The 84,074-nt window shown below is 70.3% G+C and carries 76 protein-coding genes, 1 tRNA gene and 1 pseudogene; 47 read left to right on the forward strand and 31 right to left on the reverse strand.

The window, feature by feature from the left end; all coding sequences use genetic code 11:
• The first annotated feature begins 844 nt into the window (after positions 1-844).
• The 3 genes from ACFY1H_RS05255 to ACFY1H_RS05265 all read left to right on the forward strand — a co-directional run bounded on the left by ACFY1H_RS05255 (position 845) and on the right by ACFY1H_RS05265 (position 4,988).
• Complete coding sequence (locus ACFY1H_RS05255) at positions 845-1,486, forward strand: hypothetical protein (protein ID WP_386944732.1); 642 nt, start codon at positions 845-847, stop codon at positions 1,484-1,486.
• A 140-nt stretch (positions 1,487-1,626) separates the two neighbouring features.
• Positions 1,627-3,792, forward strand: a complete 2,166-nt coding sequence (locus tag ACFY1H_RS05260) for a dTMP kinase (protein WP_366588789.1) — start codon at positions 1,627-1,629, stop codon at positions 3,790-3,792.
• Positions 3,789-4,988: a DNA polymerase III subunit delta' gene (locus tag ACFY1H_RS05265; RefSeq protein WP_386944734.1), complete on the forward strand. Its 1,200-nt coding sequence runs from the start codon at positions 3,789-3,791 to the stop codon at positions 4,986-4,988. The genes ACFY1H_RS05260 and ACFY1H_RS05265 overlap by 4 nt, the downstream gene beginning before the upstream one ends.
• A gap of 60 nt (positions 4,989-5,048) precedes the next feature.
• On the opposite strand, the gene ACFY1H_RS05270 is transcribed toward ACFY1H_RS05265, so the two are convergent.
• Positions 5,049-6,728, reverse strand: a complete 1,680-nt coding sequence (locus tag ACFY1H_RS05270; protein ID WP_366588785.1) for a hypothetical protein — start codon at positions 6,726-6,728, stop codon at positions 5,049-5,051.
• 135 nt (positions 6,729-6,863) lie between these two features.
• Between ACFY1H_RS05270 and ACFY1H_RS05275 the strand changes: the two genes are divergently transcribed.
• Positions 6,864-6,937 (forward strand) — tRNA-Thr (locus ACFY1H_RS05275).
• A gap of 123 nt (positions 6,938-7,060) precedes the next feature.
• Here ACFY1H_RS05275 and ACFY1H_RS05280 read toward each other — a convergent pair.
• Positions 7,061-7,777 carry a hypothetical protein gene (locus ACFY1H_RS05280; protein ID WP_386944737.1) on the reverse strand — a complete coding sequence of 239 codons (717 nt, stop codon included), beginning with the start codon at positions 7,775-7,777 and terminating at the stop codon, positions 7,061-7,063.
• 235 nt (positions 7,778-8,012) lie between these two features.
• Between ACFY1H_RS05280 and ACFY1H_RS05285 the strand changes: the two genes are divergently transcribed.
• Complete coding sequence (locus tag ACFY1H_RS05285; protein ID WP_386944739.1) at positions 8,013-8,441, forward strand: hypothetical protein; 429 nt, start codon at positions 8,013-8,015, stop codon at positions 8,439-8,441.
• Positions 8,442-8,502: 61 nt separating this feature from the next.
• Here ACFY1H_RS05285 and ACFY1H_RS05290 read toward each other — a convergent pair whose 3' ends face one another.
• On the reverse strand, positions 8,503-8,961 hold the full coding sequence (locus ACFY1H_RS05290) for a GreA/GreB family elongation factor (RefSeq protein WP_366588776.1): 459 nt from the start codon (positions 8,959-8,961) through the stop codon (positions 8,503-8,505).
• A 122-nt stretch (positions 8,962-9,083) separates the two neighbouring features.
• Here ACFY1H_RS05290 and ACFY1H_RS05295 point away from each other — a divergent pair, with 122 nt between their 5' ends.
• From ACFY1H_RS05295 to ACFY1H_RS05315, 5 genes are all read left to right on the forward strand, one after another.
• Positions 9,084-9,671 (forward strand): TetR/AcrR family transcriptional regulator, encoded by a 588-nt coding sequence (locus ACFY1H_RS05295; RefSeq protein ID WP_285971906.1) that lies wholly within the window; start codon positions 9,084-9,086, stop codon positions 9,669-9,671.
• A 19-nt stretch (positions 9,672-9,690) separates the two neighbouring features.
• A complete protein-coding gene (locus ACFY1H_RS05300; RefSeq protein ID WP_366588773.1) occupies positions 9,691-10,209 on the forward strand; it encodes a gamma carbonic anhydrase family protein in 519 nt (172 codons plus the stop codon).
• A 124-nt stretch (positions 10,210-10,333) separates the two neighbouring features.
• Positions 10,334-11,605 (forward strand): serine hydroxymethyltransferase, encoded by a 1,272-nt coding sequence (gene glyA / locus ACFY1H_RS05305; protein WP_366588771.1) that lies wholly within the window; start codon positions 10,334-10,336, stop codon positions 11,603-11,605.
• A gap of 764 nt (positions 11,606-12,369) precedes the next feature.
• Positions 12,370-12,687: a ParB N-terminal domain-containing protein gene (locus ACFY1H_RS05310; RefSeq protein WP_386944742.1), complete on the forward strand. Its 318-nt coding sequence runs from the start codon at positions 12,370-12,372 to the stop codon at positions 12,685-12,687.
• A 123-nt stretch (positions 12,688-12,810) separates the two neighbouring features.
• Positions 12,811-14,445: an MDR family MFS transporter gene (locus tag ACFY1H_RS05315; RefSeq protein ID WP_386944744.1), complete on the forward strand. Its 1,635-nt coding sequence runs from the start codon at positions 12,811-12,813 to the stop codon at positions 14,443-14,445.
• A 70-nt stretch (positions 14,446-14,515) separates the two neighbouring features.
• Here ACFY1H_RS05315 and ACFY1H_RS05320 read toward each other — a convergent pair whose 3' ends face one another.
• Both ACFY1H_RS05320 and ACFY1H_RS05325 read right to left on the reverse strand, forming a co-directional pair.
• Complete coding sequence (locus ACFY1H_RS05320) at positions 14,516-15,031, reverse strand: inorganic diphosphatase (RefSeq protein ID WP_326566764.1); 516 nt, start codon at positions 15,029-15,031, stop codon at positions 14,516-14,518.
• Positions 15,032-15,355: 324 nt separating this feature from the next.
• Entirely contained in the window at positions 15,356-16,030 is a 675-nt protein-coding gene (locus tag ACFY1H_RS05325) for a hypothetical protein (protein WP_386944747.1), read from the reverse strand.
• Positions 16,031-16,387: 357 nt separating this feature from the next.
• On the opposite strand from ACFY1H_RS05325, the gene dacB reads away from it, so the two are divergent.
• From dacB to folK, 13 genes are all read left to right on the forward strand, one after another.
• A complete protein-coding gene (dacB, locus tag ACFY1H_RS05330; RefSeq protein WP_386944748.1) occupies positions 16,388-18,427 on the forward strand; it encodes a D-alanyl-D-alanine carboxypeptidase/D-alanyl-D-alanine-endopeptidase in 2,040 nt (679 codons plus the stop codon).
• A gap of 91 nt (positions 18,428-18,518) precedes the next feature.
• Positions 18,519-19,535: a zinc-dependent metalloprotease gene (locus tag ACFY1H_RS05335; RefSeq protein WP_366588839.1), complete on the forward strand. Its 1,017-nt coding sequence runs from the start codon at positions 18,519-18,521 to the stop codon at positions 19,533-19,535.
• Positions 19,532-20,506, forward strand: a complete 975-nt coding sequence (gene tilS / locus ACFY1H_RS05340; RefSeq protein ID WP_366588761.1) for a tRNA lysidine(34) synthetase TilS — start codon at positions 19,532-19,534, stop codon at positions 20,504-20,506. The genes ACFY1H_RS05335 and tilS overlap by 4 nt, the downstream gene beginning before the upstream one ends.
• A 2-nt stretch (positions 20,507-20,508) precedes the next feature.
• Positions 20,509-21,060: a hypoxanthine phosphoribosyltransferase gene (gene hpt, locus ACFY1H_RS05345; RefSeq protein ID WP_220247209.1), complete on the forward strand. Its 552-nt coding sequence runs from the start codon at positions 20,509-20,511 to the stop codon at positions 21,058-21,060.
• A 195-nt stretch (positions 21,061-21,255) separates the two neighbouring features.
• Positions 21,256-21,621, forward strand: a complete 366-nt coding sequence (locus ACFY1H_RS05350; protein WP_285971916.1) for a hypothetical protein — start codon at positions 21,256-21,258, stop codon at positions 21,619-21,621.
• A gap of 19 nt (positions 21,622-21,640) precedes the next feature.
• Positions 21,641-23,041, forward strand: a complete 1,401-nt coding sequence (locus tag ACFY1H_RS05355; RefSeq protein WP_386944750.1) for a hypothetical protein — start codon at positions 21,641-21,643, stop codon at positions 23,039-23,041.
• Between the two features lie 163 nt (positions 23,042-23,204).
• Complete coding sequence (locus ACFY1H_RS05360; RefSeq protein ID WP_366588757.1) at positions 23,205-24,008, forward strand: ESX secretion-associated protein EspG; 804 nt, start codon at positions 23,205-23,207, stop codon at positions 24,006-24,008.
• 98 nt (positions 24,009-24,106) lie between these two features.
• Positions 24,107-24,931 carry an ESX secretion-associated protein EspG gene (locus tag ACFY1H_RS05365; RefSeq protein ID WP_366588755.1) on the forward strand — a complete coding sequence of 275 codons (825 nt, stop codon included), beginning with the start codon at positions 24,107-24,109 and terminating at the stop codon, positions 24,929-24,931.
• A gap of 200 nt (positions 24,932-25,131) precedes the next feature.
• On the forward strand, positions 25,132-27,531 hold the full coding sequence (gene ftsH / locus ACFY1H_RS05370; RefSeq protein WP_386944753.1) for an ATP-dependent zinc metalloprotease FtsH: 2,400 nt from the start codon (positions 25,132-25,134) through the stop codon (positions 27,529-27,531).
• The gene (gene folE / locus ACFY1H_RS05375) at positions 27,503-28,129 is read left to right on the forward strand and encodes a GTP cyclohydrolase I FolE (protein ID WP_366588751.1); all 627 of its coding nucleotides are present in this window, start codon (positions 27,503-27,505) and stop codon (positions 28,127-28,129) included. Before ftsH ends, folE begins: the two co-directional genes overlap by 29 nt.
• Before the next feature lie 35 nt (positions 28,130-28,164).
• Positions 28,165-28,971 (forward strand): dihydropteroate synthase, encoded by an 807-nt coding sequence (folP, locus tag ACFY1H_RS05380; RefSeq protein WP_366588749.1) that lies wholly within the window; start codon positions 28,165-28,167, stop codon positions 28,969-28,971.
• Positions 28,964-29,323, forward strand: coding sequence for a dihydroneopterin aldolase (folB, locus tag ACFY1H_RS05385; protein ID WP_366588747.1), 360 nt, complete (start codon positions 28,964-28,966; stop codon positions 29,321-29,323). Before folP ends, folB begins: the two co-directional genes overlap by 8 nt.
• Positions 29,320-29,814: a 2-amino-4-hydroxy-6-hydroxymethyldihydropteridine diphosphokinase gene (gene folK / locus ACFY1H_RS05390; protein WP_386944756.1), complete on the forward strand. Its 495-nt coding sequence runs from the start codon at positions 29,320-29,322 to the stop codon at positions 29,812-29,814. The genes folB and folK overlap by 4 nt, the downstream gene beginning before the upstream one ends.
• 358 nt (positions 29,815-30,172) lie before the next feature.
• Here folK and ACFY1H_RS05395 read toward each other — a convergent pair whose 3' ends face one another.
• Positions 30,173-31,111: a MerR family transcriptional regulator gene (locus ACFY1H_RS05395; protein WP_386944758.1), complete on the reverse strand. Its 939-nt coding sequence runs from the start codon at positions 31,109-31,111 to the stop codon at positions 30,173-30,175.
• A 61-nt stretch (positions 31,112-31,172) separates the two neighbouring features.
• Between ACFY1H_RS05395 and ACFY1H_RS05400 the strand changes: the two genes are divergently transcribed.
• The 7 genes and pseudogenes from ACFY1H_RS05400 (at position 31,173) to ACFY1H_RS05430 (ending at position 38,898) form a co-directional block, all read left to right on the forward strand.
• Complete coding sequence (locus ACFY1H_RS05400) at positions 31,173-31,634, forward strand: DUF3180 domain-containing protein (protein WP_366588741.1); 462 nt, start codon at positions 31,173-31,175, stop codon at positions 31,632-31,634.
• 69 nt (positions 31,635-31,703) lie between these two features.
• On the forward strand, positions 31,704-33,539 hold the full coding sequence (locus ACFY1H_RS05405; RefSeq protein WP_386944760.1) for a DUF6779 domain-containing protein: 1,836 nt from the start codon (positions 31,704-31,706) through the stop codon (positions 33,537-33,539).
• An 846-nt stretch (positions 33,540-34,385) separates the two neighbouring features.
• On the forward strand, positions 34,386-35,492 hold the full coding sequence (locus tag ACFY1H_RS05410) for a PrsW family intramembrane metalloprotease (RefSeq protein WP_386944867.1): 1,107 nt from the start codon (positions 34,386-34,388) through the stop codon (positions 35,490-35,492).
• Between the two features lie 250 nt (positions 35,493-35,742).
• Positions 35,743-36,657 (forward strand): annotated as a pseudogene (locus tag ACFY1H_RS05415) (Rossmann-like and DUF2520 domain-containing protein); the annotation flags it as partial.
• Positions 36,654-37,562, forward strand: coding sequence for a pantoate--beta-alanine ligase (gene panC, locus ACFY1H_RS05420; RefSeq protein WP_366588734.1), 909 nt, complete (start codon positions 36,654-36,656; stop codon positions 37,560-37,562). The pseudogene ACFY1H_RS05415 and the gene panC, both read left to right, overlap by 4 nt.
• Positions 37,563-37,574: 12 nt before the next feature.
• Positions 37,575-38,069 carry an aspartate 1-decarboxylase gene (panD, locus tag ACFY1H_RS05425; protein ID WP_220244802.1) on the forward strand — a complete coding sequence of 165 codons (495 nt, stop codon included), beginning with the start codon at positions 37,575-37,577 and terminating at the stop codon, positions 38,067-38,069.
• Positions 38,070-38,124: 55 nt separating this feature from the next.
• Positions 38,125-38,898, forward strand: a complete 774-nt coding sequence (locus ACFY1H_RS05430; RefSeq protein WP_366588731.1) for a type III pantothenate kinase — start codon at positions 38,125-38,127, stop codon at positions 38,896-38,898.
• Here ACFY1H_RS05430 and ACFY1H_RS05435 read toward each other — a convergent pair.
• Positions 38,895-39,632 carry an SDR family oxidoreductase gene (locus ACFY1H_RS05435; RefSeq protein WP_386944763.1) on the reverse strand — a complete coding sequence of 246 codons (738 nt, stop codon included), beginning with the start codon at positions 39,630-39,632 and terminating at the stop codon, positions 38,895-38,897. The genes ACFY1H_RS05430 and ACFY1H_RS05435 overlap by 4 nt on opposite strands.
• 79 nt (positions 39,633-39,711) lie before the next feature.
• Between ACFY1H_RS05435 and ACFY1H_RS05440 the strand changes: the two genes are divergently transcribed.
• The gene (locus ACFY1H_RS05440; RefSeq protein WP_366588726.1) at positions 39,712-40,572 is read left to right on the forward strand and encodes a sigma-70 family RNA polymerase sigma factor; all 861 of its coding nucleotides are present in this window, start codon (positions 39,712-39,714) and stop codon (positions 40,570-40,572) included.
• Between the two features lie 403 nt (positions 40,573-40,975).
• Here the strand turns inward: ACFY1H_RS05440 and ACFY1H_RS05445 are convergent, their stop codons facing one another.
• Positions 40,976-41,740, reverse strand: a complete 765-nt coding sequence (locus ACFY1H_RS05445; protein ID WP_366582337.1) for a class I SAM-dependent methyltransferase — start codon at positions 41,738-41,740, stop codon at positions 40,976-40,978.
• A 94-nt stretch (positions 41,741-41,834) separates the two neighbouring features.
• Here ACFY1H_RS05445 and lysS point away from each other — a divergent pair, with 94 nt between their 5' ends.
• Together lysS and ACFY1H_RS05455 are read left to right on the forward strand one after the other, a co-directional pair.
• Positions 41,835-43,343, forward strand: a complete 1,509-nt coding sequence (gene lysS, locus ACFY1H_RS05450) for a lysine--tRNA ligase (protein WP_366582536.1) — start codon at positions 41,835-41,837, stop codon at positions 43,341-43,343.
• 150 nt (positions 43,344-43,493) lie between these two features.
• On the forward strand, positions 43,494-43,847 hold the full coding sequence (locus tag ACFY1H_RS05455) for an Lsr2 family protein (protein WP_285971935.1): 354 nt from the start codon (positions 43,494-43,496) through the stop codon (positions 43,845-43,847).
• A 96-nt stretch (positions 43,848-43,943) separates the two neighbouring features.
• Here ACFY1H_RS05455 and ACFY1H_RS05460 read toward each other — a convergent pair whose 3' ends face one another.
• Both ACFY1H_RS05460 and ACFY1H_RS05465 read right to left on the reverse strand, forming a co-directional pair.
• Positions 43,944-44,372 (reverse strand): helix-turn-helix domain-containing protein, encoded by a 429-nt coding sequence (locus ACFY1H_RS05460; RefSeq protein ID WP_386944766.1) that lies wholly within the window; start codon positions 44,370-44,372, stop codon positions 43,944-43,946.
• Positions 44,369-44,779 (reverse strand): DUF6597 domain-containing transcriptional factor, encoded by a 411-nt coding sequence (locus tag ACFY1H_RS05465; RefSeq protein ID WP_386944768.1) that lies wholly within the window; start codon positions 44,777-44,779, stop codon positions 44,369-44,371. Before ACFY1H_RS05465 ends, ACFY1H_RS05460 begins: the two co-directional genes overlap by 4 nt.
• Positions 44,780-44,845: 66 nt before the next feature.
• On the opposite strand from ACFY1H_RS05465, the gene ACFY1H_RS05470 reads away from it, so the two are divergent.
• The gene (locus ACFY1H_RS05470; RefSeq protein WP_386944770.1) at positions 44,846-45,397 is read left to right on the forward strand and encodes a TIGR03086 family metal-binding protein; all 552 of its coding nucleotides are present in this window, start codon (positions 44,846-44,848) and stop codon (positions 45,395-45,397) included.
• 26 nt (positions 45,398-45,423) lie between these two features.
• Here the strand turns inward: ACFY1H_RS05470 and ACFY1H_RS05475 are convergent, their stop codons facing one another.
• Complete coding sequence (locus ACFY1H_RS05475) at positions 45,424-46,239, reverse strand: (2Fe-2S)-binding protein (RefSeq protein WP_366582340.1); 816 nt, start codon at positions 46,237-46,239, stop codon at positions 45,424-45,426.
• A gap of 368 nt (positions 46,240-46,607) precedes the next feature.
• On the opposite strand from ACFY1H_RS05475, the gene ACFY1H_RS05480 reads away from it, so the two are divergent.
• Positions 46,608-49,154, forward strand: coding sequence for an ATP-dependent Clp protease ATP-binding subunit (locus ACFY1H_RS05480; RefSeq protein ID WP_366582341.1), 2,547 nt, complete (start codon positions 46,608-46,610; stop codon positions 49,152-49,154).
• 65 nt (positions 49,155-49,219) lie between these two features.
• A complete protein-coding gene (locus ACFY1H_RS05485) occupies positions 49,220-50,203 on the forward strand; it encodes a hypothetical protein (protein WP_386944772.1) in 984 nt (327 codons plus the stop codon).
• Here the strand turns inward: ACFY1H_RS05485 and pcp are convergent.
• Together pcp and ACFY1H_RS05495 are read right to left on the reverse strand one after the other, a co-directional pair.
• A complete protein-coding gene (gene pcp, locus ACFY1H_RS05490) occupies positions 50,196-50,825 on the reverse strand; it encodes a pyroglutamyl-peptidase I (protein WP_386944774.1) in 630 nt (209 codons plus the stop codon). The genes ACFY1H_RS05485 and pcp overlap by 8 nt on opposite strands.
• 149 nt (positions 50,826-50,974) lie before the next feature.
• Positions 50,975-52,417, reverse strand: a complete 1,443-nt coding sequence (locus ACFY1H_RS05495) for a M1 family metallopeptidase (protein ID WP_386944776.1) — start codon at positions 52,415-52,417, stop codon at positions 50,975-50,977.
• A gap of 160 nt (positions 52,418-52,577) precedes the next feature.
• On the opposite strand from ACFY1H_RS05495, the gene ACFY1H_RS05500 reads away from it, so the two are divergent.
• Positions 52,578-55,745, forward strand: coding sequence for a BTAD domain-containing putative transcriptional regulator (locus ACFY1H_RS05500; RefSeq protein WP_386944778.1), 3,168 nt, complete (start codon positions 52,578-52,580; stop codon positions 55,743-55,745).
• A gap of 121 nt (positions 55,746-55,866) precedes the next feature.
• Here ACFY1H_RS05500 and ACFY1H_RS05505 read toward each other — a convergent pair whose 3' ends face one another.
• A complete protein-coding gene (locus ACFY1H_RS05505) occupies positions 55,867-56,664 on the reverse strand; it encodes an ABC transporter permease (RefSeq protein WP_366582346.1) in 798 nt (265 codons plus the stop codon).
• Positions 56,661-57,638 (reverse strand): ATP-binding cassette domain-containing protein, encoded by a 978-nt coding sequence (locus ACFY1H_RS05510; RefSeq protein ID WP_386944780.1) that lies wholly within the window; start codon positions 57,636-57,638, stop codon positions 56,661-56,663. Before ACFY1H_RS05510 ends, ACFY1H_RS05505 begins: the two co-directional genes overlap by 4 nt.
• A 182-nt stretch (positions 57,639-57,820) precedes the next feature.
• On the opposite strand from ACFY1H_RS05510, the gene ACFY1H_RS05515 reads away from it, so the two are divergent.
• Both ACFY1H_RS05515 and ACFY1H_RS05520 read left to right on the forward strand, forming a co-directional pair.
• The gene (locus tag ACFY1H_RS05515; protein ID WP_386944782.1) at positions 57,821-58,783 is read left to right on the forward strand and encodes an endonuclease/exonuclease/phosphatase family protein; all 963 of its coding nucleotides are present in this window, start codon (positions 57,821-57,823) and stop codon (positions 58,781-58,783) included.
• On the forward strand, positions 58,780-59,217 hold the full coding sequence (locus tag ACFY1H_RS05520) for an acetyltransferase (RefSeq protein ID WP_366582349.1): 438 nt from the start codon (positions 58,780-58,782) through the stop codon (positions 59,215-59,217). The genes ACFY1H_RS05515 and ACFY1H_RS05520 overlap by 4 nt, the downstream gene beginning before the upstream one ends.
• On the opposite strand, the gene ACFY1H_RS05525 is transcribed toward ACFY1H_RS05520, so the two are convergent.
• Together ACFY1H_RS05525 and ACFY1H_RS05530 are read right to left on the reverse strand one after the other, a co-directional pair.
• Complete coding sequence (locus ACFY1H_RS05525; protein ID WP_386944784.1) at positions 59,204-60,007, reverse strand: NAD-dependent deacetylase; 804 nt, start codon at positions 60,005-60,007, stop codon at positions 59,204-59,206. The two genes, ACFY1H_RS05520 and ACFY1H_RS05525, sit on opposite strands and share 14 nt — an antisense overlap.
• A complete protein-coding gene (locus tag ACFY1H_RS05530) occupies positions 60,000-60,308 on the reverse strand; it encodes an antibiotic biosynthesis monooxygenase family protein (RefSeq protein ID WP_386944786.1) in 309 nt (102 codons plus the stop codon). The genes ACFY1H_RS05525 and ACFY1H_RS05530 overlap by 8 nt, the downstream gene beginning before the upstream one ends.
• A gap of 100 nt (positions 60,309-60,408) precedes the next feature.
• On the opposite strand from ACFY1H_RS05530, the gene ACFY1H_RS05535 reads away from it, so the two are divergent.
• Complete coding sequence (locus ACFY1H_RS05535) at positions 60,409-61,596, forward strand: FAD-dependent monooxygenase (protein WP_386944788.1); 1,188 nt, start codon at positions 60,409-60,411, stop codon at positions 61,594-61,596.
• 28 nt (positions 61,597-61,624) lie between these two features.
• Entirely contained in the window at positions 61,625-63,028 is a 1,404-nt protein-coding gene (locus ACFY1H_RS05540; protein WP_386944790.1) for an AAA family ATPase, read from the forward strand.
• On the opposite strand, the gene ACFY1H_RS05545 is transcribed toward ACFY1H_RS05540, so the two are convergent.
• Complete coding sequence (locus tag ACFY1H_RS05545) at positions 63,004-64,422, reverse strand: M1 family metallopeptidase (RefSeq protein WP_386944791.1); 1,419 nt, start codon at positions 64,420-64,422, stop codon at positions 63,004-63,006. The two genes, ACFY1H_RS05540 and ACFY1H_RS05545, sit on opposite strands and share 25 nt — an antisense overlap.
• Positions 64,423-64,492: 70 nt before the next feature.
• Here ACFY1H_RS05545 and ACFY1H_RS05550 point away from each other — a divergent pair, with 70 nt between their 5' ends.
• The gene (locus ACFY1H_RS05550) at positions 64,493-65,233 is read left to right on the forward strand and encodes an alpha/beta hydrolase (RefSeq protein WP_366582537.1); all 741 of its coding nucleotides are present in this window, start codon (positions 64,493-64,495) and stop codon (positions 65,231-65,233) included.
• Positions 65,234-65,286: 53 nt separating this feature from the next.
• Here ACFY1H_RS05550 and ACFY1H_RS05555 read toward each other — a convergent pair whose 3' ends face one another.
• The 4 genes from ACFY1H_RS05555 to ACFY1H_RS05570 form a co-directional block, all read right to left on the reverse strand.
• On the reverse strand, positions 65,287-66,240 hold the full coding sequence (locus tag ACFY1H_RS05555; protein ID WP_366582356.1) for an N-acetylmuramoyl-L-alanine amidase: 954 nt from the start codon (positions 66,238-66,240) through the stop codon (positions 65,287-65,289).
• A gap of 115 nt (positions 66,241-66,355) precedes the next feature.
• A complete protein-coding gene (locus ACFY1H_RS05560; RefSeq protein ID WP_386944792.1) occupies positions 66,356-67,231 on the reverse strand; it encodes an A/G-specific adenine glycosylase in 876 nt (291 codons plus the stop codon).
• Between the two features lie 24 nt (positions 67,232-67,255).
• Positions 67,256-67,747 carry a carbonic anhydrase gene (locus ACFY1H_RS05565; protein ID WP_364049902.1) on the reverse strand — a complete coding sequence of 164 codons (492 nt, stop codon included), beginning with the start codon at positions 67,745-67,747 and terminating at the stop codon, positions 67,256-67,258.
• 132 nt (positions 67,748-67,879) lie between these two features.
• Positions 67,880-68,980 (reverse strand): LacI family DNA-binding transcriptional regulator, encoded by a 1,101-nt coding sequence (locus tag ACFY1H_RS05570; RefSeq protein WP_364049900.1) that lies wholly within the window; start codon positions 68,978-68,980, stop codon positions 67,880-67,882.
• A gap of 196 nt (positions 68,981-69,176) precedes the next feature.
• Between ACFY1H_RS05570 and ACFY1H_RS05575 the strand changes: the two genes are divergently transcribed.
• Genes ACFY1H_RS05575 through ACFY1H_RS05585 form a run of 3 tightly spaced genes read left to right on the forward strand, consistent with a single transcriptional unit; the run spans position 69,177 to position 71,827 of the window.
• Positions 69,177-70,094, forward strand: coding sequence for a metal ABC transporter solute-binding protein, Zn/Mn family (locus tag ACFY1H_RS05575; RefSeq protein ID WP_386944870.1), 918 nt, complete (start codon positions 69,177-69,179; stop codon positions 70,092-70,094).
• On the forward strand, positions 70,094-70,930 hold the full coding sequence (locus ACFY1H_RS05580; protein WP_220244774.1) for a metal ABC transporter ATP-binding protein: 837 nt from the start codon (positions 70,094-70,096) through the stop codon (positions 70,928-70,930). The genes ACFY1H_RS05575 and ACFY1H_RS05580 overlap by 1 nt, the downstream gene beginning before the upstream one ends.
• 3 nt (positions 70,931-70,933) lie before the next feature.
• Complete coding sequence (locus ACFY1H_RS05585) at positions 70,934-71,827, forward strand: metal ABC transporter permease (protein ID WP_366582358.1); 894 nt, start codon at positions 70,934-70,936, stop codon at positions 71,825-71,827.
• 1 nt (position 71,828) lies between these two features.
• Here ACFY1H_RS05585 and ACFY1H_RS05590 read toward each other — a convergent pair whose 3' ends face one another.
• The 4 genes from ACFY1H_RS05590 to ACFY1H_RS05605 are packed head-to-tail and all read right to left on the reverse strand — an operon-like array spanning position 71,829 to position 76,075.
• Positions 71,829-72,203, reverse strand: coding sequence for a hypothetical protein (locus ACFY1H_RS05590; protein WP_366582359.1), 375 nt, complete (start codon positions 72,201-72,203; stop codon positions 71,829-71,831).
• Between the two features lie 58 nt (positions 72,204-72,261).
• Positions 72,262-73,581 carry a hypothetical protein gene (locus ACFY1H_RS05595; RefSeq protein ID WP_366582360.1) on the reverse strand — a complete coding sequence of 440 codons (1,320 nt, stop codon included), beginning with the start codon at positions 73,579-73,581 and terminating at the stop codon, positions 72,262-72,264.
• A 52-nt stretch (positions 73,582-73,633) separates the two neighbouring features.
• Positions 73,634-74,857: a DUF445 domain-containing protein gene (locus tag ACFY1H_RS05600; protein ID WP_386944795.1), complete on the reverse strand. Its 1,224-nt coding sequence runs from the start codon at positions 74,855-74,857 to the stop codon at positions 73,634-73,636.
• A 42-nt stretch (positions 74,858-74,899) separates the two neighbouring features.
• A complete protein-coding gene (locus tag ACFY1H_RS05605; RefSeq protein WP_386944872.1) occupies positions 74,900-76,075 on the reverse strand; it encodes a DUF445 domain-containing protein in 1,176 nt (391 codons plus the stop codon).
• A gap of 384 nt (positions 76,076-76,459) precedes the next feature.
• Here ACFY1H_RS05605 and ACFY1H_RS05610 point away from each other — a divergent pair, with 384 nt between their 5' ends.
• Positions 76,460-77,605 carry a hypothetical protein gene (locus ACFY1H_RS05610; RefSeq protein WP_366582362.1) on the forward strand — a complete coding sequence of 382 codons (1,146 nt, stop codon included), beginning with the start codon at positions 76,460-76,462 and terminating at the stop codon, positions 77,603-77,605.
• 121 nt (positions 77,606-77,726) lie between these two features.
• Positions 77,727-78,377, forward strand: a complete 651-nt coding sequence (locus ACFY1H_RS05615; RefSeq protein ID WP_386944797.1) for a class II aldolase/adducin family protein — start codon at positions 77,727-77,729, stop codon at positions 78,375-78,377.
• Here ACFY1H_RS05615 and ACFY1H_RS05620 read toward each other — a convergent pair.
• The 5 genes from ACFY1H_RS05620 to ACFY1H_RS05640 form a co-directional block, all read right to left on the reverse strand.
• Positions 78,374-78,859 (reverse strand): TFIIB-type zinc ribbon-containing protein, encoded by a 486-nt coding sequence (locus tag ACFY1H_RS05620; protein ID WP_386944799.1) that lies wholly within the window; start codon positions 78,857-78,859, stop codon positions 78,374-78,376. The two genes, ACFY1H_RS05615 and ACFY1H_RS05620, sit on opposite strands and share 4 nt — an antisense overlap.
• Before the next feature lie 235 nt (positions 78,860-79,094).
• A complete protein-coding gene (locus tag ACFY1H_RS05625; RefSeq protein WP_386944801.1) occupies positions 79,095-80,528 on the reverse strand; it encodes an MBOAT family O-acyltransferase in 1,434 nt (477 codons plus the stop codon).
• Positions 80,529-80,710: 182 nt separating this feature from the next.
• The gene (gene rlmB, locus ACFY1H_RS05630; protein ID WP_366582365.1) at positions 80,711-81,670 is read right to left on the reverse strand and encodes a 23S rRNA (guanosine(2251)-2'-O)-methyltransferase RlmB; all 960 of its coding nucleotides are present in this window, start codon (positions 81,668-81,670) and stop codon (positions 80,711-80,713) included.
• A 37-nt stretch (positions 81,671-81,707) separates the two neighbouring features.
• Complete coding sequence (cysS, locus tag ACFY1H_RS05635) at positions 81,708-83,096, reverse strand: cysteine--tRNA ligase (protein WP_366582366.1); 1,389 nt, start codon at positions 83,094-83,096, stop codon at positions 81,708-81,710.
• Positions 83,097-83,138: 42 nt separating this feature from the next.
• Entirely contained in the window at positions 83,139-83,825 is a 687-nt protein-coding gene (locus ACFY1H_RS05640; protein ID WP_386944803.1) for an HAD family hydrolase, read from the reverse strand.
• Positions 83,826-84,074 lie beyond the last annotated feature (249 nt).

The raw sequence follows: 84,074 nt of genomic DNA on the forward strand, positions 1-84,074 counted from the left end.
CGGTCGATTCAGGCCTGGTCGCCGGCCGAGCAGGAGGTGTCGACTGTCGTCGCGTTTGACGTGGTTCGACGGGGCTGAGTTCGACCCGTCGCAGATCTGGGATCGCGGACGGTGGCGAGGCAGGTGCTCTCCGGGCGGTCGATTCAGGCCTGGTCGCCGGCCGAGCAGGAGGTGTCGACTGTCGTCGCGTTTGACGTGGTTCGACGGGGCTGAGTTCGACCCGTCGCAGATCTGGGATCGCGGACGGTGGCGAGGCAGGTGCTCTCCGGGCGGTCGATTCAGGCCTGGTCGCCGGTCGGGTGGGAGGTGTCGACTGTCGTCACGGTTGAAGTGGTTCGGCGGCGGCTGAGTTCGACCCGTCGCAGACCCGGGATCGCGGATTGTGGAGAGCCAGGTGCTCTCCGGGCGGTTGACACGCCTGATCGCCGGTCGGATGGGAGGTGTCGACTGTGGTCGCGGCTGAGGTGGTTCGGCGGCGGCGAAGCTCGGCCCGTCGCCGAGCCGGGACTGCGGACTGTGGCGAGGCAGATGTTCGCCATGCGGTCGAGCCGGGCCTGATCGCCGGCCGGGTGGGGGGCCGACTGGCGACCCGCCCGGAATGGGCCGTCCACGCCCCAGCGCGCCGGCCACGATCGATTACGAAGAGTGCCCGATCTCGTGACCGGTATCACCCCTGCACGTCGCTTTCGGCGGTCGACCGGGGTGGCCGTGGCCTGCAAACTGCTGCGGGACCGTCCGGTCGGCGGCGTGGCCGCGAGCGTTTCTGCGGCCATTGGGCGGATGCGGGAGCCGGTAGTGTCGCCGACACTGGAAGGCGAGGACATTCCGTAGTGAGGTGGTCACCATGAGCACGAGCGGTGGGGCTCCCTTCTTCAATGCCCCCCAAGGCACGCAAAGCGCCCCCAACACCAACGCCCGCACCGCCCCGCAGCCGGAGCGCGACGGGACGCTGGACGGCAGCGTCGGCGGGGAGCGGTTCGCCGATCCGCTCGCCGGGCTGGTCACGGCGGCCGAGGCGGCGCCTGCGGCGTCGGCGGACGAGTCGCGGCCGTTGCCGACCGCGCGGCCCGTGCAGCACGACCCCGAGGCCGTGAAGCGGATGGTGGAAGCCGCGCTGCGGGAAGAGGCCGCGCGCACGCCGCAGCCGAGCCAGTCGTCGGCCGAGGAGAAGCCCGACGGCGTGCCGCTCGGGTTGCTGCCGCGGCAGCGGACGTGGCCCACGCGCGCCCCGCAGCTGCTCAAGCGGGTGCCGCGGCCCCGGCCGAAGGCGAAAGCCGAGGTCGCCGACGACGACATCGAGGCCGAACTAGCCGAACGGCAGGCCAAAAAGCGCGGTCTGCCGAACATCGGGATGCCGAACCTGGGCCGTCCGTCGACGAGCGCGGCGGGCGTGATCCTCGCGGTCGTGCTGCTCATCGTGTTCGTCGTGATCGCGCTGTACATGGTGTCGAGCCTGGTCAGCAGTGTGACGGGCCTGTTCAGCTGACGTCACTCCACCACCGCCACACCCGGGCCGGTGCCGTGTCCGGATCGGCGATCGGGCTACCCTGACGACACGGTCGGGGGATCCGAAACGGGGTTTCCCGACGCCGCCGTGACGAGTGGGGTGGGCGTATCAGCGAAGGCGTGCGGTCGGTACCCGGCGCCGGATCGGGTGCCTCGGCGAGTGCCGAGGCATCCACGATCCACCGCGTCCGTCGGGTGCTGGCGATCAGACCATTCCGTCGGCTGTGGGGCGTCACGTACCTGTGCAGTGTCGCCGACTGGCTGAACCTGCTGGCACTGACGGCGTTGAGCACGAAGCTGCTCAACAACTACACCGCGCAGAACTTCGCGTTCGTCGGCGTGGTGCTCACGAACCTGCTGCCCGGCCTGCTGTTCGCGCCGATCGGCGGCATCCTCGCCGACCGCTTCGACCGCCGCAAGGTGATGGTCGTCTGCGACTTCCTGCGCTGCGGTTTCCTGCTGTCGATCGCGATCGTCGGCGCGCCCTGGTGGCTGTTCGTCGCGAACTTCCTGGTCGGCTGCTGCTCGATCATGTGGATCCCGTCGAAGGACGCGGCGGTGCCCAACCTGCTGCGCCGCCCGGACCAGGTCGAGACGGCCAACCAGCTCGGCATGGTGATGACCTACGGCCTCGCCGTGATCACCGCCGCCGGCGCCAACGCGCTCATCCTCGGCGCCAACACCACGTTCCACCTGTTCCAAGGCGCGACGGCCGATCTCTACATCGCGAAGATCGTCGTCGTCATCAACGGTCTGCTCTACCTGACCAGCGGCATCCTCATCGCGACGCGCATCCCCGAGCTTTCGCTGCGCGACGTCCACAAGCTGCCCGACCAGAAGGTCAAGAAGGCCGACGAAGAGAAGTTCGGCTTCGGCGACATGGTGCGCGACGGCCTGCGCTTCGTGAAGAGCACGCCTTTGGTGCGCGGCCTGCTGATCGGCGCGTTCGGCGCGTTCGCCGCGGGCGGGGCGGTGGTGGCCTCGGCCAAGCCGTACTCGTCGTCGCTGCTCGCGGGTGACGCGGCGTTCAACCTGCTGGTGCTCGCCGTGTTCCTCGGCCTCGCCTCCGGGATGGCCCTCGCGCCCAAACTCGCGCGGCGGCTGCCGCACGACCGGCTGTTCGGCATCTCGATCGTCGTGGCCGGGCTGTCGCTGGTGATCATCGCGCTGTCGCCGCACCTGGCGATCTCGGTGATCGCCGTGGCGCTCACCGGCTTCTGCGCCGGCATCGCGTTCCTCACCGGCGTCACGATCATCGGTTCGCGCGTGGAAGACGCGATCCGCGGCCGGGTCAACGCGATCTACCAGTCGATGCTGAAGATCGTGCTGTTCGGCTCGACGATCGTCACGCCGGCGTTGATCGGCCTGGTCCGCCCGCACCAGATCAACGTGTGGGGCAGCCCCGTCACCATCGACGGCACGCGCCCGGTGATGATCGGCGGCGGCGTGCTCGCGATGCTGCTCGGTGTGATCGCCTACCGGCAGATGGACGACCGCCGCAGCGAGAAAATCCTCACCGACCTGCGCAACGCCTTGCGCCGCGCACCCCGGCGCGTCAACGGTTTCCTCATCGCGCTCGAAGGCACCACGGCCATCAACACGGCCAGCCAGGCCGCGCGCCTCTCGCGCTGGCTCGGCACCGGCACCCGGCCCGTGGTGCTGGCCGCCGATCCCGCGCTCGACGAGCGGCGGTTCCGTTCGCTGATCTCCGACGCGTCGCTCACCGGGGCGCGGGCCCAGGCCCTCGTCGCCGCGGCGGTGCGCGCGGAGCTGGTCGAACGCGAGATCCAGCCGGCGCTCGACGCCGGGTCCGTGGTGGTGATGGAGCGCTTTGTCGACTCGCCGCTCGCGCACCTGTGCACGGTCGCCGGCCTCGACGCGGGTGAGCTCGAGGGCCTGGCCGACTGGGCGACGGGCAAGCTGCGCCCCGACCTGACGGTGCTGCTCGACGCCGATCCGGGCCAGCGCGACCACAACTCGTCGGTGTCGGTGAACGACCAGTGGCGGGTCCAGACCCTGCTCGCGGAGATGGCCGCGGCCGACCCCGACCGGTACGTGGTCGTCGACGCCGACGGCACCGACGACGAGGTCGCCGCACGCGTTCGCACGGCCGTGCTGGCGGTGTTCGTCGGCCGCCTGTCCGGGCTCGCGCCTTCGGAGCCGGCCGAGCGTCCGGAGCTGGACCACAGCACCCACGCGGTGGCGACGGCCGACGTCGTCGAAGGCGCCGTCGCGGAGGCCGAGCTCGCGCCCGCGCAGGAAGTGTCCGAAGTGGACGCGAAGTGACCGGGCCGATCGGCGTCTGGGCCGAGCTCGTGGGTCAGGAGCCGGCGGTCGAAACGCTGTCGACGGCATCGTCGGCGGCCGCGAAGATCGTGGCGGGCGAGCCGGTTCCGCCGGGCGCGATGACGCACGCGTGGCTGATCACGGGCCCGCCGGGGTCCGGCCGTTCGGTCGCGGCGCGCACGTTCGCGGCCGCGTTGCAGTGCAGCACCGGCACGGGCTGCGGTGCGTGCCCCGGCTGCCGCACGACGATGGCCGGCACCCACGCCGACGTCCGGCTCGTGGTGCCCGAAGGCCTGTCGATCTCGGTCGCGGAGATGCGCGCGCTGGTGCAGGCGGCCGCGCGGCGCCCGACCACGGGCGAGTGGCAGGTCGTGATCATCGAGGACGCCGACCGGCTCACGGAAGGCGCGTCGAACGCGCTGCTCAAGGCCGTCGAGGAGCCGCCGGAACGCACGGTGTTCCTGCTGTGCGCGCCGTCGGACCACCCGGACGACGTGTCGGTGACCATTCGCTCGCGGTGCCGTCTGGTGACGCTGCGGACGCCGCCGCCCGAGGCCATCGCGCAGGTGCTGGTGGCGCGCGACGGCGTCGATCCTTCACTCGCGCAGTGGGCCGCGTCGGTCTGCGGCGGCCACGTCGGCCGCGCGCGCCGGCTCGCCACGGACGACTCCGCGCGCCAGCGCCGCGCCACCGTGCTGCGGATCCCGACGGGCCTGCGCCGCCCCGCCGACGTCTTCACCAGCGCCGACCAGCTGATCAGCGCCGCGGAGGCCGACGCCGGCGAGGAAAGCAAGGCCCGCGACGAGAACGAACGCTCCGAACTCCGCACCGCCATGGGCGGCGACGGCATCGGCAAGGGCGTCGCCGGCGCCAAGCGCGCGGCCGAGGCCGCCGTGAAGCAGCTCGAAAAACGCCAGAAGTCCCGCGCGACCCGCACCCAGCGCGACACGCTCGACCTCGCGCTCGTCGACCTCGCCGGCTTCTACCGCGACGTCCTCGTCACCACCACCCACTCCGGCGCCACGCTCAACCACCCGGACCACGCCGACGTCATCCGCGCCGCCGCCGCGGCCTGGACGCCGGAATCCACGCTGCGCCGCCTGGAAGCCGTCCTGGAGTGCCGCGAGGCGATCGAGCTGAACGTCAAGCCGCGCATCGCCGTGGAGGCCATGGTGACGACGCTTCGCCAGGGCTGACCGCACCGACGACAACGGCCCGGCCACCGAGAAGGTGACCGGGCCGTTTCGCGTGGCAATTCAGTCGCGCGGATGCGGGGAAGGTTTGCGCGGTGCGTCGTCGGAGTGGAGTTTCACCGGCGTGGCAACGCGGCGGCGGTTCGGGAACGCCGCGACCATCACGACGCCCATCAGCAGCATCGCCGTGCCCGCCCAGAAGAGCGGCACGGTGTCGTACGCGGTGCCCGTGTAGGCGAGGTTCTTCACCGGCCCCTTGGGCGCCGGGCCGCCGGCGGCGGGGGGAGTCACGCCGGTCGTGCCGCAGACGACGCCGCCGGTGGGGGCGTAGGCGCGGGCGACCTGTTCGCCCAGGGACAGCTGTGCGAGGGACGACGGGAGGTTGTCGCCGGCGCCGGCGGGGAGCAGGGTCTTCAGGTTCTTCGTCGGGAGCACCTGGAGGTCGAACAGCCGTGCCGACGCGCCGAGCTGGTAGCCCTTGTACGGCGTGGTCGCGGCGGAGCCCTTCTGGTCCAGACCGGCGATGGACAGGCGCAGGACGCCGAGGTCGAGGACGGTGCCCGCGGTGTCGCCGACCTGCTGGATGCCCTTCGTCAGCGTGGACACGAGGCCGCCGACCACCGGGATCGAGTTGAGCTGCCCGAACTTGTCGCTCAGCCCCGCGAGCGGCAGGCCGATCGGGATGTCCTCGGTCGGGTGCGCCGCGTCGAGCGTGTACAGCGTCTTGCCGCCGGCCTGGATGGTCAGCACGGGCGCGGTGTAGTCGACCTTCGAGGTCTTCTCGTCGCCCGTCGAGGTGACGGTGAGCGTCGGCTGGCTGGCGACCTTGATCGACAGCTCCAGCGGCGTGCCCTTGAGGATGTCGATGTCGGCGGCCTGCAGCGTCGACGACGACTGCACCGCCTTGTTCTTCGACCCCGGGATGTCCACGAGCTTCACCTGCGAACGCGACGACAGCGTGTTCGGCAGGCTCAGCAGCGAACCGGTGCCGTCGGCCGCGGTCTGGCCGCCGCCGGACAGCAGGCCGCCGAGGCTCTGCAGGCCCTTGGCCGGGTCGAAGCCCTGGGCGAGCTGCGTGCCCTGCGGCAGGTTCAGTCCACCGTTGCCCAGCAACGGGATCTGCGGCAGCGACGGGATCACGTTCAGCAGCGAAAGGCTCGCCACCGACGTGCTCGCGTCGGCGATCGTGTCCACGCACGGGCCCAGCGAGTCGCTCCAGCGGGCGTGCGCGGTGCCGTTCAGCACGCCGATGTTGAGCAGCGGGTTCGACGGTGCGTTGAGCCCGCCGGACAGCGGCTTGGGGTTGTCCGGCAGCGCGGTCTGCACCACGCTGCCCGGCGTCTGCGGCGCCTGGCCGCCCACGGCCACCCCGAACGGCGACGCCTGCGCGATCGACTTCTCGTACGCCAGGTACGCCTCGGAGTTCGCCGATGCGCTCGACAGGCCCATCCCGGCCTCCAGCGCCGACTGCTTCGGCAACGTCTGCCCGAAGCCGGGCAGGATCGTCGACGTCGGCACGGAGTTCGGCAGCAGGCGCAACACGCCCAGCGCCGTGCCCGCGTCGCCCACCGCGTGGCCGAGCGGCTGCGGCCCGATCGGCGCGGACGCCGGGGGCTGCGTGGGGTTCGCCGGCTGCGGGATCGGCGTCGTCGGGATCTCCTGCGCGCTCGCCGGCGCGGCGATGAGCAGCAGCAACGCCGCTGCCGCGGGCAGGGCCACCGCGCGGGGCAGTCTTCGCCGCATGTGCCGAGTCCTCCAGGTAGGCCGGGCGGGGAGTGAGACCGAGGTCATAGGACCCTAACGACGCGGCCCCCGCAAGGTGACGCCAACGGCCTCCGCTACACTTGTTCCCGTCGGACGGCGCCAGCCACCCGGCATGCCGCCTTAGCTCAGTCGGCCAGAGCGATTCACTCGTAATGAATAGGTCGGGGGTTCGATTCCCCCAGGCGGCTCCGCAGGTCAGGGCCCATCCGAGACTCCTCGGATGGGCCCTGATTCGTGTGGTGGGTGTCCACCTGAAGCCGGTTGGTTCAGTTCGAGAAGATCACCCGTTGAGGGGAAATTTGTCCTCGGCCTTACGCGCTGCGTTCGGCGAGTAGCTCCAGCCCGCCGGGGCCGAGCCGCAGCGCGGAGGGGACCAGCTCCGTGGGCTCGTGGGGCGAAGCGAGCACCTGCTCCCGGACGGTGTCCGCCAAGCCACTGCCCCCGCGGACGACGAACATCTCGTCCGGACACGTCAGGCCGACGAGCAGGTCGCCACCGCCGAGGTGCGGGGCCAGCTGGGAGTACCGGTCGGGCAGGGCGACGGCGGACGCCGCCGGCAGGTTCTCCCGGGTGATCGACACCAGCGCGTCCTCGCCTGAACCGCGGACCGCCATCTTCAGCCCACGGGCCAGGGCGCCGTATCCGACGTCGAACAGCGTCTCGAGCGGCCGGCCCATCTGATCGTGCTGATGCCGGGTCACGTGGTGCATCCCGATCTTGCCCTGCGGAGTCCGCGCCACCACCGCGAGCGCGACCGACAGCCGGCCGGGCACGAGCGGCCGGTGCGGCAGCGTGTCGAGCAATCCGGCACTTGGCGACGAGGCGCTCCACAGCACTGGCAGCAGTTCCTCGGAGTTCTCCTGCTCACGGGCTTTGTGCGTTTCTGCCCTCACGGTGCGCGCCGCGGCGAAGGCGCGCTCCCAGTCATCCGGCGCGGGGCGGGCGAAGCTGTAGGTGCACTCGGCTTTGCGGAAGTTCTTGGCCATGAACTTCTGGTCGGCCATCGACGGCTGCCATTCGCTGGACACCGCCGAAACCGCGGAGCCGCGCACTTTGTGCTGCTGTCGGACGCTCGCCCAGGCCTGCTCGCCCCGCACCGAAGCTGACGACGACGATCCCGGCCGTCAACACCGCGCCGGCGATCACGTCGTGCGCCGTGGAGCCGAAAGAGCCGAGAGACAACCGCTGAGTCGGCCATCCGGCCCGCGGCTTCGGACCGGAAAGCCGATGCTGCCGCGAATGCGCCCGGATTGACTCGGTGGCATGAACGAAATCGGGAAAACCGCGATCTGGTTCGCGGCGATCGCGGCGGCACTGGCGACCGTCACCGCGTGTGCGCCGGACGGGCCGGAGCACGTCAAGAACGTCGCCTACGACACCGGCGCTCTCGGCAAGGCCGACGCCGACGCGCGTCTGCCGGCCTGGGTCCCCGACGACGCGACGGCCGTCACGGAAGCCATCCGCACCACCGGGTCCGAACGGATCCTGCGCTACACGCCGGGCGCCTCGGGCCTGCCCGCGACCTGCGTCAAGGGTCCCGCGTCGGCGACCCCCGCGACCCTGTCGGCCGATTGGTGGCCCGCCGGCCAGGAACGCCGCACCGACCGCGTCTGCGACACCGACTGGCACGTCGTCGCCGACCAAGGGCTGATCTACGCGTACAGACCGGAGACGCTCGACCAGCGTCGGTGAAAGACGGATCGGGCTGCCGAGGCGTGGTGCCCGGCAGCCCGATCCGTGGAGTCCGAAGTGGTCAGTCCTCCGGCGGGGTCAGCTCGATCACCGTGGCGGTGGCTTCGCCGCGCGGGGTGCGGTAGGTGATCTTGTCGCCGGCCTTGGCGCCGACCAGGGCGAGGCCCAGTGGGCTGTCCGACGTCACCGAGTCGAGGTCCTCGCCGGGGAGGGTGACGACGTTGAGCACTTCCTCGTCACCGTCGGCGAAGCGCAGGGAGACGCGCGTGCCGTCGGGAAGCAGGTTGCTGTTGTAGGCGCCGTGTTCGAGCTTGGCGGCGACGTCGGAGATCTGGCGCTCCAGCCGCGCGGCGGCCTCGGCCCGGTCGATCACGTCGGCCTGGTCGGCCGCGTCCCCCGTGCGTTCCTGCTCGCCGGGCTGCGGCGCGAGCGCCGCCCGTTGCGCGCGCAGGTCGGCTATTTCCTTCTCCAGCTGGCGGCGCGCCGCCTCGCTGAGCCCCTTGTCCCCTGAGATCACCATGCCGGGCATTGTCCGCTGTGCGGACCGGGGTGGCCAATCCGCTTTTTCACCCGAGAGGGCGCGATGGGACGTCTGCCCTAGGATTCGGGGCTGTCGTCCTGAATAACGTAACGAGGATCACCGTGACCGCCGTACCCGGCCGCAGCGCGCAGCTGTCGCCCAACCAGCTGCAGAAGCAGGAGCAGATCGTCGAGGCCGCACGAGTCGTGCTCGCCAGAGACGGGCTCGCCGGCTGCACGGTACGCGCGATCGCCGACGCGGGCCCGCTCACGAAGAGCGCGATCCATTACTACTTCGCCGACATCGACGTGCTCATCGACCGCGCGATGGCCGCCCACATCACGACTTTCGCCACAGACCTGCGTGCTGTCGGGGAGAAGTTCGACGACCCGCGCGAGCGCCTGTTCGAGGTGACCAAGGCGTACCTGGCGGAATTCGCGGAGCGGCCCAACGGCGCGTTCCTGTGGTTCGAGTACTGGATCGCGGCCGGGCGGGCGCAGCACCCGCAGGCCATCGACGCGATGCTGACGTCGATCACCGAGCTGTTCGCGGAACTGCTGGCGCCGCTGGACGTCGACGATCCGCGGGCGCGGGCCCGGGCGTTGCTGAGCTACCTGCTCGGCGCCGTGGTGCAGCAGCGGGTGCGGCCGCGGCCGTTCGAGAGCCTGCGCGGTGACGTCGAGGCGCTCTGCTTCGCGGGTTATCGCTGACGCCACTTAGGGTGCTGGCATGCCTCTGTTCTCCTTCGAGGGCGCCAGCCCGCAGGTCCACCCGGACGCCTGGATCGCCCCCACCGCCACCTTGATCGGCGATGTGACCGTCGAGAAGGACGCTTCGGTCTGGTACGGCGCCGTGATCCGCGCCGACTTCGGGCCGATCATCATCCGCGAGGGCGCGAACGTGCAGGACAACTCCGTGATCCACTGCGGCGGGACCCTGACCGAGGTCGGGAAGAACGTGACCGTGGGGCACCAGTGCCTCGTGCACGACTGCACCATCGGCGAGCAGGCGCTGATCGGCAACGGGTCCACCGTGCTCGACGGGTCCATGATCGGTGCGCGGTCGCTGATCGCCGCGGGCTCGACGGTCACGCCCGGCACGGAGGTGCCCGAGGAAGTGATCGCGATGGGCAGCCCGGCCAAGAAGTTCGTGCCGCTCACCGATTCGGCGCGGATGTGGGTTGAGCACAACGCCGGGATCTACCAGGAGCTCGCGCGACGGCACCGGGAGGGCTCCAAGCCGGTCTGACGTGCACTAAACTCCGGCACGCAGCTGCGACTGGCGCCATCAGAGGTGGAGCACCACCGGGAAGCGACGACGAGGCCGGCACCGCGCGCCTGGGTGCCCCGGCCGGTTCAGAACCGGAGACGTGATGACACACCAGCCCTCCCTTTCGACGCTCGCCGCCGCCGACCCGCAGATCGCCGGGCTGGTCGAGGACGAAGCGAAGCGTCAGCACGACAAGATCCGCCTGATCGCGTCGGAGAACTACGTCTCGCGCGCGGTGCTCGAGGCCACCGGCACCGTGCTGACCAACAAGTACTCCGAGGGCTACGCCGGCAAGCGCTACTACGAGGGCCAGCAGTTCATCGACCCCATCGAGAACCTGGCGATCGAGCGCGCGAAGTCCGTGTTCGGCGTGGACCATGCCAACGTGCAGCCGTACTCCGGCTCCCCGGCGAACCTGGCCGCGTACCTGGCCTTCGCACAGCCCGGCGACACCGTGCTCGGCATGGCCCTGCCCGACGGCGGCCACCTCACCCACGGCTGGTCGGTGTCCGCGACGGGCAAGTGGTTCAACGCCGTCCGCTACGGCGTGCGCAAGGAAACCGGCCGCGTCGACTTCGACCAGGTGCGCGACCTGGCCCTGGAGCACCGCCCGAAGCTGATCTTCGCCGGCGGCACGGCCATCCCGCGCACCATCGACTTCCCGCGCTTCGCGGAGATCGCGCGCGAAGTGGACGCCGTGCTGGTGGCCGACATCGCCCACATCGCCGGCCTCATCGCGGGCGGCGCGCACCCGTCGCCGGTGGGCCACGCCCAGGTCATCACGACCACCACGCACAAGACCCTGCGCGGCCCTCGTGGCGCGATGATCCTTTCGGACGCCGCACACGCGAAGGCGATCGACAAGGCCGTGTTCCCCGGCCTGCAGGGCGGCCCCCACAACCACACGACTGCGGCCATCGCGGTCGCGCTGGGTGAGGCTGCGCAGCCGTCCTTCGCCACCTACGCGCAGACGATCGTCGCGAACGCCGGGGCTCTGGCGTCGGCGCTGCTCGACCGCGGCTACGACCTCGTCTCCGGCGGCACGGACAACCACCTGCTGCTGATCGACCTGACGAACAAGAACGTGGCGGGCAAGCCGGCCGCCCAGGCCCTGGACCGCGCCGGGATCGAGCTGAACTACAACACGGTGCCCTTCGACCCGCGCAAGCCGTTCGACCCGTCGGGCATCCGGCTGGGCACCGCGGCCATCACCACGCGGGGGCTGCTGCCGGAGCACCAGGTGCAGGTGGCGGAGTGGATCGACCGGACGGTCGTGGCCGCGGCCGGGTCCTCTCCGGACGCGGAACTGGACCGGATCGCCGCTGAGATCCGGGAGTTCCTGGAGCCGTTCCCGATTCCGGGTTACATCGCCTGAGTCTGCCTTTCGCTGGGCGAATGGTCCCCTCGTGCTTGGTGGTTGGCGCGGGGGGACTGTTCGCGCCGCGGACCTGGCGCGAGGGGACGGTTCGGGCTGAGGTTTGGTGCGAGGCGTCCGTCGGTGCCGTGTTGACGTCGCGAGGGGACTGTTCGCGCGGCGGGTTAGTTGTGAGGGGACCGTTCGAGCTCGAAGGTTTGGTGCGAGGGGTGCATTGGTGCCATGTCGACGCCGCGAGGGGAAATGTTTGTGCGCCGTCGGCGTTGCGAGTGGACCGTTCGCGGAGCGGACGCGGTGCGAGTGGACCGTTCGTACGGTGTCGATGTTGTGAGGGAGCCGTCGTTCCGGCTGGCGCGCGGGTCCAGCTGTGCCGAGTGTGCGGCGGGACCGCTCGTGTCGTCGGCTTGGTGTGAGGGGACCGTTCGCGCCGCGGGCTAGGTGCGAGGGGTCCCCTGGCGCCGTGTCGGTGTTGCGAGGGGACCGTTCGTGCTGTGCCGGCGGCGCAAGGTGAGCGGTCGTGGCGGTGGGTGAGAGGGTCGGTCGGGTTGGCGGTCGTAGCTGTCCAGTCGTGCCGAGCGGGTGGTGTGAGGGGACCACTCGCGCCGCGGACCTGGCGTGAGAGGACGGCTCGTTTCGCGGGTTTGGGCGCGAGTGGACCGTTCGTGCCGTGGTGGTGGTGCGAGGGGAGCGGAGCCGTCAGGACCGAGCGGGTCGGCGGCTGGTCGGGCGATGATGGGCCCATGTCGCCTCTTCGCCTGCCGGCCGTGTTCCTGCCGACGGAGCTCGTCGTGCGGTATCGCGCCGTTGATCGGGAGTTGGTCGGGTCTGCGTTGGTGGATACGCCGCGACACCTCGACGAGCTGGCCGCGGACATCGCGCGGCGCGGGATTCTCACGCCGCTCAGACTGGGGTTCAACGAGGAGTTCGCCATCCTGGACGGCAATCACCGCATCGCCGTGGCGGTGAGGCTGGGGCTGGGCGAGGTGCCCGTCGCGCTGGTGGAGGAGCCGCGGAGTCCCCGGCCGGGTCAGGCGCGATTGATGCGGGAAGCCGACTTCGCCCTGCTCAGAGGGCACCTGTAACTCCCTGCGAGCAGCGTCACACCCTACTTGCTTGCCTCATGCAAGCTTTCCGGGAACAGTTGCACCCTGAAAGTAGTTGATGGATACAAGCAACTGCTCGACCAGACTTGAGGGAGTACCAAGATGACCGCCACCATCACCGCGGAAGGGGGCACCGGCAAGCTGTCCCACCGGCAGATCCTCACCGTGTTGTCCGGGCTGATGCTCGGCATGTTCCTGGCCGCGCTGGACCAGACCATCGTGTCGTCGGCGATGAAGACGATCGCGGACGAGCTGCACGGCCAGAGCCTGCAGGCGTGGGCCACGACGGCCTACCTGATCACCGCGACGCTCTCGACGCCGCTGTACGGCAAGCTGTCCGACCTGTTCGGGCGCAAACCCATGTACCTCACGGCGATCTCGCTGTTCCTGGCCGGCTCGCTGGCCAGCGGGTTCGCGAGCTCGATGTACGAGCTGGCCGCGTTCCGCGCGTTCCAGGGCCTCGGCGCCGGTGGGCTGATGTCGCTCGCGCTGGCGATCATCACGGACATCACGGCGCCGCGGGACCGGAGCAAGTATCAGGGTTACTTCATGGCCGTGTTCGGGATTTCGAGCGTGGCGGGACCGGTCGTCGGCGGGTTCTTCGCGGGGCTGGACTCCTTCGCGGGCATCACGGGCTGGCGCTGGGTCTTCCTGGTCAACGTCCCGATCGCCCTGGCCGCGCTGGTCGTGGTGAGCAAGGTGCTGAACCTGCCGCACACCCGCGTGCAGCAGCGCGTGGACTTCCTCGGCGCCGGCGCGCTGACGCTCGGGCTGGTGCCGCTGCTGATCGTCGCCGAGCAGGGGCGTGAGTGGGGCTGGGGTTCGCCCGCGTCGCTTGGGATGTACGCGATCGGGCTCGTCGGTGTGGTGCTGTTCATCCTGCAGGAACGCCGGATGGGCGACGCGGCCCTGCTGCCGCTGCGGCTGTTCCGCCGGCCGGTGTTCCGGGTGGCCACGCTGGTCACGGTGATCCAGGGCGCGGGCATGTTCGGCGCGATGATGTCGCTGCCGCTGTACCTGCAGATCGTGAAGGGCGCGACGCCGACGCAGGCGGGCCTGCAGATGCTGCCGCTCACCCTCGGGATCATGGTCGCGAGCCTCGGCTCCGGCGCGGTGATCTCGCGGACCGGCCGCTACAAGGTCTTCGCCGTGGCCGGCCTCGGGCTGATGGCGGCGGCGCTGTTCGGGCTGTCGACGATCGGCGCGGCCACGTCGCTGGGCGTCGTGATGGCGATCGCGTTCGTGATCGGCCTGGGCCTGGGCGCGTCAATGCAGACGCTGCAGCTGGCCGCGACCAACGACGTCGCCCCGCAGGACATCGGCGTCGCGACCTCGTCGGCCACGTTCTTCCGCCAGATCGGCGGCACGGCGGGGACCGCGGTGTTCCTCTCGATCTTGTTCGGCACGGTCGGTGACCGGATCGCGGCGGCGGTGCGCTCGGCGATGGCGACCCCGTCGTACGTCGCCGCGCTCGCCCAGCACCCGGAGTTCGCGCAGCAGATGGCCAACGGCGGCGTGGACGTCAACGACACCTCGTTCCTCGCCCACCTCGACCCGGTGCTGGCCCGCCCGATCCTCGACGGGTTCGCCGGCTCGATGAGCACGGTGTTCCTGGTCGGCGGGATCGTGCTGACGGTCGGGTTCGCCCTGGTCTGGCTGCTCAAGGAGAAGCCGCTTTCGGACAAGTCGGCGATGGAGCAGCGTTCGGAGCAGGAAGCGCTCGCGCTGGCGCACTGAAAAAGATCAACGAAAGGGCCGTTCACCCCAACCCGGGGTGAACGGCCCTTTCGCGTTTTTTCGGTCGCTCTCAGTGAGCGGGACCGTCGACCTCTTCCTTGGCCAGCCGGTCCTGCTCACGCTGGTACGACCGCGAAATCTCGGCCTCGGCCTCCGCGCGGCCCACCCACGACGAGCCCTCGACGCTCTTGCCCGGCTCGAGGTCCTTGTAGACCTCGAAGAAGTGCTGGATCTCGAGCTTGTGGAACTCGTTGAGGTGGTGGATGTCGCGCAGGTGCTCCAGGCGCGGGTCGTTGGTCGGGATGGCCAGCACCTTGTCGTCCGGACCCTTTTCGTCGGTCATGCGGAACATGCCGATGGCGCGGCAGCGGATCAGGCAGCCCGGGAACGTCGGCTCCTGCACCAGCACGAGCACGTCGAGCGGGTCGCCGTCCTGGCCGAGCGTGTCGTCGATGAAGCCGTAGTCCGCCGGGTACTGCGTCGCCGTGAACAGGGTCCGGTCCAGCTTGATGCGACCGGTCTTGTGGTCGACCTCGTACTTGTTGCGCTCCCCCTTGGGGATTTCGATCGTGACGTCGAACTCCACGGCCGTCCTCGCTGCTTCTCGAATCTCGGTATCCCACACGTCGTGGGCGGCAACCGTAATCACCTCATTGACGTCACTAGTGTGGACTACGCGCTGCCGCCGGGTCCCATGGATGTCGGCTAGGCAGCATGTGACCTTGGCCCCTTCCGGGCAGGTGAGAAGGAGTGGTGGGTGCCGGACAACGACCAGCCGATGTGGCCCGAGGGTGACGAGGACACGTCGTCGCGCACCGGTGGCGCGACGGCGCGCTTCCCCATCCCCAAGCCCGGCCAGACCGTCACGGACCGGCTCGCCGTGCCGAACGTCACACCGCCCACGGGTTCTTCACCGGGCTCCGGCGAGCGTCCGCCGGGGTCTTGGTTCAAGCCGAACGTGCCTCCTGAACTGATCCCGGGGCTGAACACTCCGGTCGAGAAGCGTCCCGGGCAGCCGGGTCAGCAGGGACAGCCGAGCCAGCCGGGGCAGTCCGCGCAGATGCGACAGCCGGGACAGCCGCGGCAGGACCTCGCCGACCGGCTGGGGCCACGGCCGGGCGAGCAGCCGCGAGCGCCACAGGCCCAGAACCAGCAGACGCCGGGGCAGCAGCAGGGCGAGCGGAGCCAGACCCAGCAGGGGCAGGGCCTGTTCGGTCAGCAGGATCAGGGCAGCCAGCCCCAACAAGGCCGGCAGTCGCCGCAGGGGCCGGGCCGCCAGCAGCCCGGCAACGCGCCGTGGGGCCAGCAGCAAGGTCAGCCGCAGCAGCAAGGCGCGTCCCAGCAGGGCCGGCAGCAACAGGGTCAGGGCCAGCCGGGACAGGGCCGGCAAAGCCAACAGCAAGGCCTTTGGTCGCAAGGACTGCCACTGGACCGCTCGGAGGGGCAGCGGTCCGAGGGGGAGAACCAGCCGGGGCAGCAGGATCGCCCGGAAGGTCAACGGTCGCAGTCCCAGCAAGGGCAGCAGGACCGTCCAGACGGCCAATGGCTGCAGGGGCAGGCCCAGCGAGGCCGCCAAGACGGCCATGGGCCGCAGTCCCAGAACCAGTTGGGGCAGCAGCAGGATCGGTCGGAGGGGCAGCGGCCGCAAGAGCGGAACCAGCAGGACCGCGCGGAGGGCCTGTGGTCACAGGGTTCGAACCAGTCAGAGCAGGCACAGGACCGCTCGGAGGGCCTGTGGTCGCAAGGTCCGAACCAGCCAGAGCAGGCGCAGGACCGCGCGGAAGGCCAGAGGCCGCACGGGCAGCAAGGCCGGCAGCAGGACCGCACGGAAGGTCAGAACCAGCCGGGGCAGAACCAGCAGAGTCAGGAGCTGTCCTCGTCGGAGCGGTCGCAGCAGGGGCCGTCCGATCAGTCGACTCAGCAGTTGCGGGTGCCGCCGGCTGTGCCCTGGGTGCCGGTGGAGCGGCCGGCGCGCCCGGGTGAGGGCGAGCGGAACCGCGACGAACAGAACCGTGGCGATCAGGGCCGCGGAGAGCAGAACCAGGGCGACCAGAACCAGAGCCAGAACGAAGAGCCGCGTCTGGGCGGGGCGATGTTCCAGACTGCCGAGCCGTCGAAGGAAGAGGCGGGCGAGGGCGCCGGACCGGCCAACAGGGACAGCGGCACCGAGTACATCGACGTGTCCAAATGGGACGTCTTCCGCAATGAGCAGAAGCGCGAGGAACCCCAGCGCCAGCAACAAGACCGCCAAGAACCTGAGCGCCAGAACACCGAGTCCCCGCGTGAAGAACGCTGGGACGTCTTCCACACCAACCAGAGCGGCAAGGAATCCGAAGGCCCGCGCGAAGCACCCCAGTGGGACAGCCTCCAAAACCCAGGCCCCCGCAGCCTGCCGGAGCCACCGCGGGGTGCGGTGCCACCGGCGTCGGGGATGCAGGCGCGCCCGGTGCGGATCGAGCCGTCGGGCGGGCAGTTCCCGGCGGAGGCGACCGTCGGGATCGAGCGTCCCGCCGAAGGGTTCGCCGGCGGCTACGACGACCAGGAAAGCGGCGAGGCGCAGCGGGAGACCCCCGCGGATGAGCCGAAAACCAAGAGGGGCAAGAAGAAGTTCATCGTCCTCGGGCTGGTCGTGGTGCTGGTGCTCGCGGCGGCCGGGGTCGCGTCCGCGATGCCGCAGGTGTCCAACCGGCTCGGCCTTCCGTGGGCGCCGAATGCGCCGAAGGGTGACAGCCCCGACCCCGCGTCCGTGACGCTCGCGTTGCACGGCCCGGAGACGTCGGGCCAGGGCCCGAGCGCGAGCGGCGTCGCCTCGGCGCTGGCCGGGCCTGCCGGTGCGTCGGCGCTTTCGCAGCTCAGCGGCAGCGTGATCGACCCCGCGACCGGCTCCGTCCTGTGGGACCACAGCTCGGCCACGCCGCTGACCCCGGCATCGACCACGAAGATCCTCACGGTGTCGGCCGCGCTGCTGTCGATGGACCCGACGAAGCGGATCGTCACCAAGGTCGTTCAAGGCTCGACGCCCGGCACGGTGATCATCGTCGGCGGTGGCGATCCGTCGCTGACGGCGCTGCCCATCGGCACCGACTCGCCGCTGTACCCCGGTGCGGCCCACGTGGACGACCTCGTCGCCCAGATCAAGAAGGCCGACCCCAGCGTCCAGAAGGTGCAGGTCGACGTCAGCGCCTACTCCGGCCCCACCACCGCCCCGGGCTGGGAGCCCGGCGACGCGCCGTCGACCTACGGCGCGCCGATCGTGCCCGCGATGGCCGACGGTGGCCGCCTCAACCCGTCGGTCGACGAGACGCCGCGGTCGGGCAACCCGGCGACCACGCTCACCCAGCTCGTCGCCGACAAGCTCGGCGCGCAGGCCGCCGGCACCGCCAAAGCGCCCGCCGACGCGAAGGTCGTCGCGCAGGTGCAGTCGGCGCCGTTGCCGGACCTGGCGTACGCGCTGCTGCAGATCTCCGACAACGTCCTCGCCGACGCCCTCGGCCGCCAGGTCGCCATGACCGCGGGCGCCGAGGCGTCGTTCTCCGGCGCGGCCGCGTCCGTGAAAAAGGTGCTGGCCGACCACGGGTTCGACGTCACGGGCCTGCAGCTGTCCGACACGAGCGGCCTGTCCAACCAGAACAAGGTGCCCGCGCGGCTGCTCGCGCAGGTGCTGGCCGAGGCCGCGGCGCCGGACGGCAAGAACCCGGACACCCCGAAGCTGCGCCCGCTGCTCGCGGGCCTGCCCGTGGCCGGCAGCCCCGCCGGCACGCTCGCCAGCCGCTACGCCACGCCGAACTCGGCCGCGGGCAAGGGCTGGGTCCGCGCGAAGACGGGCACGCTCACCGGCGTCAACACCCTCGCCGGCTACGTGCTCGACAGCGACAACCGCGTGCTCGCGTTCGCGTTCATGTCCAACGGCTCGGAGAAGAACCCGGGCCAGGCCGCGCTCGACGTGCTCGCAACCACCCTGCGGAAGTGTGGCTGCAACTAGGCGAATCGGTTGCGGATTCAGTCGGGCAAAGTGCCCTCGTGCAGGTAGCGTCGGACAGGTGAGCCAGGAAACCGAGACCCGACGGCGGCCGATGGTCGACTGGGACCTCGCGGCGTCCACCGGAGCGCGGTTGGTGCGCGGTGGTCCGCAGGTGCCGAAGGAAGAGGCCGCGCGCGCGGTCACCGACCTGCGTGACCTCACGGCCGAGGCCGAGGGCCACGTGCGGGAGCTGACGGGCCTGGGCAGGGACCTGCCGCTGCTGCCGGGCACGGTCGTCGACCGGCCGGGCTGGGTGCGCTCCGCCGCGTCGGGGCTCGAAGCGCTCACGGGCCGCGCGCTGCCCGAAGCGCAGGGCGGCCCGCTCGGCCCGATCCTGGCGTCGGGCGCGGGCGTGCAGACAGGACTGGTGCTGTCCTTCCTCGCTTCGCGCGTGCTCGGCCAGTACGACCCCTTCGGCGGCCCCGAACGCGAAGGGCAGCTGCTGCTCGTCGCGCCCAACGTGGTCGCCGCGGAGCGCGCGATGAAGGTGCACGCGCACGACTTCCGGCTGTGGGTCTGCCTGCACGAGTGCACGCACCGCCTGCAGTTCACGGCCGTGCGGTGGCTGCGCGACTACTTCGCCGACGAGGTCGAACGCCTCGTCACCGGCATCGCCGGCCACTCCGCCGACGGACTGTCCGACCTCGTGGGCCGCCTGCCCGAGGCGCTGAAGCAACGCGGCAAGGGCATCGGCATCGCCGAACTGCTGCAGTCGCCGTCCGAACGCGCGATCTTCGACCGGCTGCTGGCCCTGTCGACGCTGCTCGAAGGCCACGCCGACTACGTGATGGACGCCGTCGGCCCGCAGGTCGTGCCCACCGTCGACGTGATCCGCTCGCGCTTCAGCGCGCGGCGTCAGGGCGGCGGTGTCTTCGACCGCATGCTGCGCGCGTTGCTCGGGCTCGACGCGAAGATCCGCCAGTACGAAGAAGGCGCGAAGTTCACGAAGCACGTGGTGGACGCCGTCGGCATGGAGGGGTTCAACGCGGTCTGGCGGTCGCCGAACACGCTGCCGACCCGGGCCGAGATCAGCGATCCCGCGGCCTGGGTGCGGCGCCTGCACGGGTGAGCGCGCTCGCGGCGGTCCGCCGGGCCGTGCGGGAGTTCCTGACGACGCACACGCCGCCGCCGGAGGTGTGCGTCGCCGTGTCCGGCGGGGCGGATTCCCTTGCCCTGGCGGAAGCCACGGCATACGTCGCGCGCCACCTGAAGCTGCGTACGCGAGCGCTGATCGTCGATCACGGGCTTCAGGACGGCTCCGCCGAAGTCGCCGCGCGAGCCGCTGTGGCCGTGAAGGAGCTCGGAGTGGATGCGACGGAGATCCTCACCGTCGACGTCACCGGCAAGGGCGGCCCCGAAGCCGCCGCGCGCACCGCGAGGTACCGCGCGCTGCGCGAAGCAATGCCCGACGGCGAAGGAGGACTCGTGCTCCTCGGCCACACCCTCGACGACCAAGCCGAAACGGTGCTGCTCGGCCTCGGCCGCGGCTCCGGACCGCGGTCGCTGGCCGGCATGCGCCCGCTCGACCCGCCGTGGGGCCGGCCGCTGCTCGGCGTCACGCGGGAGCAGACCCGCGGCGCCTGCGCCGAGCTCGGCGTCGAACCGTGGCAGGACCCGCACAACGCCGATCCGCGCTTCACCCGCGTCCGCCTCCGCACGGAAGTGCTGCCGCTGCTGGAAGACGTGCTCGCCGGTGGCGTTGCGGCCGCGTTGGCCCGAACGGCCGCACAGCTGCGTGACGACACCGAGGCGTTGGACACAGTCGCGGACAGGATTCTCACCCGCGCGGGCGGGCCCGAAGGGCTGGCCGTGACAGTGCTCGAAGCCGAACCCGCGGCACTGCGGAGACGGGTTCTCCGCAGGTGGCTGCTGGGCTCGGGCGTGCGCGAACTCACCGACGCGCACCTGCGCTCGGTCGACGCGCTCGTGGCGCGCTGGCGCGGGCAGGGCGGCGTCTGGCTGCCGGGCAACTTGGAGGCGCGCCGGTGCCGTGGCAGGCTCTCGCTGTCCGGACCCGAACCCACCACCCGAGGGGAATGACCGTGTACGAGGGCGAGATCGCCTCCGTGCTCATCACCGAGCAGCAGATCAAGGACAAGATCGCGGAGCTGGCGGCCAAGATCGCCGCGGACTACCCCGAAAACGGCCAGGGTGACCTTCTCCTGGTGGGCGTGCTCAAGGGTGCCGTGATGTTCATGACCGACTTCGCCCGCGCTCTGCCGGTGCCGACGCAGCTGGAGTTCATGGCCGTGTCGTCGTACGGCTCCTCGACCTCGTCGTCGGGTGTGGTGCGCATCCTCAAGGACCTCGACCGGGACATCGCGGGCCGCGACGTGCTGATCGTCGAGGACATCGTCGACTCCGGCCTCACGCTTTCGTGGCTGCTGAAGAACCTCGCGAGCCGCAACCCCGCGTCGCTCGAGGTCGTCTCGCTGCTGCGCAAGCCGGAGGCCGTGAAGGTCGACGTGCCGGTGAAGTACATCGGCTTCGACATCCCCAACGAGTTCGTGGTCGGGTACGGCCTCGACTACGCCGAGCGCTACCGCGACCTGCCCTACATCGGCACACTGGACCCGCACGTCTACACGTCCTGAAGCCGGGGCTGAACCTCGCGGGGCCTTCGAACGTGTCAAAGGTGGTAACGCGCAGGCGGTGTTGCGGCGATCACACACAGCGGGGAACCTGGGGTTCGCCGATCGCGTCATAGGTGCCGACCTGGTGCGTTAACCTATGCGAAGACCTACTGCCAAGCGAGCGGGGAGCTCGCGCGGGGGAACGGAGAGAGGGCAATGGGCAACAGCAGCTTGGCCGATGCCAACGCGTTCAAGAGCGCCGCTGTCAACGGCCAGGTCGGCATCGACCCGGACGCCGCGCAGACCGCGCTCAACAAGATCCGCACGGGCAAGGACGCGGTCGAAGCCCTGCTCAACAGCGCGGGTTCGCTGGCGCAGCCGCCGAAGCTCGGCGCGAACCCCGTCGGCCAGGCGATGGCCGAGAAGTTCGTCCAGCGCGCCGACGGCGGTGGCGACTCCTACTCCGCGGCCCTGCAGAACCTGCTGAGCCAGTACGAGGCGGCCGAGCAAGGCATCCTCACCGCGATGGCGCGCTACCACGAGTTCGATCAGTCCGCGGCCGACCCGTTCCGCAAGGCCTGACGAGGGGGATCACGAAGTCATGGCTGGAAACCACGACAGCAGCAGCTACGGCCAGCAGCCGCCGGCGCAGAACGCGCCCGCGAGCGGGTCTGCGGTTCCGCTCGGCGACAACTCGGTCTCGCAGAACATCGTCGACTCCGCGCGCGGTCGCGCCGGCGGGTTCGAGATGGGCGGCGACCGGGCGATCGCCAACCCGCCCAACTGGAACGCGCAGGAGAGCCACCAGCTCTACAACGGCGCGATCACCGACAACGACCCGGGCACGGCCGAGGCCACCGGGCAGCAGTGGACCAAGCACGGCACCGAGCTGAAGACCGCGTCGGACGACCTGTTCAACGCCGTCGCCGAGCTCGGCAACGCGTGGGTCGGCGAAGGTGCCGCGGGTGCGCAGGGCGCGCTCGTGTCCATCGCCAACTCGGGCACGCAGGCCTCCGACGCCGCGCACACGATGGCCGACCGCCTCGCGAAGCAGGCCGCGGCCGCCGCCGAGGTCAAGAAGATGCCGGCGCCGCTCGACTACGACCCGAAGCAGGCCATGTCCGCGGCGCTGGCCGGCGGTCCCGCCGCGCTCGCCGCCGACCAGAAGGCCCAGGCCGACGCCGCCAACGACGTCAAGGCCCAGCAGGTCGCCTTCTTCAACGCCTACACGCAGTCGATGAAAGAGGTCGACAACACGACCCCGAGCTTCGGCCCCGACTCGCTCGGCATGAAGCCCACGCCCACGCACTTCAACGGCAACGACTTCGGCAACGTCGGCGCGGTCTCGGCGCCGGTCGGCGCCGGTGCGCTCGCCGCCGGCAGCTACGGCGTCGGCGGCGGTGGCACGGGCTACTCGGGCCACTCCGGCAGCAGCGCGGCCGCGGGGACGTCCGGTGCGGGCGGCCCGCTGGTCACCGGCAACTCGGGTACCTACGGCACGTCGGGCTTCGACGGCGGCCTGGCCGCTTCGGCAGGCGCGGGTGCCGCGCCCGCCCCGGCACCGGCTCCGGCCGCGCCGGCCGTGTCCGCCGGCGGCGGCGGTGGTGGTGCCGCTTCGGCGCTCGGCCTGAGCGCGCTGGGCGGCGGTGCCGGCTTCGCGAGCGCCAAGCTCGGCCAGGGCTCGCGCAGTGGCGCGCGCAAGAACGAGGAGAGCACGTCGGCGGCCGCCGAGCACCAGAGTGCCCAGGGCGCCGCGCCCGCGCAGCAGCAGGGCGTGGTCTCCGCCGGCGGCACGATCGGTGGCCAGACCCCGCCGGGCATGAACCCGATGGGCGGCGGCATGGGTGGCGGCATGGGCGCCCACGGCGGCCAGGGCCAGGAGGACCAGGAGCACACCCACGCGTCCTTCCTCATCGAGCCGGACCCCGACGACGCCTTCGGTGCCAACGAGGCCACGCCTCCGCCGGTGATCGGTGCCTGGTCGGACGACGACGACAACTGACGGACTTCCCGCGGGCGCGCGGCCTTCCCGGCCGCGCGCCCGCGTCTGTCTCGGACCGTCTGTCTCTGATCGTCTGTCTCGGACACGGCGCAGCACCACCGACAATTTCTTGAACACAACGTCCTGAACACAAGGTGTGACACGGGGTTTGGGGGTTTGGTCGATGCCGAACGCGGAGCTGCTCACCCCGCTCGAGGTGGACTTCCTGTGGGAGTCGGCCGCGCTGGGTGAGCTGCCCTACCCGCTGCGGATCCGTTCGCACGGCGCCACCGTCGACGAGCGCGACGCACTGCGCGCCCGCACGCTCGGCGGCCTGGTCCAGCGGGGTCTCGCCGACGGCCGCGGCCGGCCCGCGCCGCACGTCGAGGAGTACTTCGGCATCCTCGCCGCGCCCGACACGAGCCTCGACACGGTGCAGCTGCTCGATCCCAGCGCCGAACCGCTGCTGGCCGTGGCCGGCGTCGTCGGCGAGCAGGGCCTGTTCGCCGTGCAGGACCAGCGCGGCCTGCACCTGCAGCCGTGCCCGGCCGACGGCTTGGCCACCGCCATCGTCTCGCTCCTGCCGGGCGCGCCGCGCGGCACGGAGAAGTCGATCACGGTGCCGCTGGAGCAGCTCGTGGGCAGCTCTGGCGTCGACTTCATGCAGCGGCGCGGCAACCAGGTCGACGCCTCGGGCCGCGCGAGCGTGGACGAGGACCGCAAGGCACTCGCCCGCCTGCACGCCCAGCCGCGGCTGCGCGGCGGGCAGATCGGTGCCAACGCGCGCAATCGCCTCGGCGGGCGCAGCCGGTCGCCGGTGCTCAGCTGGTTCGACACGGAGACCGGCCGCTACTTCACGCAGGCCACCCGCGGTCGCGACGGGCGCGACTGGATCACCATCGCGCCGGCCGACGCCGCGACCCTGCGGCACCGTCTCGGCGAGATGATGGCCGGCGCGGCGGGGCAGGAGAGCGCGGCAGCGTTCTGAGGAGCTGCTGGTAGTTCAGCACTTCAGGCCGTTTCTGCCCGGGGTTCGCTCGCGCTACGCTGAGCAAGAGATCGATCCTGGAGGGTGAGCACCACCGCATGCACCAAGAGTTCTTCTCGCCGTTGGCGTTCGACTTCCTCTGGGAGTCCGCGGGTCTCGGCGAGCTGCCCTACCCGCTGCGCGTGCGCTCGCACGGTGCCACGGAAGACGAGCGCGTATCGCTGCGGCACCGGGTCGACGTCGAGCTCAAGGCGCGGGGCGTCCGCGACGCGCGCGGCCGGCTCGAACCGCCCGTGGACGAGTGGCTCAACCTGCTCGCCCGCGCGCCGATCTCGCTCGACGCGCTGCACATCCCCGAGTTCCAGGCCCACCCCGTCGCGCTGCTCGCGGCCGGCGACGGGCGGGCCGCCGGCGTCGTCGCCATCCAGGACGCCGACGGAATCTGGCTTCGGGAGACCCCGGCCGACGGCCTGGTCTCCACGATCGTCGACCTGCTGCCCGGCGGCCGCCGCGGCAGCGAGGCGTCCGTCACACTCCCGTTGGACGAGGCGTTGCACACACGCCCGATCCGCGTGCCTGTCGCCGCGGGCGGCCTCGGCGGGGCGGAGGAGAAGGGGCGACGGGCCAAGCGCCAGTCGCTGAGCGAGCGCGCGACGGTCGACCCGCGCGAGACGTACGCGCTGATCTCCGGCCAGCCGCGGCTTCGCGGTGGTCAGCTGGCCGCGAACAGCCGTACCCAGCTCGGAGCCCGGCAGCGGTCCCGCGTGCTGGGCTGGTTCGACACCGCCACGGGCCGTTATCTGAGCCTGTCGCGGGCGGGATCCGATGGCCGCGAATGGGTGACAGTGGCGCCCGCTGACCCGATGACGCTACGGACGCGACTCGGTGAGATGGTGGCTTCAGTGGCCGCCGACACACGCTAGGGTGACGCGAACCGGCACGATCCGGGAACCCTCATGCCGTATTGCCCGTTGACCTGCGTGAGGCTCACAAGGGTCGATCGTCCGGACGGGCGGTACCCTGGTGGGACTGGCCCGGGCACCACGGGTTGTCAACATCGTGATGGCGGGTATCACAGGAGCCGCCCAACCAGGGAGGGTCGAGGCCGCAAGGGCCGAGTCGTATGAACCGGAAGAGCGTGCTCAGGAACCCACTGCTGTGGATCGTCGCAGGGTTGCTGGCGTTGTTCGCCTACAACACGATCTTCGACAGCGATCGTGGCTACACCCAGGCTCCGATCTCCGTGGCAAACGCGCAGATCGAGGCCGGCCACGTCAAGGAAGCCAGCATCGAGGACAAGGAACAGCAGGTCAAGCTGTCCTTGACGCAGAAGATCGATGTGAACGGCACCCAGACGGACCAGATCGTCGCGCAGTACCCCGCGAACGCGGCCGTGAACATCTACAACGACCTCGTCTCCGCGAAGGTCAACGGGCAGCCGGTCAAGTTCGACACCAAGGTCACGCAGCAGAGCATCCTGACGCAGATCCTCATCTTCGCCATCCCGCTGGCCCTTGTCCTGGGCCTGCTCATGTGGATGATGAACAACGCGCAGGGCGGCGGCAACCGCGTCCTCAACTTCGGCAAGTCCAAGGCCAAGCAGCTGAACAAGGACATGCCGAAGACGACGTTCGGTGACGTGGCGGGCGCGGACGAAGCCGTCGAAGAGCTGTACGAGATCAAGGACTTCCTGCAGAACCCGGCGCGCTACCAGGCACTCGGGGCGAAGATCCCGAAGGGCGTGCTGCTCTACGGGCCGCCCGGTACCGGTAAGACGCTGCTCGCGCGAGCCGTCGCCGGTGAGGCGGGCGTGCCGTTCTACACGATCTCCGGTTCCGACTTCGTCGAGATGTTCGTCGGTGTGGGTGCGTCCCGCGTCCGCGACCTGTTCGAGCAGGCCAAGCAGAACGCGCCGTGCATCATCTTCGTCGACGAGATCGACGCGGTGGGCCGCCAGCGTGGTGCCGGCCTCGGCGGCGGGCACGACGAGCGCGAGCAGACGCTGAACCAGCTCCTCGTGGAGATGGACGGCTTCGACGCCCGCGGCGGCATCATCCTGATCGCGGCCACCAACCGGCCGGACATCCTCGACCCGGCGCTGCTGCGCCCGGGCCGGTTCGACCGCCAGATCCCCGTGTCGGCGCCGGACCTGCGCGGCCGCAAGGCGATCCTCGAGGTGCACTCGAAGGGCAAGCCGATCGCGCAGGGCGTGGACCTCACGAGCCTGGCCAAGCGCACCGTCGGCATGTCGGGTGCGGACCTGGCCAACGTGCTCAACGAGGCCGCGCTGCTCACCGCCCGCCAGAACGGGCACGTGATCACCGACGTGGCGCTCGAAGAGTCGGTCGACCGCGTGGTCGGCGGGCCGGCGCGCAAGAGCCGCATCATCTCCGAGAAGGAGAAGAAGATCACGGCCTACCACGAGGGTGGGCACGCGCTCGCCGCGTGGGCGATGCCGGACATCGAGCCCGTGTACAAGCTCACGATCCTCCCGCGCGGACGCACCGGCGGCCACGCCCTGCTCGTGCCGGAGGACGACAAGCAGCTGATGACCCGGTCGGAGATGATCGGCCGCCTGGTCTTCGCGATGGGTGGCCGCACGGCGGAGGAGCTCGTGTTCCACGAGCCCACCACCGGTGCCTCCTCCGACATCGAGCAGGCCACGAAGATCGCCCGCTCCATGGTCACCGAGTACGGCATGAGCGCGCGGCTCGGCGCCGTGAAGTACGGCCAGGAGCAGGGCGACCCGTTCCTGGGCCGCTCCGCGGGCCGGCAGGCCGACTACTCGCTCGAGGTGGCGCACGAGATCGACGAGGAGGTGCGCAAGCTCATCGAGACGGCGCACACCGAGGCGTGGCACGTGCTCAACACCTACCGCGACGTGCTCGACAACCTGGTGCTGGAGCTGCTCGAGAAGGAGACGCTGCAGCGCAAGGATCTCGAGCGGATCTTCGCGACCGTCGAGAAGCGCCCGCACATCACCGTCTTCAACGAGTTCGGTGAGCGCACCCCGTCGGACAAGCCGCCCATCAAGACCCCGGGCGAGCTGGCGATGGAGCGCGGCGAGCCGTGGCCGCCGCCGGAGAAGGAGAAGCCGGTCCTGCAGCCGGCGCCGACGCCCGTCGGCACCGCCGCGGGTGCGGGTGACCTCCCCGGTGGTCCGCCGTACGCGCCGCCGACGCCGCCCGACCCGAACGCCAACCCGTACGCTCCGCCGCCCAACGGCGGCCGTCCGAACGGTGGGCCGAACGGCACTGGTCGCTGGCCCCAGTCGTATGGTGGTCAGCAGCCGGGCGGTCCGGCAGGCGGCTACAACCCAGGTGGCCCGAGCGGTGCGCAGAGCGGTCCGCCCAACTACGGGGCGCCTCCGGGCTGGACCCCGGCGACGTCCCCGGGCAGCCAGCCGTGGCGCCCCGCCGAAGACCGTCCGCGTGAGCAGGGCTGGTTCGCCGACGGCGCGAACGGCCAGCAGCCGGACGAGGGGCAGCAACGGCGTGACGTGGACGGACCAGACAAGCACTAGCGACGACGGCCTCCGCCCGGTCCCGGTCTTCGACCAGGATCGGGCGGAGCGCGCTGTCCGGGAACTTCTGCTGGCCTGCGGCGAGAACCCCGACCGCGACGGCCTGCGCGACACGCCGGCCCGCGTGGCCCGCGCCTACCGCGAGATGTTCGGCGGCCTCTACACCGACCCGGACGAGGTGCTCGCGAAGACGTTCGACGAGTCGCACGAGGAGCTCGTGCTCGTCACGGACATCCCGATGTATTCGAACTGCGAACACCACCTCCTCCCGTTCCACGGCGTCGCCCACGTCGGGTACATCCCCAACGCCAACGGCAAGGTCACCGGGCTGTCCAAGCTCGCCCGGCTCGTCGACCTCTACGCGAAGCGGCCGCAGGTGCAGGAACGGCTGACGTCGCAGGTCGCCGATGCGCTGGACCGCAGGCTGGAGCCGCGCGGCGTGATCGTGGTGATGGAGGCCGAGCACCTCTGCATGTCGATGCGCGGGATCCGCAAGCCCGGTTCGCTGACGGTCACGTCGGCGGTGCGGGGGCTGATGCGGACTTCGGCGACTTCGCGCGCGGAGGCGATCGAGCTGATCAAGGGCCGGCGCCCGTGATCCCGGGCCTGCCCCGGCCCGGGCGGTGCGCCGTGATGGGCGTACTGAACGTGACGCCGGATTCGTTCTCCGACGGCGGCCGCTACCTCGACCTCGACCAGGCGCTGGAGCACGCGCGCGACATGTGGGCGCGCGGGGCGGACCTGATCGACGTCGGCGGCGAGTCGACGCGGCCGGGCGCGCTGCGCGTGGACGCGGAGACCGAGGCGGAGCGGGTGCTGCCGGTGATCCGGCAGCTGGCGTCGGAAGGTGTCGCGCTGTCTGTGGACACGACGCGTGCTTCCGTCGCGGAGGCGGCCGTCGAGGCCGGGGCGCGGGTGATCAACGACGTGTCCGGTGGGCTGGCCGACGCGAACATGGGGCGCGTCGCCGCGGAGTGCCGCGTGCCGTGGGTGCTGATGCACTGGCGCGGGCACAGCAAGGACATGACCAAGCTCGCGACGTACACCGATGTCGTGGCCGAGGTGCGCAGCGAGCTTCAGTCCAGAGTGGACGAAGCGCTCGCCGCGGGCGTGGACGAAAGCGCGATCGTGCTCGACCCCGGGCTCGGGTTCGCGAAGCACGCCGAGCACGACTGGGCGCTGCTGCACGGCCTGGATTCGGTGCTGTCGCTGGGTTTCCCGGTGCTCGTGGGCGCTTCGCGCAAACGGTTCCTCGGCCGGCTGCTGGCCGAAAAGGACGGTGAGCCGCGGCCGCCGGACGGGCGGGAGAACGCCACCGCAGCGATTTCCGCGCTGGCCGCCGCGGCCGGGGCTTGGGGAGTGCGCGTGCACGAGGTGGGCGCGTCACTCGACGCGGTCGCCGTCGCGGCCGCGTGGCGGAAGGGGCGGGCTGATGGCTGATCGCATCACGTTGACGGGGTTGCGGGTGTTCGGCCGCCACGGCGTGTTCGAGCACGAGAAGCGCGACGGTCAGGAGTTCATCGTCGACGTCACCGCGTGGCTCGACCTCGGTCCGGCCGCCGCGTCCGACGACCTGACCAAGACCCTGCACTACGGCCAGCTCGCGGAGCTGGCCGCCGGGATCGTGGCGGGCGAGCCGTACGACCTCATCGAGAGCGTCGCGGGCAAGATCGCCGACGAGGTCATGCGCGACTCGCGCCTGAACGCCGTCGAGGTCACCGTGCACAAGCCCTCGGCCCCGATCCCGCTGACGTTCGACGACGTCGCGGTCACCGTCCGGCGCGAGCGGTGAGCCGCGCCGTCCTCTCGCTGGGCTCCAACCTCGGCGACCGGCTGGCGTACCTGCGCATCGCGCTGGACACCGTCGGGCCGGCGCTGGTGGCCGTGTCGAGCGTGTACGAGACGAAGCCGTGGGGCGTCGAGGACCAGCCGGACTTCCTCAACGCCGTCTGCCTCGTCGACGACCCCGCGCGCGACCACTGGGCGTGGCTGGAGGTGGCGCAGGCCGCGGAGCAGGCGGCCGGCCGCGTCCGCGAGCTGCGCTGGGGGCCGCGGACCCTCGACGTGGACGTGGTGACCGTCGACGCCGTGGTTTCCGACGACCCTCGGCTGCTGCTGCCGCACCCCGGCACCCCCGACCGCGCCAGCGTGCTGATCCCGTGGCTGGAAATCGAACCGGACGCGGTCCTGCTGGGCCACGGTCCCGTAGCGGATCTCTTGCGGGCTCGGCCGGAGGACGACAAAGCGGGTGTCGTCCTCCGGCCGAACCTGCGGCTCGCTTAGACCCGTCGAGCTCCCCGCGGGCGTGGTGCCCCGCCTGGGGCGAGGTTCCAGGCTCGCCGACGCAGCGGCTGTCGCCGGATTGGGGCGGTGGCCACTGCGCCGGTGTGTGTCGCGCCGGAGGACTCAGCATTCGCCGGACCTGCGGCTCGCCTAGACTCGCCGGGGGCGAGCGACCCGCGGGCATGGTGCCCCCGCCTGTGGCGAGGTTCCAGGCTCGCCGCAGTGGCCGTCGCCCGGTTGGGGTGGCGGCCATCGCGCCGATGGGTGTCGCGGGTGGACGCCGGACCTGCGGCTTTGGTGACTCGGCGCCGTTCACCGGCCGTTCACCGATTCGGCGGTAACGCAGTCGGGCCCGCCCTTACTCAGACCGCAGCGCCGCCAGCAGGAAACCCACCTCGGGCTGGGCGCTCGGGATGGGCGGCCAGCCGTTGATGATCGCCAGCAGCTGCCAGTAGCGCTCGGCCCTGGGGTCGCCGCCGGAGGCGAACTTGTCGGCCAGGGCGCGGCGGAAGGCCGGGTCCGCGGGGTCGTCGCCGGTGCCGGCCGAGGCCGTGGCGATGGTGTCGGCCAGTTCTCGGCCCTGTGGTGAGTCGGGGCCGAGACCCGCGTCGAGGGCGGCGCGGGCGGCGGTGGACCAGGCGAGCCAGTTGTCGCGCTGGGCCTGTGTGACCTCGGTGGCCGCGCCGGCGTCGCGGTCGGCCGCGTGGCGTTCGCTCATGCCGCGGATCAGGCGGCGGAACTCCGGGTCCTGCACGAGCTCGGCGAACTCGAGCCAGGCCTCCAGCTGCTCGGGCGACGGGTCGTCCGGCAGCTCGGGCTTGGCCGAGCCCATGCGCTCGTAGAACTCGGGGTCCACGTCGAGGCCCTCGGTCATCTCGGCCCAGAAGTCGTCGACCAGGCGTTTGCGCTCTTCGTCGGACATCTGTGCGAGGCGGTTCATCAGCTTCACTTCCTCCAGTTCGGAATCTCTCTTCGCCACCGCCCGCAGCACGGCCCGGCGCAGCCGGAGCCTGCGGATCTGCTCGTCGAGGGCCTCGACGTGGCGCACGGCCAGGTCGCGCACCGACGACTCGCGTTCCAGGACGCGAGCGACGTCGGCGAGGCCGAGCCCCAGCTCACGCAGCGTCCGCACCAGCTCCAGCCGGGCGAGCGCGTGGGCGTCGTACAGCCGGTAGCCGGCGTCGGTGCGCTCCGTGGGCGGGAGCAGGCCCTCGTCGGAGTAGAAGCGGATGGTCTTGACCGGCAGCCCCGTCCGCCTGGACAGCTCGCCGATCGTGAAGACCGCGGTGGCACCCACACGACGCATGGTGGAGTCTCCAGCCACTGGAGGGTCAAGAGCTCTCGGTACGGTAGACCCCATGCACTTCACCCGGCCCCGTGAGCTGGTGGTGGCCGCGGTTCTCGGCCTCGTCCTGGTCTACGTCGTCTTCCAGCTCGCCTACGGTGACCTGCCCCGACTCCCGACACTGGCAGGAGTCACGTTCGCAGTACTCGCTGTGATCGAGGCGATCATGGCTTACACGATCAGGTCGAGAATCAAGGCCGGACGGGTGACGGCGTCGATCGGCATCGCACGCTCAGTAGCGCTCGCGAAGGCGTCCTCGTTGGCCGGATCCTTCATGACAGGGGGTTGGCTGGCAGCGTTCGCGTACGTTTTTCCCCGACGTGACGAACTCGTCGCCAGCGTCTTCGACACCCGTGCCGCGGTGGTCGGCGCGGTGTGCTCCGCGATGCTCGTAGCTGCGGCTTTGTGGCTCGAGCACTCCTGCCGGACCCCTCCCGGTGACGAGCGGCCTGACAACCGTTCGACGACCGGTTAACGACCAGATCCTGCCGCTCGAAGTACCGACTAGGTCTCGTTCGGATCACTAGAAGGTACGGTGTCTGTCATGACCGGCGTGGGTGACGACTCGCGCGGCCGCCTTCTGGGCAGGCCGTGGCTCGTCGTCGGATTCGTCCTCGCCATCGGAGCCACTCTCGCACTGGTGCTCAGCGACGACCTCCGGTTCCTCCGGTTGGGAATCGTCGCAGCCCTTTGGGCCGCCTTGATCGGCGCCTTCCTCGCCGTGAGGTATCGCAAGCACGCGGCGCACAGCGAGGACGCGGTCGCCGAGGCGCAGGCGGTATACGAACTGGAACTGGAACGCGAGATCGCGGCTCGGCGTGAGTACGAGCTGGAGATCGAAGCCGAGACGAGGGAGTCCGCGGAGGCCAAGTCGCGCGAAGAGCTCGACGCGCTGCGCGCCGAGGTGTCAGCGCTGCGCGAGAGCCTGCAGTCGCTGTTCGGCGGCGAGGTGCTGCTGGAACGCGTCGCGCTCACCGCGCAGGCCACGCGCATGCGCTCGCTCAACGACGACCAGCGGCTCGTGTCCGCCGGCTCGGAGTCGAAGAACGGCAACGGCAAGAAGCCCGCGCAGCTGATGGCCCCGAAGAAGCCGGTGGTCGAGGTCAGCAACGACCGGCCCACCGAGCTGATGGACCGCGTGCTCGACACCCCCGGCACCGACCGGCGGCGCAAGCCGGCCAATGGCACGGGCCAGCACGGTCCCGGGCAGGGCCAGGGTCCGAACGGCAAGCCGCCCGCTTCGCTGAACACCCAGCGCACGCAGCAGCTCGCGCGGCCGAAGCAGAACCGGCCGAAGCCGGCTCCGCAGCCGTCGCCCCAGCCCCAAGCCGAGCCCGAGTCGGCCGCCGCGCGCGCCGTGAAGGCCGCCGAGCTGCGCGCCGAAGCCGCACGCCGCCAGGCCGCCGCCTCCGAGTCGCAGCCGACGCGCACCGTCGCGCCGGTCGCGAAGCCCGATTCGCTCGAGGAGACGCGCCAGGTGCCGCGGGCCGAGGTTTCGCGCCCGGGGATGCGCCGGGTGGAGCCGCCGGTGTCGCGCGCCGAGGCGTCTCGGCCGGATCTGCGTCGCGTCGAGGCGCCGGTGTCACGGGCTGAGGCCTCTCGGCCTGACTTGCGCCGGGTGGAGCCCCCGGTCTCGCACGCTGAGGTGTCTCGGCCGGACCTGCGCCGCGTCGAACCGCCGGTGTCGCACGCCGAGGTGTCGCGCCCCGACCTGCCCCGCGTGGGCCGCCAGGACCCGCCGACCGGAGAGTCGACGGCCGCGTGGAAGCCGGCCTGGGACGCGTCCGCCGACTTCGGCGACCGCCGCTCCTCCGGCGACACCCCGCCGAAGCCCCGCGAGGCCACCGCGTCGCGCACCGACCTCCCGCCCGTGGCGGAGCCCCCGGAGCCGTCGCACACGGAACCGGGCCAGCGCAAGCCTTCGCGCCTGGAACAGTTCTCGCGCACGGACCTGTCACCCCTGGCCGACTCCGCCCCCGCGACCAGGCACGGCGCCCACTCGAACCCGGGCGACGAACCCGAGGAGCCGGTCAACCCGACCTTGCCGGAATCGGTCCGCAGCACCGTCACCAAGAGTTCCGGCGGCCGCCGCCGCCGCTCCGACGACGAACCGGCCGAAACGCCCGGCAGCGGCCGTCGCCGTCGCCCAGACGGCGAGCCCCCCGCGTGGGAAGGCATGGTCACCGAGCGGGCTTCGCAGAGCCGCCGCAACGTGCCCCCCGTCGACGCCCCCGAGGACACCCCCTCTCGCGGCCGCCGCTCCGCCGACCCCACACCGGCCAGCGGCTCCCACGCGGCGGGCCGGTCGGTCACGGAACTCCTGGCCGCCAACGGCGCCGCCGAATCCGCCCCGCGCCGCCGCCGTCGCGCGGAGGACTGAACCGCACGGAAAGCCCCGGCCCAGCATGGATGGGCCGGGGCTTTTCGCTGTGTACAAGCCTTCTGGCGGCCCGCACGCCTCACGGGCTCGCGGGCTCGCCGCTTGGCAAACGCGGGGGTGATGGCAGCGCCGCCTCACTACGCCCGCGGGACCGGGGTCGTACGGCCGGTTCGACCCGAGCCGGAGGCGTCGCCGCCGGTAGCTGCCGGCCCGCCGCGCGGCAGGCGACGAAAGCAGCGCCACTGCGCAGTCGTCGGTGACCCGAGAACGGCACCGAAACACTGGCCGGGCAGCGTCCCTGCGCTGGGCCGCTCGGCTGCTGTGGCCGGAGCAGGAGAGCGCGTCGGTTAGCGGCGCATTCGTCGCTGCGCCAGGAGCCAGTGGCCCGAGCCCGAAGGAACTCGCGCGGCAACGGCGGCCGGAGTCGAAGAGCGCGGTCGCTCTTCGAGCCGGATTCATCGCAGAGCCAGACGCCTGGGCCTAAAACCTGCGGCGCTTGCGCGGCAATCGCACCCGAGGCCGGTGGGGGCGGGCTGAGCCGGGTTCTTCGCGGAGCCAGAAGTCTGGAGCGGGGCTTGTGCGGCAACGGCGGCCGGTGCCGGAGCCGGGTGCGCGGGCCGAGCCGGATTCGTTGTGTGTGTGGCCTCTCCAGCCGAAACACCGAGCCCCGAGATCATCGGTGAAGCCCGCGCAGCCGAGGCCACGGCGGGAAAACCGCGGCCTCGAAGAGCCACAGCCAGCACCGCACACCTCACCCCCGTATGGTGACCGCTCGTGAACGGAACCCTCCCCACCACGAAGGGCTCAGCGGCGAGACCCGGTGCTCGCCTTCCGCGTCGGGTGACGGTGTTGTTGCCCGTGGTCGGGTTGATCGTCGTGGCGTTGTGTGGCCTGTTTCTGTTCGGGCTGGCCACGGCGCGCGTCGGGGTGGGGGCGGTCGCGATCGGGGTGCTGGCGGCGCTCGTGCCGGTGGCGGTGGTGGTCGCGGGGTTCCTGTGGGTGGATCGGTGGGAGCCGGAGCCCGCGAAGTTGCTGTTGCTGGCCTTCGCGTGGGGGGCGTGCATCGCGACGATCACCGCGCTGGTCATCAACAGTGGCGCCGAGGCCGTGGGTGACATCCTGCTCGGCAGTGGGAACGGCTCCAAGGTCAGCGCGCTCGTCTCCGCGCCGCTGGTGGAGGAAGCGGCGAAGGACGCCTTCGTGCTGCTCATCTTCTGGCGCCGCAGCGCGGAGTTCGACGGGGTGGTCGACGGGATCGTCTACGCGGGCTTCTCGGCGGCCGGCTTCGCGTTCACGGAGAACATCTACTACTTCGGCCGCGCGTTCGCCGAGTACGGCTTCGGAAACGGCGCCAACGCGGGTGTGCTCGCCGCGTTTTTCCTGCGTGGGGTGCTGTCGCCGTTCACGCATCCGTTGTTCGCCGTGATGGCGGGCATCGGGTTCGGGGTGGCGGCGCGCACGCGGCAGCGGTGGCTGCGGGTGGTCGCGCCGCTGGCCGGGTATCTGGCGGGCGTCTTGCTCCACGCGTTGTGGAACAGCGCGGCCACGCTGGGCGGCTCGAAGGCGTTCCTCACCGTGTACTTCCTGATCATGGTGCCGTTGTTCATCGGCGTGGTCTACGTGATCGTGCTGCAACGGCGGCGCGAACAGCGCATCGTGGCGGCCGCGCTGCCGAAGATGGTGGCCGACCGGTGGATCGCGAAGTCGGAGGTCAGCCTGCTGGCGAGTCTCTCGGGGCGCCGCGCGTGGCGCAGACAGGCCAGACGCGAATCCGGCAGAGCGGCGGCGCGGGCGGTCGGGCTGTACCAGGCGAGCGTTTCGGAGCTCGCGTTCCTGGGGCGCAACAGAATCCGCAGCGAAGAGGACCAGCAACGCCAGGACGAGCTGCTGCGCACCCTCAAAGCAGCTCGCGCCGACGCCGTGCGCCTCGCCACCACGGCCGAGCCGCGATGATCGTCATCCCCCCGGCGGGGTAGCTCGATCGAGCCGAAAAACCCGTGCTCAGCGGGGGTGCGGCGGCCCTCCGCCGCACAGATCTCCGAGACGCGATTAAATTACTTCCGCGATTGAACGACCGGGTGAAGCTCGTCACCAGAGCTCCGCGATCCGGACGCGACGGGGCTACTCTCGCGCCGTCGTCTGGTACCCGCGCCGTAAGAGCGGGACTGGAACGAGCCAAGGAGTTTCGAGCCATGAGCGTCCACAGGCGCACGCCATGAACCGACCGGCCCGCCTCGCGGTGGGCGTGGTCTCGGCCGGCCGGGTGGGCAGCGTCCTCGGCGCCGCACTGGCCAGGGCCGGCCACACGGTCGTCGCCGCGTCCGGCCTGTCGGCCGAGTCGCTGGCGCGGGCCGAACGCCTGCTGCCCGACGTCCCCCTGCTGCCGCCCGACGAGGTCGTCCGCCGCGCCGACCTGGTGCTGCTCGCGCTGCCCGACGACGCCCTCGAAGGCATGGTTCGCGGGCTCGTGGCGACGGAGTCGCTGCGGCCGGGCCAGATCGTCGTCCACACCTCCGGCGCTCACGGCGTCGACGTCCTGCAGCCCGCCGCACAGGCCGGTGCGCTGGCGCTCGCGCTGCACCCCGTGCTCACGTTCACCGGCCGCGCCGAAGACCTCGAACGCCTCAGCACCGCCAGCATCGGCGTCACCGCGGCCCCCGACGACGAGGTGGCCTGGAACGTCGGCGAGGCGCTGGCCGTGGAGATGGGCGCCGAGCCGGTGCGCATCCCCGAGGCCGCCCGCGCGCTCTACCACGCGGCCCTCTCGCACGGCGCCAACCACCTGATGACGCTCGTCGCCGACTGCACGGAGCTCCTGCGCGAAGCCGGAATCGGGCATTCGGAACGACTCGTCGCACCACTGCTGTCGGCCGCACTGGATAATGTGCTGCGCCACGGCGACCGCGCCCTCACCGGCCCGGTGGCGCGTGGTGATCTCGGCACCGTCCGCAAGCACCTCACCGTGCTCTCGGGAACGGAGCCGGCGATCGCCCCGGCCTACCGGGCACTGGCCCGGCGCACGGCCGAGCGGTCCCACGCCGCCGGCCTGCTCGACGCGGCGACCGCCGCCGAGCTGACCGACCTCCTCGACGACCCCGCCGAAGGGCAGACCCCGTGACCACACCGAAGTTCCAGCGCGCGACGCTCAACGCGTACCAGCCGCCCGAACACATCAGCCAGGTGAGCCGCGCGCTGCGCAGTGTCGGCCACAAGGTGGCGCTCGTGCCCACGATGGGCGCGCTGCACGACGGCCACCGCGAGCTGATGCGCCGCGCGAAGCGCCTGCCGAACACGATCGTGGCCGCGTCGATCTTCGTGAACCCGCTGCAGTTCGGCGCGGGTGAGGACTTCGAGGCGTACCCGCGGCGCATGGAAGAGGACCTCGCAACGCTGGGCGAAGCCGGCGTCGAGCTGGCCTTCACGCCGAAGGCGAGCGACCTGTACGCCGAGAACGCGATGGTGACCGTGCACCCCGGCCCGCTCGGCGACGAGCTGGAGGGCGCCGTGCGGCCCGGGCACTTCACCGGGGTGCTCACTGTCGTCGCGAAGTTGTTCAACCTGCTGCGCCCGGACTACGCGTTCTTCGGGGAGAAGGACTACCAGCAGCTGGTGCTGATCAAGAAGATGGTGGCCGACCTGAACATCGACACCCGGGTGATCGGGGTGCCGACGGTCCGCGAGCGCGACGGGCTCGCACTGTCTTCCCGCAACGTGTACCTGACGCCGGAGCAGCGGGAGGACGCCGTGGTGCTTTCCGCGGCGCTGACCGCAGGGGCGCACGTCGGCCGCGAAGGGGCCGAAGCGGTGCTGGACATGGCTCGCCGGACGCTCGCCGAGCGTCCGCAGGTGGAGGTGGACTACCTGGAGCTGAGGGGAACCGATCTCGGGCCGGCGCCCGTCGACGGTGAGGCACGGCTGTTGATCGCCGCCCGGGTGGGGAGCACCCGGCTGATCGACAACGTGGGAGTGCTGCTCGGACGGGCTGTGGACCATCCGAGCGTGGATCCGGACGCAGGGGAATAGGGAGAGTCCACGATGTACCGCACGATGCTGAAGTCGAAGATCCACCGGGCCACGGTGACGCAGGCGGATCTGCACTACGTGGGGTCGGTGACCGTCGACGAGGACCTGATGGAGGCCGCCGACCTCCTGCCGGGTGAACAGGTGTCCATTGTGGACGTCACGAACGGCGCCCGGCTCGAGACCTACGTGATCAAGGGTGAGCGCGGCAGCGGCGTGCTCGGCATCAACGGCGCCGCGGCGCACCTGGTGCACCCCGGTGACCTCGTCATCCTCATCTCCTACGGCCAGATGGACAGCGTGGAGGCGCTGAACTACGAGCCGCGGGTGATCTTCGTCGACGAGGACAACCAGATCGTCGAACGCGGGACCGATCCGGCCCACGCGCCGGAGGGGTCGGGGCTGCTGAGCGGCACCGTCACGCTGCCCGAGGAGGACACGATCGCCTTCCCGGTGGCCGAAACCGCCGACGCCCGCCGGCTCGACGCGTTGCTGCACGCGGAAAGCTGAGCCCGTAACCCACCGAGTCGGCGGCGAAACCGGGCCGCAGTAAAGGAAGTCCGCGTTGCTGCTCACCGTCGACGTCGGCAACACCAACATCGTCCTCGGCCTGTACGAGGGCCAGCGGCTCGTCGGCGACTGGCGCATGCGCACCGACGCGCGCATGACCGCCGACGAGCTCGCGCTCACCATGCGCGGCCTGCTCGGCCCGCACGCCGACGCGATCACCGGCATCAGCGCACTGTCCACAGTGCCCGCCGTGCTGCGCGAACTGCGCGTGATGCTGAGCCGCTACTACGCGCGGCTCCCGAAGATCGTGGTGGAACCCGGCGTGCGCACGGGCGTGCCGCTGCTCGTGGACAACCCCAAGGAGGTGGGCGCCGACCGGCTCGTGAACACCCTCGCCGCCCACCACCTGCACGCCACCGCGTGCGTGGTGGTCGACTTCGGCACGTCCACGAACGTCGACGCCATCTCCGCCAAGGGCGAGTTCCTCGGCGGCGCGTTCGCCCCCGGCATCGACATCTCTGTGGACGCGCTCGCCTCCCGCGCTGCCGCGTTGCGCAAGGTGGAGCTCGTGCGGCCGCGTTCGGTCATCGGGAAGAACACCGTGGAATGCCTGCAGTCCGGCATCCTCTACGGCTTCGCGGGCCAGGTCGACGGCCTCGTCAAACGCATTGTGCGGGAACTGCGCAGCGAGGAAACCGAGCCGGTCGCGGTGATCGCGACCGGCGGCCTCGCGCCGTTGGTGATCGGCGAATCGGAGACGATCAAGGAGCACGTCCCCGATCTGACGTTGCTGGGTCTGCGGTTGGTCTACGAACGAAACGTGCGCTAGTTCTGCGCGAGGAATTCCTCCCAGGTGCGGGTGCCGGTTTCCGCGTCGAGGTTGAGGTTGTCGCCCGCGCGGTAGGCGCGGCCGGCCTTGCCGGGCAGGTGGACGGGCAGCTTGGGGCGGCGCTTTCCGTTGGCCCGCAGGTAATCCTCCACGAGTTCACGCATGGTGTAGACCTTCGGGCCCGCCAGGTTGGCGACGCGGCCGGCGGGCGCCCCGAGGGTCAGTTCGGCGAGCCGGGCCGCGACGTCGTGGGCGTCCACCGGCTGGAACCGCATGCCGCCGGGCACGGGGACGACGGGCAGTTTCGCGGCGGCGCGCACCGCGTCGAGGCAGAAGCCGTGGAACTGGGCGGCACGCAGGATCGTCCACGGCAGACCCGAGGCGATCACCGTCTTCTCCGCCTCGAACTTGCGCGTGAAATAGCCCAGCGGCACGCGGTCGGCCGCGATCACCGAGATGAGCACGAAGTGGCTCAGGCCCGCGCGTTCGGCGGCTTTGACCAGGTTCGCGGTGGCCACGTCGTCACCTTTGGGTCCGCCGGCCAGGTGCAGCACCACGTCGACGCCGTCGACGGCGGCTTCCAGCCCTTCGCCGCTGAGCAGGTCGCAGGCGACGTGCTCAGCGGCGCCGGCGGGTGCGTGGCGGCTCAGAATGCGCAGCTTCGCGTCCCGCAGCAGCGGGGTGACGAGGGTGCCGAGCGTGCCGGTGCCGCCGGTGACGAGGATCGTGCTCATTTCTTCCTCCGTTCCGGTCACGTGACCGGGATTGTCGGTGTGTACTTCGGTGAACCCGCGCGACGGAGGAATGTGACACGTGGACGAAAAGGCCTGGTTGGCGCAGCAGTTCGAAGAGAACCGGCCGCGGCTGCGCTCAGTCGCGTACCGGATGCTGGGCTCGTTGAGCGAAGCCGAAGACGCCGTGCAGGAAGCCTGGCTGCGGCTCGACGGCGTGGACGCGCGGGAGATCGAGAGCCTGCCCGCCTGGCTCACCACGGTCGTCTCGCGCCAGTGCCTCAACCAGCTGCGCACGCGCGAACGCCGGCGTGAGGACTCGCTCGAGGCGCAGGTCTTCGAACGCGGCGACGACTTCGACCTCGAGGCGGAAGCGCAGCTCGCCGACTCGGTCGGGCTGGCGCTGCTGGTGGTGCTCGACTCGCTGGGACCGGCCGAGCGCATCGCGTTCGTGCTGCACGACATGTTCGCGGTGCCGTTCGAGGACATCGCGGTGATGCTCGACCGCACACCGGCGGCCGTGCGCCAGATCGCCAGCCGCGCCCGGCGCCGGGTCCGTGGCGAGCAGCCGACGGCCGACGTCACGCGCAGCCGCCAGGCCGTGGAGGCCTACCTGGCGGCCGCGCGCGGCGGCGACTTCGAGGCGCTGCTGCAGCTGCTCGACCCCGACGTGGTGCTGCAGGCCGACGCCGCCGTGTCCGGGGCTCCGGCGCCCGTCGTGCTGCGGGGCGTCCGCAGCGTGAGCAAGGGCGCGCTGCTCGCTACGGCCCGCGCGCGGGGCACGCAGGTGGCGCTGGTCAACGGTGCGCCTGCCCTCGTGCTCGCGCCGCGTGGCCGCCTCGAAGTGGTGCTCACGTTCACCTTCGACGGCGACCGCATCACGGCGATCGACGTGGTCGGTGATCCCGAGCGGCTGCGTGCGTTGGAGATTTCGGTTTTCTAGTGCAGCACCTTCAACCCCACTGAGTCTTCTGCCCCGGCTCCGCCGGGGCGCGCGAGATCGCCGAAAGTCGGCTTCTTCCCTCCCGGTTTCGTCGGCCCGGGGGCCGACGAAACCGCTCAGTCCAGAAGCCGACGCGATCTCGCGAGCCGTGGAGTGGGAAGGCCACCGGCGGTGTGAGTGGAGCCCATCGCTGTCGGCCTTTGACCTGTGCTAGGGGCTGCGCTACGCCTGTAGCTGCGGTAGGGAACTCGACCACGTCGCGAGATCGCGCCGGTTTCTGGACTGAGCGATGTGCTCGGCCCTCGGGCCGGGCACATCGGGAGGGAAGAAACCGGCTCAAAGCGATCTCACGCGCCCCGGCGGAGCCGGGGCCAAAGACACAGATCTTCGTCGCCAGGGAACCTCAGCTCTTGCGACCCCGGAACACCGTCGTCACCAGCGGGTAGTCGAACTCGCCCGCGCCCGCTTCCGGCACCGCCAGGAGGTACTCGCGCGCGGCGGCCAGGGCGGCGTCGCGTTCGGCCGGTTCGGCGACCAGGAAGTTGGAGTGCGTGCCGACGGTGGCGAGCAGCGTGTCGATCGTGCGGCGGTGCGTGTGCGGGAACTCGCTGTCTTCGAACGGCTCGAAGCCGGCCGCCGACAGGCCCTCGTTCTCGTCGCGGAACACGCGGCTCACGCCCGTGCGCACGATCTTCGCGAACTCGACGACCCACTTCACCGTCAAGTCGTCGTGGTTCCACAGCGCGACGACGACCCCACCCGGGCGCAGCACGCGGTGGATCTCCGCGAACGCCGGCTCCAGATCGAACCAGTGCAGCGCCTGCCCGACGAACACGGCGTCGACGGACTCGTCGGCCAGCGGGATGTCCTCGGCCTTGCCGGTGAGCGCCCTCGTGTCCGGCAGGAGCTGGGACAGCTGGGCGAGCATGCCCTCGTCGGGCTCCACCGCGGTCACGGTGAGGCCGAGGTCCACCAGCCCCTGCGTGAGCTTTCCAGTGCCGGCCGCGAGGTCGAGCACCTCGCGCGCGTCGTGCGCGGCGCCGGCGAGCCCCCATTCGACGGCGGCCTGCGGGTAGTCGGGCCGGTGCTCGGCGTAGGCGGCGGCGTGGCCGCCGAACGACGAGGCGCGGCGGGCGTGGAGTTCCTGGTCATACGTGGGATCGGTCACGAGAACCGAGACTAATACGGGAAAAGGCAGTGCCGGTGCCGCGAAGGGTAATCCGGTTGGCGTAGCCGACCAGCGGGTTCGTACGCTATGGGCCATGACCGAATTCCCCGCGCCCGACGCGCTGCCCGAAGACGACCTGCCCGAACAGATGCGGGTGCGCCGGGACAAGCGCGACCGGATAATCGCGGAGGGTGTCGATCCTTACCCCGTAGAGGTTCCCCGTACCCACTCGCTCGCCGAGGTTCGGGCCGCGCACACAGATCTCGAACCCGACACCGCCACTGGTCAGACGGTCGGCGTCACCGGCCGGGTGATGTTTCTGCGCAATACGGGCAAACTGTGTTTCGCCACTCTTCGTGAGGGTGACGGCACGGAACTGCAGGCGATGCTCAGCCTCGCGAAGGTCGGTGCGGAGTCGCTCGCGTCGTGGAAGAGTGATGTCGATCTCGGTGACCACGTATTCGTCTCCGGCGAGGTGATCACTTCCAAGCGCGGTGAGCTTTCCGTGATGGCCGACAAGTGGCAGCTCACGTCGAAGGCGCTGCGGCCGTTGCCCAACACGCACTCCGACCTCGCCGAGGAAACGCGAATCCGGCAGCGTTATGTCGACTTGATTCTGCGCGATCGGGCCCGCGATGTGGTGCGCACTCGTGCCGGCGTGGTGCGCTCGCTGCGTGAGTCGTTCCACCGCCGCGGATTCACCGAGGTCGAGACGCCGATGCTGCAGACGCTGCACGGCGGCGCCGCGGCCCGGCCATTCGTCACGCATTCGAATGCGTTCGACCTCGAGCTGTACCTGCGCATCGCGCCGGAGCTCTACCTCAAGCGCTGCGTGGTCGGCGGGATCGAGAAGGTTTTCGAGATCAACCGCAACTTCCGCAACGAGGGCAGCGACTCCTCGCACTCACCCGAGTTCGCGATGCTGGAGTACTACGAGGCCTACGCCACGTACGACACGAATGCCGTGATGACCCGCGAACTCATCCAGGAGGCCGCGGAGAACGTGCTCGGCACCCAGGTCGTCACCCTCGTCGACGGAACGGAGTACGACCTTTCCGGCGAATGGACGACGCTCGGCATGTACGAGTCGCTGTCGGAGGCATTGGGTGAAGAAGTGTCACCCGAGACTCCCGCCGAGCGGTTGCACAAGATCGCCGAGGCGCGCGAGATCGAGGTGGACCCGAAGCTCGGCCACGGCAAACTGGTCGAAGAACTGTGGGAACACCTCGTGGGCGACGATCTCTCCGCTCCCACATTTGTGCGTGATTTTCCGCTCGAGACATCCCCGCTGACCAGGCAGCATCGCAGCCGGGCCGGGGTCGCGGAGAAGTGGGACCTCTACGTGCGCGGTTTCGAACTCGCCACGGGTTACTCCGAGCTGGTGGATCCGGTCGTGGAGCGGCAGCGCCTCACCGAACAGTCCCTCCTGGCGGCACAGGGTGATAGCGAGGCCATGCGTCTCGACGAGGATTTCCTTCGTGCCCTGGAGTACGGAATGCCACCCAGCGGCGGTGTCGGAATGGGAGTCGACCGGCTGCTCATGGCGCTGACCGGTCTCGGTATCCGGGAGACGATCCTCTTCCCCCTCGTACGGCCGGAATAACCCACCCGTCGGTAGGAACCGGCCGGGTTTATCTCAAACGAGATTTGCACGCGGCCGGATGAGCGGGTATTAATGTGAGTGACAAAGACTTCTGTCCCGGGGCTCGCCCCGTAACCAGATCATTCGCGTAAGCCCCGCAGGAGGAATCAGATGGCACAGAAGGTGCTCGTCTCCCTGGTCGACGACCTCGACGGCAGTGAGGCCGAAGAGACCGTCGAGTTCGGTTTGGACGGTGTGACCTACCAGATCGACCTGTCCTCGGAAAACGCCGAGGAGCTGCGCGACGCACTGGCCCAGTACGTGGAGCACGCCCGCCGCGCCGGTGGCCGCAAGCGCGCCGCGCTGCGTCCGGTCGCGGGTGCGAAGGCCTCGGCCCGCCCGGCGACGGTCGACCGCGAGCAGAACCAGGCCATTCGCGCCTGGGCTCGCAAGAACGGTTTCGCGGTTTCCGACCGGGGCCGGATCCCGTCGGAGGTCGTGGAGGCCTACCACCAGAAGAACTGAGGGGCAACAACGAGGAGGCGGCCGCCGGGGATATTTTCCGGCGGCCGTTTTGCTGTCCGGTTTCTGTCCGGTCGCTTGTGCTGGGTCGGCTTGCGTTCAGCGCGGCTTGTGTGCGATCGGCTTGTGTTCGATCGGCTCGGCCGAGACGGCGCGGCGGGCCGAACGGGCGAACTCGCCGGGCGAGCATCCGGTCACCGCTCGGAAATCGCGGGTGAAGTGCGGTTGATCGCTATAGCCGAGCCGGGCGGCGAGGTCCGCGAAATCGGGACTGCCGGCGTCGGCGAGCGATCGTGCGGCGTCGTTCAGGCGGTATATCCGGATCGCCCACTTGGGCGTGCAGCCGACGTGTTCCGCGAAGAGCCGCTGAAGTGCTCGTGCGGACAAGCCGGCCCTCGCGGCGAGTTGATCGACGCGCGTGTTTTCCGGATCCTCCGCGATTGTTTCCACCGCCGCGGCGGCCGTCCGCGCGGCGGGTGCAAGAGCCGACTGCTTTGCGATCAGCAAGTTGTCGACTGCAGCGATCATTTCCTGATCGCCACTCGCATTTCGCACCGATTCGGCCGCTTCCGCCCCGCCGCCGAAGACGTCCTCCAACGGCACGGATCGGTCCGCGAGGAGCCGCACGGGGCGCCGAGAAACGGGCGGAAGCACCCGGGCCGGAACCGCACGCCCAGCCCGTGCGCGCGGCCCTCGAGCCGGTGCGTGAACAGTGTGTGGCCCGGGCCGTAGACGCCGCACGCGCCGGGGAAGAAGGTCACGTGCACGGCGACGTTGGGCAGCACGTGCTGGTCGTGGAAACCGTCGAGGTCCCAGTGCAGCACCCAGTGGTAGTCGACGAACTCCGCGAGCGCGGGCGCCGGGGCGTGGCGGGCGAGCGTGAACTTCGTGCGGGCCACGTGCTCGTCGACGATGCCGCGAGGGATCCGGCGCATGCGCTTCACGCTAATGCGTCGCGTTCGTTCAAGACGCGTGTCGCGCGCGGCTGCTTGGCTTCGCGCATGACCGATCACTCCGCCCTGCTGCGCCCGGCCGCGGCCGAGTTCTTGCGCGTGGCGGCGGCCGCGCAACCGCTCACGGCGCCCACCCCGTGCACCGGCTACGACGTGCGCGGCCTGCTCAACCACCTGCTCTACTGGGGCCCCTGGCTCGCCGCAGCCGGCCGGCGCGAGACGTACCTGGCGACCGGCACCGAAGCCGATGTGGACCTCGTCGGCGAAGGCTGGCTCGCGACGCTGGAGAAGCAGACCCAAGACCTCGTCGACGCCTTCGCGTCCGCAGCCGCGTGGGACGGCCTGGCGACGCTCGGCTCGGCCACGATGCCCGCGGCGATCGTCGGCGACATGGTGCTCGGCGAGTTTGTGATCCACGGCTGGGACCTCGCCCGCGGTCGGCGCGACGCTGAACTGCTCCGAAGAAGCCGCGGAAGCCGTGCGCGCGTCCGCCGTCGCCATGGGCGAGCAGGCGCGCGTGATGGGCGTCTACGGCCCCGAGGTACCGGTTGCGGCCGGCGCTCCGGCCCTCGACCGCGCGCTGGGCGCATCCGGCCGTGACCCGGCCTGGACGGTGTGACCTCCACTCACCGCGAGCAGACGCGCGGGCATTCCTCGCACTCGGCCTCGCCCGGCAGGAGGTAGGAGAAGCAGCAGCTCTCCCGCCGGCGTTCCCAGGCGCGGTGGCCTTCGGCGTCCACGGCCATGCGCAGCGTCGACGCGGAGGTCAGCGGCCGGTAGCGGTCGTCCAGCACCAATGCGGCGTCGGCGACTCCGGCGCCTTCCGCGTCCGGCGTTCCGCCCTGGCGGCCCGCCCACCACAGCGAGTTGTCCAGCGCGTCGGTGGCCGCGGCCCACAACATGCGGCGGCCCAGCCGGCTGCTCGGCGCGTACGCGCGAACGAAGCGTGTGGCGTGCGCCACGAACTGGGCGCGCAGCACGGCGGCGAGTGCGCGTTCGTCGGCCACGACCGTGGCTTCCGGGCGAGCGGAGCCGGGGTCGGTGGGCAGGCAGTAGAAGCTGTCGCCCAGCACGGCCATGCCGTCCGGGTGGGGACGGTCGTCGCCGAGGCCGAAGGCGAGCTGCTCGGGTTTGAGCGAGGGCACCCGGCGTTCGTGGTGCAGAAGCAGCGCACCGACGTAGGCGGGCACGTGCAGGTACCACGACATGACGTAGCTCGCGGCCGTGCGCTCGGGCGCGGCGCCGTGGTTGTGGAGAAGCCACTTTTCCAGCCGTTCACGCCATTCGGTGAAAAGCTCGGGGTGTTCGAGCAGCTCGGCGCAGTGGAACCACCCGGTCGGGACGTCTCGCCGCAGCTCACCGCGCTCCTGAAGCCCCCCGACCCGCAGGAGCGAACTGGCGAGACCGTCGCCGACGTCACGGGAAGACCGCTGCTGGTTCACGCGGCCCTCCTCAACCGGTCGAACTGATTAGGCGTGCCTAACCTTACAGACGTTTCGCCGTTGCGCCAATCGGGTGCCCACCTGGTGGAAACGGGCAGCTCGCGGATGTGTTCGCGCTGAGCGGACAGGGGGGTGCGGGCGGAATCCGAACGCGGGCCCGTACGTTCGACAAGAGGTAAAAGTGCAGGGCAACCGGATGTTGGATGGTGACCGGAGCGGTCACCGGCCGGGTGCCAAAAGGCCACCGCAAGCCGTAGTGGTACGCAAGCGCGACCGCTTGGCTACTACAGTGGTCTCACGGTGCTGTCCGTCGCGGGTGAAATCCGTGGCGGGAACGGGCCGCCGACGCAGCAGTCGAGGGAGTGCGCATGTTTGAGAGGTTCACCGACCGCGCGAGGCGGGTGGTCGTCCTGGCCCAAGAAGAGGCCCGGATGCTCAACCACAACTACATCGGCACCGAGCACATCCTCCTGGGTCTGATCCACGAGGGTGAGGGTGTCGCCGCCAAGGCGCTCGAGTCGCTGGGCATTGCCCTCGAGGGAGTGCGCCAGCAGGTCGAAGAGATCATCGGCCAGGGTCAGCAGGCGCCGAGCGGGCACATCCCGTTCACGCCTCGGGCCAAGAAGGTGCTTGAGCTGTCGCTGCGCGAAGCGCTTCAGCTCGGCCACAACTACATCGGAACCGAGCACATCCTGCTCGGCCTGATCCGCGAGGGTGAGGGCGTCGCCGCACAGGTGCTCGTCAAGCTCGGTGCGGACCTCAACCGGGTGCGCCAGCAGGTGTTGCAGCTTCTGTCGGGTTACCAGACCGGCGAGAAGTCCACCGAGAGCGGCTCCGGCCGTGGCGAGGGCACCCCGTCGTCGTCGCTGGTGCTCGACCAGTTCGGCCGCAACATGACCGTGCTCGCCCGCGAGGGCAAGCTCGACCCGGTCATCGGGCGCGGCAAGGAGATCGAGCGGGTCATGCAGGTGCTGTCCCGCCGCACCAAGAACAACCCGGTGCTCATCGGCGAGCCCGGCGTCGGCAAGACCGCCGTCGTCGAGGGCCTGGCCCAGAGCATCGTCAAGGGCGAGGTGCCCGAGACGCTCAAGGACAAGCAGCTCTACACGCTGGACCTGGGCTCCCTGGTCGCCGGCTCCCGCTACCGCGGTGACTTCGAAGAGCGCCTGAAGAAGGTGCTCAAGGAGATCAAGACCCGCGGCGACATCATCCTGTTCATCGACGAGCTGCACACGCTCGTCGGCGCGGGTGCCGCCGAGGGCGCCATCGACGCGGCTTCGATCCTGAAGCCGATGCTGGCCCGCGGTGAGCTGCAGACGATCGGTGCGACCACGCTCGAGGAGTACCGCAAGTACATCGAGAAGGACGCCGCGCTGGAGCGCCGCTTCCAGCCGATCCAGGTCGGCGAGCCGTCGCTCGAGCACACCATCGAGATCCTCAAGGGCCTGCGCGACCGGTACGAGGCGCACCACCGCGTCTCGATCACCGACTCGGCGCTGGTCGCGGCCGCCACGCTGGCCGACCGCTACATCAACGACCGGTTCCTGCCGGACAAGGCCATCGACCTCATCGACGAGGCCGGCGCCCGCATGCGCATCCGCCGCATGACCGCGCCGCCGGACCTGCGCGAGTTCGACGAGAAGATCGCCGACGTCCGCCGCGACAAGGAGTCCGCGATCGACGCGCAGGACTTCGAGCGGGCCGCCCGCCTGCGTGACGAGGAGAAGACCCTCCTCGGCCAGAAGGGCGAGCGCGAGAAGCAGTGGAAGGACGGCGACCTCGACGTCGTCGCCGAGGTGGACGACGAGCAGATCGCGGAGGTGCTGGCCAACTGGACCGGCATCCCGGTGTTCAAGCTCACCGAGGAGGAGACCACCCGGCTGCTGCGCATGGAGGAAGAGCTCCACAAGCGCATCATCGGCCAGGAGGACGCGGTCAAGGCCGTCTCCCAGGCGATCCGTCGTACGCGTGCCGGTCTGAAGGACCCGAAGCGCCCGTCGGGCTCGTTCATCTTCGCCGGCCCGTCCGGTGTCGGTAAGACCGAGCTGTCCAAGGCGCTGGCGGCCTTCCTGTTCGGCGAGGACGACGCGCTCATCCAGATCGACATGGGTGAGTTCCACGACCGCTACACCGCTTCGCGGCTCTTCGGTGCCCCTCCGGGCTACGTCGGCTACGAAGAGGGCGGGCAGCTGACCGAGAAGGTGCGGCGCAAGCCGTTCTCGGTGGTGCTCTTCGACGAGATCGAGAAGGCGCACCAGGAGATCTACAACACGCTCCTGCAGGTGCTCGAAGACGGTCGCCTCACCGACGGCCAGGGTCGCACGGTCGACTTCAAGAACACGGTCCTGATCTTCACCTCGAACCTGGGCACCTCGGACATCTCCAAGTCCGTGAGCCTCGGCTTCTCCTCCGGAGCGGACGTCACGAACCGCTACGAGAAGATGAAGCAGAAGGTCAACGAGGAAATGAAGAAGCATTTCCGGCCCGAGTTCCTGAACCGCATCGACGACATCATCGTCTTCCACCAGCTCACGCAGGAACAGATCATCCAGATGGTCGACCTGATGATCGGGCGCGTGGAGACGCAGCTCAAGGCGAAGGACATGGAGCTCGAGCTCACCGCGAAGGCCAAGGCTCTGCTGGCCAAGCGTGGCTTCGACCCCGTGCTCGGCGCCCGGCCGCTGCGTCGCACGATCCAGCGCGAGATCGAGGACCAGCTGTCGGAGAAGATCCTGTTCGGCGAGGTCGAGCCCGGCCAGATCATCCTGGTCGACGTCGAGGGCTGGAGCGGCAACCCCGAGGACCGCGACGACGAAGCGCACTTCACCTTCCGCGGTGAGAAGCGCCCGTCCTCGGTTCCGGACGCGCCGCCGGTCAGCATCGGCGCCTCGGAGCACGACACCGAGAACGACTGATCGCTTGACGAGCTGAGAAGGGCGGTTCCCCACGGGGAGCCGCCCTTCTCCGTATTGTCGAGTCCATGGGGGACTCACGGCTCACGGACCACCTGCGCGTGGCCACGGCGCTGGCGCTGCTGAGCGACCGGCAGCTCACCGAACGCCTCAAGACGGCCGAAGTCGTCTCCCGTGGCATCGGCGGCACGGGTGCGCGGCTCGACATCGACGGCATCCCGGTGTTTGCGAAGCACCTGCCGCTCACCGAGCTCGAACGGCAGCACCCGCACTCCACCGCCAACCTCTACGACCTGCCGCTGTTCTGCCACTACAGCTTCGGCGGCTCGCCCGAGGGCTCGGCGTGGCGCGAGCTGGCGCTGCACACCATGGCCACCGGCTGGGTCCTCGGCGGCGAGTGCGAGTACTTCCCGCTGCTGCACCACTGGCGCGTGCTGCCGCTGCGGGCCGGCCGGGTTCCCGATCGTCCGCTCGAAGAGGACGTCGAGTACTGGGGTGGCTCCAGCGCCGTGCGCAGGCGGCTGGAGGAGCTCGAAACCGCCGAGTCGAGCGTCGTGCTGTTCTGCGAGTACTTCCCGACGACGCTGCACGAGTGGCTGCCCACGCACCTCGACGAGTCGGAACGTGTCGAGCAGCAGCTGTTCGAGACGGCCGCTTTCCTTCGGGCGCAAGGCGTTCTGCACTTCGACACCCACTTCGGCAACTACCTCACCGACGGCTCGCGGATCTACCTGACCGACTTCGGCCTGGCGTTCGCGACCCGCTTCGACCTCACCGCCGAGGAGCGCGCGTTCGCCGCGGCGAACGTCGAGCACGACGAGGCCTACCTGGCGATGTACGCGACGCAGTGGCTGGTCACGGAGGTCTGCGGAACCTGGGACCGGGCCGCGCGGATGGCGGCCATGCGTCGCGCGGCCGCGGGCGACCTACCGCTGCCGGAACCCGTGGCGTCGGTGGTCGCGCGGCACGTGAAGAGGGCCGTGGTGTTCACCGACTTCTACGACCGGCTGCGAGAGGACCACGAGGCGCCGTTTCCGAAGTTGCCTAGTTGAGCGTGCCGGCCGGCTCTTTCAGGTCCTCGCGGGTGGTCAGGGCAGTGTCGATCACGGCTTCGACCGCGTCGGCCGACTGCTCCACCGCCAGCGCCGGTCCGCCGCGCCCGCTCTGCGCCGGTGCCGACGGCACGTGCACGAACCCGCCCCGCAGGCCGGGGCAGTCCGTGGCGATGAGGTGCATGATGCCGTAGAACACCTGGTTGCAGACGTAAGTGCCCGCCGTGTGCGACACGGCCGCGGGCACGCCCTTCGCCTGGATCGCCGCCACGGCGGCCTTGACCGGCAGCGCCGTGAAGTAGGCCGCCGGTCCGTCCGCGATCACCGGCTCGTCGACGGGCTGGTCGCCGGCGTTGTCGGGAATCCGCGCGTCGATCAGGTTGATCGCCACCCGCTCGGGCGTGACCGCACTGCGGCCACCCGCTTCCCCCACGCACACCACCAGGCTCGGCCGGTGCTGCTCGATCGCCGCCCGCAAGGCCGGCAGCGACGCGCCGAACTCCACCGGCAGCTCCACCGCGACCACGTCGTCCCGCCGGGCGGCGACCAGCGAAGCCGCCTGCCACGACGGGTTCGTGCTCGACCCGCCGAACGGCGCGAACCCCGTAAGTAAGACAGTCATGCCGCAAGACAATCATGAACCTGAACCACGCGGCGAGATCGCGCCGGTTTCTTCCCACCCGATGTGGGTGGCCCCCCGGGCCGACCGTGTCGGGTGGGAAGAAGCCGGCTCAAAGGCGATCTCGCACGCGTCGGCGGAGCCGACGCAGATCACGGAGTTTTGAGGTCACCCGGGTAGAGGTACTGGTCCGACGGCTTGCCGGAGCCGTAGATCCAGGCGTCGAAGAAGCCCTGCAGGTTCTTGTGCGACACCGATTCGCAGTACTTCTGGAACTCCTGCATGCTGGCGTTTCCGTTGCGGTGCAACGAGTTCCACGTCTTGAGCACCTTGTCGAACGCGGCCTCGCCCATGTACTTGCTCAGGGCGTGCAGCGCGACCGGGCCCTTCGAGTACACGTAGGTGAACTCGTTGCCGGCGCCCATGTCGTAGAGCTTGCCGTTCCAGAACCGGTCGGACGCGGTGGCGACCTGCTGCCGGTACTGGTCGTCGAGGTTCACGCCGTTCTTGGCTTCGTCCCACAGCCATTCGGCGTAGGAGGCGAAGCACTCGTTGAGGCAGACGTCCTTCCAGTGGTCCACGGCCACGGTGTCGCCGTACCACTGGTGGGCGTTCTCGTGCACGATCGTGTCGACGTTGCCCGCGCGGCCCGAGTAGATCGGCCGGCTCAGGGTCTCCAGCGAGAACCCGATGGGCTCGGCGAGGTAGATGCCGCCGGCGGCGTCCACGGGGTACTTGCCGAACTTCGACTCCAGGAAGTCGAGGATCTCGGGCAGCCGCGCGTCGGCCTGCTTGGTCGAGTCGGGCGTGCCGGGCGCGAACGCGCTGACGATCGGCGTGCCGTCCTTGCGCTTGCGCTTGTCGAACGTCCACTTGTCGATGGCGACCGTGGTCATGTACGGCACGGCGGGCGTGGTCTCGGCCCACACGTGCGTGGTGCCCTTCGCCGTCTTGTGCGTGGCCTGCTCGCGGCCGTTCGCGATCACGCCCCACTCGTCCGGGACGGTGATGGCCAGGTGGAACGTGGCCTTGTCGAGCGGGGTGTCGTTCACCGGGTACCAGGTGCTGGCCGACTTCGGCTCGCCGGCGACGAACGCACCGCCGGTCTTGGCGTACTGCCAGCCGTTGTTGCCCAGCAACGGGTCGCTGATCGGGGCGGGCACGCCGTGGTAGTTGATCACGGTGCGGAACGGCAGGCCGCGCAGCAGCGGGAGCAGCGGCGTGATGGTGAGCTCGTGGTCGCCGCTGCGGGTGAACTTGGCCTTGAGGCCGTTGACCTTCACCGAGTCGACGGTGAGGCCGTTGAGGTCGAGGTTGAACGAGCTCAACGTCTGGGTGGCTCGCGCGCTGATCGTCTGCACGCCGGTGAGCTGGTGGCTGTCCGGTGCGTAGGTGACGGCGAGGTTGTAGTCGCCGACGTCATAGCCGCCGTTGCCGTCCTGTGGGTAGTAGCTGTCGCCGGCTCCGTCGGCACCCGGGGTGCCCCAGCCGTACCCGTCCTGTCCCGCGGACGCGATGCCGCCGCCCAGGCTCAGCGCGGCCAGCGTGGCGACGACCGTCACTGCCGGGCGGCGCCAGCGGTGCTGCAGTCTCATGAACGCTCCTGTCTGCTGCTCGGGAAACCGTTTGCAACGTATCGCCGCGAAGGGCCGTTGACGGCACCTGAAGGGCTTTTGTCCTGAAAGTCCACACTTACGTCGGTTCCCCTGCGGCCGTTCGGACCCGTCCTCAGCATCCGTCTGGAAAGCTGGTGGCATGCGCGTGGCGCTCTTGGGTCCGCTGCGGGCGGCCTGCGACGACGGCACCCCGGTGGACATCGGCGGTGCGCGTCTTCGCATGCTCTTGGCCCGGCTCGCGCTCGACGCCGGCCGCGCGGTGCCGGCCGAGATGCTGATCGACGGCCTGTGGGGCACCGAACCGCCGGCCGATGCCGCCAACGCGTTGCAGTCGCTGGTCTCGCGGCTGCGTCGCGCGCTGCGGCCGGCTGCGGCCGAGCTGGAGTCCGGCGCCGGCGGCTACCGGCTCGCACTGCCCGCGGACGCGGTCGATGCGCACCGGTTCGAGCGGCTCGCGGCGGAGGGTCGCCGGGAGCTTTCGGCGGGCCGCGACTCGCGCGCGGCCGAGCTGCTGCGCACTGCTCTGGACCTCTGGCACGGCGCCGCGCTGGCGGACGTGCTCGACGCGCCGTTCGCCGCCGCCCCAGCGGCGCGGCTGGAGGAGCTGCGCACGGAAGCCGCCGAGGACCGCTTCGACGCGGAGCTGCGTCTGGGCCGCCACGCCGACGTGCTCGCCGACCTCACCGCGGCCGCCGAGGCCCACCCGCTGCGTGAGCGGCTCGCCGGCCTGCGCATCCGCGCGCTGTGCTCGGCCGGACGGCAGGCCGACGCGCTCGCCGCGTACGGCACGATCCGCGCGACGCTGGCCGACGAGCTGGGCGTGGACCCGTCGGCCGAGCTGCAGGAGATCCACCTGCAGGCCCTGCGCGGTGAGCTCGCGCCCGCCGCGCCGGTCACCGACCGGCTGCCGGTGCGCCTCACGAGCTTCGTCGGCCGCGGCGACGAGCTGAAGCAGCTGTCCGAGCTGCTGGAGGGCTCCCGGCTCGTCACGCTCGTCGGCCCGGGTGGCGCGGGCAAGACGCGCCTGGCGACCGAGGCCGCGGCGCGCCACCCGGCGCACGGGCCCGGGCGCGTGTGGTTCGTCCCGCTCGCCGGCGTCCGCGACGCCGACGACGTGCTGGGCGCATTGCTCACCGCGTTGGAGATCCGCGACGTGCGCGCCACCGACACCGAGGTGCGGCGCAAGCCGATCGACCTGTTCGAGCACGCCGTCGAGGCCTTGAGCGGCAGCGAAACCCTGCTGGTGCTGGACAACTGCGAGCACGTGATCGACGTCGCCGCGCAGCTGGCCGACGACCTGCTGCGCCGCGTGCCGGCCCTGCGCATCCTGGCCACCAGCCGCGAACCACTCGCCATCACGGGTGAGGCGCTGTGCCCGCTCGGCCCGCTGCCCGTGCCGGCCGAGTCCACGCCGGCGGGTGAGGTGGGCGCGCTCGACTCCGCGCGCCTGTTCCTCGACCGCGCCATCGCCGTGCGGCCGGACTTCAGGCTCGACGAGTCCACAGTGGACGCCGTGACGCAGATCTGCCGCCGGCTCGACGGCATGCCGCTGGCGCTGGAGCTGGCGGCGGCGCGCCTGCGTTCGATGCCCGTCACGAGCATCGCCGAACGCCTCGACGACCGCTTCCGCCTGCTCACTTCCGGCAGCCGCACGGCCCTGCGCCGACAACGGACGCTGAGGGCCGTCGTCGAGTGGAGCTGGGACCTGCTCACCGACGCGGAGCTCGCCCTGGCCCGGCGGCTGGCCGTGTTCGCCGCGACATTCGACGAGGACGCCGTGACCGCCGTCTGCGCGGACGACGACCTCCTGCCCGCCGAAGACGTGGTGTACGTGCTGGGTTCCCTCGTCGAGAAATCCATTGTGGACACCGTCGGCGGCCGGTACCGCATGCTGGAGACGCTGCGGGTGTACGCCACCGAACGGCTCACCGCGTCGGGGGAGACCGAGCGGTTGCGCGTGGCCATGGTGGGCTACTTCGTCGATCTCGTCGAACGCACCGAGCCGCTGCTGCGCACCCGCGAGCAGCTCGCCGCCATCGAGGTCCTCGAAAACGACAACGACAACCTCACCGCGGCACTGCGCTCCGCCATCGAGTCCGAGGACGTCGGCTCCTCCGCGCGCCTGCTCTACGGGATGTTCTGGTACCTGTCGATCCTCGGCCAGAGCGAACGCGCGGAGCGGTTCGTGGCCGACGTGCTCGCCTTCGGCGACCGGCTGGCGCCCGACGTCGCGGCCAGCCTGCGCCTGAGCCAGCTGATGATGCACATGATGACCGGCCCGCAGGCGCTGGCGAGCGCAGAGGAGGTGATCGAGGAGTGCCTGCGCACGGACGCGGTGAACGGCAACCCGTGGCTCGCGCTCGCGGTGCCGATGGTCGCGTTCCTCAGCGGCCACCGCAAGCTGGCCCGGCGCGAGATCGAGCGCTCCTCCCGCAGCGCCGACCCGTGGAGCCGGGCCGCCGCGCGCTGGGCCGAAAGCTTCCTGCTCGCCGACGAGGGTGATCTGGAGGGGTCCGCCCGCGCCCGCGAGGAGGCCCACGCCGGGTTCCTCGAGATCGGCGACCGCTGGGGCCTGGCGATGACGTTGAGCTTTCGCGCCACGAGCTTGTCGCAGCGAGGCGACCACGCCGGGGCGATCGCGGCGTACACCGAGGGCCTGCGGCTGGCGATGGAGCTGCGTTCGCAGGACGACGTGATCCAGCAGTGGTGGCGCCTCGCCGTGGAGCGTTCGCGCGGCGGTGACCACGAGGGCGCCTGGCGTGAGCTGGCGGCGGCCGAACGCTACGCGGGCAGCGCGAGCCCGGAGCTGAGCATGATCCTGTCGTTCGGCCGGCTCGAACTGCTCATCCGCGAGGGCCGGCTCGACGAAGCGCGCGCGGTCGGCAAGGCCATCTCGGACAGCCGCGACGACTGGCCCTACCCGGGCAATTTCGAGGACGAGTGGTTCGGCATGGTCCACGCCAGGATCGCGTTGACGGAGGGAAAGCCGGACGAAGCGATGCCGCACGCCGCGGCCGCCATTCGCTCCGTGACCGACCGCCGGGACATGCCCGACCTGGCGCGGATCGTCGAGGTCGTCGCGGAGATCCGCCACGCGCAGGGCCGGTTCGAGACGGCGGCGCGCATTCTGGCGCTGAGCGCGTTGATCCGCGGCGAGTTCGACCTCGGCAGCCCCGAGGTGATCGGGCTGATCGCGGGGCTGGAGGAGAAACTGGGCGCGGACCGGTACACGGAGCTCGTCGCCGAGATGCGCGCGATGGACCGGGACGCGGGAATCGCGTGGCTCACCGGGGAAATCAACGACTGAAACAGCCGCCTGAAATCGGTGCCTGAAATAGGCACTGACGAGCTCGGTCCCCTCCACCACCCCCGCGGTGAAGGGGACCGAGTGCCCCCATTTTTCGTTGTGGTCCTTTTGCGACAGTCGCTCAGACGCGGCGGCGGTAGGCCCAGGTCGCGAGCGGGAAGAACACCACCACGGCCCCGACCATCCACGCCAGCGCCCCACCGAGCGGCCCGGCGACCGCGCCGCCGTTCATCAGGCCCCGCAATGCGTTGGCCATCAGGCTCACCGGGCTGATGTCCGCCCAGGCCCGCAGCCACCCCGGCATCGTCGCGGTGGACACGAACACGTTGCTGCCGAAGGTGAGCGGCATGATGAACACGAACATCAGGCCCTGCGCGGCACCCGGCGACTTCATCAGCATCCCGACGAACACCGAACCCCAACAGAAGCACAACCCGAACGCCAGCACCAGCAGGATCGCGGCCAGGAACTGCATCGGGCCGGTCTCGATGCGATAGCCCATCACCATGGCGACGACCATCAGCACGACCAGGCACACGACGTAACGCACGAGGTCCGCCAGCACTGCGCCCACCAACGGCGCCGACCGCGCGATCGGCATGCTGCGGAACCGGTCGAACACACCCTTGGTGACGTCGGTGTTCAGCTGCACGCCCACGGTCAGGCTGGCTTGCAGGATGTTCATCACGACCAGGCCGGGCACCAGGCTCTGCAGGTAGTTCGAGATCGACCCGCCCAGCGCGTTGCCGAACAGGTAGGTGAACATCAGCAGGAAGATGATCGGCATCAGCGTCACATCGGCCAGCTGCTCCGGGTTCTTGCGGATCTTCAGGATTCCGCGCCAGGCCAGGGAAAGCGCGTGCTGCGTGCCTTTCACCGGGCTGATGCGGCGGGGCGGATCGAGCGCGAGCGTGGTCACGCGAGGCTCCCTTCGAGCTGGGCGTCGGCAGTGGTCGGTTCGGCGGAGTGGCCGGTCAGGGCCAGGAACACCTCGTCGAGGCTCGGCAGCCGCAGCGCGAGCTCGTCGGAGGTGATGCCGGCCTCGTCGAGCTTGCGCACGAGCGTGGACAGCAGCACCGGGTCGGACACCGGGGCGGTGAGCAAGCCCGTGTCGTTGTCGCGCGTCGGCCGGACGCCGGTGAGCTCGCCCAGGATGCGGGCGACGGCGTCGAGGTCGGCGAGCGACGTCGGGCGCACCTGCAGCGTCTGGCCGCCGACGCGGCGCTTGAGCTCGTCGGCACGGCCGTCGGCGACCACGTGGCCGTGGTCGAACACGGCGATCTTGTCGGCCAGCTGGTCGGCTTCCTCGAGGTACTGCGTGGTGAGCAGCACCGTCGCGCCGTCGGCGACGAGGCCGCGGACCACGGCCCACACCTCGTTGCGGGCGTGCGGGTCGAGCCCGGTGGTGGGCTCGTCGAGGTAGAGCACCTCGGGCCGCCCGACGAGGCTCGCCGCGAGGTCGATCCGCCGGCGCATGCCGCCGGAGTAGGTGCGGATCGGGCGCTTGGCGGCGTCGGACAGCTCGAAGCGCTCCAGCAGCTCCTTCGCCCGGGCCTTCGCGTCGGCGCGCGACAGGTCGAGCAGCCGGCCGATCAGCACCAGGTTCTCGGTGCCGTTGAGGTCCTCGTCGACGGACGCGTACTGGCCCGTGAGCCCGATCAGCGACCGCACCCGCACCGGGTCCTGCACCACGTCGAAACCCCCGACCGTGGCGTGCCCGGCGTCGGGCTTGATGAGTGTGGCCAGAATGCGCACCGCCGTGGTCTTGCCCGCGCCGTTGGGCCCGAGCACCCCCACCACCTTGCCGAACGGGACCTCCAGGTCCACCCCGTCCAGCGCCTTCGTCTCCCCGAACTGCTTGACCAGGCCCTCGGCCTTGATCGCAAACGACATGTCGGTCTCCTCCTGCTGTCGCCCTCCGAGCAACACAGTGGACGGCCGACCTGTCAGAGTGCGCACAGCACGCTGACAGCGCCTGTCGCGGATCTGTCCCGCGCTGTCAGGAGTTGCGGAGGTGTTGTGGAGGTGCGGTGTCCGGGGCGCGCTCACCCGGGGAGAGTCGGCATACTCGGCCCATGGTGATCAACGACCAGGTGCGGACGCGGCCGCGGAACCGGCTGGTCACGGGCGTTTTGCTGCTGTTCGGCGTGCCCTTGCTGGCCATCGCGGCGCTGCGCACGATCGGGTACGACGGCGGCTGGTACACGCTGGTGCTGCTCGCGCTCACTCCGTACGCGGTCGTATACGGAGCGCTGCTGGGCGGTGTTTCGCTGGTGCTGCGGCGCTGGTGGACCGGCGGAATCGCGCTGGCGCTGGCGATCCTGCTGGCCGTGTTCGTGGCGCCGCGCGTGATGGCCGACGAGCAACCGGCCGTGTCCGGGAAATCGCTGCGGGTGATGTCGGCGAACCTGTACCTCGGCCGGGCCGACGCCGCCACGGTCGTGAAGCTGGTGCAGGACAACCGGGTCGACGTGCTGAACCTCGTCGAGATGACGTCGGCCGAAGTGTCCGCTTTGGACAAGGCGGGGCTGTTCGGTCTGCTGCCGTACCGGGTGCTGCACGCGGCGCCGGGCGCGGACGGGTCGGGCATCGCGTCGCGCTACCCGCTCACGGAGGAGAACTACACGGGCGACTCCACGGCGAAGCAGCCCAGCGCGGAAGCCGACCTCGGCGGCGGCACGGTGGTGGAGCTCGTCGCCGTGCACCCGCAGTCGCCGGACACGGGCGTGGACCAATGGGAACGGGAGACGAAGGACCTTTCGCGCGCCGCCGGTGAGCACGGCCTGCGCATCCTGGCCGGTGACTTCAACGCGACCCTCGACCACGCGGCCCTGGCCACCGTGCTGTCACGCGGCTACCACGACGCCGCCGACGAACGCGGCGACGGCCTGCAGCCCACGTGGCCCGCTGATGCCACGCCGCTCGTTACGCTGGACCACGTGCTGGTGGACAAACGCGCGGCCGTCGAGGACTACCGGGTGTTCGACGTGCCCGGCACCGACCACCGCGCCGTGTACGCGGAGGTGCGGTTGCCGTGACGATCTCGCTGCGTCCGGTCTCGGGCCCGGACGAATACCCGGAGCTGCTGGCGATCTGGCGCAGTGCGGTCGAGGCGACGCACGATTTCCTGACGGCCGAGGACGTCTCGTTCTACGCTTCGCGGGTGCCTGGGTACTTCGCGCAGGTGGACCTGACGGTGGCCACTGTGGACGGTGCCGCCGCGGGGTTTTGCGGAATTGCTGCCGGGAGTTTGGAAATGCTGTTCGTGCACGCCGACCACCGCGGTTCGGGGGTCGGGTCCGTGCTTTTGCAGGCCGCTTTGGCGGAGTTTCCGTCGCTGACGCTGGACGTCAACGAGCAGAACCCACAGGCGCTCGGGTTCTACCTGCACCACGGGTTCGTGATCGCCGGCCGCTCGGCGACGGACTCCGAGGGCCGGCCGTTCCCGTTGCTGCACCTCAGGCGAGCTTGACCAACGTCTCCGCCGCGCCGGCCGCGATCGACACGCCGCGGCCGTGACGGATGTGCGGCTCGCGCGGGTTGATGCGCACGAGCGCGCCCGTCGCGGCGCTGGCCAGCTCCGCGTAGCGGCGGACGGTGGGCACGGCCTGGCCCGCGCCGAGCTCGACCACGGTGAGGTCGCGCTGGTCGCGGCGCCACGCGGTGAGCTCGTCGAGCTGGGCCTGGCTGCGCGTCGGGACCCACTCGAAGTCGCCGAACATCAGGATGTTGGGCCGGGCGAGGCCGCCGCAGCGCGGGCAGCTCGGCAGGGGCGGCCGGGCGCGCATGGTCGTTTCGTCGAGGTCGACGTGGACGTCGGTGGCCGGCCAGATGTCGTCCGTGCAGCCCTCGAGGCACTGCAGGTGGTGGATGGAGCCGTGGGCCTCGGCGACGTGGCCGAAGCCCGCGACCTGGAACTGGCCGTCCACATTGGACGTGAAGACGCGGACGCCGCCGGGTTTCCGCTCGCCCCATTCGCGCAGCAGTTCGAAACCCCGGTGCGGCACGGTTTTCCGGTACAGGTCGAGCCGGTGGCCGTAGAAGCCCCAGGCCAGCTCGGGGTCGTCGGCGAAGTGGCGCGGGTCGGCCAGCTCCTCGAAGCTGAGGCCGAGCCCGGCGTACGGCGGGTACGCGCGCCAGAAGCCCTCGTTGCCGCGGAAATCGGGCAGGCCGGAGTCGACGCCCATCCCGGCGCCGGCGCACACGAGCAGCGCGCCGGCACCGTGGATCAGTTCGGCCGCGCGGGCGAGTTCGTCACTCACCCGGCTTCGAAGCCTGGACGACCTCGAACTCGAGCAGGCTCGCACCCGACGACACCGGCTTCGCACGCTCGCCCGCGTGGGCCTCGCGCGCGGGGCCGGCCGCCCACGCCTGGTAGTGCTCCTCCGACTCCCACTTCGTGTAGACGAAGTAGCGCGTCTCGCCGGAGACCGGGCGGAGGAGCTCGAAGCCGAGGAACCCGGCCTGGCTGTCGACGGCGTGCAGCCGCGCGGCGAACCGCCTCTCCAGTTCGGGGCCGGCACCTTCGGGGACTTCGATCGCGTTGATCTTCACCACTGCCATGGCTCCAGCCTACTTCCGTCTTCCCCGGAAGAAAGTGGTAGTAACTGTCAAATAGTTGTGGCTATCATGTTGGGGCAGGTTCGTGAACGGGGGGCACACCATGCGGGTTCTGATCTCGGGGGCGAGCATCGCCGGCCCGGCGCTGGCGTTCTGGCTGCACCGCTACGGCATCGAGGCGACGGTGGTCGAACGCGCACCCGCGCCACGACCGGGCGGGCAGGCCGTGGACCTGCGCGGCGTGGGGAAAATCGCCGCGGAACGGATGGGCCTGCTGGACCAGATCCGCGCCGCCTGCACCGACACGCGCGGCCTGTCCCTCGTCGACGCGGGCGGACGGCGCCGCGCCACCCTCACCGTCGACCAGTTCGACGGCGACGGCCCGATCGCGGAAATCGAAATCCTCCGCGGGGACATCGCGCGGGTTCTTCGGGAAGCGACGGATTGCGAATACCGCTACGGCGACCGGATCGTCGCGCTGGACGAGCAGCCCGACGGCGTCCACATCACCTTCGAGTCCGGTTCGCCCCGGGTCTTCGACGCCGTGATCGGCGCCGACGGCCTCCACTCCGGCGTCCGGTCCCTGCTGTTCGGTGACGTGCCGCTGCAGCACCTGGGCCGCTACCTGGCGTTCTGGACCGCGCGCAACCACCTGGGCCTGGAGAACTGGTCGCTGGTGCACAACGCGCCGGGGCGCAGCATCGGCGTCCGCACGATCAACTCGAACCAGGCCTTCATGGCCTTCGCGTCGTTCCACGCCGACGACTTGCACCACGACCACCGCGACATCGGTTGGCAGAAATCCTTGGTGCGCTCGCGGCTGTCGGGTCTCGGCTGGGAGACCGCGGAACTGGTGTCGCAGATCGACGACGCTCGCGACTTCTACTTCGACTCCGTCAGTCAGGTCCACCTCCCGTCGTGGTCCCGCGGCCGCGTCGGTCTGCTCGGGGACGCCGCCTTCTGCGCCTCGCCGTCGTCCGGGCAGGGGACCAGCCTCGCCCTGGTCGGGGCGTACGTCCTGGCTGGGGAACTCGCGGCCGCGCCGGATGTGCCGGCCGGGTTGGCTGCGTACGAAAGCCGTCTCCGGCCGTGGGTGTTGGCCAACCAGAAGATGGGCCGCACCAACGCCCGTGCCAGTTCACCGTCGAGTGCGTTCGGCGTCCGCCTGCAGCAGCTCGGCATGCGGTTGCTGCCGCACCTGCCGCAACGCCTGCTGTTCGCCTCGATGCTGGCGGTGCTGAACGGCTTCGAGTTGCCGGACTATTCGCGGTACCTGACGGCAGTGGCCTGACTGGGCGTTTCATGCCACTCTGGGGTCCATGGGGGAAGATCACGAAGCACTCGCACGCGACCTTCAGCGCATCATCAAAGTCACCGCCGACGCGGTCGGCTCGCGGCAGGCCAACGAGCTGGTCGAGCGCGTCACCGGGCATCTGGAGGTGCCGCTGACGCAGGCGTTGGTGGTGACGCGCAACTACGAGGACTGGGAGCACGCCAACATCCAGGCGGGCGTCGACGCGTACCTGGCCGAGCACGGCGTGGGCACGGACTGGTTCGGGATCGCGGGCGGGCAGCGCGGTCACGAGGACCTGGTGGGCATGCTGTTCGCCGCGCGGAATCACCAGTTGTACGAGCTGGGGGCGGTCGACTACACGACCGCGACGGTCGGGCCGGACGCGGCGGCGGAGGTCGTGCAGCTGGGGCTGGTGGGGACGGCCGCGCCCGATGGGACACCGGTGATCGTCGGCGTGCGGGGGACGAACCAGCAGTACGGGCAGATGTACTGCCGCCTGGAGGTGATCGCCGGGGAGCGCGCCGCGGCGACGGCCACGCGCGACCGCATCGAGCAGCTGATCGCGGAGCACGACGTGTTGCGCGGCCACGTGCTGGCGTTCGGCGTGAGCGAGCACCGCGGCAACGAGCTGCTCACCTTCCTGCCGCGGCCCGCGATCGAGCCGGAAGAGGTGGTGCTGCCCGACGGAGTGCTCGACGCGGTCGAACGCCACACGCTCGGCATCGCGGAACACGGCGAACGCCTGCTGGCGGCCGGCCAGCACCTCAAGCGCGGGGTGCTGCTGCACGGCCCGCCCGGCACCGGCAAGACGCACACCGTGCGCTACCTCATGGGCCGGCTGGCCGGCAGCACGGTCGTCATCCTCACCGGCTCGGCGATGCGGTTCGTCTCCAAGGCCGCCACGCTCGCGCGCCGCCTGCAGCCGAGCGTCGTCGTGCTGGAGGACGTCGACCTCATCGCCGAGGACCGCGACCACTCCCGCGGCGGCACACCCCTGCTGTTCAGCCTGCTCGACGCGATGGACGGCGTCGGCGGAGACGCCGACGTCACGTTCCTCCTCACCACCAACCGCGCCGGTGACCTGGAGAAAGCCCTGGCCGACCGGCCGGGCCGCGTGGACCTCGCGGTCGAGATCCCGCTGCCCGACGCCGCCGGCCGCGCCGCGCTGCTGGAGCTGTACTCCCGCGGCCTCAAGGTCACGGCTGACCTCGCCCCGATCGTCGACGCCACCGAAGGCGTCACGGCGTCCTTCGTGAAGGAACTCCTCCGCCGCGCGACCCTGCGCAGCCTCGCCGCCAACCCCGACGCCGAGGTCGTGGTCGGAGACGCCGAACTGGGCGGCGCCTTGGCGGAGATGGCGGACGCGCGCAATGCGCTCACCAGGTCGCTGCTCGGCGCCTCGGCTCAGCGGCGGAGTGTGCCCGGGTAGAGGTCCGCGTCCGACGGGAGTTTCGCGGTGCGGAACCAGTCGTCCAGGAACGGGTCGAGGTTCTGGCCCGCCAGGCGGTTCACGAGTTTCGTGAAGTCGGCCCAGGTGGCGTTGGCGTGGCGGTGCTCGGTGGGCCAGTCGCGCAGCAGGGTGGAGAACGGGCCGTCGCCCATGCGGCGGCGGAGGGCGTGCAGGGCGAGGATGCCCTTGTCGTACACGGCTTCGAACTCGTGACCGGGGCCCGGGTCGACGAGTTTGCGGTTCCAGAAGTCGGTGCTGGCGTGGGTGATCTCGAGGGCCGCGCGGTAGCGGTCGTCGAGGTTCTGGCCTTCGCGTTCGGACCAGAGCCACTGCGCGTACGACGCGAAGCACTCGTTGAGGCAGACGTCCGACCACGAGTCGAGGGACACCGAGTCGCCGAACCACTGGTGGGCGTTCTCGTGCACCAGGGTGAGGATGTCGGCCCACTTCGCGTACGTCGGGCGCGTCTGCGTCTCCAGCGAGAAGTGGATGTCCTCCGCGAGGTAGATGCCGCCGGCGGCGCTCTGCGGGTACGGGCCGAACTTGCTGCTCAGGAACGCCAGGATGTCCGGCAGCCGGTCGCCGCTGGCCTCGAGCGGCTCGGCGCCCGGCGCGTATGCCGACACCACGGGCGTGCCGTCGGGCAGCGAAGAGCGCTTCACGGTGAATTTGTCGATGGCGATCGTCGTGAGGTAGCTGGCGATGGGGTTCGGCTCGGTCCACGTGGTGGTGGTCTTGCCGCCGGCCGAGGAACTGCTCTGCTCACGACCGTTGGAAATCACGATCCAGCCGTCCGGTACGTGCGCGGTCACGCTGAACGTCGCCTTGTCCCGCGGGGTTTCGTTCACCGGGTACCAGAACGCCGCCGAATGCGGCTCGCCCACCATGAACGCGCCGCCGTCGGCCGAGCGGCTCCAGCCGGTCTCGCTGCCGCCGTCGTGCTCGGTCTTCGTCGGATCGCCGGAGTACCGCACGCGCGTGCGATAAGTCGAGCCCGCCCGCAACGGCTGCGACGGCGTGATCACCAGCTCGAAATCCTTCTCGCGGCTGAACTTCGCCGGTTTCCCGTCGACCTCGACCGACGCGACGTCAAGCCCCCGCAGGTCCAGGTTGAACCGGCTGAGGTCCTGCGTGGCCTTCGCGGTGACGGTCGTGTCGCCGTCGAGGTGGCCGCTCGCGGGGTCGTAGCCGACGTCGACGTGGTAGTCGAGCGCGTCGTAACCGCCGTTGCCGTCTTCAGGGTAATAGGGATCGCCGGCGCCGGCCGCTCCCGCGGACGGATGCAGCGGTGCGGTGTCCGGATTGTCCGCACTGCACGCGGACAGCGCGAGCACACCCGCGAGGGCGAAGACGGCGGTCCGGTGGCGGCGCATCGTTTCACCCTAAGGGCTCGGGTGTGATTGGCTACCGGACGAAACAGCGGGAGGCACGGTGCGACCTGGGCTGATCCACTTCGGCGGCGCCGACACCACGGGCGTGTCGGCGCTCCTGCTGCACGGCTTGATGGGCCGCGCCCGCACCTGGTGGCCGGTCGCCCAGTGGCTCAAGCGCTACGGCTCCGTCCACGCCCTCGACGCTCGCGGGCACGGCCGCGCGCCGCACACCGGCCCGTGGACCACCGAACAGTTCGCCGAGGACATCGCCGGGGTGCTGGGTGAGATCGGCCCCTCCGTGCTGATCGGCCACTCCATGGGCGGCCTCCACGCGTGGGCGACGGCGGCCAAGTACCCGGAACTGGTCCGCGGGGTCGTCAGCGAGGACTTCGCGCCCGACCAGCGCGGCCGCACCGTCGAGACCTGGCGCGGCTACTTCGACAGCTGGCCGGTGCCGTTCGAATCCCTCGCCCACGTCCGCGAATTCTTCGGCACCGCGGGCGACTACTTTACCGAATGCGTCGAGGAACGCGAAGACGGCTACCACCTGATCGCCAACCTGGAGAACCTCTACGAGATCGCCGCCGAATGGGGCCGCCGCGACTACTGGTCCATTGTGGACTCGTTGAGCTGCCCCCTGCTCCTCGTCGAGGGCGAACACACGGCCATGCCGGCCGGCCAGCAAGCCCAAGTGGCCGAACGGGTGCCGGGCGCGAAACACGTCGTCGTCCCCGGCTCGGCGCACCTGCCCCACGCCGAGGCACCCGAGATCTACCGCGGCGCCGTCGAAGCGTTCCTCGCCGGTCTCTGAGAAACCGGCGGATCACGCGTACCGCCCTCGCCGGCACGCGTGACCCGCCGGGGTCACTGGGCGAGTTCGACCCGCCACGCGGCGGCGGACTTGCCCGACGGCACGATCAGCGGCCACACGTCCGAGCCGAGGAATCCCGACTCGTCCGCGGCCCGCGCCGCCGTGCAGCTGTCGCGGGACAGCCCATGGGCAGACGCCAGTGCAGCCACCGCGTCCGTTGTGGACTGTCCGAACACGCCATCGGTCGGCACGCCGTAACCCGCGGCGCGCAAGAACCGTTGCGCCGTAAGCACCCTGGGCCCCACGTCGCCCGGCTTCAGCAACGGCCATTCGGGCACCTCTGCCCGCGAAGCCGCGACGCCGAGCACTCGCGAAACGGCTGTCCGCAGCTCCGGAAGCCGGTCGTACAGCACCTGACCGCAGCACTCCGTGGAATTGAAATCCCGGTGGCCCTTGATGAAACTCGGCGAAATCCCGTACTGGTCGGCGATGTAGGCGACCAGTGACACCAGCGAATTCCACAGCGCCACCGGCACGTCGACCGTGCTGTACAGGCCCTCGTTCTCGATCCCGAGGCATTCGCTGTTGTGGTTGCCGACGTTCGCGCCCTGCACGTGCTGCGTGCCGCCGCGCAGGATTTCCAGGCTGCGGTGCCGGCCTTCCGTCACGTAGCCGCCGCGGCTGTTCGTGAACTGCTGGCCCGTGTCGATCCAGCCGCGGGTGTCCATGTGGAAGTTCTGGATGTCGCGCGAGATCTGCAACGCATGGGCCAGCGAATAGTCGGTGTTGTTGCCCGGGTCGACGGTGTGGTGCACCACGATGTACGTCGGCTTGTGGTTCTCCACCACGATCGCGCCCGTCGCGGGTCGCGCGTTCCACTCGGACGTCGGGTGGATCTTCGGCGCGGTGACCGCCGCAGCGGATCGCGCCGTGACCAGGCCGAACGCGCTCGCCGCGGTGACCGTGAGCCCGCCCTTGAGCACGGCACGGCGAGTGGCTTCCCCCATGCGAATCCCCCTCGCCGGAAACGGTGCCGGAACAGCGTCGGGGGAAAGCTAACCCGCCAGGGAGATCATGACAACTTTTTGCCGACTTTCGTCGTACCCCGTGAGAACCAGCCCGTCAGTGCTCACCCGGCAGCGCGAACAGCCCGCTGTCCGTCTGCTCCAGCAACCCGTCGACCAGCAGCGAGTCGAGGCACCGGTCGCGCTGCCCGGCCTCGTGCCACACGATGTCCAGCCGTGCCTTCTCCACGGGTCCCTCGCTGCCGCGCAGCACATCGAGCAGCAGGCCACGCACCTGCCGGTCGGTGCCCGCGAACTTCTGCACGGGCTTGGCCGGCCCCGCGTACTCCGGCCGGCCGTTGTGCTGCCACGCGCAGGTGTCGAACACCGGGCAGTCGGCACAGCGCGGCGCCCGCGCGGTGCAGATCAGCGCGCCCAGCTCCATCAACGCCGCCGACAGCTTGGCCGCGGGCGCGTCTTCGGCCGGCAGCAGCGCTTCGACGTCGGCCATGTCGCGCGTGTTCGACGCCGGACCCGCGTCGCCGGCGCCGTGCACGGCCCGCGCGACCACGCGCCGCACGTTCGTGTCGACGACCGGCGCCCGCTTGCCGTAGGCGAAGGCCGCCACGGCCCGCGCGGTGTACGCGCCGATGCCGGGCAGCGCGAGCAGGGTGTCCACATCGGACGGCACGACGTCGCCGTGCTCGGCCGCGATCACCGTGGCCGCCGCGTGCAGCCGCAGGGCGCGGCGCGGATAACCGAGCTTGCCCCACGCGCGCACGACCTCGCCGGTCGTCTCCGCGGCCAGCGCCGAGGGCACGGGCCAGCGCGCCATCCACTCGAGCCAGATCGGCTGCACACGCACGACCGGCGTCTGCTGCAGCATGATCTCGCTCACCAGCACGCCCCACGCGGAGCACTCCGGCTCCCGCCACGGCAGGTCTCGCCCGTGCGTGTCGAACCAGTCGATCAGAACGTCCGCGTCCACAGCCACGCCGACCATTGAAACCGACGCGGCTCAGACGACCTCGGTCAGGCTCCCGGTCTTCACGTCGTAGACGAATCCGCGCACGTTGTCGGTGTGCGGGAGGAAGTCGCTGCGGCGCACCCGCTCCATCGACACGCGCACGCTGTCCTCGACGTTGCGGAACGCCTCCACCGACCAGGTCGGCCGCAGGCCGGTGGCCTGTTCGAGCTCGTCCTTGAAGTCGTCCTCGGTCACCATCGACAGGCCGCACTCGGTGTGCTGCACGATCAGGACCTCGCGGGTGCCGAGCTTGCGCTGGCTGAGGGCGAGGGACCGGATCATGTCGTCGGTGACCACGCCGCCGGCGTTGCGCAGCACGTGGGACTCACCTTGGATGAGCCCGAAGATCTCGAACACGCGCACGCGCGCGTCCATGCAGGTCAGGATGGCCACGTGCAACGAGGGCTTGGGCGACGAGCGGTCACCCGGCACGACGTTGCCGAGTTCCTCGTTGCGCTTGAGAAGAACGTCGATGGAGGTCATGGTCACCTTTCGGCCACGCTTCCCCGACTACGCGGGCGGTCCCTCCCATGGAACCCGCCCGAGGCGTCCGTTACAACGGGATAGGTCCGAAGTCACGGGAAAACAGGGGCATTCCCCCGCCGCTGCCGGGGATCAGCCCCCGAACCACGGCTCCTCGACGGTCCGCGGCGGCGCCGACGTGCGCCCGATCCGCAGCTCGGTGGGCAGCGTGATCACCTTCGGGCCCACGCGCTCGGCCGAGCCGAGCAGCAGCCGCCCCGCGACCTTGCCCTTCTCGAGCACGGGCTGGTGCACGGTGGTGAGCCCCAGGCGCTCGGCCTCGGCGATGCCGTCGAAGCCGGTCACGGTGAGGTCGAGCGGCACGCGCAGGCCGCGGCGTTCGGCTTCGGCCAGCGCGCCGAGCGCGAGGATGTCCGACGTGCAGATCACGGCCGTGACCTGCGGGTACGCGTCGAGCAACTGGCGCGCGCCCGAAGCACCGTCGTCGACGGTGTGGTCGAAACGCTCGACCACGGGCACGGTGGCCCAGTCGACACCGGCCGCGGAGAACGCCGTGGCCAGGGCTTCGAGGCGGATGCGCTGCACGTGGAAGTGGGCGCTGCTCTGGCGCTGCGCGGTCACGAAGTCGTCGTTGCGCTCGCGCGCCAGGCGCATGCACAGCACGCCGACCTGCCGGTGGCCGAGCGAGACGAGGTGCTCGGCCAGGCGCGTGACGGCCGCCGCGTCGTCCGGGCCGACGCGGTCCACGCCTTCGATGCGCGGCTGGTCGATGATCACCGTGGGGACGGGCCGCTCCAGCACCGCGGCCAGGTGCGGGTCGTCGTCGGGCACGGAGTAAACGACAAAACCGTCGACGCCGGCGCGGTGCACGGCGGCGACGTCTTCGCGGCCGGGGCTCGCGGGCACCAGGTGCAATCCGACCCCGGCGTCCTCGCAGGCGAGGGCGAGGCCTTCGAGCACACCGACCGCGGCCGGGTCACGGAACGCGTACGACAGGTTCTCGGTGAGCAGCAGTCCGACGGCGCCCGCCTTGCGGGTGCGCAACGAGCGGGCGACCGGGTCCGGGCCGGGGTAACCGAGGCGGCGCGCGGTCTCGAGGATGCGCCGCCGCAGTTCGGGAGACAGCTGGTCGGGGCGGTTGTAAGCGTTGGACACGGTGGTCCTGGACACCCCGAGCTCCGCCGCCAGCGACGCCAGTGTCGCCTGCCTCCGGGTGCGAATAGGACGGCCCATCCGCAAACCGTAACGGTTCAGATCGTTTTCCAGAAGCGACACCCCTGTGGTGAGTGTCTCGATCCGCTGAGTGACGGACGGGCCTTCTGCCACCCGGTGGAGCGGGCGTTGTCATGCGGATGGGGTAAAGTGAATCTGACAACGATTTCCATTAGCTGATCGGTTCGACCCAGGAGAGTCTTCGATGAGTTCCCGCCTGAGTACCCGCCGCGCCCGCGGCGTGCTCGCCGCCGCTTCGGCTCTGACCGTGTTCGCGCTCAGCGCGTGCTCCAGCACCGACTCGGGTGCGACCGCCGCCGGTTCCGGTTCCTCGACCTCGGGGCAGATCAACGTCGTCGCGGCCACGGACGTGTGGGGCAGCGTTGTCACGGCCGTCGGCGGTGACAAGGTGGCAGTCAAATCGATCATCCACGACCCGACGGCCGACCCGCACTCGTACGAGTCCACCGCCGACGACGCGCTGGCGGCGAAGAACGCGCAGCTCACGCTCGCCAACGGCGGCGGCTACGACGACTTCTTCGGCAAGCTGGCGGACCAGGCGTCGGGCGCGAAGAAGCTCGTGGCCTACGACATCGCCGCGACCGGCGACGAGAACGAGCACGTCTGGTTCGACCTGCCCGGTGTGGAGAAGGTGGCCGACCAGGTCGCCTCGGCGCTCAGCGCGATTCAGCCGGCGTCGAAGCAGACCTTCGACGACAACGCCGCGAAGTTCAAGGGCGAGGTCGACGCGCTGGTCAAGAAGACCGAAGCACTCGGCGCCGCGCACCCGGGCACCAAGGTCGTGGTGACCGAGCCCGTGGCCCACTACCTGCTCGAGACCGCGAAGATCACCGACGCGACCCCGAAGGCCTTCTCCGACGCGGTCGAGAACGAGACCGACGTGCCCGCCACGGCCGTCAACGACTTCACCCAGCTCATCAAGAACAAGCAGGTCAAGGCCCTGATCAACAACGTCCAGACGGTCACCCCGCTGACCCAGCAGGTGGTGTCGGACGCGAAGGCGTCGAACGTCGCCGTGGTCGACGTGGCCGAGACGCTGCCCGCCGACGTCACGGGTTACATTGACTGGATGACCAAGGAAGTGGACTCGCTGTCCGGGGCTCTGAACAGCTGATGTCCGCCGCGCTCTCGACGGTTCGCCCCGCGGTTCGCGTCCGCGGGGCGGGCCTGGCCTTCGGCAGCCGCACCCTCTGGTCCGGGCTCGACCTCGATGTCGAGCAGGGCGAGTTCCTCGCGATCCTCGGCCCCAACGGATCCGGCAAGAGCAGCCTGCTCAAGGCGTTGCTCGGCATGCAGAGCCTCTCGGCCGGCAGCGTCGAGATCGCCGGCGGCCGCCCGGGCGGCGCCAACCGCAAGGTCGGCTACATCCCGCAGCAGCGCGCGATCGACGACGGCCTGACCCTGCGCGGCGTCGACCTCGTGGGCCTCGGCCTCGACGGGCACCGCTGGGGGACCGGCGTGTTCGGCATGCGAGACCGACGGCGTCGCGTCGCCGAGGCGATCGAGGCGGTCGGTGGCACGGCGTACGCGAAGCAGCCGATCGGGCGGCTTTCCGGCGGTGAGCAGCAACGCCTCCGGGTGGCGCAGTCGCTGGTCGGTGACCCATCCGTATTGCTGTGCGACGAACCGCTCCTCTCGCTCGACCTCGCGCACCAGCGCGCGGTCAGCGAGCTGATCGACCGGCGCCGGCGTACGGCGGACACGGCCGTGCTGTTCGTGACACACGAGATCAACCCGGTGCTGCAGTTCGTCGACCGCGTGTTGTACCTGGTCAACGGCTCGTTCCGCGTCGGCAAGCCCGACGAGGTGATGAATTCCGAGACGCTGTCCGAGCTGTACGGCACGCGCGTCGAGGTGCTGCGCGTCGGCGGGCAGATCCACATCGCGGGTTCGCAGAGCTCCCTGTGCGAAGACCAACCGCACCACCACGAGCAGGAAGCAGTGGGCTGAGCCTTGGACGGCATGTTCGACTTCGCCAAGACGTGGGAGCTGATCACCGAGCTGCCCGGCGTCCAGACGGCCCTCATCGCGGCCGCCGTGCTCGGGCTGCTCGCCGGCATCCTCGGCCCGCTGATCGTGATGCGCCGCATGTCCTTCGCGGTGCACGGCACGTCGGAGCTGGCCTTCACCGGCGCGGCGGGCGCGCTGCTGATCGGCGTCGGCGTCGAGTACGGCGCACTGCTCGGTGCCGTGGCCGCCGCGCTGCTGCTGGGCATCCTCGGCACCCGCGACGCCGACCGCGACTCCGTGATCGGCGTGATCCTTTCGTTCGGCCTCGGCATGGGCGTGCTGCTGCTGTCGTTCTACAAGGGACGGTCGGCCAACAAGTTCGGCATTCTCACGGGCCAGATCATCACCGTGGACTCGACGAACCTGACGTCACTGGTGGTCTCGGCCATCGCCGTGCTGGCCGTGCTGGCGTGCGTCTACCGGCCCCTGCTGTTCGCCAGCGTGGACCGCAACGTCGCCGTCGCGCGCGGCGTGCCGGTGAAGACGCTGACGGTGGTGTTCTCCCTGCTCGTCGGTGTCGCCACGGCGCTGAGCGTGCAGATCGTCGGCTCGCTGCTGGTGGTCGCCCTGATGGTGACCCCCGCCGCGGCCGCCGCCCGCGTCACGGCGAGCCCGTTGCGCGCCACCGTGCTTTCGGTGATCTTCGCCGAGGTCGCGGCCCTGGGCGGCATCATCCTGTCGCTGGCCCCGGGCAAACCGGTGAGCGCCTTCGTCACGGCCATCTCGTTCCTGATCTACCTGGTCTGCCGCGCCATCTCCTGGGCGCGCGACCGCCGCACCGGCGTCCGCACAACACCGGCGGCTCGGCAACCGGCGCCTCCGGTGGCGGTGGGCTGAGTCAGTAGCCCTGCACCCAGGCCGTGCAGACGACTTCCTGGTTGTACGTGATCGGGTTCTGGAACCACGCGCACGCCCGGTAGCGCAGGCCGCCGTTGGGCGGGCGGTACTCCGTGTAGCCCTGGCCGACGGCCAGGTGGTTCGCCTGGTTGCTGTCGATCCACACGTCAGCCGGCTGGCTCTTGGCGGCTTTGACGATCCCGGGGTACGCGGTGACGCTCACGAAACCGCCGTTCGCGTCGGTGCGGCAGTTGCGGTAACCGCCGTGGTCGCTGCAGCCCTGCAACGCGGAAGCACCGGGCGCGGCGAGAGCGGCGGCGCCGAGGAAGGCACCGGCGATGGCGAGCGTGGCTGCGATCGTGCTCGGCTTCTTCATGTAGTTGATCATGACATCGCGAAGGTGCCGGTGTGAGCGCTTTGCCTGGATCGGGTGATCAGCCCACCGGGTGCGCCGCCATCGCCGTCTTCACCGCCGCGATGAAGCCGTCGTTCGTGAACGGCACGAGGCCGCCGACGACGTTGCGTTCCACGGCCTGCAGCACGACCACCCGCGAGTTCACCAATTCGCTGACCGCGGCCGCCTGGGGCGTCTTGTCGGTGGAGTAGGCGAGGTAGGTCAGGTTCGTGAAGGCCGCGGAGAGGTAGCGCGAGGACGCGAGGCTGAACGAGTCTCCGTAGACCAGCGTGGGCTCGGCGATCGTGCCGGGCAGGGGCACCGAGGTGCGATGCACCGGAGTGTCGATGTTGGAGATGAAGCCGGCCGCGCGGTCGGTGACGCCGTCGGGCTCGAGGGTGTACTGCGTGTTCGACTTGGTGCCTGTCTTGCCGATCAGCAGCGGCAGGTCGGCAACGCCGTCGTACACGCCGTCCGGAGTGGACTGCCAGCTCTGGGTGACCCCGGGCTGCGCAGCCTCGGCGAGGGCCCGGGCGAGGACGACGCCGCCTTCGTCGCGCCAGTGCGTGTCGTTCGGGGCGTAGATCGGGTGGCCCACGTGGGCGGCGGACGCGGCCAGAGCCGGGCGCAGATCCAGGGAGTGGCCGACGGTGGTCATCTTGTACCAGTCGTTCGGCGCGGCGGCCTGCGAGCACTCCTTGCCCGGGTAGCTGTCGGGCAGGAACTGGGGCACCATCGTCGTCTTGTCCGGCGTCACGACGAAGATGAACTTGCGCCCGGACGCCTCGACGGCGGTGCGCAGCTCGTTGACCTTCTTGAGCGTGGTGTCGATGTCCTGGGTGGGCGTGCACTTCGCCTCGGCGTCGTAGCCGTAGTACAGCCAGCCGTCGAGGCCCTGCACGACCTTGCGGTAGCCGGCCTGGTTGCTGCCCGGCAGGCTCGGCGTGGCCGGACCCTGGTTGGGCGCGCCCGGCTGTTGCAGCGGCGGCGCCGGGATGGGGCCCGAGTCCGACGACGAACCCTGGTCCAGCGGCGCGTCCTCACCGAAGACCCCGCGGCTGATGCCGTCGGCCGCGTTAATGGCGCTCGCGCGGAAGGACAGCTGGTCGACGGCCCACGTCGGCAGGCCGGTGAAGAAGCCGAAGCCGTCGGTGATGCTGGGGAACCCCGCGAGCTTGTGGTTCTCGATCTCGGTCGGGCGCACCCCGAACACCCACAGCAGCGTGGGCGTGGTGAAGAACAGCAGCGCGCAGATCAGCGCCGTGAGCTGCCGCTTGCCGTGCCGCGGACGATGCAGCGCGTGCTCGCGGGGCAGGTACGCCTCGTGGACGGCTGGCAGCTGAGGGGGTTGGGACGCCACTCGATCACGGTAGCCACTTCGGGTGAACGAGGTGTGGGCAACCACCGAAAAGTCAGCCGAGCATGAGCAGGACCTGCAGCTCACCGACGATGAACCCGATCACACCACCCACCGCGATCAGCTTCCACTCGTCCTGGCGGAACGCCGGCCGCAGCAGCCCCTCGAACTCCACCGGCGTCATCGCGAGCATGCGCTGCTCGATGACCTTGGCGACGTCCATGGCCTGCGTGAGGTAGCCCTCGGCGTAGCGGACGGTCTGCGGCAGCTCCGCCAACGCCCGCCGCGCGGCTTCGTGCTTCATCTCCTGCAGCCGGCGCCCGCCGACGGCCAGGGTGAGCACGGGCTTCGCGAGGCTGGCCTGCTCGTCGACGGCGTGGCTCACCGCGCGTTCGACCATGGCCACGAGCCGGTCGGACTTCGGGCCGCGCAGCAGGGCTTCGAGCAGGTTCGCCGTGGTCAGGACTTCGTTGGCGATCAGCTCGCCGTACTGCCGGGCGACCTCGGCGCGGCGGCGCTGGAACTTGCCCTGCAGGATCACGCGGCCCACGCGCACGGGCTCGCGGGGCAGGAAGATCATCTTGATCGCGAGCCAGTCGGTGAACAGGCCGATGCAGCCGCCGAAGATCGGCAGCACGAGCGGCTGGCGCGTCAACGCCCACACGACCGCCTGCACGACACCCAGGCCGAAGCCGAAGAAGATGCCGGCGCGGGCGATGAACGCCATCTCCGGGCGCGAGGTCTCACGGATCAGCCGCACGAGCAGGGCCTTGTCGCGGGTGAGGCTTTCGACGGTCATGTGCCGCACGTCGAGCACTTCGTCGAGGTTGTCGCGCACGTCCTCCAGGAACTCGCGCACGAGCCGCGGCGCGTTGGCCTGGACCTGCTTGATCAGCAGCTCCTGCGCGAGCGTCGGCAGCACTTCCCACAGCCTGGGGTGGTGCTCCTCCAGCACGTCGCGCGCGATCGCGTCGACGGCCCGCAGCAGCGGCTGCTCCAGCTCGCGCGTGACGATGACCGGGTCGATCTTCTCGAAGATCTCCTTGAGGTCGAGCAGGTTCGTGGTCAGCAGGTCGGTGGCGATGGCCGCCATCCGGCCGCCGTGCTTGGGCACCACGCCCTGCCACCCGAGGAACGGTTTGATCCCGACGAACTCCAGCGGGCGGAACATCATCTCGATCGCCACGCGCTTGGTGACGTAGCCGATGAGCGCGGCGATGAACGGCATCGTGGCGTAGACCGGCCAGTGCCGCGCGAGGTCGTCGAGGACTGCGTCCAAACCGGCCTCCCTCCGCTCGCCGGAGAAACCGTATCGCAGTTGTCAGTGCAGCAGGACCAGCGCCTGGAGCTCGCCGACCAGTCCGCCGATGACCGCGCCGACGGCGATCAGCTTCCATTCGTCCTGCCGGAACGCCGGGCGCAGCAGTTGTTCGAATTCCAGGGGGGTGAGCTTGCGCATCCGGTCGACGATCGTGTTGCGCACGTCGAGCGCGTTCACGGCGTAGTCCTCGGCGTGGCGGATCGTCTCGGGCACGCGGTGCGCGGCGATCGCGGCGGCCGTCTGCTTCATTTCCTGAAAGCGCTTCGTGCCGACGGCGATCGCGACGAACGGTTTCACCACGCTCGCCTGCGCGTCGATCGTCTTCTGCACTTCGCGTGTGATCATGGTGAACAGCCGGTCGGACTTCGGACCGCGCAGCACGGCTTCCAGCAAGTTGGGCACGGTGATGATCTCGCGGGCGATCATGTCGCCGTAGTCGGTGGCGACCTGGTCGCGGCGTTTCTGGAACACGCCCTGCCACGTGTAGAGGCGGAAGAACCGTTTCGGCTCGCGGGGGAGGAAGATCATCTTCAGCGCGAGCCAGTCGGTGAACCAGCCGATGCCGAGCCCGAACAGCGGCAGCACGATGGGCGATTTCGCGACCGTCCACACGAGCAGCTGAACGCAGCCGAGAATGAAGCCGAACACGATTCCGGAGCGTGCGATGAACTGCATTTCGGGTTTCGAGATGTCGCGGATCAGGCGGTTGAGGAGCGCCTTGTCGCGCACGAGGTTGGCCACGACCATGTGGTTGAGGTCGAGCACATCTTCGATGTTGGCCGCGATTTCGCGCATGATCTTCGTGATCGCGCGTGGCGCTTCGGCCTGCACCCGCTTGAGCAGCAACTGCTGCGCGGCCGTCGGCAGCACCTCCCACAGCCGCGGCTGGTAGGTCTCCATCACCTCGCGGGTGACGTCTTCGACGACTTCGAGCAGTGGTTCTTCGATTTCCTTGGCGACCTGCGCGGGGTCGAGCCGGGCGAAAATCTCCTTCGGGTCGACGAGGTTCGTGGTGAGCATTTCCGTCGCGGTCGTCGCCATGCGTTCGGCGTTCGCGGGCAGCACGCCCTGCCACCCGAGAAACGGTTTGATTCCGGCGAACTCGACGGGCCGGAACATCATCTCGATGGCCACGCGTTTGGTGACGTAGCCGATCAGCGCGGCGATGAACGGCATCGTCGCGTAGACCTGCCAGTGGTGCACCGCGCTTGCCTCCCCGTGTCGCGCTCACGCGCACGGTAGCGGGCGGCGGGGGGTGAATCGGGGAGCCGCGTCGGGCGTTCACCGGTTCGGGCTTGGCCGGCTTCCGGGCTGCCCGGCTGCGGATCGACGGTGGTGGCTCGGCGGGGCCGCGTATTGGCCGGGTTCGTGCCGGTCGGGCCCAAGACCGATCCGGTGCGTTGTTTCGGACCGTCCATTCCGGTCTCCTGTAGTTTCCTCGTTGTTCTCCCGGCTGTCCCTCCTTGTCTGCGATGCCATGCGTGACCGAGGGTTGTGCGTTTTGTAATGCAGCCGTTTGGCGGTACGTAAACACGGACCTGCCCTCACTAAGGTGGCCCGATGGTCGCGCCTGAGAAGTCCGAAGCCACCCCGAAGAGCGTCCCGTTCGCCGTCGCCGTCAGGGGTTATAACCAGCGCCAGGTCGACGAGCGGCTCACGGCGCTCTCGCGCGAGCTGCGGGAGACGTCCCACAGCCGCGACGAGGCCATCGCGACGGCCGGCGAGCTGTCGAAGGCCCTCACCACCACGCAGAACGAGCTGTCCGAGACGAAGGCCGCTCTCGTGCGGCTGAGCTCGAGCCCGTCCGGCGCCGGCGCCATGGCCGAGCGCGTGCGCATGATGATGCAGCTCGCGGAGGAGGAGATCGCCGACCTTCGCGCGGCCGCCGAAGCCGACGCCACCGCCACCCGCGCCGAGGCGGACAAGTACGCGCACGAGTCGCAGCGCACCGTCGAGCGCCTGGGCAAGGAAGCGGAAGCCGAGCGCGAGCGGCTGCTGTCGGAGGCGCAGGCGGACATCGCGTCGCGCATCGCTTCGGCCGAGGCCGACATCGACGAGCGCACGGCGGCTGCGGACGCGGACATCGAGCGCCGGACCCGGGCCGCGGACGAGGAGATCGCTTCACGCACGGCGGCGGCGAATGAGGACATCGCGACCCGTACGGCCGCGGCGGACGAGGACATCGCCACGCGCACGGCTGCCGCCAACGAAGACATCGCCACGCGCACCGCCGCCGCGGACGAGGACATCGCGACCCGCACGGCCGCTGCGAACGAGGACATCGCGACCCGGACCGCCGCGGCCGACCGCGCCCGCGCGGAAGCCGACGAAGCCGCCGCCCAAGCCCGCGCCGAAGCCGACGAGTCGGCCACCCGCGCCCGCGTCGAGGCCGACGCCGCCGCCGAAGCCGCCTCCGCGGCCGCCCGCGCCGAAGCCGACCGCGTCGCGTCCGAGGAGATCGCCAGCAAGCGCGCTCAGACGGACAGCGCCCTCGCCGACGCCCTCCAGAAGCAGACCGTGGCCACCGAAGCCCGCACCCTGGCGCTCGACCTGCGGGCGAAGGTGGCGGACCGGTTGGCTGCCACCAACGTCGCCGTTCAGGAAGCCCTGCGCCTGCTGAATCCGGCGGACCAGGCAGCCACGGAGCCGGAGTCCGTTGAGGACGCTGCCGATTCGTCGGAATCCGAGGACGTCACCGCTCGCTGATTCCCCGGTCGTTTGCGGGCCCACCACACCGGTGGGCCCGCTTTTTTTCGGCTTCGCCTCGCTCGCCACCGATGTCCGCGGTGAGAATGTCGCTATCGACCAGCGCCGGAGGCCCAGTCCTTTGATCCTCGAAGACGAACGCGCAGCCATCTGCTCCCACGCCCGCCGCCTGTCTCCGGACGGCCTGGCCGTCGCCACCTCCGGCAACCTCTCCATCCGTGACGGCGCCCTCGTCGCCGTCACCCCCACCGGCGTGGACTACTCGACTTTGGCGCCTTCGGACATCCCCGTCGTCGGCCTGGACGGCGAGGCGGTCGACGGCCGTCTCCGCCCCACCAGCGAACTCCCCCTGCACCTGGCCATCTACAACCAGGCTCGGGACCCCGACGGCTCCCCGGTGAACGCGGTCGTCCACACGCACTCCCCCCACGCCACCGCCGTGTCCACCCTGGTCGACGAGCTACCGCCCATCCACTACCTCGTGGCCACCCTCGGCCCGTCCGTCCGCGTCGCCCCCTACGCGACCTACGGCACTGATGCTTTGGCCACCCACATGCTCACGGCGCTGGACACTCGCCGCGGCTGCCTGCTGGCCAACCACGGCACCATCACCTACGGCGCCACTTTGGCTGCGGCGTACGACCGGGCGCGCCAGCTCGAGTGGCTCTGCCAGGTGTGGCTCCTGGCCCGCTCGGCCGGCACGCCGGCTTTGTTGCCGGCCGATGAGATCGGGCGGGTGGTGGAAAAACTGCGTGGTTATGGGCAGGGTTAAAGCGTTGCCCGCAGCCGCTCAATGCCGCGCAGCACCCGGTCGCGATTCTTCGCCGCTTTCAACCACCCGGGCAACTTGGCGACCATTGTCATCCTCCGCTGCCACTCACCCTCGCCGACGACGACCTTCTCCCGAAGCTTCGCACCAACAAAGGCCTCGAGGTAGTCAAGGTGCGCTTCGTTGTACGCCCACAGCACATTCCCACCGCAATCACCTTGCAACCACAGCGGCTCGCACAGATAGGGATCCCGCACAGTCCCGTTCGGCGCCGGCCCGGAGCACGTCTGACCGGTCTGGTCCCGCACCTGCCCGCACCGCCCACAGACCAGCCGCCGGGTCTCCCGCAACTCCCCGGCCGCCCCTGGCACGACAACCACCCTGGCGCATTCGCCGCACCGCGGACACCGCACCAGCACCTCACCGGCGGCAAAATGCCACGCGGTCAGCCGCTGGTCGCGGAACCGCTGCTGATCGACTGTCACGTTCGCCCCTCGGTCGTCAACTGTTGCGTCGACGGACCACCCACTGTGCCATGCTCGGTGAGTGCCCGATGCTTCCGTCGCAAAGCTCATCGCCGACGTCGATGCTCTTGTCGCGTGCTTGGAAGCGTCGATTCCGACCAGATCAGTGCGGTGAACGAAAAGATTCACGCCCTTGGCGGTCGAATCCGGAGTCAGGCCATCGAACTACGTCGCTGATCGGTGGTCTTCCGAACGGCTAGAACTGGTAGTACAAAAACGGACTGAACGTCCCCGTAGCCACCAGAATCGCGGCGTACACCAGCCCCGCCGTCATCACGCCCACGCGCAGAGCCGTGGCCGGACGGGTCCGTGACGACTCCAGCAGCGGGCCCGTAACCGGGTGCGCCGGGAGTACGAACACGGCCAAGGCCAGGATCAGGATCACCAGCCGCTGGTTCGTCAGTGCGCTCGAAACCACGTCGCCCAGGCCGCCGAAGTCGGGCAGGAGCATGTGGCCGATCATGCTCAATGCGTGCGGCAGGTCGGCGGAGCGGAAGAACACCCAGCCGAACACGACGAGGACCAGGGTCAGCACCCGGCGGCCGATGCGGGCGGCGCGGCCGGTGGGGGTGTCGCCGAGGTTGAAGCGGCGTTCGATGACGAGCAGGGCGCCGTGGTAGCAGCCCCAGACCAGGAAGGTCCATTGGGCGCCGTGCCAGAAGCCGGTGAGGACGAAGACGATGCAGAGGTTGCGGTAGGTCTTGCCGGCGCCCGAGCGGTTGCCGCCGAGGGGGATGTAGACGTAGTCGCGGAACCAGCGGGACAGGGACATGTGCCAGCGGCGCCAGAATTCCGTGATGGTGACCGACGAGTACGGCCGCGCGAAGTTCTCCGGGAGGCGGAAGCCCAGCATGCGGCCGAGGCCGATGGCCATGTCCGAGTAGCCCGAGAAGTCGAAGAACAGCTGCAGCGTGTAGCCGATGGCGCCGAGCCACGCCGTCGCGAACGTCATCTGGTCGGGGGGCGTGGAGAAGCACGCTTCGACCATCGGGCTGAGCGAGTCGGCGACGATGGACTTCTTGCACAGCCCCAGTGCGAACCGCGGGAAGCCGGCGGCGATGTCGTCGAGGCGGTGGGACCGGTGCTGCGGCAGCTGGTCCGCGATCTCGCGGTAACGCACGATGGGACCGGCGATGAGCTGCGGAAACATTGCGATGTACGCCGCGAACGACACGGGGTTGCGAAGCGCACGACGTTCACCGCGGTAAATGTCCACGGTGTACGAAATGTGGTGGAACGTGTAGAACGAGATGCCGATCGGCACCACGATGCTCGCGACGCCGACGTCACCGCCGAACCAGTGCGCGACGGCCGCGATCTGCTGCGTCGCGAAGCCCGCGTACTTCCAGATGACGAGCACCAGCACGTCGAGCGTGACGACGCCGATGAGGATCCGCTTGCGCCGCGTGCCGCGGACGTCCCAGGGGCTGGGCTCGAGCGCCGGCCCGGCGAGGAAGTTGACGGCCATGCAGCCGAGCAGCAGGAACAGGTATGGCCCGGCGCCGATCGTGTAGAACAGCAGGCTCGCCACCGCGACGATGCCGTTGCGCCAGTTGCGCGGGCACACCAGCACGGCGACCAGCACCGCAGGCATGAAGTACCACAAGAACAGCGGCGAAACGAACGACATCGGTGACGGACCCCCTCGGTTCCGGAGCTGACCTTAGCCCGAGCGGGTGGCGCCGTGGAGCGAAGCCCGGCGGATCCGGACGCGAATCACTGAGGGTGGTGGCGAAAGGGGCAAATGGACCGGTTCAGACCACTGCCGGGCCACCCTGAAACAGGGAGCCCGGCAGTGGTCGAACGGAAACGTCAGCTCAGCCGGCCCGCGGCACGCCGACGGCGGGCGACCTCGGCCAGCAGCACGCCGGCGGCCACCGAGGCGTTCAGGGACTCGACGCCCGCCGCCATGGGGATGGAGACGGTGGCGTCGCAGGTTTCGCGGACCAGGCGCGACAGGCCGCGGCCCTCGGAGCCCAGGACGATGACCAGCGGGTCGGCTGCGAGTTCCAGGGCGTCGATGTCCACGGTGCCGTCCGCGTCGAGGCCCACGATCATCAGGCCCTCCGACGCCCACGCCTTCAGCTGCCGCGTGAGGTTCGTCGCGACGGCGATGGGGAGCTTGGCGGCCGTGCCGGCGCTGGTGCGCCACGCGACGGCCGTCATGCCGGCGCTGCGGCGTTCGGGCAGGAGCACGCCCTGGGCGCCGAACGCGGCGGCCGACCGGATCACCGCGCCGAGGTTGCGCGGGTCCGTGACGCCGTCCAGCGCGACGAACAGCGGGGTGCTGCCGGAGTCGCGCGCGGCTTCCATGAGGTCGTCCGGGTGGGCGTACTCGAACGGCGGCACCTGCAGGCCGAGGCCCTGGTGCATGGCGCGGTTGGTCTTGCGGTCGAGCTCCTCGCGCGGGATCTCCAGGATGGAGATGCCCTTGTCGGCCGCCAGCCGGACAGCCTCGTTCACGCGGTCGTCGATCTCGATGTTCACCGCGACGTACAGCGCGGTGCCCGGGACGTCGGCGCGCAGGGCCTCGACGACCGGGTTGCGGCCGGCGATGAGCTCCGGGCGGTCGGCCTTCTTCTGCCGCGCCTGCTCCCGCGTCTTCGCGGCGTTGGCGGCGCGGTACGCCTTGTGCCCGGGCCGGTCCTCGGCCTTCGGCGTGGGGCCCTTGCCCTCGAGCGCCTTGCGCCGCTGCCCGCCGGAGCCGACGACCTGGCCCTTCTTGGTGCCGGTCTTGCGGACGGCGCCCTGACGCCGTGAGTTGCCTGCCATGTGTAACCGAGTCCTTAATCCACCGCAGTGGAACGGATCAGGAGTTCCTGACCGTCCACTGCGGACCGTTCGGGGTGTCCTCAACCACGATGCCCGCCTCGGTGAGGCGGTCACGGGCGGCGTCCGCGCGCGCGAAGTCCTTCGCGGCGCGCGCCTCCTGGCGCTCGGCCAGCAAGCCTTGTACGAGCTCGTCGAGCGCTTCGCGGACGGGGGTCTCGCTGCCGCCGCCGTCGGCCCAGCGGTCCGACAGCGGGTCGATGCCGAGCACGTCCGTCATCGCGCGCACCGACGAAGCGAGTTCGAGAGCCTTGGGAGTATCGCCCGCGTCGAGCGCGGCATTACCGTCACGCACCGTGTTGTGTACCACGGCGAACGCGGCCGGCGTGGCCAGGTCGTCGTCCATCGCGGTGGCGAAGTCCGGCTGCACGGCGCCCGCGAGCACCTCGCCGGCGGCCGCCGCGCGCCGCAGGAACGCTTCGATGCGCCGGTAACCCTGCGCCGCCTCCGCGACCGCGCCGTCGGAGTACTCGACGGTGGAGCGGTAGTGCGGCTGCACGAGGTAGTAGCGCAGCTCGGGCGCGCGGTAGCGCTCCAGCATCGCCGGGATCGACACGGTATTGCCCAGCGACTTCGACATCTTCTCGCCGGACATCGTCACCCACGCGTTGTGCAGCCAGTACCGCGCGAACGGGTCGCCGACGGCGTTCGACTGCGCGCGCTCGTTCTCGTGGTGCGGGAAGACCAGGTCGACGCCGCCGCCGTGGATGTCGAACTCCGGGCCGAGGTAGTTGGTCGACATCGCCGAGCACTCCAGGTGCCAGCCCGGCCGCCCGTCGCCCCACGGCGTCGGCCACGACGGCTCGCCCGGCTTCGCGCTCTTCCACAGCGTGAAGTCGCGCGAGTCGCGCTTGCCGCGGGTCGGGGTCTCGCCCTGCTGCACCTCGTCGAGCTGCTGGCCCGACAGCTTGCCGTAGCCGTCGAACGACTTCACGGAGAAGTAGACGTCACCGTCGGCCGCGTAGGCGTGCCCGCTGTCGATCAAGCGCTGCATGAGCGTGATCATCTGCGTGATGTGCCCGGTCGCGCGCGGGTTGACCGACGGCGGGAGGCAACCCAGGTCGTCGTACGCCTTCTCGAACGCGCGCTCGTGCGTGGTCGCCCACTCCCACCACGGCCGGCCCGCTTCGGCGGCCTTGGTGAGGATCTTGTCGTCGATGTCGGTGACGTTGCGGACCAGGAGCACGTCGAGTCCACTGTGGAGCAGCCAGCGCCGCAGGACGTCGTAGTTCAGCACTCCCCGCACGTGCCCGATGTGGGGCACGCCCTGCACGGTGGCGCCACACAGGTAGATGGACGCCGTTCCGCTGCGGACGGGAACGAACTCCCGAGGGGCACGGGTCGCGGTGTCGAACAGGTGTAGGGCCACCCATAAAGGGTACGGGGTCGGTGTGGTCGATGTCGCAAGGCGTCAAAAGACGTCGTGCTTGCGCAGGGCGCCGAGAAGTGCATCCGGTCGTTCGGCGGTCGGCAGCGGGTCCACGAGCTCGAACGCGCAGCCCAGAGCGCGTGCGCCGCCGTCGGCTTCCTCGCTGTCGCCGATCATGAGGGTTTCTTCGGCGCGGACGCCCAGCTGGTCGAGGGCCGCCTTGAAGATCTCGGGTTGTGGTTTGACGGCTCCGACCTCGAACGACAGGACGAATCCCGCGACGTGCGCGTCCCAGCCGCGCTGGGTGAAGGCGGGGCGGATGTCGAAGGCGATGTTGCTGAGGACCCCGACCTTGCGGCCGGCTGAGGCGCCGAGTTTGAGGGCGGCCTCGGTGTCGGGGTAGGGCGTCCACTCGCTGGGGGTGATGAGGCGGTTGTAGAGCGCCTCGGCCTGCTCGCGGTGGGGGACGCCGGAGCGGGAGAGGACTTCGAGGTAGACCTTGCGGTGGAGGGCCGGGTCCAGGTCGCGGTCGTTCCAGGCTTGCTGGTATTCGGCGTCGAGTTCGACGACTTGGCCGACGGGGGCGGTCATGCGGCGCATGAGCTCGGTCTGGGCTTCGAAGTCGAGGGATTGGCCGTGGTCGTCGATGACGTCGGTGAGCCAGGTGGAGTCCTGCTCTAGGCGGAAGAGGGTGCCGGAGAAGTCGAAGAGGACTGAGTTGATGGCCACGGGGGTCAGAGTAGCTAGGTCTGGGGGTTGGGGGAGGTGGTCCGATGGGGTCGGGTTGTTGGGTCTTGGGGTTCTCGGGGGTCTTGGGGTTCTCGGGGGTCTTGGTCCTCGCAGGGGCGTGTTGCGTGGGTTGTGGGTTCTCGGTCCTGCGCGGGGGCGTGTTGCGTTGGGCGTGCACCCCGAAGCTGGATTGTGTTGACGGCCGGTGAGCCGTTGTCAAGGCGGGAAAGCGTGCCTTGACAACGGCTC

Origin of the sequence: Amycolatopsis sp. NPDC001319 (assembly GCF_042896185.1) — a bacterium.
Lineage (GTDB): Bacteria > Actinomycetota > Actinomycetes > Mycobacteriales > Pseudonocardiaceae > Amycolatopsis.

Coding starts and splice junctions, on each gene's coding strand:
- ACFY1H_RS05255 (WP_386944732.1), top strand. CDS start 845: ATGAGCACGAGCGGTGGGGCTCCCTTCTTCAATGCCCCCCAAGGCACG.
- ACFY1H_RS05270 (WP_366588785.1), bottom strand. CDS start 6,728: ATGCGGCGAAGACTGCCCCGCGCGGTGGCCCTGCCCGCGGCAGCGGCG.
- ACFY1H_RS05285 (WP_386944739.1), top strand. CDS start 8,013: ATGAACGAAATCGGGAAAACCGCGATCTGGTTCGCGGCGATCGCGGCG.
- ACFY1H_RS05290 (WP_366588776.1), bottom strand. CDS start 8,961: ATGGTGATCTCAGGGGACAAGGGGCTCAGCGAGGCGGCGCGCCGCCAG.
- ACFY1H_RS05300 (WP_366588773.1), top strand. CDS start 9,691: ATGCCTCTGTTCTCCTTCGAGGGCGCCAGCCCGCAGGTCCACCCGGAC.
- glyA (WP_366588771.1), top strand. CDS start 10,334: ATGACACACCAGCCCTCCCTTTCGACGCTCGCCGCCGCCGACCCGCAG.
- ACFY1H_RS05315 (WP_386944744.1), top strand. CDS start 12,811: ATGACCGCCACCATCACCGCGGAAGGGGGCACCGGCAAGCTGTCCCAC.
- ACFY1H_RS05325 (WP_386944747.1), bottom strand. CDS start 16,030: ATGGCCGTCTTGGCGGCCTCGCTGGGCCTGCCCCTGCAGCCATTGGCC.
- ACFY1H_RS05335 (WP_366588839.1), top strand. CDS start 18,519: ATGGTCGACTGGGACCTCGCGGCGTCCACCGGAGCGCGGTTGGTGCGC.
- ACFY1H_RS05350 (WP_285971916.1), top strand. CDS start 21,256: ATGGGCAACAGCAGCTTGGCCGATGCCAACGCGTTCAAGAGCGCCGCT.
- ACFY1H_RS05355 (WP_386944750.1), top strand. CDS start 21,641: ATGGCTGGAAACCACGACAGCAGCAGCTACGGCCAGCAGCCGCCGGCG.
- ACFY1H_RS05360 (WP_366588757.1), top strand. CDS start 23,205: ATGCCGAACGCGGAGCTGCTCACCCCGCTCGAGGTGGACTTCCTGTGG.
- ACFY1H_RS05365 (WP_366588755.1), top strand. CDS start 24,107: ATGCACCAAGAGTTCTTCTCGCCGTTGGCGTTCGACTTCCTCTGGGAG.
- ftsH (WP_386944753.1), top strand. CDS start 25,132: ATGAACCGGAAGAGCGTGCTCAGGAACCCACTGCTGTGGATCGTCGCA.
- folP (WP_366588749.1), top strand. CDS start 28,165: ATGGGCGTACTGAACGTGACGCCGGATTCGTTCTCCGACGGCGGCCGC.
- folB (WP_366588747.1), top strand. CDS start 28,964: ATGGCTGATCGCATCACGTTGACGGGGTTGCGGGTGTTCGGCCGCCAC.
- ACFY1H_RS05400 (WP_366588741.1), top strand. CDS start 31,173: ATGCACTTCACCCGGCCCCGTGAGCTGGTGGTGGCCGCGGTTCTCGGC.
- ACFY1H_RS05405 (WP_386944760.1), top strand. CDS start 31,704: ATGACCGGCGTGGGTGACGACTCGCGCGGCCGCCTTCTGGGCAGGCCG.
- panD (WP_220244802.1), top strand. CDS start 37,575: ATGTACCGCACGATGCTGAAGTCGAAGATCCACCGGGCCACGGTGACG.
- ACFY1H_RS05435 (WP_386944763.1), bottom strand. CDS start 39,632: ATGAGCACGATCCTCGTCACCGGCGGCACCGGCACGCTCGGCACCCTC.
- lysS (WP_366582536.1), top strand. CDS start 41,835: ATGACCGAATTCCCCGCGCCCGACGCGCTGCCCGAAGACGACCTGCCC.
- ACFY1H_RS05455 (WP_285971935.1), top strand. CDS start 43,494: ATGGCACAGAAGGTGCTCGTCTCCCTGGTCGACGACCTCGACGGCAGT.
- ACFY1H_RS05460 (WP_386944766.1), bottom strand. CDS start 44,372: ATGATCGCTGCAGTCGACAACTTGCTGATCGCAAAGCAGTCGGCTCTT.
- ACFY1H_RS05465 (WP_386944768.1), bottom strand. CDS start 44,779: ATGCGCCGGATCCCTCGCGGCATCGTCGACGAGCACGTGGCCCGCACG.
- ACFY1H_RS05470 (WP_386944770.1), top strand. CDS start 44,846: ATGACCGATCACTCCGCCCTGCTGCGCCCGGCCGCGGCCGAGTTCTTG.
- ACFY1H_RS05480 (WP_366582341.1), top strand. CDS start 46,608: ATGTTTGAGAGGTTCACCGACCGCGCGAGGCGGGTGGTCGTCCTGGCC.
- ACFY1H_RS05485 (WP_386944772.1), top strand. CDS start 49,220: ATGGGGGACTCACGGCTCACGGACCACCTGCGCGTGGCCACGGCGCTG.
- pcp (WP_386944774.1), bottom strand. CDS start 50,825: ATGACTGTCTTACTTACGGGGTTCGCGCCGTTCGGCGGGTCGAGCACG.
- ACFY1H_RS05495 (WP_386944776.1), bottom strand. CDS start 52,417: ATGAGACTGCAGCACCGCTGGCGCCGCCCGGCAGTGACGGTCGTCGCC.
- ACFY1H_RS05500 (WP_386944778.1), top strand. CDS start 52,578: ATGCGCGTGGCGCTCTTGGGTCCGCTGCGGGCGGCCTGCGACGACGGC.
- ACFY1H_RS05510 (WP_386944780.1), bottom strand. CDS start 57,638: ATGTCGTTTGCGATCAAGGCCGAGGGCCTGGTCAAGCAGTTCGGGGAG.
- ACFY1H_RS05515 (WP_386944782.1), top strand. CDS start 57,821: ATGGTGATCAACGACCAGGTGCGGACGCGGCCGCGGAACCGGCTGGTC.
- ACFY1H_RS05530 (WP_386944786.1), bottom strand. CDS start 60,308: ATGGCAGTGGTGAAGATCAACGCGATCGAAGTCCCCGAAGGTGCCGGC.
- ACFY1H_RS05535 (WP_386944788.1), top strand. CDS start 60,409: ATGCGGGTTCTGATCTCGGGGGCGAGCATCGCCGGCCCGGCGCTGGCG.
- ACFY1H_RS05540 (WP_386944790.1), top strand. CDS start 61,625: ATGGGGGAAGATCACGAAGCACTCGCACGCGACCTTCAGCGCATCATC.
- ACFY1H_RS05545 (WP_386944791.1), bottom strand. CDS start 64,422: ATGCGCCGCCACCGGACCGCCGTCTTCGCCCTCGCGGGTGTGCTCGCG.
- ACFY1H_RS05555 (WP_366582356.1), bottom strand. CDS start 66,240: ATGGGGGAAGCCACTCGCCGTGCCGTGCTCAAGGGCGGGCTCACGGTC.
- ACFY1H_RS05565 (WP_364049902.1), bottom strand. CDS start 67,747: ATGACCTCCATCGACGTTCTTCTCAAGCGCAACGAGGAACTCGGCAAC.
- ACFY1H_RS05570 (WP_364049900.1), bottom strand. CDS start 68,980: ATGGGCCGTCCTATTCGCACCCGGAGGCAGGCGACACTGGCGTCGCTG.
- ACFY1H_RS05580 (WP_220244774.1), top strand. CDS start 70,094: ATGTCCGCCGCGCTCTCGACGGTTCGCCCCGCGGTTCGCGTCCGCGGG.
- ACFY1H_RS05590 (WP_366582359.1), bottom strand. CDS start 72,203: ATGAAGAAGCCGAGCACGATCGCAGCCACGCTCGCCATCGCCGGTGCC.
- ACFY1H_RS05605 (WP_386944872.1), bottom strand. CDS start 76,075: ATGCCGTTCATCGCCGCGCTGATCGGCTACGTCACCAAACGCGTGGCC.
- ACFY1H_RS05610 (WP_366582362.1), top strand. CDS start 76,460: ATGGTCGCGCCTGAGAAGTCCGAAGCCACCCCGAAGAGCGTCCCGTTC.
- ACFY1H_RS05625 (WP_386944801.1), bottom strand. CDS start 80,528: ATGTCGTTCGTTTCGCCGCTGTTCTTGTGGTACTTCATGCCTGCGGTG.
- rlmB (WP_366582365.1), bottom strand. CDS start 81,670: ATGGCAGGCAACTCACGGCGTCAGGGCGCCGTCCGCAAGACCGGCACC.